General features: G+C 42.7%; 113 protein-coding genes, 1 tRNA gene and 1 pseudogene (1 of these 115 running past the window's edge). 55 read left to right on the top strand and 60 right to left on the bottom strand.

From position 1 onward, the window contains the following. The 6 genes in view from CQ839_RS11945 to CQ839_RS11920 are tightly spaced (at most 48 nt apart) and all read left to right on the top strand, a layout consistent with a single transcriptional unit that may run on beyond the window. A protein-coding gene (locus tag CQ839_RS11945; RefSeq protein WP_103668500.1) for a filamentous hemagglutinin N-terminal domain-containing protein crosses the window boundary here: on the top strand, positions 1–3126 show its 3' portion. The gene continues 846 nt to the left of window position 1, outside the view; the window shows 3126 of its 3972 coding nt (coding positions 847–3972); the start codon falls outside the window, past its left edge; the stop codon is at positions 3124–3126. Between the two features lie 14 nt (positions 3127–3140). Continuing rightward, complete coding sequence (locus CQ839_RS11940) at positions 3141–5657, top strand: filamentous hemagglutinin N-terminal domain-containing protein (protein ID WP_103668546.1); 2517 nt, start codon at positions 3141–3143, stop codon at positions 5655–5657. A gap of 14 nt (positions 5658–5671) precedes the next feature. Further along, positions 5672–8218, top strand: coding sequence for a filamentous hemagglutinin N-terminal domain-containing protein (locus CQ839_RS11935; protein WP_103668499.1), 2547 nt, complete (start codon positions 5672–5674; stop codon positions 8216–8218). Then, entirely contained in the window at positions 8208–10745 is a 2538-nt protein-coding gene (locus CQ839_RS11930) for a filamentous hemagglutinin N-terminal domain-containing protein (RefSeq protein WP_103668498.1), read from the top strand. Before CQ839_RS11935 ends, CQ839_RS11930 begins: the two co-directional genes overlap by 11 nt. Then, positions 10735–13230 carry a filamentous hemagglutinin N-terminal domain-containing protein gene (locus CQ839_RS11925; protein WP_103668497.1) on the top strand — a complete coding sequence of 832 codons (2496 nt, stop codon included), beginning with the start codon at positions 10735–10737 and terminating at the stop codon, positions 13228–13230. The genes CQ839_RS11930 and CQ839_RS11925 overlap by 11 nt, the downstream gene beginning before the upstream one ends. A 48-nt stretch (positions 13231–13278) precedes the next feature. Then, positions 13279–15810, top strand: coding sequence for a CHAT domain-containing protein (locus CQ839_RS11920; RefSeq protein ID WP_258040708.1), 2532 nt, complete (start codon positions 13279–13281; stop codon positions 15808–15810). A 171-nt stretch (positions 15811–15981) separates the two neighbouring features. Here the strand turns inward: CQ839_RS11920 and CQ839_RS11915 are convergent, their stop codons facing one another. From CQ839_RS11915 to CQ839_RS11900, 4 genes are all read right to left on the bottom strand, one after another. After that, positions 15982–17406 (bottom strand): carotenoid oxygenase family protein, encoded by a 1425-nt coding sequence (locus tag CQ839_RS11915; RefSeq protein ID WP_103668495.1) that lies wholly within the window; start codon positions 17404–17406, stop codon positions 15982–15984. A gap of 71 nt (positions 17407–17477) precedes the next feature. Then, entirely contained in the window at positions 17478–17846 is a 369-nt protein-coding gene (locus tag CQ839_RS11910; protein ID WP_103668494.1) for an Mpo1-like protein, read from the bottom strand. Between the two features lie 11 nt (positions 17847–17857). After that, positions 17858–18319, bottom strand: a complete 462-nt coding sequence (locus CQ839_RS11905; RefSeq protein WP_103668545.1) for a cupin domain-containing protein — start codon at positions 18317–18319, stop codon at positions 17858–17860. 24 nt (positions 18320–18343) lie between these two features. Further along, the gene (locus tag CQ839_RS11900; protein ID WP_103668493.1) at positions 18344–19360 is read right to left on the bottom strand and encodes an SDR family oxidoreductase; all 1017 of its coding nucleotides are present in this window, start codon (positions 19358–19360) and stop codon (positions 18344–18346) included. 136 nt (positions 19361–19496) lie between these two features. Here CQ839_RS11900 and CQ839_RS11895 point away from each other — a divergent pair, with 136 nt between their 5' ends. The 4 genes from CQ839_RS11895 to CQ839_RS11880 all read left to right on the top strand — a co-directional run bounded on the left by CQ839_RS11895 (position 19497) and on the right by CQ839_RS11880 (position 22566). After that, the gene (locus CQ839_RS11895; RefSeq protein WP_103668492.1) at positions 19497–20036 is read left to right on the top strand and encodes a PadR family transcriptional regulator; all 540 of its coding nucleotides are present in this window, start codon (positions 19497–19499) and stop codon (positions 20034–20036) included. Positions 20037–20155: 119 nt separating this feature from the next. Further along, positions 20156–20500, top strand: coding sequence for an SH3 domain-containing protein (locus tag CQ839_RS11890; protein WP_142653223.1), 345 nt, complete (start codon positions 20156–20158; stop codon positions 20498–20500). A gap of 100 nt (positions 20501–20600) precedes the next feature. Further along, entirely contained in the window at positions 20601–20789 is a 189-nt protein-coding gene (locus CQ839_RS11885) for a PCP reductase family protein (protein ID WP_103668490.1), read from the top strand. A gap of 82 nt (positions 20790–20871) precedes the next feature. After that, positions 20872–22566 (top strand): GspE/PulE family protein, encoded by a 1695-nt coding sequence (locus CQ839_RS11880; RefSeq protein WP_103668489.1) that lies wholly within the window; start codon positions 20872–20874, stop codon positions 22564–22566. A 31-nt stretch (positions 22567–22597) separates the two neighbouring features. Here CQ839_RS11880 and CQ839_RS11875 read toward each other — a convergent pair whose 3' ends face one another. Continuing rightward, a complete protein-coding gene (locus tag CQ839_RS11875) occupies positions 22598–22882 on the bottom strand; it encodes a DUF427 domain-containing protein (protein ID WP_103668488.1) in 285 nt (94 codons plus the stop codon). A gap of 147 nt (positions 22883–23029) precedes the next feature. Here CQ839_RS11875 and CQ839_RS11870 point away from each other — a divergent pair, with 147 nt between their 5' ends. The 4 genes from CQ839_RS11870 to CQ839_RS11855 all read left to right on the top strand — a co-directional run bounded on the left by CQ839_RS11870 (position 23030) and on the right by CQ839_RS11855 (position 27627). Continuing rightward, complete coding sequence (locus tag CQ839_RS11870; protein WP_103668487.1) at positions 23030–25168, top strand: sugar transferase; 2139 nt, start codon at positions 23030–23032, stop codon at positions 25166–25168. Positions 25169–25294: 126 nt separating this feature from the next. Continuing rightward, entirely contained in the window at positions 25295–26341 is a 1047-nt protein-coding gene (gene trpD / locus CQ839_RS11865) for an anthranilate phosphoribosyltransferase (protein ID WP_103668486.1), read from the top strand. A gap of 191 nt (positions 26342–26532) precedes the next feature. Beyond that, positions 26533–26925 carry a VOC family protein gene (locus CQ839_RS11860; protein WP_103668485.1) on the top strand — a complete coding sequence of 131 codons (393 nt, stop codon included), beginning with the start codon at positions 26533–26535 and terminating at the stop codon, positions 26923–26925. 132 nt (positions 26926–27057) lie between these two features. Beyond that, a complete protein-coding gene (locus tag CQ839_RS11855; protein ID WP_103668544.1) occupies positions 27058–27627 on the top strand; it encodes a biotin transporter BioY in 570 nt (189 codons plus the stop codon). Between the two features lie 175 nt (positions 27628–27802). On the opposite strand, the gene CQ839_RS11850 is transcribed toward CQ839_RS11855, so the two are convergent. The 5 genes from CQ839_RS11850 to CQ839_RS11830 form a co-directional block, all read right to left on the bottom strand. Beyond that, positions 27803–29326, bottom strand: coding sequence for a phosphomannomutase/phosphoglucomutase (locus CQ839_RS11850; protein ID WP_103668543.1), 1524 nt, complete (start codon positions 29324–29326; stop codon positions 27803–27805). A gap of 478 nt (positions 29327–29804) precedes the next feature. Further along, complete coding sequence (locus CQ839_RS11845; protein ID WP_103668484.1) at positions 29805–30386, bottom strand: suppressor of fused domain protein; 582 nt, start codon at positions 30384–30386, stop codon at positions 29805–29807. Positions 30387–30390: 4 nt separating this feature from the next. Further along, positions 30391–30594 (bottom strand): HNH/ENDO VII family nuclease, encoded by a 204-nt coding sequence (locus tag CQ839_RS25695; protein ID WP_103668483.1) that lies wholly within the window; start codon positions 30592–30594, stop codon positions 30391–30393. A 51-nt stretch (positions 30595–30645) separates the two neighbouring features. Then, entirely contained in the window at positions 30646–30906 is a 261-nt protein-coding gene (locus CQ839_RS25895; RefSeq protein ID WP_103668482.1) for a hypothetical protein, read from the bottom strand. 202 nt (positions 30907–31108) lie between these two features. Continuing rightward, positions 31109–31276, bottom strand: coding sequence for an RHS repeat domain-containing protein (locus tag CQ839_RS11830; RefSeq protein WP_103668481.1), 168 nt, complete (start codon positions 31274–31276; stop codon positions 31109–31111). A gap of 58 nt (positions 31277–31334) precedes the next feature. Here CQ839_RS11830 and CQ839_RS11825 point away from each other — a divergent pair, with 58 nt between their 5' ends. From CQ839_RS11825 to CQ839_RS11815, 3 genes are all read left to right on the top strand, one after another. Next, positions 31335–32744 carry a DUF3370 domain-containing protein gene (locus tag CQ839_RS11825; RefSeq protein WP_103668480.1) on the top strand — a complete coding sequence of 470 codons (1410 nt, stop codon included), beginning with the start codon at positions 31335–31337 and terminating at the stop codon, positions 32742–32744. A gap of 125 nt (positions 32745–32869) precedes the next feature. Beyond that, positions 32870–33631, top strand: a complete 762-nt coding sequence (locus CQ839_RS11820; protein ID WP_103668479.1) for a WecB/TagA/CpsF family glycosyltransferase — start codon at positions 32870–32872, stop codon at positions 33629–33631. 152 nt (positions 33632–33783) lie between these two features. Beyond that, entirely contained in the window at positions 33784–34176 is a 393-nt protein-coding gene (locus tag CQ839_RS11815; protein WP_103668478.1) for a VOC family protein, read from the top strand. Here CQ839_RS11815 and CQ839_RS11810 read toward each other — a convergent pair. From CQ839_RS11810 to CQ839_RS11780, 7 genes are all read right to left on the bottom strand, one after another. Further along, complete coding sequence (locus CQ839_RS11810) at positions 34173–34760, bottom strand: TetR/AcrR family transcriptional regulator (RefSeq protein ID WP_103668477.1); 588 nt, start codon at positions 34758–34760, stop codon at positions 34173–34175. The two genes, CQ839_RS11815 and CQ839_RS11810, sit on opposite strands and share 4 nt — an antisense overlap. A 96-nt stretch (positions 34761–34856) precedes the next feature. Further along, entirely contained in the window at positions 34857–35303 is a 447-nt protein-coding gene (gene cynS, locus CQ839_RS11805; protein WP_103668476.1) for a cyanase, read from the bottom strand. Positions 35304–35378: 75 nt separating this feature from the next. Further along, the gene (locus CQ839_RS11800) at positions 35379–36254 is read right to left on the bottom strand and encodes an ABC transporter ATP-binding protein (protein WP_103668475.1); all 876 of its coding nucleotides are present in this window, start codon (positions 36252–36254) and stop codon (positions 35379–35381) included. Continuing rightward, positions 36251–37057: an ABC transporter permease gene (locus tag CQ839_RS11795; RefSeq protein WP_374937745.1), complete on the bottom strand. Its 807-nt coding sequence runs from the start codon at positions 37055–37057 to the stop codon at positions 36251–36253. The genes CQ839_RS11800 and CQ839_RS11795 overlap by 4 nt, the downstream gene beginning before the upstream one ends. 572 nt (positions 37058–37629) lie before the next feature. Further along, entirely contained in the window at positions 37630–39135 is a 1506-nt protein-coding gene (locus tag CQ839_RS11790) for a CmpA/NrtA family ABC transporter substrate-binding protein (RefSeq protein ID WP_374937744.1), read from the bottom strand. 818 nt (positions 39136–39953) lie between these two features. Then, the gene (locus CQ839_RS11785) at positions 39954–41096 is read right to left on the bottom strand and encodes an acyl-CoA dehydrogenase family protein (protein WP_103668473.1); all 1143 of its coding nucleotides are present in this window, start codon (positions 41094–41096) and stop codon (positions 39954–39956) included. A gap of 81 nt (positions 41097–41177) precedes the next feature. Further along, positions 41178–41717 (bottom strand): OsmC family protein, encoded by a 540-nt coding sequence (locus CQ839_RS11780; protein ID WP_094535158.1) that lies wholly within the window; start codon positions 41715–41717, stop codon positions 41178–41180. 293 nt (positions 41718–42010) lie between these two features. Between CQ839_RS11780 and dapF the strand changes: the two genes are divergently transcribed. Both dapF and CQ839_RS11770 read left to right on the top strand, forming a co-directional pair. Next, the gene (gene dapF, locus CQ839_RS11775; protein ID WP_103668472.1) at positions 42011–42856 is read left to right on the top strand and encodes a diaminopimelate epimerase; all 846 of its coding nucleotides are present in this window, start codon (positions 42011–42013) and stop codon (positions 42854–42856) included. Between the two features lie 161 nt (positions 42857–43017). Continuing rightward, a complete protein-coding gene (locus tag CQ839_RS11770; protein WP_103668471.1) occupies positions 43018–43356 on the top strand; it encodes a histidine triad nucleotide-binding protein in 339 nt (112 codons plus the stop codon). A gap of 47 nt (positions 43357–43403) precedes the next feature. On the opposite strand, the gene CQ839_RS11765 is transcribed toward CQ839_RS11770, so the two are convergent. The 3 genes from CQ839_RS11765 to CQ839_RS11755 form a co-directional block, all read right to left on the bottom strand. Continuing rightward, positions 43404–44891, bottom strand: a complete 1488-nt coding sequence (locus CQ839_RS11765; RefSeq protein WP_103668470.1) for a glycosyltransferase family 39 protein — start codon at positions 44889–44891, stop codon at positions 43404–43406. An 85-nt stretch (positions 44892–44976) separates the two neighbouring features. Next, positions 44977–45513, bottom strand: coding sequence for a lipopolysaccharide assembly protein LapA domain-containing protein (locus CQ839_RS11760; protein WP_103668469.1), 537 nt, complete (start codon positions 45511–45513; stop codon positions 44977–44979). Beyond that, a complete protein-coding gene (locus CQ839_RS11755) occupies positions 45510–46157 on the bottom strand; it encodes a flavin prenyltransferase UbiX (RefSeq protein WP_103668468.1) in 648 nt (215 codons plus the stop codon). Before CQ839_RS11755 ends, CQ839_RS11760 begins: the two co-directional genes overlap by 4 nt. A 253-nt stretch (positions 46158–46410) precedes the next feature. On the opposite strand from CQ839_RS11755, the gene CQ839_RS11750 reads away from it, so the two are divergent. Further along, positions 46411–48018 (top strand): DUF4189 domain-containing protein, encoded by a 1608-nt coding sequence (locus CQ839_RS11750; protein WP_103668467.1) that lies wholly within the window; start codon positions 46411–46413, stop codon positions 48016–48018. Positions 48019–48089: 71 nt separating this feature from the next. On the opposite strand, the gene CQ839_RS11745 is transcribed toward CQ839_RS11750, so the two are convergent. After that, positions 48090–50744, bottom strand: a complete 2655-nt coding sequence (locus tag CQ839_RS11745) for a response regulator (protein WP_103668466.1) — start codon at positions 50742–50744, stop codon at positions 48090–48092. Positions 50745–50795: 51 nt separating this feature from the next. Further along, positions 50796–52235: a methyl-accepting chemotaxis protein gene (locus CQ839_RS11740; protein ID WP_181016183.1), complete on the bottom strand. Its 1440-nt coding sequence runs from the start codon at positions 52233–52235 to the stop codon at positions 50796–50798. Between the two features lie 591 nt (positions 52236–52826). Here CQ839_RS11740 and murD point away from each other — a divergent pair. The 3 genes from murD (at position 52827) to grxC (ending at position 56533) form a co-directional block, all read left to right on the top strand. Then, positions 52827–54230: a UDP-N-acetylmuramoyl-L-alanine--D-glutamate ligase gene (gene murD, locus CQ839_RS11735; RefSeq protein ID WP_103668464.1), complete on the top strand. Its 1404-nt coding sequence runs from the start codon at positions 52827–52829 to the stop codon at positions 54228–54230. A gap of 21 nt (positions 54231–54251) precedes the next feature. Continuing rightward, positions 54252–56120 carry a penicillin-binding protein 2 gene (locus CQ839_RS11730; RefSeq protein WP_103668463.1) on the top strand — a complete coding sequence of 623 codons (1869 nt, stop codon included), beginning with the start codon at positions 54252–54254 and terminating at the stop codon, positions 56118–56120. A gap of 155 nt (positions 56121–56275) precedes the next feature. After that, complete coding sequence (grxC, locus tag CQ839_RS11725) at positions 56276–56533, top strand: glutaredoxin 3 (RefSeq protein WP_103668462.1); 258 nt, start codon at positions 56276–56278, stop codon at positions 56531–56533. A 69-nt stretch (positions 56534–56602) separates the two neighbouring features. Here grxC and CQ839_RS11720 read toward each other — a convergent pair whose 3' ends face one another. The 3 genes from CQ839_RS11720 to CQ839_RS11710 form a co-directional block, all read right to left on the bottom strand. Continuing rightward, on the bottom strand, positions 56603–59365 hold the full coding sequence (locus tag CQ839_RS11720) for a DNA topoisomerase (ATP-hydrolyzing) subunit A (RefSeq protein ID WP_103668461.1): 2763 nt from the start codon (positions 59363–59365) through the stop codon (positions 56603–56605). A 273-nt stretch (positions 59366–59638) separates the two neighbouring features. Next, the gene (locus tag CQ839_RS11715) at positions 59639–62296 is read right to left on the bottom strand and encodes an adenylate/guanylate cyclase domain-containing protein (RefSeq protein ID WP_103668460.1); all 2658 of its coding nucleotides are present in this window, start codon (positions 62294–62296) and stop codon (positions 59639–59641) included. A 252-nt stretch (positions 62297–62548) separates the two neighbouring features. Continuing rightward, complete coding sequence (locus CQ839_RS11710) at positions 62549–63088, bottom strand: shikimate kinase (protein ID WP_103668459.1); 540 nt, start codon at positions 63086–63088, stop codon at positions 62549–62551. A 303-nt stretch (positions 63089–63391) separates the two neighbouring features. Here CQ839_RS11710 and CQ839_RS11705 point away from each other — a divergent pair, with 303 nt between their 5' ends. After that, complete coding sequence (locus tag CQ839_RS11705; protein WP_103668458.1) at positions 63392–64975, top strand: YcjF family protein; 1584 nt, start codon at positions 63392–63394, stop codon at positions 64973–64975. Between the two features lie 88 nt (positions 64976–65063). Here the strand turns inward: CQ839_RS11705 and psb30 are convergent, their stop codons facing one another. Then, a complete protein-coding gene (psb30, locus tag CQ839_RS11700; protein ID WP_071590161.1) occupies positions 65064–65195 on the bottom strand; it encodes a photosystem II reaction center protein Ycf12/Psb30 in 132 nt (43 codons plus the stop codon). A 223-nt stretch (positions 65196–65418) separates the two neighbouring features. Between psb30 and CQ839_RS11695 the strand changes: the two genes are divergently transcribed. Further along, positions 65419–66312: a tetratricopeptide repeat protein gene (locus CQ839_RS11695; protein WP_103668541.1), complete on the top strand. Its 894-nt coding sequence runs from the start codon at positions 65419–65421 to the stop codon at positions 66310–66312. A gap of 79 nt (positions 66313–66391) precedes the next feature. Here CQ839_RS11695 and CQ839_RS11690 read toward each other — a convergent pair whose 3' ends face one another. The 4 genes from CQ839_RS11690 to CQ839_RS11675 form a co-directional block, all read right to left on the bottom strand. Then, a complete protein-coding gene (locus tag CQ839_RS11690) occupies positions 66392–68095 on the bottom strand; it encodes an NAD(P)H-quinone oxidoreductase subunit 4 (protein WP_103668457.1) in 1704 nt (567 codons plus the stop codon). Between the two features lie 261 nt (positions 68096–68356). Continuing rightward, positions 68357–70570 (bottom strand): hybrid sensor histidine kinase/response regulator, encoded by a 2214-nt coding sequence (locus CQ839_RS11685; RefSeq protein WP_103668456.1) that lies wholly within the window; start codon positions 70568–70570, stop codon positions 68357–68359. Then, the gene (locus tag CQ839_RS11680; protein ID WP_103668455.1) at positions 70551–71057 is read right to left on the bottom strand and encodes a response regulator; all 507 of its coding nucleotides are present in this window, start codon (positions 71055–71057) and stop codon (positions 70551–70553) included. Before CQ839_RS11680 ends, CQ839_RS11685 begins: the two co-directional genes overlap by 20 nt. Then, positions 71054–73372 carry an ATP-binding protein gene (locus CQ839_RS11675; protein ID WP_103668454.1) on the bottom strand — a complete coding sequence of 773 codons (2319 nt, stop codon included), beginning with the start codon at positions 73370–73372 and terminating at the stop codon, positions 71054–71056. Before CQ839_RS11675 ends, CQ839_RS11680 begins: the two co-directional genes overlap by 4 nt. A gap of 218 nt (positions 73373–73590) precedes the next feature. On the opposite strand from CQ839_RS11675, the pseudogene tnpA reads away from it, so the two are divergent. Further along, a pseudogene (gene tnpA / locus CQ839_RS11670) lies at positions 73591–74025 on the top strand (IS200/IS605 family transposase). Between the two features lie 143 nt (positions 74026–74168). Here tnpA and CQ839_RS11665 read toward each other — a convergent pair. Beyond that, complete coding sequence (locus tag CQ839_RS11665; RefSeq protein WP_103668453.1) at positions 74169–75041, bottom strand: RDD family protein; 873 nt, start codon at positions 75039–75041, stop codon at positions 74169–74171. 13 nt (positions 75042–75054) lie between these two features. On the opposite strand from CQ839_RS11665, the gene CQ839_RS11660 reads away from it, so the two are divergent. The 3 genes from CQ839_RS11660 to CQ839_RS11650 are packed head-to-tail and all read left to right on the top strand — an operon-like array spanning position 75055 to position 78259. Next, positions 75055–75921 (top strand): type III pantothenate kinase, encoded by an 867-nt coding sequence (locus CQ839_RS11660; protein WP_103668452.1) that lies wholly within the window; start codon positions 75055–75057, stop codon positions 75919–75921. Beyond that, positions 75918–77336, top strand: a complete 1419-nt coding sequence (locus tag CQ839_RS11655) for an AAA family ATPase (protein WP_103668540.1) — start codon at positions 75918–75920, stop codon at positions 77334–77336. Before CQ839_RS11660 ends, CQ839_RS11655 begins: the two co-directional genes overlap by 4 nt. Next, positions 77333–78259: a hypothetical protein gene (locus CQ839_RS11650; RefSeq protein ID WP_103668451.1), complete on the top strand. Its 927-nt coding sequence runs from the start codon at positions 77333–77335 to the stop codon at positions 78257–78259. Before CQ839_RS11655 ends, CQ839_RS11650 begins: the two co-directional genes overlap by 4 nt. Before the next feature lie 54 nt (positions 78260–78313). Here CQ839_RS11650 and CQ839_RS11645 read toward each other — a convergent pair. From CQ839_RS11645 to CQ839_RS11625, 5 genes are all read right to left on the bottom strand, one after another. Further along, positions 78314–78396, bottom strand: a tRNA-Leu gene (locus CQ839_RS11645). 254 nt (positions 78397–78650) lie between these two features. Beyond that, positions 78651–78989 (bottom strand): hypothetical protein, encoded by a 339-nt coding sequence (locus tag CQ839_RS11640; protein ID WP_103668539.1) that lies wholly within the window; start codon positions 78987–78989, stop codon positions 78651–78653. A 136-nt stretch (positions 78990–79125) separates the two neighbouring features. Further along, positions 79126–80073: an FTR1 family protein gene (locus CQ839_RS11635; RefSeq protein ID WP_258040704.1), complete on the bottom strand. Its 948-nt coding sequence runs from the start codon at positions 80071–80073 to the stop codon at positions 79126–79128. Positions 80074–80129: 56 nt separating this feature from the next. Next, positions 80130–81146 (bottom strand): helix-hairpin-helix domain-containing protein, encoded by a 1017-nt coding sequence (locus CQ839_RS11630; RefSeq protein ID WP_258040703.1) that lies wholly within the window; start codon positions 81144–81146, stop codon positions 80130–80132. Positions 81147–81363: 217 nt separating this feature from the next. Next, on the bottom strand, positions 81364–82380 hold the full coding sequence (locus CQ839_RS11625) for a multicopper oxidase domain-containing protein (protein ID WP_103668449.1): 1017 nt from the start codon (positions 82378–82380) through the stop codon (positions 81364–81366). A 232-nt stretch (positions 82381–82612) separates the two neighbouring features. Between CQ839_RS11625 and CQ839_RS11620 the strand changes: the two genes are divergently transcribed. Next, entirely contained in the window at positions 82613–83164 is a 552-nt protein-coding gene (locus CQ839_RS11620; protein WP_258040702.1) for a protein tyrosine phosphatase family protein, read from the top strand. 61 nt (positions 83165–83225) lie between these two features. Here CQ839_RS11620 and CQ839_RS11615 read toward each other — a convergent pair whose 3' ends face one another. Together CQ839_RS11615 and CQ839_RS11610 are read right to left on the bottom strand one after the other, a co-directional pair. Next, positions 83226–83666 carry a VOC family protein gene (locus tag CQ839_RS11615; protein ID WP_103668536.1) on the bottom strand — a complete coding sequence of 147 codons (441 nt, stop codon included), beginning with the start codon at positions 83664–83666 and terminating at the stop codon, positions 83226–83228. 209 nt (positions 83667–83875) lie between these two features. Continuing rightward, positions 83876–84328 (bottom strand): DUF29 domain-containing protein, encoded by a 453-nt coding sequence (locus tag CQ839_RS11610; protein ID WP_103668448.1) that lies wholly within the window; start codon positions 84326–84328, stop codon positions 83876–83878. A 218-nt stretch (positions 84329–84546) separates the two neighbouring features. On the opposite strand from CQ839_RS11610, the gene CQ839_RS11605 reads away from it, so the two are divergent. The 8 genes from CQ839_RS11605 to CQ839_RS11570 all read left to right on the top strand — a co-directional run bounded on the left by CQ839_RS11605 (position 84547) and on the right by CQ839_RS11570 (position 91315). Next, on the top strand, positions 84547–86058 hold the full coding sequence (locus tag CQ839_RS11605; RefSeq protein ID WP_103668447.1) for a hypothetical protein: 1512 nt from the start codon (positions 84547–84549) through the stop codon (positions 86056–86058). A 36-nt stretch (positions 86059–86094) separates the two neighbouring features. Then, a complete protein-coding gene (locus CQ839_RS11600) occupies positions 86095–86451 on the top strand; it encodes a hypothetical protein (RefSeq protein WP_103668446.1) in 357 nt (118 codons plus the stop codon). A gap of 25 nt (positions 86452–86476) precedes the next feature. Then, positions 86477–88807 (top strand): hypothetical protein, encoded by a 2331-nt coding sequence (locus tag CQ839_RS11595; protein WP_103668445.1) that lies wholly within the window; start codon positions 86477–86479, stop codon positions 88805–88807. A 2-nt stretch (positions 88808–88809) separates the two neighbouring features. Further along, complete coding sequence (locus CQ839_RS11590) at positions 88810–89610, top strand: hypothetical protein (protein WP_103668444.1); 801 nt, start codon at positions 88810–88812, stop codon at positions 89608–89610. 292 nt (positions 89611–89902) lie between these two features. Beyond that, positions 89903–90094: a hypothetical protein gene (locus tag CQ839_RS24820; RefSeq protein WP_146048734.1), complete on the top strand. Its 192-nt coding sequence runs from the start codon at positions 89903–89905 to the stop codon at positions 90092–90094. 57 nt (positions 90095–90151) lie between these two features. Next, a complete protein-coding gene (locus CQ839_RS11580) occupies positions 90152–90538 on the top strand; it encodes a hypothetical protein (RefSeq protein ID WP_103668442.1) in 387 nt (128 codons plus the stop codon). 72 nt (positions 90539–90610) lie between these two features. Next, positions 90611–90985 (top strand): hypothetical protein, encoded by a 375-nt coding sequence (locus CQ839_RS11575; RefSeq protein ID WP_103668441.1) that lies wholly within the window; start codon positions 90611–90613, stop codon positions 90983–90985. Positions 90986–91009: 24 nt separating this feature from the next. Further along, complete coding sequence (locus tag CQ839_RS11570) at positions 91010–91315, top strand: hypothetical protein (RefSeq protein ID WP_103668440.1); 306 nt, start codon at positions 91010–91012, stop codon at positions 91313–91315. Between the two features lie 315 nt (positions 91316–91630). Here the strand turns inward: CQ839_RS11570 and CQ839_RS11565 are convergent, their stop codons facing one another. Then, complete coding sequence (locus CQ839_RS11565) at positions 91631–92023, bottom strand: hypothetical protein (protein ID WP_103668439.1); 393 nt, start codon at positions 92021–92023, stop codon at positions 91631–91633. Between the two features lie 25 nt (positions 92024–92048). After that, positions 92049–92402 carry a helix-turn-helix transcriptional regulator gene (locus CQ839_RS11560; RefSeq protein WP_146048732.1) on the bottom strand — a complete coding sequence of 118 codons (354 nt, stop codon included), beginning with the start codon at positions 92400–92402 and terminating at the stop codon, positions 92049–92051. Between the two features lie 120 nt (positions 92403–92522). Between CQ839_RS11560 and CQ839_RS11555 the strand changes: the two genes are divergently transcribed. From CQ839_RS11555 to CQ839_RS11505, 9 genes are all read left to right on the top strand, one after another. Then, on the top strand, positions 92523–92708 hold the full coding sequence (locus CQ839_RS11555; protein WP_146048731.1) for a hypothetical protein: 186 nt from the start codon (positions 92523–92525) through the stop codon (positions 92706–92708). 60 nt (positions 92709–92768) lie between these two features. After that, positions 92769–92999: a hypothetical protein gene (locus CQ839_RS24815; protein ID WP_146048730.1), complete on the top strand. Its 231-nt coding sequence runs from the start codon at positions 92769–92771 to the stop codon at positions 92997–92999. A 3-nt stretch (positions 93000–93002) separates the two neighbouring features. Further along, positions 93003–93269, top strand: a complete 267-nt coding sequence (locus tag CQ839_RS11545) for a hypothetical protein (RefSeq protein WP_103668435.1) — start codon at positions 93003–93005, stop codon at positions 93267–93269. Between the two features lie 229 nt (positions 93270–93498). Beyond that, the gene (locus CQ839_RS11535) at positions 93499–93741 is read left to right on the top strand and encodes a hypothetical protein (protein WP_103668433.1); all 243 of its coding nucleotides are present in this window, start codon (positions 93499–93501) and stop codon (positions 93739–93741) included. Then, entirely contained in the window at positions 93738–93929 is a 192-nt protein-coding gene (locus tag CQ839_RS11530) for a hypothetical protein (RefSeq protein ID WP_103668432.1), read from the top strand. Before CQ839_RS11535 ends, CQ839_RS11530 begins: the two co-directional genes overlap by 4 nt. Positions 93930–94001: 72 nt before the next feature. Next, positions 94002–94256, top strand: coding sequence for a hypothetical protein (locus CQ839_RS11525; RefSeq protein WP_103668431.1), 255 nt, complete (start codon positions 94002–94004; stop codon positions 94254–94256). 65 nt (positions 94257–94321) lie between these two features. Further along, complete coding sequence (locus tag CQ839_RS11520; RefSeq protein WP_103668430.1) at positions 94322–94615, top strand: hypothetical protein; 294 nt, start codon at positions 94322–94324, stop codon at positions 94613–94615. Between the two features lie 249 nt (positions 94616–94864). Next, complete coding sequence (locus tag CQ839_RS11510; protein WP_103668428.1) at positions 94865–97369, top strand: AAA family ATPase; 2505 nt, start codon at positions 94865–94867, stop codon at positions 97367–97369. After that, entirely contained in the window at positions 97366–97713 is a 348-nt protein-coding gene (locus tag CQ839_RS11505; RefSeq protein WP_103668427.1) for a hypothetical protein, read from the top strand. The genes CQ839_RS11510 and CQ839_RS11505 overlap by 4 nt, the downstream gene beginning before the upstream one ends. Positions 97714–97780: 67 nt before the next feature. Here CQ839_RS11505 and CQ839_RS11500 read toward each other — a convergent pair whose 3' ends face one another. From CQ839_RS11500 to CQ839_RS11480, 5 genes are all read right to left on the bottom strand, one after another. Then, entirely contained in the window at positions 97781–98089 is a 309-nt protein-coding gene (locus tag CQ839_RS11500; RefSeq protein ID WP_103668426.1) for a hypothetical protein, read from the bottom strand. Next, positions 98090–101065 (bottom strand): DUF5906 domain-containing protein, encoded by a 2976-nt coding sequence (locus CQ839_RS11495; protein WP_103668425.1) that lies wholly within the window; start codon positions 101063–101065, stop codon positions 98090–98092. Then, positions 101062–101373 carry an HNH endonuclease gene (locus tag CQ839_RS11490; protein WP_103668424.1) on the bottom strand — a complete coding sequence of 104 codons (312 nt, stop codon included), beginning with the start codon at positions 101371–101373 and terminating at the stop codon, positions 101062–101064. Before CQ839_RS11490 ends, CQ839_RS11495 begins: the two co-directional genes overlap by 4 nt. Positions 101374–101395: 22 nt before the next feature. After that, a complete protein-coding gene (locus CQ839_RS26020) occupies positions 101396–101599 on the bottom strand; it encodes a hypothetical protein (protein WP_374937742.1) in 204 nt (67 codons plus the stop codon). A gap of 231 nt (positions 101600–101830) precedes the next feature. After that, the gene (locus CQ839_RS11480) at positions 101831–102112 is read right to left on the bottom strand and encodes a hypothetical protein (protein ID WP_181016182.1); all 282 of its coding nucleotides are present in this window, start codon (positions 102110–102112) and stop codon (positions 101831–101833) included. Here CQ839_RS11480 and CQ839_RS25120 point away from each other — a divergent pair. Beyond that, a complete protein-coding gene (locus CQ839_RS25120; RefSeq protein ID WP_181016181.1) occupies positions 102089–102382 on the top strand; it encodes a hypothetical protein in 294 nt (97 codons plus the stop codon). The genes CQ839_RS11480 and CQ839_RS25120 overlap by 24 nt on opposite strands. Positions 102383–102405: 23 nt before the next feature. On the opposite strand, the gene CQ839_RS11470 is transcribed toward CQ839_RS25120, so the two are convergent. From CQ839_RS11470 to CQ839_RS11450, 5 genes are all read right to left on the bottom strand, one after another. Further along, positions 102406–102801, bottom strand: a complete 396-nt coding sequence (locus tag CQ839_RS11470) for a hypothetical protein (RefSeq protein WP_103668420.1) — start codon at positions 102799–102801, stop codon at positions 102406–102408. Next, positions 102798–102980, bottom strand: a complete 183-nt coding sequence (locus tag CQ839_RS11465) for a hypothetical protein (RefSeq protein ID WP_103668419.1) — start codon at positions 102978–102980, stop codon at positions 102798–102800. Before CQ839_RS11465 ends, CQ839_RS11470 begins: the two co-directional genes overlap by 4 nt. Then, the gene (locus CQ839_RS11460; protein ID WP_103668418.1) at positions 102977–103264 is read right to left on the bottom strand and encodes a hypothetical protein; all 288 of its coding nucleotides are present in this window, start codon (positions 103262–103264) and stop codon (positions 102977–102979) included. The genes CQ839_RS11465 and CQ839_RS11460 overlap by 4 nt, the downstream gene beginning before the upstream one ends. Before the next feature lie 6 nt (positions 103265–103270). Beyond that, positions 103271–103462, bottom strand: coding sequence for a hypothetical protein (locus CQ839_RS11455; RefSeq protein WP_103668417.1), 192 nt, complete (start codon positions 103460–103462; stop codon positions 103271–103273). A gap of 66 nt (positions 103463–103528) precedes the next feature. Then, complete coding sequence (locus CQ839_RS11450; RefSeq protein WP_103668416.1) at positions 103529–103714, bottom strand: hypothetical protein; 186 nt, start codon at positions 103712–103714, stop codon at positions 103529–103531. 140 nt (positions 103715–103854) lie between these two features. On the opposite strand from CQ839_RS11450, the gene CQ839_RS11445 reads away from it, so the two are divergent. Further along, positions 103855–104199: a helix-turn-helix transcriptional regulator gene (locus CQ839_RS11445; RefSeq protein ID WP_103668415.1), complete on the top strand. Its 345-nt coding sequence runs from the start codon at positions 103855–103857 to the stop codon at positions 104197–104199. Beyond that, complete coding sequence (locus tag CQ839_RS11440) at positions 104200–104655, top strand: hypothetical protein (RefSeq protein ID WP_103668414.1); 456 nt, start codon at positions 104200–104202, stop codon at positions 104653–104655. It begins immediately after the preceding gene. A gap of 329 nt (positions 104656–104984) precedes the next feature. Here CQ839_RS11440 and CQ839_RS11430 read toward each other — a convergent pair whose 3' ends face one another. The 4 genes from CQ839_RS11430 to CQ839_RS11415 are packed head-to-tail and all read right to left on the bottom strand — an operon-like array spanning position 104985 to position 109216. After that, positions 104985–105473: a hypothetical protein gene (locus tag CQ839_RS11430; protein WP_103668412.1), complete on the bottom strand. Its 489-nt coding sequence runs from the start codon at positions 105471–105473 to the stop codon at positions 104985–104987. After that, entirely contained in the window at positions 105470–107524 is a 2055-nt protein-coding gene (locus tag CQ839_RS11425) for a hypothetical protein (RefSeq protein ID WP_103668411.1), read from the bottom strand. Before CQ839_RS11425 ends, CQ839_RS11430 begins: the two co-directional genes overlap by 4 nt. A gap of 25 nt (positions 107525–107549) precedes the next feature. Beyond that, a complete protein-coding gene (locus CQ839_RS11420) occupies positions 107550–108857 on the bottom strand; it encodes a hypothetical protein (RefSeq protein ID WP_103668410.1) in 1308 nt (435 codons plus the stop codon). A 32-nt stretch (positions 108858–108889) separates the two neighbouring features. Continuing rightward, positions 108890–109216 (bottom strand): hypothetical protein, encoded by a 327-nt coding sequence (locus CQ839_RS11415; RefSeq protein ID WP_103668409.1) that lies wholly within the window; start codon positions 109214–109216, stop codon positions 108890–108892. Between the two features lie 205 nt (positions 109217–109421). Between CQ839_RS11415 and CQ839_RS11410 the strand changes: the two genes are divergently transcribed. The 4 genes from CQ839_RS11410 (at position 109422) to CQ839_RS11395 (ending at position 111104) form a co-directional block, all read left to right on the top strand. Then, a complete protein-coding gene (locus CQ839_RS11410) occupies positions 109422–109928 on the top strand; it encodes a hypothetical protein (protein ID WP_103668408.1) in 507 nt (168 codons plus the stop codon). A gap of 80 nt (positions 109929–110008) precedes the next feature. Continuing rightward, entirely contained in the window at positions 110009–110458 is a 450-nt protein-coding gene (locus tag CQ839_RS11405; protein ID WP_103668407.1) for a hypothetical protein, read from the top strand. A 133-nt stretch (positions 110459–110591) separates the two neighbouring features. Continuing rightward, positions 110592–110867, top strand: a complete 276-nt coding sequence (locus CQ839_RS11400) for a hypothetical protein (RefSeq protein ID WP_181016180.1) — start codon at positions 110592–110594, stop codon at positions 110865–110867. 3 nt (positions 110868–110870) lie between these two features. Then, a complete protein-coding gene (locus tag CQ839_RS11395) occupies positions 110871–111104 on the top strand; it encodes a hypothetical protein (RefSeq protein ID WP_103668405.1) in 234 nt (77 codons plus the stop codon). Here the strand turns inward: CQ839_RS11395 and CQ839_RS11390 are convergent. Continuing rightward, positions 111087–111365 carry a hypothetical protein gene (locus CQ839_RS11390; protein ID WP_103668404.1) on the bottom strand — a complete coding sequence of 93 codons (279 nt, stop codon included), beginning with the start codon at positions 111363–111365 and terminating at the stop codon, positions 111087–111089. The two genes, CQ839_RS11395 and CQ839_RS11390, sit on opposite strands and share 18 nt — an antisense overlap. 360 nt (positions 111366–111725) lie before the next feature. On the opposite strand from CQ839_RS11390, the gene CQ839_RS11385 reads away from it, so the two are divergent. Further along, positions 111726–112352 carry a hypothetical protein gene (locus tag CQ839_RS11385; RefSeq protein WP_103668403.1) on the top strand — a complete coding sequence of 209 codons (627 nt, stop codon included), beginning with the start codon at positions 111726–111728 and terminating at the stop codon, positions 112350–112352. 40 nt (positions 112353–112392) lie between these two features. Here CQ839_RS11385 and CQ839_RS11380 read toward each other — a convergent pair whose 3' ends face one another. From CQ839_RS11380 to CQ839_RS11360, 5 genes are all read right to left on the bottom strand, one after another. Continuing rightward, a complete protein-coding gene (locus tag CQ839_RS11380) occupies positions 112393–113376 on the bottom strand; it encodes a FecR family protein (protein ID WP_103668402.1) in 984 nt (327 codons plus the stop codon). A 129-nt stretch (positions 113377–113505) separates the two neighbouring features. Further along, positions 113506–113652, bottom strand: a complete 147-nt coding sequence (locus CQ839_RS11375) for a molecular chaperone DnaJ (protein WP_374937743.1) — start codon at positions 113650–113652, stop codon at positions 113506–113508. A gap of 66 nt (positions 113653–113718) precedes the next feature. Beyond that, positions 113719–114102, bottom strand: coding sequence for a hypothetical protein (locus CQ839_RS11370; RefSeq protein ID WP_103668401.1), 384 nt, complete (start codon positions 114100–114102; stop codon positions 113719–113721). Between the two features lie 6 nt (positions 114103–114108). Next, entirely contained in the window at positions 114109–114522 is a 414-nt protein-coding gene (locus CQ839_RS11365) for a DUF6713 family protein (protein ID WP_258040701.1), read from the bottom strand. Beyond that, positions 114512–115063, bottom strand: coding sequence for a hypothetical protein (locus CQ839_RS11360; RefSeq protein WP_103668400.1), 552 nt, complete (start codon positions 115061–115063; stop codon positions 114512–114514). The genes CQ839_RS11365 and CQ839_RS11360 overlap by 11 nt, the downstream gene beginning before the upstream one ends. Between the last annotated feature and the right edge of the window lie 280 nt (positions 115064–115343).

Here is a 115343-nt window from a genome sequence, read left to right as displayed (position 1 = left end):
GGTGGTAATGTTTCATTTCAGACGGTGACAGGTACTCCAGGTAAGTTTATCAGCCTATTCGATCCGATCATTTATGCTAATGGGGATGTGGTATTTGGAGACTATACAGGCGTAGCCCTGAAGGTAGAAGCGACGGGGAGCATTGAGGGAGGAAATATTACCATTACGGGCCCCGATATCACCGTTCCCAGTAGTGATCCAGATTTTATTACTCTAACGACGCAGTCTGCGGCAATTTTACGAGCTGGGGTGACTTCTTTACCTACATCCAATTTGCCCCAACTGGGAGTGGGATCCACCAATTTTACAACGGGGACAGTGGCGGGACTGCCTGCTGGTAGCATTAGGGTTGCCAGTGTTAACACCTCCAATTTCACGGGTGGGGATGGCGGTTCAATCATTCTGAATGCTGCTGGGGATATTGTAACGGGAGATTTGAACTCGGTTGCTTTTGGCGATGGTGTGAATGGTGGCAGCATCAATCTTTTTGCCAATGGCAATATCTCAAGCAATAACTTTGACTCAAGCACATTTTTAACAGCCAATAGTGGGTATGGGGGCGATATCACGATTGCCACGACTAATGGCAATCTCTCTGTTAATGGAAACTTATTTTCAGTAGCAAATAGCCTAGGTGCAGGTATAGGTACAGCGAATGGAGGTGCAATTAGCCTTTCTGCAACTAACGGTAATCTCTCTGTTAATGCTTTATTATCTTCATCAGTAAATAGCCAAGGTACAGGGAAAGGAGGTGCAATTAGCTTTTCTGTAACTAACGGTAATCTCTCTGTTAATAGTTTATTATCCGCTTCGTTCACAGGGACAAATGGTAATGGAGGCGATATCACCCTTTCTGCGATTAATGGGAACCTTATTAGCCAAGGCCTTATGTCTTCTGATTCCTTCTCAACTGATAATAGTGGCAATGGAGGCAATATTACACTTTCTGTGAGCAATGGGAACCTTTTAAATGAGAGTAGTTTGAGCGCCTATTCCCTAGGGGTTATGAATAGTGGCAATGGGGGCAATATTACATTTTCTACGACTAACGGCAATCTTTCTAACCAAGGGGATTTATATTCTATATCCTTCGCACTAGTGAATAGTGGCAATGGTGGCAATATTACATTTTCTGCGACTAACGGCAATCTTTCTAATCTAGGAGATTTGTCCTCCTTATCCATTGGACAAGTGAATAGTGGCAATGGTGGCAATATTACATTTTCTGCGACTAACGGCAATCTTTCTAACCAGAGGGATCTATACTCCTCATCCGTTGCACAGACAGGTAATAGCGGGTATGGTGGTGACATCAATCTAATTGCCAAAGAAGGAGATATCCTTGGCAATATGAGCAGTTTATATACTTTTTCTGTTGCTCCTAACGGAACATCTAGCAATGGTGGTTCGATCAAATTAGAAGCCCAAAATCAGATATCTGGACTGACATTACTAACGACATCATCTTCCGATCGGGCGGGGGCAGTGTCGATTTTGGGGCATGGGGATTTAGCGATCGCCGATACCGTGGTTCTAACAAGTAAACAGGTTTCTATTTCCACTCCATTTACGGGAGCGATTAATATTTCAACAGATGGTACAGGACGTTCGGGCGATGTCAATATCAACAGTGTGGGTAATCTCACCCTCAACAACAGCCGCATCGAAAGCGATACCAAGGGACTGGACTCCGCTGGCAATGTCACTCTCACTAGTAGCGGATTGATTCGCTTTGACAATAGCCAAATTGCCAGTAGTACCAGCAATTCAGGACTTGCAGGCAACATCAACCTCAACGCTAGCAAAGGCATTGACATCGGCAACAATAGTCGCCTTTCGGCGCTCACCAGTAGCAGTGGCAATGCAGGCAACATTGATATCAGCACTGCGCAATTAAACTTACGAGATGGGGCGGAACTGTCAGCATCCTCCTCTGGGAGTGGGCGAGCGGGAAACATTAACATCAACGCTGATGACGTGACAATTGATCGGGCAAGGGTCTCTTCTAATACCTCTAGCACTGGAGCAGCGGGGGAGGTGAAGCTCACAATACCAAAGGGTTCGCTTTCCCTATTCAATGGTTCTGAAATCTCTACATCTACTCAAGGTAGTGGCAATGCAGGCAATGTGGAGATCTCCGCCAATAATATAAATGTTCAAGGAAGTATCATTAGCAGTCAATCCTCAGGTAATGGTAACAGTGGTTCCTTAGATCTACGTACTTCCCGACTTTTGTTGGCAGACTATGCCCAACTTTCTACAGCTTCATCAGGCATGGGTAAAGCTGGAAACATTAACATCAGCTCTCAACAAGTTACCCTAGCGAATAGTTCCCAAATCACTAGTCGCAGTCAAGGTACGGGTGATGGTGGCACTATTCAAGTAAATGCGCGATCGCTATTTTTAAATGATGCTTCCCAAATCAATGCCCAAACGAACTTTGGTAATGGCGGCAACCTGAATCTTTCCCTTGGGGAACTGCTTCTGTTGCGGAATGAAAGTTTGCTATCGGCGGAAGCGGGCGGTAAGGGCAATGGCGGTAATATTACGATTAGCAGTCCTTTCATTATTGGTCTAGGCAATAGTGATATAGTCGCTAATGCCTTTCAAGGCAATGGGGGCAATATCCAAATTAGTACTAATGGCATCTTTGGGTTGAAATACCGTCCTTACCGCACCGTTGATAACGACATCACGGCAAGTTCGCAATTTGGGCTAAGCGGCACGGTAAATATTAGCAACCTTGCTTTTACTCCCACCGCAGGGTTAATCGAGCTGCCTAGCAATATTGATGATCCGAGCCAGAGAATTGTCCAAGGTTGTAGAACCTATGGCAATAGTCGATTTGTCTCCACAGGTCGAGGAGGGTTGCCTGATGACCCAAGCGATCGCCGCAATAGCGTCCATCCTTGGACAGATCTCCGTGATCCTTCTGCTTTCCGCAATCCCAATGCTTTAGCAACTACACCGCAATTTGAGAATGCGAAAACACCCATTGTGGAAGCTACGGGTTGGCAACTAAATGCAAAGGGCGAAGTGGAGATCTATGCTGCCAATAACGAAACAAGAGGAATACCTGTAACTGATTGTGCAGGATTCTTGGCGATCGCAAACAAATCTTTTTAAAAATGGAGTATTCAATGAATTTTAGTCAAAAACTATTGTGGTGTGGTTCTAGTTTTCTGTTCTTGGGAATGCTTTTACCCATAACTGTCTCAGCGCAATCTGTGACAGCCGATGGCACACTTTCTACAACAGTCACTAGTCCTGACAATCTCAATTTTACGATTACCAATGGTAATCAACCCAATAGTGGAGCAAATCTATTCCATAGTTTTAGTCAGTTCTCAGTACCGACGGGTGGTTCGGCAACTTTTAATCTAGTAAGCACACCGAATATTACAACCATTTTTAGTCGGGTGACGGGAGGTAGTGTTTCTAACATTGATGGCATGATTCAGACCACAAATAATAGCAATCCTGTGAGTTTGTTTCTAATCAATCCAAGTGGGATTATTTTTGGTCCCAATGCAAGACTAAATATTGGCGGATCATTTGTCGGTACGACGGCAAATAGTATCAAATTTGCGGATGGGGTGGAATTTAGTGCTAGCGACAGCACTACTAATCCGCTGCTGACGGTCGCATCGCCAATTGGCTTAAATATGGGGAGCAATTCGGGAAATATCACCGTACAGGGAAATGGTAGTAACGCTAGGTTAAATGGCGCATCATCTGTTTCAAATCTGACTAATTTAAATTTAAGCGGTTTACAGGTTCAATCTGGTCAAACACTGGCTTTGGTGGGTGGAAATGTCTCTCTAGAGGGGGGTGTGATTTCAGCTTTAGGTGGGCGAATTGAATTGGGAAGTGTCACTGGAGGCAGCGTTGAGATTGGTGCAACATCGCAAGGATTGACACTCGCATATCCCAATGCCGCTAGCTTTGGCAATATTCAGATGAGCCAACGCGCCTTAGTAGCAGTTCGTGGCACTAGTCCTGGTTCAATTCAAATGCAAGGTAAACAGGTTAGTCTTAGTGGTGGTTCGATCGCAGTTGTCCAAAACCTCGGCATTCAAAAGGCAGGCGATGTTACGATCAACGCCACAGAATCCTTGCAAGTAATTGGTATGTCTCCAGATTTTCTCAGTTCTAGTGGTGTGGTGAATGAAACTACTGCCGCTGGAGGGGCAGGCAATATTTTCATTACTACCCCCAAGCTGATGATTGATAAAGGGGCAATCGTGATGGATCGTGCCTTCGGTAATGCCCAAGGAGGCAATATAACCGTTAAAGCGAATGAAGTAGGAGTAGGTGGGATTCAACCTGGCAATCCTTCTACTGCACCGATATTTGGGGTGCTGATCGCCGCTACCCTTGGTACTGGTCAGGGTGGAGATTTATCTATCTCCACTAATCAACTGACTATTTTTGGAGGCGGGAATGTTGGCACTAGAACTTTTAGTAGGGGGAATGGGGGAAATGTCAATGTCATCGCTGATAAGGTGATGGTTTCGAGCTTGGATGCCCTTCCTAATAATTCCACAGTAATTAGTCTCCTATCAGCGAATACTTTTGGTTCTGGTAATGCAGGAAATCTTCAGCTCGATACGCGCACGCTATCAATTCAAGATGGGGGACTGGTTTCAGTTTCTACTGTGAGTACTGGGAGTGCTGGCAATCTCACAATCAATGCGTCTGAGTCGATCGATGTCAGTGGGGTGAAAGATAGCCAGAACCCAAGTTACATAGGTGCGGTGGCGCGTACATTTGTATTAACTAACAATCCTACTTCCCAAGCGGATGCAGGCAATATTACAATTAATACGCCAACTTTGATGGTTCGTAACGGGGGAACTGTGATCGCTGAGAATCAAGTTCTTGGTGATGCTGGCACACTCACAATTAATGCGAATACCATTAAACTCGATAATGGTCGCCTCTCCACTTCCACCAAAGTTGGTGAAGGTGGCAATATTAACCTGCAAGTTCGCGATCTCCTATTGATGCGTCATGGTAGTCTCATCAGCGCTGAAGCAGGTGGTGCTGGTAATGGTGGTAACTTGACAATTAACTCACCTGTGATTGTGGGGATAGAAAACAGTGACATTATTGCGAATGCGGTGCGAGGATCAGGTGGTAATATCAACATCACTACGCAAGGTTTATTTGGACTGAAATTCCGTCCGCAATTGACATCAGAAAATGACATCACGGCAAGTTCGCAATTTGGGCTAAGCGGCACGGTAAATATCAGCAACCTTGCTTTTACTCCCACCGCAGGTTTAATCGAGCTACCTAGCAATATCGATGATCCGAGTCAGCGAATTGTCCAAGGTTGTAGAACCTATGGCAATAGTCGGTTTGTCGCCACAGGTCGAGGAGGGTTGCCTGAAGATCCTAGCGATCGCCGCAATAGTAACCATCCTTGGACAGATCTGCGTGATCCTTCTGCTTTCCGCAATCCCAGTGCTTTAGCAACTGTAAAGCAATCCGAAAAGCAATCTGAGAATGCGAAAACACCCATTGTGGAAGCTACGGGTTGGCAATTAAATGCGAAGGGTGAGGTAGATATCTATGCTGTTAATAACGCAGCTATAGGAACAACCGTAACTGATTGCGCAGGATTCTTGGCGATTACAAGCAAAACTTTTTAAAGAGGTAGTAGCCAATGAATTTTAGTCAAAGACTATGGTGGTGTGGTTCTAGCTTTCTATTCTTGGGAATGCTTTTACCCACAAATGTTTCTGCTCAGAGCGTGACAGCCGATGGCACACTTTCTACTACAGTCACCAGTCCCGACAATCTCAATTTTACGATTACCAATGGTAATCAGCCCAATAGTGGAGGAAATCTATTCCATAGTTTTAATCAGTTCTCAGTACCCACGGGTGGTTCTGCTACTTTTAATCTAGTTAACACACCAAATATTTCGACCATTTTTAGTCGGGTGACGGGAGGCAATGTTTCTAACATTGATGGCATGATTCAAACCACAAATAATAGCAATCCTGTGAGTTTGTTTTTAATCAATCCCAGTGGGATTATTTTTGGTCCCAATGCCAGTCTAAATATCGGTGGATCGTTTGTAGGAACTACAGCAAATAGTATTAAATTTGCTGATGGCGCGGAATTTAGTGCCATTACCCCCCAAGCATCACCACTGCTCACAATTGCATCGCCGATTGGCTTAAATATGGGTAGCAATGCAGGAACAATTACTGTGCAGGGTCAGGGAAATAAGTTGTTCGATGTTACTGGCTTTGGTACGCCCAGTAACATCAATACCCCAATCGGATTACAAATCAGTGCAAATAATACGCTGGCATTGATTGGCGGTGCTGTAAACTTTTCTGGTGGCGTTGTCACCACTAATGGCGGTGGGCATCTAGAGGTGGGTAGTGTTAGTAATGGGCAAGTGGTACTCAAGCCTACTTCTACGGGTTGGGTTGGCGATTATTCATCTGTGCCGCAATTTAACGATATTCATCTTGCGAAAGAATCACTACTGGACGCTAGCGGTAGTAACGGCTCCATCCGATTGCAAGGAGGAAACATTAGCTTGACTGAGGGTTCTTCTTTGTTGCTCCAAAACTTAGGAACGCAACCGTCTGGAGGAATTACGGTTAATGCCACTGGCTCCCTCAATTTGGCAGGGAATACAGCCAATGGTGACTTGGGAAGTTTCATGCAAATCCAAAATTTCGGCACAGGACGGACTGGAGATATTGCCATCTCTGCTGCCCAGTTATCCCTCCAAGATGGAGCCAGAATTTTGACTAGAACTCGGACGCAAACAGCAGGTGGGAATATTACCGCAAATGTGAGCGGCTCGACCGAGGTCATTGGCTTTAACAGCAACAACCCAGCCATTTATACTGCGCTCACAACATTTTCAGCAGATAGCGGCAATGCAGGGAATATCATGTTATCCACCAGAATTCTCAGGGTTCTAGATTCTGGTCAGATTATTTCTGTAGCCTTACGCTCTGGAGACACTGGCACAATCCAAGTGAAGGCAACAGATCAAATCGAAATTGCAGGTTTCAATCCTCTGGCATTTTCAGAAAGTTCGCTAACTACTTTTACTCAGGGTTCTGGTAATGCTAATAGCTTAGTCATCAACACCTCTAGATTAGTGCTTCAAGGGGGAGCAGCTCTGGGATCTTCTACCGTTGCCACTGGTTCAGCAGGTAGCGTGGAAATTAACGCTTCAAAGTCCATCGAAATCCAAGGGTGTGGTACTGAGGGTAATGCGGCTGGGGTAATCTCTCGCATTACTTCAAACGCTGAACTTCTTAGTCCAGAGACTCAAGCAGCTTTTATACTACCTGCTATTCCCACTGGTAATGCGGGTTCTCTCACCATTAATACGCCATCATTACGCATTGCTGATGGGGCGGCTGTGAGCGTCAAAAATGATGGTCCAGGGCTTGCTGGGAATATACAGATTAATGCCAACTCTCTGTTTCTAGATGGCAAAAGTAGTATTGTCGCCTCTACCGCCTCTGGAAACGGAGGAGATATTCGCTTAAACCTCCAAAGCAATCTGTTGATGCGTCACAATAGCTTGATTTCTGCCACTGCTGCGGGTAATGGTAATGGTGGTAACTTGACAATTAACTCACCTGTGATTGTGGGAATAGAAAACAGTGACATTATTGCTAATGCTGTGCGAGGATCAGGTGGGAATATCAACATCACTACGCAGGGATTATTTGGACTGAAATTTCGTCCGCAATTGACATCAGAAAATGACATCACAGCAAGTTCGCAATTTGGGCTAAGCGGCACGGTAAATATCAGCAATCTTGCTTTCACTCCCACCGCAGGGTTAATCGAGCTACCTAGCAATATCGATGATCCGAGCCAGAGAATTGTCCAAGGTTGTAGAACCTATGGCAATAGTCGGTTTGTCGCCACAGGGCGAGGAGGGTTACCTGAAGATCCTAGTAATCGCCGTAATAGCTCCCATCCTTGGAACGATCTCCGCGATCCTTCTGCTTTCCGCAATCCCGCCGCTTTAACAACTACACCGCAATCTGAGAATGCGAAAACACCTATTGTGGAAGCTACGGGTTGGCAACTAAATGCGAAGGGTGAGGTAGATATCTATGCTGCTAATAACGTAGCTAGAGAAACAACCGTAACTGATTGTGCGGGATTCTTAGCGATCGCACCAAAGCTTTTTAAAGAGGTAGTAGCCAATGAATTTTAGTCAAAGACTATGGTGGTGTGGTTCTATCTTTCTATTCTTGGGAATGCTTTTACCCACAAATGTTTCTGCTCAGAGCGTGACAGCCGATGGCACGCTCTCAACAACAGTCAACAGTCCCGACAATCTTAACTTTACGATTACCAATGGTAATCAGCCCAATAGTGGAGCAAATCTATTCCATAGTTTTAGTCAATTCTCAGTGCCCACGGGTGGTTCTGCTACTTTTAATCTAGTTAGCACACCGAATATTACGACCATTTTTAGTAGGGTGACGGGAGGTAGTGTTTCTAACATTGATGGCTTGATTCAGACCACAAATAGCAGCAATCCTGTGAGTTTGTTTCTGCTCAATCCCAATGGAATTATCTTTGGAGCCAATGCCAGTCTCAATATCGGTGGATCGTTTATCGCTACGACGGCAAATAGCGTCAAGTTTATTGATGGAATAGAATTTAGCGCCGTGAATCCATCAGCTTCACCTTTACTGACAGTGAATGCCCCACTCGGTCTAGATTTTGCCCAAAATCCCAAGGGAATTACTGTGCAGAATACGGGACATCGCTTAATCGATAGGATTTTTACCCCCACCGATCGCAGCCAAAGTCCTGTTGGGTTACAAGTTAACGGAGGTAATACTCTGGCGCTGATTGGTGGCGAGGTGAATCTATCAGGTGGTATTATTACCACGAATGGAGGTGGACATCTGGAAGTTAGTGGTGTCAGCGATGGACAGGTCGGACTCAAAGCTACGTCTACAGGGTGGGTAGGAGACTACTCATCGGTGCGGCAATTCCAAGATGTTCATCTTGCCCAGCAATCGCTGCTCGATGCCAGTGGTGCGAAGGGTTCTATCCAAGTACATGGGAAGAATATCAGCTTGAGCGAAGGTTCCGCTATTTTGCTGCAAAACTTGGGTTCCCAAGCCTCTGGAGGAATTACTATTAAGGCAGCAGGTTCGCTAAATCTGACTGGTACAGTCCGCGACGGCAGCTATGCAAGTTATATCAAAATTGACAATTTAGGTACTGGGCAAGTGGGAGATATTGCCATCTCCGCCAAGCAAGTATCCATCCAAGATGGCGGAAATATCATTACTGGTATGTATACTCCAGCATCGGGGGGAAATATTATAGCCAAGGTTGCCGACTCAATCTTGCTAGATGGCTTTAATCCCACTAGCCCAGCGAACCCATCCTCGATCTACACAATCACCTTTAACTCCGCTAATGCAGGCAATATTACACTCTCCACGAGCAATCTGAGGCTTCTGCGTCGTGGCATTTTGAGCAGTATATCATTTGGCACTGGAAAGACAGGAAACATTCGAGTCCAAGCTCAAGATTTGATCGAAGTTGGTGAATACATCCCCAGCCAGCTAGTGTCACCGAGTGGAATCCTTTTAGCAAGCACCGCTCTTGGAGATACTGGAGATCTTTTGATCAACACCGCCCGCTTAGTGATTCGAGATGGTGGAGTAGTAGGGTCTATTGTTGCTGGTAAGGGAACATCGGGTAATGTAAGCATCAATGCGTCGAATTCCGTGGACGTTCAGGGTCGGCAGGTTGATTCAATTGTACCTAGCCGCATCATTTCATCGGCTGAGATTTTGGATGCAGCCACTCAACAAATCTATGGATTGCCTCCAATTCCCAGTGGTGATTCGGGTTCACTCATAATTAACACCCCATCGTTACGCATTACTGATGGAGCGTATGTTGCAGTTAAAAACGATGGATCTGGTAGAGCAGGAGATGTGCAGATTAATGCTAATTCAATTTTTCTAGACAATCAAGGTAGTATTTTAGCCTCAACTGCTTCTGGTAATGGAGGAGATGTTAACTTAAACTTGCAATCATTTTTACTGCTACGTCACAACAGCCTGATTTCTGCCACCGCAGCAGGTAATGGGAATGGTGGTAACTTGACAATTAACTCACCTGTGATTGTGGGAATAGAGAACAGTGACATTATTGCGAATGCGGTGCGAGGATCAGGTGGGAATATCAGTATCACTACACAAGGTTTATTTGGACTGAAATTCCGTCCGCAATTGACCCCTGAGAATGACATCACGGCAAGTTCGCAATTTGGATTGAGTGGCACGGTAAATATTAATAACCTCGCTTTTACTCCGAGCGCTGGATTGATTCAACTGCCTAGCGATATCGATGATCCGAGCCAGAGAATTGTCCAAGGTTGTAGAACCTATGGCAATAGTCGATTTGTCTCCACAGGGCGAGGAGGGTTGCCTGAAGATCCAAGCGATCGCCGTAATAGCTCCCATCCTTGGAACGATCTCCGCGATCCTTCCACTTTCCGCAATCCCGCCGCTTTAGCAACTACACCGCAATCTGAGAATGCGAAAACACCTATTGTGGAAGCTACGGGTTGGCAATTAAATGCGAAGGGTGAGGTAGATATCTATGCTACCAATAACGCAGCAAGAGGAACACCTGTAACTGATTGTGCAGGATTCTTAGCGATCGCAACAAATTTTTTTAAAGAGGTAGTATTTAATGAATTTTAGTCAAAAACTATTGTGGTGTGGTTCTAGCGTTCTGTTCTTGGGAATGCTTTTACCCATAACCGCTTCTGCTCAGAGTGTGACAGCCGATGGCACGCTGTCTACTACAGTCACTAGTCCTGATAATCTTAACTTTACGATTACCAATGGTAATCAGCCCAATAGTGGGGCAAATCTATTCCATAGTTTTAGTCAATTCTCAGTACCGACGGGTGGTTCTGCTACTTTTAATCTAGTTAGCACACCGAATATTACGACCATTTTTAGTCGAGTGACGGGAGGCAATGTCTCCAACATTGATGGCATGATTCAAACCACAAATAATAGCAATCCTGTGAGTTTGTTTCTGCTCAATCCCAATGGGATTATTTTTGGTCCCAATGCAAGACTAAATATCGGTGGATCGTTTGTAGGAACTACAGCTAATAGCGTCATTTTTAGTGATGGAGTAAAGTTTAGTGCTAACGATCTCACAGCTAATCCTCTCTTAACCGTAAACGCTCCTATTGGGTTAGACCTCCCAGCTAATGCAGCGCCGATCACTGTACAAGGGACAGGTTATGGCTTAACAGTTGTCAATAGTCTAGCTCCCTTTATTCGGACTCCCAGTGCCAGCGAACTGCGAGTCAATCCAAAAAACACGCTAGCGTTGGTGGGAGGGGATTTACATCTGAATGGAGCAACTCTAACTGCTGAACAAGGGCGCATAGAACTAGGTAGCATCAGCGATGCTGGACGGATCAATCTGATCCCAACTACAAGTGGCTATATGCTGGGATATGGCAATCAACGCTTTGGTGATATTCAGCTTACTCAAAAATCCCTACTGGATGTGAGTGGAGTCAATTCGGGTTCGGTGCAGATACAAGGACGAAGGATGCAATTTACTGATGGCTCATTGGTATTGTCCAAAAACCTTGGCAATCTTCCCAGTGGTGACATTCACTTACAGGCTTCAGAGGCGATCGATATCATCGGCACAACAACTAATGCCCAGATTCGTAGCGGCATTCGTTCTGAAGTTTTGGGTACGGGGAAGGGTGCAAACGTTAGTATTACTACCCCTCGGCTAACTCTCCAGCAGGGCGCAGGAATAAATAACAATGCATTTGGAGCAGGTTCCAGTGGCAATATTACCATTGACGCAACAGCAATTGAATTGTCTGGTTCTTCTAATGTCAATCCAACAGGTGTAACCAGCTTGACTACTAGCACTCGTGGGAATCAAGCCGCAGGTGACATCTTAGTAAATGGTAATAGTTTAGTGATATCTGGTGGTGCAGCACTGTCTTCGATCGCATTTAGTGCTGGCTCCAGTGGTCAAGTCACCATCAACAACGCAGAGACCACAGTGATTGGTGATAACTTTGGTGGACTCTACAGCAATATTAGCGCCATTACCTATGGAACTGGCAATTCTAAAGCTTTGACGTTAAATACCAATCGCTTACAAATTTTAAATGGAGGTGCGATCGCCACAACTTCATTCTTAGTTGGTCGGGCTGGAGATCTAGATATTAATGCGGCAGAATCTATCCAAATTAGCGATCGCAGTCGATTGAACAATAGCAGCATTAACTCTTCTGTATTGCGTCCAGAACCGCTGATCAAACAGCTATTTAATCTACCCAATATTCTGAGTGCTGATGCGGGTAATGTGACAGTTACTACACCAAAACTAATTCTGACGGATGGTGGGACAGTAAGTGTTACCAATCAAGGTACTGGCAATGGTGGAAATATCAAGGTTATTGCCAGCACAATTCAATTAGACCGCCAAGGCACGATCCAAGCACAAACTGAGTCTGGCAATGGCGGCAACATTGACTTACACGCAGATAAACTATTGCTGCTGCGTCACAATAGTGTGATTTCAGCTACAGCAAGTGGTAATGGCAATGGCGGGAACATTAAAATCAGTGCCCCAGTTATTGCTGGATTTGAAAACAGTGACATTATTGCTAATGCTGTGCGAGGATCAGGTGGGAATATCAATATCACTACGCAGGGATTATTTGGACTGAAATTTCGTCCGCAATTGACATCAGAAAATGACATCACAGCAAGCTCACAATTTGGGCTAAGCGGCACGGTAAGTATTAGCAACCTTGCTTTTACTCCCACCGCAGGGTTAATCGAGCTACCTAGCAATATCGATGATCCGAGCCAGCGAATTGTCCAAGGTTGTAGAACCTATGGCAATAGTCGGTTTGTCGCCACAGGCAGAGGTGGGTTGCCTGAAGATCCTAGCGATCGCCGCAGTAGTAACCATCCTTGGACAGATATCCGCGATCCCTCTGCTTTCCATAAAGCCACAAACTCAACGGCTGTAAGTCAATCTGAGACTGCCACTCCGCCGATTGTCGAAGCTACTGGCTGGCGGACTAATGCCAAAGGAACTGTAGATATCTACGCCACAAACTCGGTGCCTTCTACTTCAGCTTTCTCTCTCACTAACTGTGCGGGCATATCTACATCTAACCTATAATTTGGAGTTAATCTTGTGTTGATAAATCTAGTGTTAATAAAAAAGATCGTGCGATATAGTCTGCTCGGATTTCTAGGACTCTGCTTAGCAGTTTCCTTGGGAGTAGACCATTCCAATGCTATTTCTCTAACTGCACCAGCTGAGCCATCTGTCACGATCGCAGTCTCCTCAACCAGCAGTCTAGATCAGGGGCGTAATTTGTATGATGCGGGGCGATTTGCTGAAGCAGCTCAAGTTTGGCAACAGGCTGCACAGGAATACGGGGCTAAAGGTGATCGCTCTAACCAAGCTCTTACCCTCAGTTATCTCTCTTTGGCTTACCAGCAACTAAATCAATGGAGTGCGGCTCAAAAGACCGTTGACGAAAGTTTAGCACTTCTAACTTTGGCAAAACCTGTCGATGCAATTCTCTGGGCGCAGGCTTTGAATACCAAGGCAAGCCTCCAGCAACAAATTGGACAATCGCAAATTGCGGTAGAAACATGGAAGCAGGCTGAAGATTACTATCAACAAGCAGGTGATCTGCAAGGCGTACTGGGTACTGAGATCAATCAGGCTCAGGCTCTACAAAGTTTAGGTTTTTATCGGCGATCGCGCCAAACCCTAGATGACATCAACCAGAAACTCGAAAAAAGTGATGATTCACTCTTGAAAGTGAGTGGCTTACGGAGCGTGGGGAATGCCTTGCGCGTGCTAGGAGATAATGAGGCAAGCCACAAAGCCCTGACATGGGGTTTAGCGATCGCCAAAAACCTCAACGCCACCAATGAGCTAAGTCCAATTCTAATTGGCTTAGGCAATAACGCCGCCGATACTCGCAACTTTGACGAAGCGCTGCAATACTTTATCGAAGCTGAAAAAGTTGCTACTAACTCCAGCGTTAGTATTGAGGCAAAACTCAACCAATTGCAGATCTATGTGAATACTGGGCAGACCCAAGCGATCGCCACACTCGCCCCCCAAATCCAGCAAGAACTCAGCGAGATTCCCGCTAGTCGAGCTTCGCTGTATGCGATCGTCAACCTCGTCAGCAACCTCTCGAAGCTCCCTCCCCAGAGTCAGCCCATTCCAGCCACACCACTGATTCAGCTTCTAGACAAGTCGTTACAGTCTGCTCGTAAGCTCAACGATCCGCAAGCTGAAGCCTATATCCTTTCCCAATGGGGGCAAATAGTTGCAAATAACGGACAATCAACCGAAGGAATTCGTCTCCTTCAACAATCCATGCAACTGTCGCAGTCTATTCAAGCCAAAAACATCCTGTCTCAGTCAGCATGGAAGTTAGGTCGCTTGCTCCATCAACAGGGACAGAGGCAAGCTGCGATCGCCGCCTACGGGGAAGCCGTTGATGCACTACAAAATCTTCGTAGTGATCTAGTGGGCATCAATCAAGAAGTGCAATTCTCCTTCCGTGAAAGCATTGAACCCGTATATAGAGAGTTCGTCAGTCTCCTCCTTGATGAGAATCCAGACCAACCATCTCTCGTCAAAGCACGGGAGATGATTGAAGCTCTCCAACTTGCGGAACTAGATAATTTCTTCCGAGAATCTTGCCTTAATTCCCAGCCTCTGCAAATTGACCAGATTGATACGAAAGCGGCGGTTGTTTATGCGATCATGCTTCCTGATCGGATCGCAGTGATTCTCTCTACCGCAGGGCAACCACTGACTTATTACAGTAGCGCTGTCCCTAAAGCTGAAGCCGAGCAAACCATTCGTTCGTACTTAGGTTCAATCCACCCTGCCTCAGATAATGCAGGTCAGAAACTACTTTCCCAGAAAATATACAACTGGTTGATTCGTCCCGCTATAGCTAGTCAAGCACTAAAGGACAAACAAACCCTAGTCTTTGTACTAGATGGAATATTACGAAAAATTCCCATGGCAGCTCTATATGACGGGAAACAATACCTAATTGAAAACTATGCTGTAGCTCTGTCTCCTGGGCTAAAACTGCTATCGACACAATCACTGGAACAGAAACAAATTCGATCTGTTGTCGCAGGTATTAGCGCTTCCCGCAATGGCTTCCAATCCCTTCCTGCGGTTGAGACAGAGGTCTTAGAAATTTCTAAATCTACCTCTGGCAGTAAACTCCTAAATCAAGAATTTACTCCTACCACTTTGTCTAAATCGATAGAATCAAAGAGTGCCAATGTCGTTCATTTAGCTACTCATGGTCAGTTCAGTTCTAAACAAGAAAATACTTTCTTATTGACTTGGGATGGACGGTTGAACATTCGCGAGTTGTCAGAGATGCTACAAAGTCGAGAGACAGGTGACTCGGGATCTATAGATTTACTGGTGTTGAGTGCTTGCGACACCGCTGCTGGCGATGATCGGGCTGTCTTAGGGCTAGCAGGATTAGCCGTTAAGTCAGGAGCGCGATCGACGATCGCTACACTCTGGCCCGTGAAGGATAAAGTCGCTTCCCGTTTAATGGTGAAGCTATATCAAGGTTTAGGTAAAATTTCTAAGGCTGAAGCATTGCGTCAAGCCCAAATTTATATTCTCTCTGACAAAAACTTCAGTGATCCGTTCTTCTGGTCATCTTTTGTCCTAGTGGGTAATTGGTTGTAATCAAGACGGCGTGGCATATGTAGATATACATAATTAATTACACATCCAAAAACGTAAAGTTGCGCCCCTGCGGGGCGCAACTTTACGTTTTTGGGTAATTTTGCACATGAATAGTTACAGTCACTTGTCTTAGGGCAAAACAAAAAAGGCGCAAAGCGCCTTTTTTGTTTTCTATGCTCGCCAAGTACCATGAAAACCCATCGGGACAACGCTGGGCAATGCTAAACGACAAACTGGTTCAGCATCTAAGCGATCGCTATCAAATACCCATACTTCTGAACATTCGCGATCGCCATCAAATACAACGGTGATCACCCAACCAGTATCAGGATTGGATGAATCAGGTGCAAAAATTGGTTCCATCGGATAGCGATTTGTCCCAAGATTGGCTTCGGTAAGGGTATGAGTTTGATAGTCATAACGAGCGATCGCTCCAAATAGTTCTTGATTAATGACAGCATCAGGTCGATGAATGGAAAGATAGGTATAGCGAGAGTTTTGTCCAACTTGCGAAGGGGCGACAATAGGAAATTCAGAACCGCGATCGCATAATTGCGAAGATTCCAGAAATTTGCCTGTGTTTGGATTGAGGCGCATTTGCCAGAGAGTTCCTTTTGCTTTAGTTGTCGTTTTGCCAGACGCGATTTCCTTGAGATATTGATTGGTCGCAAAGTCAGGATAGCGCACTAAATCAAAGACAAGATTGCCATCGCGATCGCTATAGCCATTCCCAAAATGCCACTGAAACCAAGGCTCGACAACATTGCGACTAACCAATTCAAGATTGTGGCGATTAAATACTAAAATCTCCGTTCCTTCTTGGGGCTTCCATTGCAAAGATTCACTATAGCTTTGGAGATTGAGCAATACAGGAAATACATTCATCCGCAATGGTGGTACACAGAAAATTAGATAATCACCTGCTAGTACAAAATCATGCACCATCGATAGCCCTTGAAGATTCGTCTGGCTCTTTTTGATCAGCTTACCAGTGCGATCGCTGCGGTAAATATTTAAGGTTGCATTCTTGCCATAGGAAACTCCAAAGTTAAAAATCTCACCTGTCTTTGGATCGCGCTTGGGATGGGCAGAATAGGGCAAATGATTTTCTAAACCTTCAAGATTTTCTAAACCATAGGTTTCTAGGTTTTCTAAATCCAATGCATGGGGCAATCCTCCTTCCCACAAAGTTAGTAGCTTGTCAGGGAGAGCAATCACAGAAGTATTTGCCACATTCTTAGAAGCTTTACCGAAACGCTGCCACCATGCACCTGTGGCTGTCATGCCATAATTGCCATAGATCAATTTATCAGCACGTTCTTCTTCTAAATATCCTTTGGTTTGGACATAGCGATAGGTAGCCCGAGCCTGTCCTTCCATAAAATGCACAGCAAGAATTGCACCATCGCCATCAAACCAATGTCCAACTTGCACGCCTCCACGCTCCAATCGCCCAGGCCCATTGCGATAAAGAGAGCCTTTAAGGTTTTCGGGAATGGTTCCAGAAATTGTGGAGAGTTGAGTAAGAGGGAATTCGCTAGCTGGTTTTGCGATCGCCTTTGCCCAAGATGCTGGTTTTGAAATAGTTGTAGTCATGATTTAATTCTGTTAATTTGATTGTGGGTGAGAAACTTTAGGGAGATTTTGTGGATTTAGGAAGGCTTTGTCTAGGAAGTTTTGGAAGTTTTACTAGAATCCTGCAATGCACTAAACCAATATCCAGTCAAGACAAACCTAGGAAAAGTAATCCACTGCTCTAAGAAGATACGGACGATCGCGTTGAGTGGGCTTGAGAATGGTTCTGCGGAATTTTCCTCAATGCTATGACCTTTTCCTTGAAGCACTATGGATAACGTCATAAACACTATACAGAGTACACAAGCACTCAAAGAGACATTAAAAAGTGCGAGCAATAGTCCGAGGTTTGCGGCAAGGAATAAAGGTACAAAGATAATATGCAGAAGCAGATTCCTTTTTGATTTGTGATAGCGGAGATAGCCATTCCATTGCCATTGAAGTAGTTTAGGTATAGACATAATATGTGTGATTAAGAAGTATAAGCGGTTCCATCTTTATGAGTAAATTGCCAGCCTTGTTCGGTTGCTTTTGCTACGAGATCGTCATCTGGATAATGTCCTTGATCGTTGGGAGTGCGATCGCCGATTTCTAGATAAGTGGCTACTTGATCGGAGTGATTATAAAGACAATGCCCATTTGCTTCACCAGCAGGGAATCCCGCCGATTGTCCTGCCGACAAAATCGCTTCTCCTTCATCAGTAATCAAGGTTAATTCTCCTGAAAGAATATAGATGAACTCGTCTTGTTTTGTATGCCAATGACGGAGTGCTGATCGCGATTTTGGTGGGAGCGTGGTTAAATTTACGCCAAAGTTTTTTAGCCCTGCGGCATCACCGAGACGTTTTTTCTCTCGGCCTGCAACTACGGGTTTGAAGAGATCAGGATAGTTACTGCCTGTGCGACTTGGGATTTGGCTAGGATCGATGATAATCATAGATGTAGGATTGAACTCTCTCTAGGTTGTAACAACTTTCTCCATAGATTTACGAACTTCATTTTTTACTGATTCATATTCAGCTTGAGTTTGTAAATATTGCTGATACCATGCAATTGTATTGCGAATTGCTTCACGATGAGTGGTGGCAATATCGCCAAAAGCCTTGACAAACTTAGAACTGTCAACAATAAATGGATTCTCAAATTGATACATCATCTCTACCGATTCAGCGGCTTCAGGAATGAAGAATCCACCAATTCGCATCATCAATTTACCCATGCCATTCATTTTTGCGGGTAGTCCCAATTCTTCAAAAAGAATATTCAACATTTCTCTTGTAGAAATCGTGGGCGCGTTGGGAACATGCCAGACTTGCCCGATCGCTTCCTCTCGCTCTCCCAAAATGATCATCGCTCTAGCAAAATCTCGAATGTAGGTATAGGTATGAGGTAGATCCAAGTTACCGATCGCTTCGGCTGTCTTACCTTGCAGGGCAGGAATAAACACGCGATCGCTAAATACAGAATTGCGAACGCCTTCACCATAGACATCAGAAGATCTGGCGATCGCTACCTGTGCCTTTCCTGCACGATGAGCTGTCATCAAGGTTTCCGCAAGTTGAGCGCGAATCTTACCTTTATTTGTAGTTGCGGCATAGGGCATATCTTCGCGCATCGGTTCTTTGACTTTGCCATAGCCATAGAGACTATCACCGTAAATCAACTTTGCGCCACTAGCGATCGCACCAGCGAGAATACCCTGCTGCAAGGGAGGAAATTCTTTTACCCAAGCTTTGAAATTGTACTTTGGTCCCGCGCAGTGATAAATCACTTCTGCGCCTTGGCAAACTTTTTGCGTGAATTGTGGATCGGCAGCATCACCGAGAAACAATTCCACACCTTGAGGCAAATTCGTCCGATCACTACGACTTACCATCCTGACTTGCTTGCCCTGTGCGACAAGTTGCTGTGCGATCGCCTTACCTAAAGTACCTGTGCCAAAAATAACTTGAAAATCTTGTTGAGAAGCATTCATTATTCTGTCTCCTATAGATAGCTGGTTTATTCTTCCATATTCAACTACGCTAATATGCACTTAATTGAATATGAGAGATAATATATACTCAACTAAGTGCATATGTCAACCTCAAGTCTAGTTAATTTTCAAAAATATGTCCCTTGCTTACGCCATCTTGGTTTCATTGATTTGCGAACCAAAAAGCGGCTATGACCTCGCCAAACAATTTGATGGCACGGTAGGCTTTTTCTGGCAAGCCACACACCAGCAGATTTATCGTGAGTTAACCAAACTAGAGCAACAAAACTCGATCATTGCTGAAGCGATCGCTCAAGATGGTAGACCAGACAAAAAGATATTCTCTGTTTCTGATACGGGGCTATCGCATCTAAAAACATGGCTGCTGCAATCTAGCGAAGTTGAAACCGTAAAAGATGAATTTTTGCTTAAAATCTATGCTGGTTATCTCATTCCCGAAGATGCGATCGCCAAAAAAATCAAACACCATCGCCAACTGCACCAGCAGCAACTAGAAATTTATCAAGCGATCGAACGGAACTTTTTTAGTTCGCCTCAAGATTGTCCCAAAGAGTCTCGTTTTGCCTATTTAACACTCCGTCGAGGGATCAACTTTGAGCAAGGCTGGCTTGATTGGTGTGATGAAGCATTGGAGCTTTTAGATGCTTGGAAATAGTCCAAAAGCCAAATATCGTCGCAATACACCGATATTTGGCTTTTACATAGATAGTATCTAGTTTGTAAATGGGTAAGATTTTTACATCTTCTTTAGAGTCAACAGATCTCTTTAATTCGATGAAAATCAAAAAAATTCTTGTAACTGCGATCGCGCCATTTTTGGCATTGTCTATGCAGCCTACTCCCAGCGCATCAGCGCAGTCATTGAGTGATTGTTATGTACAAATCGTCGGAAGAACAACGGGTTCGCGGGTGAATCTGAGAGACGACGCTGGTACTCAGTTTAGAAGTCGTTCGTACTTGTTGGTTGGGCAGTATGTAAACATGCTCAATAACGATTCTGGTAAGAGAGTTGAAGATCAAGATACTGAAGGAAATACTTGGTACTATGTGGAGTACAGACCAAGTGGCACTAGGGGATGGATTCGGGAAGACTTTCTTGCTCAGCAATGTAGCAGGTAAAAAGTAGCGGTGCAAAGCACCTCTACTTTTTTGGTGTCTCTAGGTTAAACTTTGTAAAGCAACAAGTAAAACAAAAAATACAAATAAATTCTAAAAATCAATGAGTGAAAAGATCGTATGGACGGCTGAAGCCGAAGCCAAACTGAAAGATATTCCCTTCTTTGTGCGTCCATTTGCACGTAAAAAGATTGAAAAATATGCTCAGGATAATAGCTTCTCGCCAATCACTGTCGATGTTTATGATCAAGCTAAAAAAATGTTCAATAAAAAATACGATCAAATGAATTGAGAGAATGCAAATCGATGAGACGCATTCTCTCAATTCATTTGATGTAAGATATGCGCAAGTTCTGGTTTAGGGCTTACAAAATATGAATGAAACATCGGGGCAGTCAGTAGGGGAATCAGTCTGGAAAAGACTGCGTCATGGCAACATTGCGACCTGCGAAGAAGCATTACAGTTTTTAGTGGATCTTGAAGGAAATGTTCATTTGTCTTGGCTTGACCAAGATCTTACACACCGTTTTTTTCGGGAATTTGAAGACCGCAGCATCTTGCCACCAGTAATTCCGCTATTACTATGGCGCAACTGTTTTTATATTGGTAGTCCCAAGCCTTTAACTGATGAACACATTAAGTTGATCAGCGATCGCACTTTAACTGACATCAAAACGATCAAGATTACAACGACGAGTTATCGCACATGGTTTCGTCGCCAAAATATTCCTAATCCTAATGAGATCCATTCGGCGCAGTCGATCAATCCGCTTACGGGGGAAACTGAGCAAGTTGATATTGTCGAAGCTACGGATCTTTATTTATCTCAAGCTGTCGATCAAACCCGTCGGATTAATGCCTTAATGTCGATCGCTCTACAACATCGGGCAAGTGACATTCACCTAGAGCCAACTCCTACAGGTTTAAGAGTCCGCTTTCGTATTGATGGCATTTTGCGCGATATCAAAACCTTGCCCCTCGAAATTAGCCGCAAAATAATTGTCGCCCTGAAAGTGATGTCCGACATGGATATCGCCGATAGTCGTCGTCCTCAAGATGGTCGCATTGGCAAAGAATATACCAGCGATGAGAGTCTGCATCGTAATCTCGATATGCGAGTGAGCACATTGCCCTGTGTCTGCGGTGAAAAAGCAGTAATTAGGCTTTTGCCTCGCGACAATCCTTTCTCGAATCATTTAGAAAATTTAGGATTTAGCGATCGCACTCTAAAAATTTACGACAGTTGGTTACGACAGCCCCAAGGCCTGATCATCATGACTGGCCCCACGGGTTCGGGCAAAACTAGTACCCTTTATACAAGTTTGCAAGCGATCGCTCAAGAACATGTCAACGTGATCACCGTTGAAGATCCTGTCGAATATATCTTGCCAAATATCACCCAAACTCAAGTTTGCGAACCCGCAGGCATGACCTTCGCCGCAGGGTTACGGGCTATTTTACGACAAGATCCCGACATTGTGATGGTGGGAGAAGTTAGAGATCCTGAAACCGCTGAAACCGTTGTAAGAGCTGCTCTAACAGGACATTTAGTTCTATCGACAATGCATACGAATGATGCTGCTAGTGCGATTCCTCGACTCAAAGATCTAGGGCCAGATCCAGGACTGATTAGTGATGCTTTATTGGGTGTGGTTGCTCAGCGGCTAATTCGTAAAAACTGCCCTCATTGCTCAGCGCTTCATCATCCATCTTTGTCAGAGCTGCAATCTCTTAAACTCGATCGCGAAGATATTGATCCCAGTCGTTGGCGTAAAGGTAAAGGTTGTGAAAAATGCTTTTTCACTGGATATATTGGACGCGAAGCTGTGGTCGAATTGATCGATATTGATGATGCTTTTCGCCAAATGATCTATGAAGGCACAATCACCCAAATGAATCGTTATCTTAATGAAATTGACTTTAATTCATTTCGACTAGCAGCGATCGATAAGCTCAACTCTGGAATAACTACAACCGAAGAAATTTTGCGAGTCTTACCGCGTAGTGCCCTATACCGAGTCAATTCTCCCATTTCTCGCCAAGCCCATATCAAGGCTGTTAACTCATAAATAAAAAGCCGCGCTTTGCGCGGCTTTTTATTTATGGTTGAACTTTTACACCACGCCAAAATGCAATATGACCTTTGATCTGCTTTGCCGCATCCTTTGGTTCAGGATAGTACCAAGCTGCATCTTTATTAGTCTCGCCATTAACTTCGACATTGTAATAACTCGCTACCCCTTTCCATCCGCAAGTTGTATGCGTATTACTGGGCTTAAAATATTCCATATTCAGCGCATCAGCAGGAAAATACTGATTTCCCTCCACGACTTCACAGCGATCACTTTCAGCAAGGACAGCACCATTCCAAATAGCTTTTGTCATAAATTTGAGGGTTTGAAAATTATTTTATTTGTTATTGTAATGTTTGATAGACTCAGCTAGTCAACTTTAGCGTTACTATAATTCTCTAGGCATAGAATACTAGATATCCTAGAAATTGTTTAGTTTTGATGTAATAAGGCTTGAGACATGCTTTTAATCACAGTTGGGACAGAACAATACCAATTTAACGCTCTAATGCATTGGATAGAGTTGTTAATTAAGTACCAACTAATTAATGAAGATGTATTAGTACAATACGGCTTTTCAACGCATTTACCTGATGGCTCTACGGCTTATCGAAATTTATCTGAGCAAGAATTTTTGAACTTTGTTGATCGAGCCAGTTTGATTATTAGTCATTGTGATGAAAATACAGCTCTACTGTTAGAAGACAAAGATACGCCATATGTTCTTGTGCCAAGATTACATAGATTTCGAGAATATATTGATAATCGTCAAATGGAAGTTGCCGATGAATTTGAGCACAAAGGTGTAGCGATCGCTAGATCCCCAGGAGATTTAGTCAAATTTATCAAGTTACAACAGACAGCCACAGTAATCCCTAAAGTTGATGAGACTCAATTATGTGAATACCTAAAAGATCGATATCCATCGCAGAAATTAATGCTTGTCTGTGCTGCGGGTGGTTATTTTCGTTATATGCAAAGCCTCAAAAGTTTTTGGGAAAATTATAGCGATCGCTCATGGATATCTGTACGGACGCATACCACTGAAAGTGAGATTGAGAATGTTCTTCGGTATTGGGGTTATGCTCCTGTAAAAGACAACTTCGCAAATTTCATCCGTAATGTAGTTCTAGCCTTTAGGGTTATGCCTCGTCAGAAGCCAGAGTTAGTTGTTTGTACGGGTTCAGGATTTTCTCTTCCTTATCTACTTATTGCTAGATGGGTTTGTGGTAGTAAAGTTGTTTTTATAGAATCAAAGACACGCTTTCAAGATATAGGTTTGCCAGCATGGATCTTAATGAAATTAAATGTGCTTGACCTAATTGTCGTTAGAAGTAGGGCGATCGCAAATCGATATCCTAAGTCTGTGTACATTCCTGTTAGTGATGGAAGTAATAAAGAAATAACTCAAAATCGAGATTATAAACAAGCCTCAATCGTCACTTTTGATGAAGTTGCATTTATCTTTAGTCCCGAAAGGTTGGTGTTTTCTACTGCTAGAGAATTTTTGATCGATTTCCAAACTATTTGCAATAACGATGAATTCTATAAGAAGATTGTGATTGATATGAGTCACACTACGGTTATGGATAGCGCTGGCTTGGGCGTTTTAACTAACTGTCTTAGGATGGCGACAGCGAATAAAACTAAATTGGCTTTATGGAGTGTGAGTGAAGCTGTTGGTGATTTGATTGGACTATCTTCTCTTAGTAATTTATTCGTAACTGAGCCAACCAGCAATACTTTCCGATTTTCAAATTCAATCCAAATGACTAAAGTTAAAAATATTACGATGTCAGGATTGTTTCTATTTCGCACACAGCAATTACTCAAGAAAATCCCTGTGCTCAGGATTTTTTATCCCATCCTTAAATTTTTCTTCCCTTTCATCGACATCGACCCCAGCGTACCTGTCCATCCTTCAGTCCGTAGCCCTATTAAAAGGCTAATAGATATAGTTGGTTCATTAATTGGCTTAAGTTTCACTGCTGTTTTATTTGTTCCGATCGCGATCGCGATTATGGTAGAAAGCAAAGGTAATGTTCTGTTTGGACAAATTCGTTGCGGTCTATTAAGCAAACCATTCCGAATTTGGAAATTTAGGTCAATGGTAAAAAATGCTGAGCAACTTAAAATAAAAGTTGAGAATCAGGTAGAAGCAGGTTCAAAAGTGCCTATTGTGGATGGAGATGATACGACTGTAAGTGGCAAATTTTTTAAGAATGCTGATGATCCACGGGTAACCAAAATGGGTAAGTTCTTAAGAAAAACTAGTCTTGATGAATTCCCACAATTTTGGAATGTTTTGATCGGAGATATGAGTTTAGTCGGAACTCGTCCTCCTACGTTTGATGAGATTAACTCCTATGAATTAGAAGTTGAATATCATGATGAGCGCTATACAGAATGGAATCGTCTAGATGTGAGACCAGGAATTACTGGCGTGTGGCAAGTGAATGGGCGCTCCAGTGTAAGAACTTTTGGTGAGGTAGTAAACTACGACATTGAATATCGTAAAAATTGGAGTATTTGGTACGATCTCAAGTTGATTGTCCAGACTTTTCTAGTTCTATTTGATAGAAAGAATAAGGCAGTTTAGCTTACTCCCAAAAGAACCCAAAAAATTAAAAGTGTTGCTTCGCAACACTTTTAATTTTTTGGGTTTGGGTTTGTTCGCAAAGCATTGTATCCTTTTAGCAATACACAGAGTCATATAGAAGAGATTATGGAACAGAATTGGTCCCAACTGCTAAAGCAGCTTATGGATAAACAAGCCCTAATGAGCGAGCAGGCTACAGCACTGATGCAGGGTTGGTTAGAAGGAGCGATCGCACCAGAGTTGTCGGGAGCAATCTTGACGGCTTTACAATTTAAAGGGATCGAGGCTTCTGAATTAGCTGCTATGGCAAATGTGCTGCAATCTCAAAGCGAAGGGCAAAAACTTAAAGAACAATTTGGTCATATTGTCGATCGCTCCAAACCTTTGATTGATACCTGTGGCACTGGTGGCGATGGCGCTTCGACTTTCAATATTTCTACTTCCGTTGCTTTTGTGGCGGCAGCGGCAGGAATTCCTGTGGCGAAACATGGCAATCGGGCAGTTTCTAGTCGCTCTGGCTCGGCGGATGTTTTAGAAGCGATCGGGATTCACCTTAGTACATCCACAGAAAAGATTTACGAAGCTCTGCCTGCGGTAGGGATCACCTTTCTATTTGCACCTAGTTGGCATCCTGCGATGAAAGCGGTCGGGGCAATTCGTCGCAGCTTAGGAGTTCGCACGGTATTTAATTTGATTGGGCCTTTGGTAAATCCTCTTCATCCTACGGCACAAGTTTTAGGAGTTTATAGTAAGTCCTTAACGCATACTGTCGCTGAAGCTTTACGGTTACTTGATCGCCAGCAAGCTGTGGTTTTACATAGTCGGGAAGGCATGGATGAGGCAGGTTTAGGCGATCTTACTGACATTTCATTTTTGCGCGACGGTATCGTAACTGAAGAAGCGATCGCACCTCAAGAATTAGGATTAACTTCTGCACCGCTTGAGAGTCTAAAGGGTGGCAATGTTCAGGAAAATGCGGATATTTTACGCGCAGTTCTGCAAGGCAAAGGTAGCCAAGCTCAAGCTGATTGTGTCGCTTTAAATAGTGGCTTAGCCCTACGAATTGGCGGTGCGGCGAGTACTTGGGCAGAGGGTGTGAGCCTTGCCTCAGACATCCTCAAAAGTGGTGCAGCATGGTCAAAAGCAGAAGCATTGGTGAAATTTTTGCAATAACAAATACATCAGCCCTGCACTCAAGTGCGGGCTAAAAGCTTAAGTCCACTGAAGTGGACTACATAAAACTGTTAATTAACCCGTTGAAACGGGTTTGAGCTTTTAGCCAGCACTTGAGTGCAGAACTACTGTGTAATTCCCAACTTAAAAAAGTGACGGGGTGAAGCACCGCCACCTGCGTTTTTAAATTTATGGAAATCGACTATATTGCTCTATTTGTTTCTGATGTAGCACGATCGCTAATTTTTTATCGTGATGTTTTAGGCTTTAGCTTTGAGAAACCTGCCAAACTTGATGGAGTGGAAGGTTATAGCGGAAAGCTAAAAATAGGGATTTACGATCGCAGTTGGTTACCAAAATTATTTGGCGATCGCGGTGAGCAGATTATTAGTGGCAATCCATTTTTGCTATCAATGACCGTTGATGATCTCGATCAGGTTTATCAGCAAATATGCGATCGGCAAACGAATATTTTAGTAGATATCATTTCACTACCAACTTTGATGCCTTGGGGACAAAGAATTTTGTTTTTAAGCGATCCTGATGGCAATATGCTCGAAATTGTCCAATCAGCTCTTAATTAGTGTTGCGCGGCTTTGCCGCGCAACACTAATTAAGAGCTGATTGAGATGCGGCGCTTCGCGCTGCATCTCATCTTTTGGGTCAGAATTCATGTACGATTCTATATTGCATCTATTTTTCTGACTGAGACACTTGTGCCAAAACCATTACAGCTAATGTGGGCATTGTCTGGACTATTGCTGACGATTGCTAGCACGTTCATTCAACCCTCCATGCTCCTACCCTCCCTCGCAGGTCAGGGCAATAATGTTGCGATCGAATCGATCAGTGTCACTATGCAAATTGGTGCAGTTCTCCTCACAGGTTGTCTCGGGGGACGCTACGCCGCTCTCTTATCGCAAATCACTTATATTACTTTGGGCTTAAGTGGATTTGGCGTATTTTATCAAGGTGGTGGTTTAAGCTATCTTAAATCTCCCGCTTTCGGATATTTGCTTGGGTTTGTGTTTGGCGGATGGCTTTGTGGATTTCTAGCTTTTTTGAGACCACCAAGTTTATCGCAGATGGCAATCAGTTGTTTTGGTGGATTAATAGCAATTCATCTAATCGGGATAGTCTATTTAATAGCAATTCAAATACCAAATTTTAGTGCCATTCAAACTACATTTTGGCAATATTCTGTCCAAGTTTTATCAGGTCAGTTTTTAGTTGTGTGCGCAACCATTGTTATAGCAACAATTTCTCGAAAACTATTATTTTATTAACATCTAGCAATCCTAAATAGTAGTAGTGCGAGTTCCACTTAACACCAGTTCTAAAATCTATCTGCTAAAGCCGATTACTATTACTGTGAGTCTTTAGCTTTATGCGATCGCTCTTTTAAACCCCAAAAGAGAGATGGTGGACTAACTGACACATATCTCTTTTGGAAGTTAAAGCTTATAAAAATGTTGAGATGTCAAGGGACTCAATAGGACGAAAAAACGCAATTAATCTTTGAGCGATTTTCGCAACTCCACCTTGGACATTTGACTCAATATTTAGAGGCATGACAGGATCGTGGAGGGAAAGCCGCAATAAAAACCAACCATTTTCATCTGGGGAAGCACAGGAAACACGGATGCCTTCATAGTTATTAGGAACGATTTTCCAGTCTGCTTGAGTGGCGGCAAAAGCATGTAAATCTGTAATTACGCGATCGCCTAATGCTTTAAAATCTTCCACACCCATCTTGATCCGAAACTCTTCGCTCTCAACAGGCTCTTGTAAATTAGCAATCAAATCAGTGAGAGATTTACCAGCCAGTTTCGACTTGGCTAGCTCAATTAACAGCTTACTGACTAAATATGCACCATCATCAAGAAAATAATTTTCTTTCATTGCGCCATGCCCTGAAGTCTCGATCGCTAACCATGACTCCTGCCCTGATTGGTTTAAGCGTATGGACTCATTAATTACATTTTTGTAACCACGCTTAAACCGATGATGCACACCCTGTAAATCTTGCTCTATAAACTTAGTTAAGCCATCGGAAGTGATGGAATCTGTAACAATTGTTGATTGAGGGTGCTCCTGTAAAATGATCGCGGAAATTATGGCAATCAAGCGATTACGATTAAGCTCCTTACCAAATTGATCGACAGCCGCACTGCGATCGACATCGGTATCAAAAATAATCCCAAAATCAGCTTGATGTTTGACTACTGCTTCACAAATAGAAGCCATAGCAACCTTATCTTCGGGATTGGGAACATGATTGGGGAAATTGCCATCGGGATCGAGAAACTGACTACCCGCAATATCTGCACCCAAGGGCTGCAAAACCTTGTCGGCATAAAATCCACCTGCACCATTCCCAGCATCAACAATTATTTTCAATCCTTTTAAAGGTTGCTCATAGTGTTCAGGATGATTGACAGCTTCGCGGATTTTGGTAACAAATTGATAAGCATAAACGGAAATAAAATCATGCTTGGTGATGTTACCTTGAGAAGATGAAATTTCAAATTCATTCTTTTCCGCAAGTGTGAGAATATCCGTAATATCTTTTTTCTCTAAACCACCTTGTGCTGTGAAAAACTTTAAACCATTGCGATTGAAGGGTAAATGACTAGCTGTAAGCATAATTGCGCCATCGCAATTAAAGCCATCGGTAATTGTGCTCATAAACATTGCAGGCGTAGAGGCGATCTCAAAGTCATAAACCTGACTGCCTAACATATTAATTCCTGCGATTACAGCTTGGGTTAATTCTGCGCCAGAGAGCCGACTATCACGCCCAATAGAGATTAGCAGATCTGATTTGGGTTTATCTAATTTCTGAGATAGCCAGCTAGTAAAGGCTTTACCTAAAATTTTGACAACTTCAGGTGTCAAGTTTAAATCTTCGTTGGGTACACCTGCGATCGCTACACCCCGAATATCGGAACCATTCTGGAGCTTCTTCCAATTAAAATCTTGCATTGTCATCTTACTTTTAAGCCGTCGCGTGCTATGCGGATGCTTACAGTTTATCAACTTACACCAATACCCGAAAGCGTGATGACACTTTTGTGTATTAAAAAACAAAACCATTAAGGGTTTTAAAAACACAAGCGGAAATACACATTAAAGCTTAAATGCGATCGCCTAATCATTCTAAGAAAGCGATCGCTATCAATCGGACATTCCCGATCTCTTAAAACATCATCTCGAAATCCCTGATAGCCCTCAAATGAAAAAGCGATCGCTACTAAATCTAAAAAAACATCGATCGCCTACATATTTCTAAAATGCTGATCACTATCAAACGAGACATTCCCGATCACTTAAAATGTCATCTCAAAATCACTGATAGCGTACATACATATTTCTAAAATACTGATCGCTATCAAACGAGAAGTTTTTAATCGCACCGCCTACTTAATATTTGACGATGAGAGAACGATATTTCATCATAAGTTTAGATTGCTGAATGTCTATTCATGTCAAAAACATCAATTTCACTTTTTTCTAACAAATCCTCAAATTTTTCATCCCCATAATCCTTTATATATTTATATTCAGCATCGGTAATTGGAATTGCTAGTAGCCAAGAGACCATTTTGGTCTCAATCTGTAAAGTTTTCAACTCTTCTTGCCATAGAAATGGAGATGTAAAATAAAGATGAATTAGATCTAAGTTCAATGCATAATCATTTAAAACATTTAAGAGCGTTCCCCCAGGATGACATAGCCATCTATTTTGCATAATATAAAACGCGGCAGTAGAAACAACATTTGGGAACCATTCAAGACCTGTATTACCAACACTGATAATCTCCAAACGGCTTGGAAACTCACGGTTGTTTTGATACATTGGATAGTCTGAAAGCCCAATAGTTGCGCATGTCGTGAAGTTTTCCAAAGGACTATCTGGACAAATAAGTATAGGAATCCGAAGAGACTCATCATCATCTAGATACTCTACTACTCTAGCATTTGGTTTATCGCCAAATGCACTATGCATTAGTTTTGCAATCATTTTATTTTGATTACTAGGCATAAGACTATGGTCCTAAATATGTGTCAGTTAAATCTTCACCCTGATGACTTTGGTTATAGCTAGGTCTCTCAGGTCGATAGTGAGCTGGATTATTGTGTTCATCCAAAAATTCTTCTCTGCTAATACCTCTGTCTTTAGCACTAGCTCTATGTTTTCTGAACTCATATCCATTCATATGTCCCATGTCCCAAGGTTCACTGGGATCCATGATTTGTCCATTTTGATCAAGTACATCTCCATCTGAATTCTTAGAATTTTCTCATACTTTGTCTTGCACACCCTTCCGAAATTTAGAAGGGCGGCTATATTGGACAATAGCAAGAAAAATATGAGGTAGAAGAAGATCGCCTAAGGCTTTACCCAAATTAATATCATTCGGGCTAAAACCACCATTGGCAGCAGGAAAAGTTTCGATAAAGTCGCGCCAGTTTTGGCTGGAGTCACCGCCTTTATTCGTATTTATATCATTAGGATTGAAATCATCATTGGGAGAAGGATAACCGTCAATCCAGTCACACAAAACAGAATCGATATATTTACCAAAATTAATATCATTTTGGTCAAACTTTTGATCACTTGTATAACTTAAAGGGAAAGTACTATCAGAAACTGAGTTAGGTACGCTAATTTCAAAGTTAAATCCTCTAGCAATAATTGTGACAGAATGAGTAGCATTAAATTGAGTCTCTTAGAAAGCAGTTTGCAAAATAAATTTATTTACATTAAAAGAGACGACCTAAATTGTCATAGTCGTAAATAGTAGTCGCTTGATTCGCCAACTTCACCGAAGTCAATTCACCCAGATTATCGTAGGCATATTCAGTAGTATGCAGATTTGCATCTTTAACCGCGTAAGTTTCTGTACAGATGCGCACCTCCGTTACAAGCAAAGCGCTGAAATCGCGTTTATCATATAAACTTGCCTCAAACCTTGAATGCTAAAAGCCTATGTTGACAGCTTTTTTGATGTCGTTATTGACTCCTATTTCACCAGTCTTACCCGCAGCCAACTTGGCACATGTTCCTAATTCAACTAGCAAAGTTGCTCAAGCTACCAACCAACGCCAAATCATTTTAGAACGGCAAGAAATGCGTCCTCTGATGGGCAAACTTGACGACGTACCAATGTTTAATAGTAATAGTCCTGAAATTGTCCAAACAGAAGGAATTTTGCTGTCAGCTTTCCCACCTGAAGGCATGACTCATCCAAAGGCTCATTTAAACTTTCCCTTTCAAGGGCGATTCGATTTATTCACGCACCATATTTCTAAAGCACCACCACCAGTCGATTTGAGGACTTTGTATATTGGTGCGATCGTCTATAATCCAACCGATCAGCCAGTAACCATTGATACCTTGCTGGGAGCCAGCTATCTCAGCCAGCCCGACGCACCATTTTACGATGCGCCCAACTACAGCCTCAATAATAATGGCGAAACCTATCGCGGGCCTGGCGATCGCGCCATGCTCGATATTTTGCGTGGTCGCCGCCAGAATATTTTTCCTGCTCAAATTGTGATTCCGCCAAAGCAAAGTCGGATGTTGATGAATATCCCGATTCCTGTTAAAGAATTAGATCCGCCATTAAATGGGCGATCGGGGTTATCACGTTTACGTAGCAATGGCAAGGTTTATGTCGCAACTCTAGCGCTCTATGCTCGACTTAACTCTGATGGAACTGAACGCGCTCCCAATCTTGAAGAATGGGAAAATATCCTCAAGAATGGAGAACTCTCTAAACCGCGTGACGTTGTGCCGACACCGCCAGATTTAACGGAAGGAGCCTTTGAATATAGCCGTGTAGCTGGTGTTCAGCTTGGTTCACAATGGTTTGGAAATTTAACAGATAAAGATAGCAATGATCTAGCTATCCCTAAATCTGGTGAATCATATTCCTACGGCTTGAGTCTGTTGCAGTACGGCACTATGGGCACTGGTCAAGTCCAAACTGCGCCGTTGAAAGTGCGCTATCCTGACACAGCATATTCTGCTCACGGTAATTACGGCGTGCAGTATAACTTGACGTTACCTCTGCATAATCCAACTAACGAAACGAAAACGGTCACGCTCTCATTCCAAAACCCGATCAAATATGATAAACCTGTTGGGGGTTTACAGTTTTTTGAGCCATTACCTGATGATGTGTTTTTTCGAGGTTCGGTTCGGGTCAGATTTCGAGATGATAGAGGCTTGGCCCAATCGCGCTATGTACATTTGATGATGCGGCGTGGGGAACGTGGGAAGTCTTTGGTGACTTTGACGATGCCCCCAAGCGATCGCCGTGTCGTCCAGTTTGATTTCCTCTATCCTGCGGATGCTACGCCACCACAGGTTTTGACGGTAACGACTATACCATAAAGCGCTTTGCTCAAAACCAAGTAAACCCTTTAAGATTGTTGCTAGGCCAAAATCTTAAAGGGTTTATTGTAATAAAGCCGTACTTCTCTGATAACTACCTTCGGTCGTAATAAAATGATAAATTGATGACTACGCAGTATTTGGAGAAAGTTATTTTGCGTCAGTTTGCTGTCCTTGGGATGCCCGTTCATATCCATGAAAACTATAGAGACTGGCTTGTACAGAGATTGCAAGCCAATCAAGGCGCTCATGTTGTGACGCTGAATGCAGAAATGACAATGCAGGCTCGTAAAAACTCTGATTTGGCTAAAGTCATTCAACGAGCTGAGTTAGTTGTGCCAGATGGAGCTGGTATTGTGCTGTACCTGCGATCGCAAGGTGAAAAAATTAATCGCTGTCCAGGAATTGAGCTATCTGAGCAAGTTGTAGAGATTGCAGCCAAGAAGCAATGGCGGATCTTTTTACTTGGTGGTGCTCCTAATGTTGTCGATAATGTTGTCGATATTTGGCAGCAAAAATGGGCTGATATTGCGATCGCGGGAACCCATCATGGTTATTTTGATGATGTGCTTGAGCAGCAAGTCTGTGAGCAGCTACAAAACTCTCAATCAGAGCTGATTCTTGTTGGGTTAGGTGTGCCGCGCCAAGAGCTGTGGATTCAGAAATATCGCCATCTTAGTCCCAATGCGGTGTGGATTGGGGTAGGCGGTAGTTTTGATATCTGGGCTGGCACAAAAACTCGCGCTCCTGAGTGGTTTAGCAAAAATCATCTAGAGTGGCTATATCGTCTCTACCAAGAGCCTTGGCGATGGAAGCGAATGCTCTCGCTTCCTCATTTTGTCTGGTGCGTCACCAAAGATTCTTTATTCAAAGCCAAGAAAATTTAGTTTAGCAGCCCTGCACTCAAGTGCGGGCTAAGAGCTAAAGTCCACTGAAGTGGACTACGGAATGCTTTTAATTAACCCGTTTCAACGGGTTTGAGCTTTTAGCCCGCACTTGAGTGCAGGGCTTGAGTGCAGGGCTACTACTTAAAGAGACAATGCAACATCACCATACTTCGATTAAAACTGCGGATATTTTTGAGGCGATCGCCTTTTACGAAGCGTTAGGATTTGAGGTGACTGAGCGCTTTACCGCAGGAATTACACTGGCTTGTTGGATGCATGGAGCTGGGACTAATCTGGAACTAATACAAGTTCCTGAGCCAAAGAAGGCTCCTGATGCTTTTGGTGATGAGCATTATGTGGGTTACTATCACCTATCGTTTCATGTGGAGAATTTGGAAGCTTTTTTACTAGAACTTGTGAATAAATTAGGGAAGATCAAATTATTATTGCCGCCAAGAGAGCAAACTATAGGCGATCGTACCTATCAAGTTGCTTTTATCGCCGATCCTGATGGATTACCGATTGAGATAATGGCAATGCTTTAGACAAGAGCATCTTTAATTAACTGTCGAATACTAGTAAAACCCCGTCTAAGACGTTCGGGCTGATCGTAGAGTCTAGCAATTAAAAGAACTCCCTCTAGCATAGTCAAAATCTGCTCAGCTAATAAATTGGGATCAATGCGATCGCTTAATTGCTCTTTTCCATCCCGCAACATTTGAGCAAATAAGGCTTGCCATTCATCAAAAACCTGTTGGAGATGCTTCCGAAAGGTTTCGTTATATTCGGCTAAATCGACAATTAAGTTCCCCAATAAACATCCTGCACAGTTAATTTCAGAGAGATGTTTTGCTTCGATTTTATCAATTGTCAGTATGAGTCGCTGAATCGGATCATCGGTAACTTGAGAAGCTGACAGAAAGGCATTTTCTCTGATTTTGTGCCACTGGAAATCAATCAGCGCATGGGCAAATTCATCCTTTGATTGGAAGTAGTTATAGAAACTGCCCGATGAAGCCTGAGTAGCAGCAAACAACTCCTTTAAGCCAGTCGATTGCAAACCCTGACGATGGACAAGATCGATCGCTGAGGTGAGAATATCTTCGCGTGTACGTTTGAGATTTGCCATAAACTAACTGATTTTCATATTAGGCATAGCGATTAATATGTAAGGGCAATTCATGAATTGCCCTTACTACATTGCATTTACATTTTCAGGAAAATGTTACCACTTTTTATAAGGTAGGAACTTGCCGTTCATCGTGACTTTGACGCGATCGCCTTTGGGATCTTCCACTTTGTCGATATCGAGGGTGAAATCAATCGCACTCATGATGCCATCACCAAATTTCTCATGGATGATTTCCTTGATGGGATAGCCATAGACCTGCATGATTTCATAGAATCGGTAAATCAATGGATCGGTGGGTACTACTGGTCCCAATCCTTTGCTAGGATAGGAACTCAAAGCGGTGATTATATCTTCACCTAGTCCTAATGCTTCAGCGAGTTTCGTGGCTTGTTCCACACTGGCGCTATTTTGACCATAAAAAAGAGAAGCAATCCACACTTCATCTTGACCTAATAGCTTTTCGAGGTCAACAAAAGTTAAGCCTTTGGCTTTTTTGGCGGCTAATAGAGTTTGAGTAAAAGATGGAAATTCAACTGTCATAATGTTTTTGGTGTTTCTAGATATTTTGTATTGGGAATGTAAAAAATTTTGCACGGCAAAATTTTTTACATTTTCCTATATTCTTGCGGCTTCAACCGCACGAGTTTCACGCATGAGATGTTCTTCCATTTCCGCTTTGAGATCATGATATCCCGATTGTTGATCGAGATTTTCACGCGATCGCGGACGGGGAAAAGGCACATTTAGGATTTCATCAATCCCTGCGGCAGGCCCTCGCTTCATCATCACGATTTTATCGGAAAGCAGCAAAGCTTCCTCGATACTATGGGTAATCATTACTACAGTTTTGCGTTTCTGTTCCCAAATACGGGCAACTTCATCTTGGAGGAAGCCACGGGTGAGCGCATCAAGTGCGCCAAAGGGTTCATCCATCAATAGAATTTGAGGATCGATCGCAAGGGCGCGAGCAATGCCCACCCTTTGTTTCATCCCACCAGATAGCTCATGGGGATGTTTTTTCTCGGCTCCCTTTAAGCCAACTAGTTCGATATATTCATAAACACGGCTTTTGCGATCGGCGAGCGACATTGTAGGATAAACCGTTTCGATCGCAAAGTGTAAGTTCTCGGCAACCGTCAACCAAGGCATCAATGCATAGTTTTGAAAAACTACTCCGCGATCGGGACCTGGAGCATAAACTTCTTCACCATTGATCAAAATCGCACCACTAGAGGGACTAGTTAAACCTGCAATGAGATTGAGAAGTGTGGATTTACCACAACCAGAGGGACCAATAATCGAGACAAAGGTATTGGGCGCAATGTCAAAATTAATATTTGCTAAAGCGACATAATCCTTAGAAGTACGGCGAGTGAGCTTATTGATCAAGCCACTTCTGCCACGATAAACCATTGAAACATCGCAGATGGAAATCTGTGCTTGCTGAGTTGCCATATTTGCAGATGCTTTTTCCATAGAAGACACGATCATACTTCTCTCCCAAATGAAACCCAATGTTGCAGCAATCCAAATAGGCGATCGATGACTAAACCGATCGCGCCGATTAAAAGAATAGCTGTAATAATGCTAGTAATACTCAAGTTATTCCATTCATTCCAAACGAAGTAACCCACGCCCGTACCACCGATCAGAATTTCCGCAGCCACGATTACCAGCCATGCAATCCCTGCACTAATTCGCATACCTGACACAATACTCGGAGCCGCCGCAGGTAAAATCACCTTCGTAATTGTGCGCCAAGGTGAAGCGCCAAGGGTACGGGTCACATCGATGTAGGTTGGGTCAACATTACTTACACCGAATTTGGTATTAATCAGAGTCGGCCAGAGACTGGTAATTGCGATTACAAAAATAGCAGTGCTTTCTGAATCCTTGATTAGTCCCAAACCAATGGGCAACCAAGCTAGAGGTGAAACTGGTTTAAGGATTTGGATAAATGGATCGACAGCCTTGGAAACCACAGGAAATAGTCCAATCAGAACACCTGAAGGAATGGCGATCGCTGCGCCCACGGTAAAGCCAATCGCAACCCGACGTAAGCTGGTAATCAAGTGCCAACCAATGCCGCGATCGTTCGTTCCCTTTACATAAAAAGGGTTAGAAACCCATGCCCAAAAATCGGTTAAAGTTTGTGAAGCGGAGGGCATCAGGGGAGAAAACCAGCCTTTAACTGCACCTACTTCCCAAAAAATCAATATCGAGCTAAGGATCAATAGGAATAAAACAAATGCTTGCAAGTCTTGATTAGGCAATACGCTCTGAATCATTGCCATGATTGGATTTGAGCGTGGTCGAGACTTGGGCATCGAAGGAGAATAGTCCATAGTTTTTCGTGCTAGATTGATAACTTTTTGAGAATAAGTGCATAGCTATTCTCAAAATAAAAAACAATTACGGTATTTACTTTGCCTTTTATAAAGCGAAAACCGCTAAGAAACCATTTAAGAATCACTTTCTACGGTCAAAAGCCCTAAGAGATCCCCCTCAATCCCCCTTAAAAAGGGGGAAGAAGAAAATTCAGTTTATTCTCCCCCCTTTTTAAGCTACCGTGTACACACAAGTCAACTGTCTACGTTTCGATTTATCTCAGCCCCCTAAATCCCCCAATTCTGGGGGACTTTGAAAGAATTTTATTTTCTTGTTCCCCCAGAATTGGGGGTTAGGGGGCGATTAATTGTTGACTTGAATAGGTTTTATGACTTGTGTGTACACCGTAGCCTTTTTAAGGGGGGCTGGGGGGATCTAAGCCCTGAAACGTAGACAGAGAGACTTGTGTGTACACCACAGCTTAAGAAAAGGCGGAAGAAGAAAATTCTCCCTCCTTTTCAAGCAGGGCTGAGGGGATCTAGACCTTAAACTGCTTAATCTGTTCTTCGATATAGGCTTCAGGCTTAGCAGGATCGAAGGAGTCATACTTCAATTTCTCAGTACGTTCAGTTTCCGTTGGCGGAGTTTGACCTAATTCCTTCGCTAACTCACGGGCAAGATCGGTTTGATAGATATCTTGTGCGATAGTTTTGTAATCAGCCTTATCTTTTGGCATTAAGTCCCAACGCACAAACTGAGAAGAAATCCATTTTGCGAAACTCTTCCAAGGATAGGGATCAAAACCAATGCGATCAGGAACATCTAAGGTATTGCCCTGACCATCCTCAAATTTGCCAGTTAATACTGCTTTTAAGACTGGTTCAGGTTGGTTGAGATAGTTTTTACCTGCGATCGCCTTGGCGATTTCTTCACGATGTTTAGGATCATTGGCATAGCCAGCACCATCAATAATCGCTTTATTAATTGCGCGGAAAGTATTCGGATTGGTATCAATCCATTTTTGGCTAGCAGCAAAAGCACAGCAGGGATGTCCAGCCCAAATATCTTTGGTGAGCAAATGGATAAAGCCAATCTTATTAAAGACAGAACGTTGGACTACGTTATCGGGTAGTAGGAACGCATCAAGCTGTCCTGCTGTCATCTTCGCGATCGCATCAGGTGGTGGAATCACTTGAATCTGTACATCCTTATCAGGATTTAGTCCACCAGCCGCTAAGTAATAGCGCAACAACAAATTGTGCATGGAGAAGGCAAAAGGAACGCCAATAGTAAATCCTTTAAAGTCTTTGGCTTCTTTGACTTTGCCCAAATGCTGATTGGCAACTGAGATTGCCTGACCATTAATATTTTCAATACTAGCAAGCTTTATAGGAAATGCGGTGGAACCTAGCCCTAAAGACATGGAAATCGGCATAGGTGAAAGCATGTGATAGGCATCCAATTCACCTGCGATCGCGGAGTCACGAATTGCCGCCCAGCTAGGCATCTTCACTAGTTCAACCTTCAGACCATACTTAGTATAAAAGCCCAATGGTTCCGACATGATAATCGGGGTGGCGCAAGTAATCGGTAAGAAACCAACTTTTAAATTAGTTTTCTCCACTCCCGCAGGTGGGGTGTTTGGGGTATTGGTAGTTGCCTTAGAGGGAGTCTCAGGAGGAGGCGCAGAAGGACATCCTGTAAGCGTTACCACGGCGGCGGCGGCGGCTACTTTAATTAGAAATTCGCGCCGACGGAAGGTGCTAGATTGCAATGTATCGGTAAAGAATTCCTGTGCTTGGGGACCAAAGGCTGCATTAAAAGCTTCTTCGACACCGCCAGCCATCTTGATCAGGTCATAGCAAATCCGCTTTTGACTCTCAGAAGCATGGGATAATGAACCCTGTTCTAAAAGTTGCCATAGGTCTGCTTTCATGGCGTTGGTTTCCCATGACTGCGCCATCAATTGAGCGCGATCGGAGTAGTGACCCATCCGCATCAGGTCATTCACCAATTCCACAGGATCTGTCGGCATTCCTTCCATAACGCTCTGATGCTGATCAACGTTATGATCTGCACCACAAGGACAAGCATTCCATAAATTATTATTTATTTGAGCAACAGAGTAATCAGAAGTTTGAGCAGAGATCGAGTTATTTCCTATTGCTGAAGCAACCATCTGTTCTATCAGGTGAGATGTCATGATTGGTTATTGTTTATATTTTAGAGAATAATTCTTAATCCAATGAATGCAGTTCAGTTAGCCATAAATAGCTAAAGATAAATTTAATTATTAATACTTTAGCAACTTGTTTGCAATTAAATCGGTATAGACATATACGAAAAGTATTACATTATTAATATGGAGATAATTTGTAGATCATTTTTATGCTGAATATAAATCGATTTTTTAGCATCAAAAAACTAATTAAATACATGAATTACATATAAATCCCAAATAAATCACAATAACTTAAGACTAAAAAACAAGGGGCTTAAGCCCCTTACCTCTCACATCAAAAATATTTTCTGATTTGTATAATCGGCAATTACTATAGTGTTGATATAAGTAGATTATTAGAATTAAAAGTAGGATGTGTTAGCGATAGCGTAACGCATCAATTGTTTGGAATGATGCGTTACGCTATCGCTAACACATCCTACAAACTACAGACAATTAAGCCTTTATACTTATAGATTATTTCTTGACTTTTTAATTTATATCAACTGATTTATAATTTTTTTCTCAGCAGAAACTAACAAAATTTGATTTTTAAAATCAAATTTTGTTAGGATTTTAGATCGTGATTTAGCCTTTTAAATTTTAGCTATATTAATCTCATAAAAACTAGCTATTTTTAACTAAGACATACTTGCTAATACTTTGCGTAAATGTTTGAGCGCAGGTGTTACCATGGCAACGAAATATGATTCGCGTAAACGGCGATCGTACACACTGCCATGCACATAGCCGATCGCACCTGCATGGAGCATTAAAGATTGCGAAGCTCGAAGTGATAGCTCTGAAGCAGTTGCTCTCGATTCAATCACTTCCCGCAAAATTTCCTTGCTAACGATTTCTCGACCATGCCCGATCGCTTCGGCTAAACGATAGGATTTCAAGCGCAGAGTTTCGAGTTCATCTTCCATTTCATCGGGACGATCATCGAGGTATTGATTGACATGTTGCTTAGTTCTATCAATCCTTCGCATTAAATCAATACAGTTTTGGGTCAAACCTAAGCCCATCCCCACCTGCATTAAAATAAACCCTGCTTTGATATATTCCACATAGCGATCGCATGGAGCCGCTAACACCCAATCATGACTGATAAAAGCATTACGAAACAGACATCTAAAGGTATTCGTTCCTTCAAGAGCGATAAAATGCACATCTTGCTTTAGTTCTAGCCCTTGCATTCCACCCTGTGCGATCGCCATCAGATAGTTATCAGTTCCTTCTATTTGAGCCGATATCCCAAATAAATGCTGATCGCCTATATTAGAAACCCAAGGCAATGTGCCATTGAGAATATAACCACCTTCGCAAGGCGTAGCAATGATTTTAATCTTCTCAATGCCTGCAAAGTGTTTCATCGGATTCGATAAACCCGTGCCTGACAAAAGCTTGCCCGTTGCAACTTGCGGTAAGATTTGTTCTCTTAGAAAAAGATTGTCAGTATTTTGCAGATACCAAGAGCAAGCATTGTGACACCAAGTCATAAACCCAGTACTGAGGCAAGTTTCCGAAACTATTTCGATCGCCTTTAATGCAGGTAATACGCCACGCCCCGTGCCACCATATTCCGTACTAACACCTTGACCATATGCACCCAGACTACCAATATCGCGCAAAAATTCTTCTGGATAAATCCCTTTTAGATCAATGTTAGTAACATCAGGTGCTAATTTTTGAGCGATCGCCTCTTTTAAACTCTGCATTAATGCTGCGTCAGTGAGCAGTTTTGCTTGAGGTTGCTTGATTATGGTGTCACTAACCTGCATTGCTTCTTCCCTTATCTTAAACTTTTAATATTTTTTGATTAAGCCCAAATATGCCGCGCTTAGCGCGGCATACCTTTCATTTTATGCTAGCGAAACTTCCATATCGACGGGATTACGGAAAGTATTGGCAACTGGTGACCAGTAATTTGCATGTTCTAGAAGTTCAGCAAGTTCTTCCTTCGTTGCATCGGACTCGATATCCACTTTCACACGCACAGCACTAATGCCTAAACGCTTCTTAGATAGATCTCCAATACCCCAAACACCTGTGATGTTAATATCGCCTTCGAGATATAACTCTAATTTGGAAAGCGTAATTCCACGCATGATCGCGTTAGCATGAATGCCCACGGACAGACAAGAGCCTAGACAAGCCAGTAAAGCTTCGGAAGGGTTAGGAGCGGTATCTTGTCCAAGCAAGGTTGGTGGTTCGTCAATGACATGCTCAGGTAGATCACGCACATAGGTTAGGTTGCGAAATTGCCCTTCACAGACAGTCTTTACTTTCAATGTGCCGATGACATTGGGGTTAGCTTGTGCTTTCGCAGCCAAGGCTACCAATCCATCTTTGCTAACAGGACGCAAGGGAGTAGTTACGGAGGCAGTCACAGTTGTAGTCATGGTTTCAAATACTTGATGTTTATTGCTTACTTAAATAAATAGAACGATCTATACAATTAAATACTATACAACCTCTCGCAATTTCCGTATCACATATTACATATGTTGCAAAGAAAGTTTTGCTCCCAATAAGATCAGTGGTGGCGCTTCGCGCCGCCACTGATCTTATTGGGTTTTGATTTGCTTTATAATACCAAATCAAAAAAAGGAGATGAGGTGCTTTGCACCTCATCTCCTTTTTTGATTTGTCGATGGAGATCGATATAATATTCAAAAATATATTGAATTAATCCATGTCGATCGCATTTAGTAAATATCACGGCTTAGGTAACGATTTTATCCTGATCGATAACCGTCACAGTGCCGAACCAATTCTCACCTCTGAGCAGGCTGTCAAATGGTGCGATCGCAATTTTGGTATTGGTGCAGATGGTGTCATTTTCTTGCTGACTGAGGCAAATGGTGAGCATCGGATGCGGATTTTTAACTCCGATGGTTCTGAGCCAGAGATGTGCGGTAATGGAATTCGTTGCTTAGCTAAGTTCATGCAGGACTTGGATATCCCGACTACTGATGGTAAGTATCAGATCCAAACTGGGGCAGGTTTGATCGTGCCACAAATGGATGTGGATGGACAGGTAACTGTGGATATGGGCAAACCATTTTTGACCGCCGCCGAGATTCCTACGACTTTGGGTGAAAGCGATCGCAAGGTTGTCAATCTTCCATTTGAGGTTGGTGGTAAAACTTGGAATGTCACAACAGTGAGCATGGGAAATCCCCACTGCATGACCTTTGTTGATGATGTCGATACGATTCCTTTAGCAGAACTTGGCGTTCTCTTTGAACATCATCCTGTATTTCCAAAACGGACAAATACGGAATTTGTGGAAGTCGTTAATCGCGGCTATGTGAAAATGCGTGTATGGGAACGCGGCGCAGGAGCAACTCTGGCTTGTGGTACGGGCGCTTGTGCGACGGTGGTTGCTGGTGTTTTAAATGATCTTTGCGATCGCATTTGTACTGTTAATCTGCCTGGAGGCGATCTCAAAATCAACTGGTCAGCCGAAAGCGATCGCGTCTTGATGACTGGCCCCGCAACTCTTGTATTTAAAGGCTTAGCAAAGAACGAATTGTAAATAAGTTATGGCTATTGCGACGCATTGCGTCACAATAGCGCTAAAAATAAACGAACCATAAGAAATTTTTTAAAAGTGTTGCAAAGCAACACTTTTAAAAAATTTCTTGGTTTTGGTTTGAGAGCAACGCGCTGTATATAAAAAAACTAGAGGTTTTCAAAATGAGCGAAACTATATTTAGCAAAATTATTAAGCGGGAAATTCCTGCGAGCATTATCTATGAGGATGATCTTGCTCTTGCGTTCCGCGATGTCAATCCTCAAGCTCCTGTGCATTTTCTCGTCATTCCTAAAAAGCCCATAGTTAAGCTTTCAGAAGCAACAATTGAGGATCAAGCATTGCTAGGACATCTATTGCTTGTAGCCAGTAAAGTCGCTGCACAAGAAGGCTTAACCGCTTTTCGTCTAGTTACTAATAATGGTGCTGAGGCAGGCCAAAGTGTTTTCCATTTACATATCCATGTTTTAGGCGATCGCGCCTTTACATGGCCCCCAGGTTAAGCAAAGAAAAAGAGGCGGCGCAAAGCGCCACCTCTTTTTTTATTTTTTTATGGTTTGTAATTTTGCCCGATCGCAATTTCATAGGTCTTCAAGTACAAGCCAAATCGATGAATCTTGACATTACTAATCGGGGTGACCCGATCAAAATGCGCGATCGCTTCATCAGTAAGGGGATACCATTGATCGGAAATCACAATTGCATTTTTACCTTTATGTTTCACTGCATTCTCTAGGTTCCAAATAGTAAATTGACTGATGCGTTTAGAAATTGCGGTCACATTGGGATTTTGCATCTCATAGGCAAGTTCTGCCGCCGAGCGATAATCAGAAGTAATTAACAGAGGACTTTCGGGCAAAGTATTGCTAATTTTCTGCACTTCCGCTGCAACTTCTTTCCAGCCATAAATCATCCGCCCATCCTGATCTCCATCTTTCCCAAATACGGCACTGATAGGGAACATGCAGGAGTTCCAGACAAATAGAGATGTAAATAATAGTCCAAATACTCCCATCCCATAAAAAATTTTCAGATTCTCTCCCCCTCTGCCTCTTGGAGATGGGGCTGGCGGCTGAGGGGAATCTGCTACAGCTAAAGGAAGTAAGGGAAATAGAAGTAAATACGCATGAATATTCCAATAATAGAGGGCTGTAGAAAACAGAGAAATTACCATCAATAAACCTGTGGGAATTATAAATGTCCACAGCGCAACTCTTTTGTAAATTCCTTTTGCATTGCAAAAACCTTGCCACAGTAACCATGCTACGAATGGAGAAAGCATTAATAATGAAATCCCGATAAAGCCCAATGGTTCCAACAATCGCATGATTAATGTGCCACTATCGACACTGCGATTTGCATAGAAACGGAATGACAAAAAATTATTACTGTAGTTCCAATAAAATACTGGCAGAAACGCGATCGCACCAATGACAAAACATAGCCACAAACGCAAATCTTGAAATAATTTTCTTAATTGAGAATAGGTAGCGATCGCAGCCAATAAACCCAATGTCATAAACAGCGAATTATATTTAGTAATATGTGCAAGAGAAAGGGCGATCGCACTGCCATATAGTCGCCAGTTTGTGCCTTTTCCATTTACTAAATATTCATCAAGAAAGCGAATGCATAGGTATGCACCAAGCAGGCTAAGGGTGATCGCTAAATGGTCATGCCATGCCAAAGAAAGCATGATGCTATATAAAGGCGAAGCAAGGATGGCGAGAATCACCCACCAGATATAACGCCGTGCAAGATCTCCATAGAGATATTTGAGAATGTAGTAATAGGTATAGAAAAAGATGCCATTAGTGAGTAGATTTAGCGATCGCAATGTAAATAGAGATTTGCCAAACCATGCGGTTATCAATCCCTGTAACCATGACTGTAAAGGCGGATGATCGTAATAAGAGAAGTCTAAATGTTGTCCCCACAACCAATAGTAAGCTTCATCGGGATTTGGCGGCGCAAATAGCCAAAAGATGCATCGCAAAAGGATCAACAACAGCAAGAATAGGGATAGATATGAACTCATTAGTATTCAACTACAATGCTCTGTGCTTAAACCAAACCCAAGATAGAGAATGCTGCTTTGCAGCATTCTCTATCTTGGGTTTGGTTTATTTGATGAATTTTGCGTCAAGGGGAGGTCGATCGCGCTTAACTTGACGCGAATCTTTAGATTTCATGTTTGAGCGATTGCCGTAGGGAACGGTGTCAGGATCATTATCTTCATACTCTTCTTCATCTTCTTCTTCATACTCCTCTTCATCTTCGTATTCTTCTTCCTCCTCCTCAAATTCTTCTTTACTTTGGAATTTTTCAGCTTTGACCTGCTCTTTCGGATCTTTACCAGATCCAGATGCAATAACGGCTCGACGAATTAATAAATTTTGTCGCCAAGAGGCGATCGCATTAAACACAAACGCCAGAATCCCACCACCCACAAAAGCAACTAACATTGCCACACTTAAGGGAATCTCGATCGTTTTTTGTCCTAAAAAAGAAATCTGCACCGCAGGTTGTAAATTTTGGACAAAGACAGCCGCTAGTAAGGTGATCGCAAGCCCTATGCTCGTAAGCTGCAAGATCAAGATCGTGCTTGATGATTTCCTGTTAGCCGCATTTGTAGTTTGTGAAAAACGCGATCGGGTCATAATTCTGGATCTCCTGCGGCAATATTTGAGGGCATTCTACCTTGCCAACGCTGAATTAAATCTGCATCAATATCCATTTGATCTAATGCTCTGGCGATTACAAAATCTACCAAATCCTCAATCGTTTGCGGGTTGTGATACCAAGCAGGAATCGCAGGAACGATTCTTGCTCCTGCCTCGGCTAAGGTGGTGAGATTTCGCAAATGGATCAAGCTCAAGGGAGTTTCACGAGGAACGATTACCAATCTTCGCCCTTCCTTAAGATGTACATCGGCGGCACGTTCTAATAGATCTGAGCTTAGTCCATGAGCAATTTTAGCTACAGTAGCCATACTGCAAGGAATTACCAGCATTCCCAATGTCCGAAATGAACCACTAGCGATCGTTGCTCCCACATCGGCAAATTGATGACAAATCAACTTACCATCACTAGTTTCACTACGATCGCGCCAAAATTGTTCTTGAGATCGCAAGTTACTCGGCATCGCCATATCATTTTCTGATTGCCAAACCATCATCGCCGCCTTAGAAGCAACCAGATCGACGTTGTAATGATTATTTAATAAAAATTTGAGCGATCGCACAGCATAAATCATGCCTGATGCCCCAGAGACTCCTAATACAATCGCTTTTTGATTTTGCATTCAGTATCTAAATTCAGCATTTAACTCAGCACAGTATAGCTTCTAAGCCCAAAATATGAGAGGCGGCGCGATGCGCCGCCTCTCATATTTTGGTTTTAAGAATGGCTAAAACTATAGTTCAATCATAGCTCTGTTTGTTAAGCTTAAATCTAAAGCAATCCTATTTGATTGTGGAGATATGAGCAATATATGAATTGCTCATATTGATCTACGAAGGCTTCTGTCCAATAGCTATGTAACTTGGAAGGTAACTATGTTAGTAGGCAAAACATTAAGGAATCGCTACAAGATCCTCAAAGTTCTCGGAAGTGGAGGATTTGGCGATACTTACTTGGCTCAAGACACAGATCTACCAGGTCATCCCACCTGTGTTGTCAAGCAACTTAAGCCCAAGGATACTAGCCCAAATGTTTTGCCGATCGCTAAAAGCTTATTTGAAAGGGAAGCGGAGTATCTTTACAAATTGGGAAATGCCCATCCACAGATTCCTAAGCTATTTGCGCACTTTGAAGAAAGCAATGAATTCTTTTTAGTACAAGAATTTGTGGAAGGGCATAGCCTCGCTGCTGAGATTCTCATTGGAATGCGATTATCTGAAAGTGCCACGATTACTTTATTGCTAGAGATTTTAGAGGTTCTATCCTTTGTCCATCAGAATAATGTTATTCACCGTGACATTAAACTTGCAAACCTCATGCGTCGTCAGCAAGATAGCAAAATCGTCCTCATTGACTTTGGTGCAGTTAAAGACATCACCGCTCTAGGAACTGACTCACAAGGCAATACAGATGTCACAGTAAGCATTGGTTCACCAGGATATATGCCCAGCGAGCAAGCAAGGGGAAAACCTCGACTCAGCAGTGATGTTTATGCTGTCGGCATGATTGGAATTCAAGCTCTCACAGGAATTGCTCCTGATAGCTTGCAAGAAGATGCTAATACGGGCGAGATTTTGTGGCGCGATCGCGTAGATGTCAGTAATGCTTTTGCGGAAGTATTGCAAAACATGGTGTTTTATCATTTTAGTCAGCGCTATAAATCTGCGATCGAAGCTCTACAGGCAATTCAATCTCTTGGTGCCACCAACATCAATAGTATTGCACCAACAGAAGTGATCGCTTATCCATCAACCGCAGCAGATGCGTCGCCAACTATAATTACTAATACAAACAGAGACACTGTTCCTGTATCTGCTTCTACTACACCCCAAACCCCTATCCCAACACCTCCTCAGTCTCCAGTCACAACTCCCCATGTCACAGTCACGGCTCCTAATCCAGCTTTTACGAGATTCCAACCATTTGTATGGATTATCTTAACTGGAGTGATATCAGTTTCGGCTGCGATCGCCACAGCAATTCTGATCCCAAAACTAACTAATCGCCCTGCTGATAATACGCCCCAAGCTGAAGTCACAAAAGCGGCAACAAGTTCTCCTGTTGCTTCGCCAACTACTTCGCCCACCCCCGAAACACTAGGGCCTATAAAAGCAACAGATGCGCCTCCAGAGCCTCCTCCTGTAGTTGCAACTACCAATCCCACTTTGTCAAGTTTTGGTGCGATCGCGCGTTCCCCATCGACACAAGCCAAAGGATACTCTTGGAACTTCCCTTCCCAAAAAGCAGCCGAAACAAGGGCTTTAAATGAATGTGAAAGCTCTTCCGCTTCAGGAGACTGCCAAGTATTAATCTGGGCGCAAAATGCCTGCATATCTCTAGCGGAGAGTTCTAATGGAGCGGCTGGCTCAGGCTGGGCAGAAGATATGACTGCCGCCGAAAATACCGCAAAACGAGTCTGCCAGAAATATAAAGGCGTTGATTGTACAATCACCAATACAATCTGCTTACCTGTCCGTCAATAGCTGTATGTCCTAACTTGTATAGCGACAGCCATAACATGAACTGCGGCTCTTCGCACCGCAGTTCTCTAGTATTATGCAAGCGTTCTTAATTCGAGGAGAGCGCTAACTTTATTCACTAACTCCGATGTCGAGAAACCTTTGGTGAGATAATCAGTTGCACCGAGACGATTTGTCTCGCGAGACCATTCTTCCGCAAGACGAGATGAAATCACAAGAATCGGCATATCAAATCCTGCTTGACGACAACGATCAATCAACGTGAATCCATCCATCCGAGGCATCTCAATATCAGTAATTAGTAATGCTGGTTGACTATGCTGTTGCAGCCATTGCCAAGCATCCATACCATCATCACAAGTTGTAACTTCATATCCCTGTGGTGACAAGCTACTCTCAATTCTTCGCCGCATCAGAGCCGCATCATCGACTACTAAAATTTGGCGATCGCTAGATAGTTCAAGGAAGGACGTATTTGATTGGGAACTAGAAATTGTGAGACGTTCAGACTCTGATGAGAAGAAGACTTCGACAAAGGAAAGTGCGTCAATTACAGGAATAAGTTTTCCGTCAGGCATCAAGCTCATCCCAATTAAGCCGATCGGTGCAACCAGAGGTTCTGGAATTGGATTCACTAGCAAATCACTCTGTCCAATCAGGGTGTCAGCTATTAACCAAACACCTTGATTGCTGTCGGATTGTTTTGTCCTCACTGCGATCGCTGATGGTAAGAGCGTTCTAGTTTCGGTTTGTCCTTGCCAATATTGATAAAGATCGATCGCTGGTACTTTCCCATACTCTTCTTGCACTTCAATTGTGTAGTCGGAGCGCTCTATCTTTTGCCAGAGTAGCGCCTCCACTAAGGTGGTGGTGTGAATTTCTGAAGTGGGAACTGCAAAAGTGCGATCGCCTGCCTGCAAGAGCATACAGCGTACAAACAAGTGTGGCACAGGAATTTGAATTGTGAAAGCTGTGCCTTTACCAATTTGGGAGACTAGGCTGAGCTTGCCATTCATTAGGGCAACTTGACTCGCCACCACATCCATCCCCACGCCGCGACCTGAAATATCGCTAACAACTGTGGTAGAAGTAAAGCCCGATTGACATAGTACGTTTAGGAGGCGATCAGAAGTACTGGTATCGGTAAGCGGCAGTCCTTTAGATTTGGCTATCTGGCTAATGAGATCGGGATCAATTCCCTTACCATCATCACGAATGTTAAGGTCAAACATACTGCCTCGACGTTTTAGAGATAGCTCAATTTTTCCCTGTAGAGATTTGCCCAACTTCTCTCGGTTAGGTGTATCTTCAATTCCATGATCATAGGAATTACGCAACAAATGGAGTACCACAGGTTCTAAACTGCGAAGTGTACCTGCATCAAGTTCCAGTTGCTCTCCAATAATTGTAAACTGGACAATTTTACCGACGCGAGTCATTAGATCTCGTAAAATTCCTCTCGATCTAAAAGCTAGGGTTGAGAATGGAACAAGTCGGCTTTCTTCGATGGTTTGCTGGAGGTTGCGTAGGCTGCGATCGAGAACTTGGATGCTATCAGCAGTTCGCCTTGCCGATTCGCCAGTTTCTGAGCCTAACTCAATCAAACGGAGACTGATTTCCAATAAACGGTTAATTGCTGTATAGCCTTGACGATAGCGCTCAATTTTCAGCCCATCCTGTTCTCCTGAAGCGTCTAATAATGCATAATCATCTTGGACTTCGCGCAGTTGGGTAATGTACTGCACACTATTCTGAGCAAGCGAGACTAACGGCATTAAGTTTGCATAAACAGACTGGTAAAACCCTTGGGTGGCACGAGTTGCCATTAAGGTCTCAACTAGATATTGGGATGATCGCTCTAGGCGATCGAGGGGCACAGGAATTTGAATGTCTGCCGTGGGAGAAACTGGAGAGTTGGTGAAGGATGCAACCTCATTGCCAGTGATTAATCCTGATTCTATATTTGCCGATGAAATAATTGATTCTGGCTCAATTTCAAAAATTCCACCCAGACGAGCGCTTTCTTTGACTTTTTGCAGAAATGGCATCCATTCTCTGTGCCATAACTCACAATCTAGGCGATCGCATAAATCACTCCCTTTTTGCAAAAAATCTTGCCAAGTTATCGCCAAATTAATTTCTGAACCGATTTCCTGTAACTGGGAAACTGTTTGCTTAGCGATCTCAGCAGCTTCTGTCGGGACTTCACCCGTGAGAGGCAAATCTTCGATCGCCATTTCTAGTTCAAGGATGACCAAATCAAAACCTTGATCAGCAAATTCTTGCTGAACTTGGCGCATTTCGTTCCATTCGGGTAAATATTTGGATTGAAGGCGATCGCGCAGAGTTTGGATATACTTCACCGCTGCATCAGGATCACTCTGTTCACCCATCTGGACTGAGCCAATCAAAAGCTCGCCAGCTTCGATCAGAGCTTTAGCTAATTCCCCGTCAGCTAAAGGTGGAGCAACGTCGAGATAGCGAAGATCGGAAAGTACATCCTCTAATATGGTCGAGACTTGAAGTACAGCTTGAAATCCTACAGTTACGGAACCACCTTTAATCGTATGGACACAACGATATAGTTGCTGAATATCTTCGCGCCAATTGGTAGCATTCAGATTGCGAACAGTATCCACATATAATTGCAAATATTTCTGAGTATCTAATTCAAATAGATTACGCAGTTCTTCTTGCAATTGTAAATCATCAAATTCAGAATTTGGCATTATTTCGCTATTCGCTATCAATTTGTGATTATGACGATTGTCGCTCGAACATCAGCGCACAGCCTGAAATTCATCAATTTCAAGAGACTCCATGTCGTCGATTTCCTTGTCCACTGTTTCCAGCATTGGCGGCAAACGGAAAAACTGTACCCTTTCTAGCAATTGACGTGCCAACATTCCCATCTTCCCCGATTGATCACGAGTAAACTGTGCCTGAGAAGCAGAACGTTCAGCGATCGCTTCAATATCTTGAATCGAAGCTAAGCTAAATTTTACAGCTTCAGCGATTGATTGCGAAGAATCAGTAACTGCGACACCAATTTCAGATAACTCCTCGGTTACAGTTGCGATATTGGTAAATGACTGCTCTGAACTATTCACACTATTGGTAAAGTCAAATACAAGGCTATTCACATCACGAACGTCTTGATCAATACCCGAAACTACTACATCAACGAATCCCGTTCGTTGTTGCAAAGCTACTAGCCCTTGATTAGTTTGGGTAGCTAAGTTATTTACCTGCGACGCGATCGCTTCAAATTCCCTTGCCACAGAGACAAATTGTTCAGGGTCGCGCTGTTCTAACGCCCGTGACGCTACCATTGAGGCATTAGTCGCCAAAACCTGAGTTAAAGAGGCAAGACGTTTTTGATCCAACACAAATTGTTTGGCAAGAGCAACGAATTCGCCTAGATTTTTAATCCTTTGCACCATCTGCACGGTGGCAGCTTGCAGAGACTCAATCGAAGCAGTCAAGTAAATAATTTGCTCCTCACCTTGTCGCACAGCCGATCGCACTCTCTGCACAGCTTTGTTTGCCGCGATCGCAAGTTGTGCCGCATCTTGCGCCAATTGGTTTACATCTTCAATTCCTAAACGGGCTTGCACCACTAATGCTTCCTGCTGTTCAGCGTTTTGAGACACAGCGATCGCTAATTTCTCAAGGCGATCGGTGCGAATCGTTACTTGTTGAGCGGTCTGCAAAACTGCGGCAAGCACTTCAGATAGCTGCTCTGACAAACGATTGAGCGTATCTGCAATTAATCCCGTTGCATGGGGGCTGACTTCTGCCTTAACTGTTAGATCTCCAAGCTCTAACTCCGAGACCACATCCAGCAAATGCGAAATCTCATCTTGGAAAATATCATTTTGAGCTTCGGCTTCAATCTGGGCAGTAGATTGATCTTGCTTGTTTTGCGCAAGGTTAAAAGTCATCAGGTTAAAAACATCTGCTAACTTACCAACTTCATCCTGTGCACCAAGCTCTACAGTTGAGCCGAAATCCCCTGCGGCATATTGTCTAGCGATCGCTTCTAGACCACGAATCCTCTTGCTAAGGGTATTACCAATAAATAGACCAAGCAATGAACTAATCACAATCAAAATAGTCCCTAAGCCAAACACAAATAATGTGGCATCGGATAGTTGCCTTTGAGCATCTTGGTTAACGATCGCCGAAAGATGGCTGTTGAGATACAAAGAGGCAATCACAAAACTAACTAATGAAAAAAAGCTAGTTGAAACGATTGCGAAGAGGATCTTGAAGCTGATTGGTAAATTATTTAACCAACTACTCTTGTTTGAAGCTTGTCTGGATATAGGGGCAGCAGCAACGGCAGCCTTCCTCTTTCTTTTTGCATTCGCTTTTTTGCTTGAAAAGGGAGGTTTATTCGCCATATATAAACATATACAAAAGTTGGGAAATGTCAAAAGTAGGATAATTTGCGGTTAGCTTATCAGTACCCCGTAAATTAGCTTGACTTTATGATATTACCAACATACAGCTTCCTGTTGTGACTCTTGAGTATGCTTCGCAACAATGTCAAAAATAATACTCAGAAAGCTTACTACTTGCCCAATGACTTTAAGGCTCAAACTTTAAGGCTCAAATTATTGCGTAACATAAAGCCCGACTCAATAATTCTGACATTTCGATATAAATAAACCTCAGATTCAAAACCCATGTTGCCCGCGCAGCGGGCAACATGGGTTTTAAGGTTTTGCCTAAATTACTTACGCAAGTTCCTGTATCCTTGGATATTAACTTTTTAATTTAATAAATTTATCAATCAAGCGATCGCCATGCATCAAGCGTATGTACTGGGACTGGGACAGTCTGGAATTTCTGCGGCAAAATTGCTTAAAGCTGATGGCTGGCAAGTGACAGTTAGTGATAGCAGTGTTAGTCCTAGCTTAGAGCAGCGTAAGCAAGTTTTAGAGTCGGAAGGAATTGCGGTTGAGCTTGGAGGATTTCCTGACTTTGCCAGATTAATTGAATCGGGGCAAAATGTAGACCTCGTGGCTGTTAGCCCAGGTGTGCCTTGGGATCGGCAAGAAGTTGAACAGGCGCGATCTCTTGGTATTGATACAATCGGTGAGATCGAACTTGCATGGCGATATCTTAAGCATATTCCTTGGGTAGGTATCACAGGAACTAACGGAAAGACTACTGTCACATCGCTGACAACGGCGATTTTTCAGGAGGCGGGGTTAAAGGCGATCGCCTGCGGCAATATTGGCTTTCCCGCTTGCGAAATAGCTTTACAGGTATTACAGCAAAAACTTAATCCTGATTGGATTATTGCCGAACTAAGCAGCTATCAGATCGAATCAGCAAAAACTGTCAAGCCCCAAATTGGTATCTGGACTACTTTTACTCCAGATCACCTCAACCGCCACTATACCCTTGATGCCTATCGCAATATCAAGGCTAGTTTAATCGATCAATCTGCCAACATAATCCTCAATGGTAATGATCCATATTTGGTGAATTTTGGTGCAGCAATGTGGCCGAAAGCGATTTGGACAGGGCTTGATGAACAGGTCGTCGAAGCGATCGCCGATGGCGCTTGTATTCATGAAGGATGGGTGAGATTTAGAGGTGAGTCTGTTTTTCCGATCTCCCATTGGCAGCTTTTGGGTAAGCACAATCGCCAAAATTTATTGATGGCGGTAGCGGCGGCAAAGCTAGCAGGGATTGACTCTAAACATATTGATCTTGCCATCTCTAGTTTCCAAGGTGTCCCACATCGCCTTGAACATATTTGCTTTTATGAAGGCATTGCCTTTATTAATGACAGCAAAGCTACCAATTATGATGCAGCAGAAGTGGGGTTAAGAGCTGTAAAACCTCCTGTCGTATTAATTGCTGGAGGTCAGCCGAAGCAAGGTGATGCGAGTGCATGGCTAGAGCAAATTCATCAAAGAGCGATCAGCGTACTATTGATAGGTGAGGCTGCGAACTTATTTGCCGAAATGCTCAAAGACACAGGGTTTAAAAACTATCAAATCGTAGAAACTCTCGAAAATGCGGTCAAACAGGCAGCCCATATTGCCCACAGTCGCGCCCATAATCACCCTAGCCAGCCTTTGCCAACTGTGCTATTCTCGCCTGCATGTGCTAGCTTTGACCAGTTTGCTAACTTCGAGCAGCGCGGCGATCGCTTCCGTCAACTTTGCCAAGAGCTTTGTCAAGAATTTCGCTAAGAATTTCGCCAAAATACACTCATGACCCCATCGCTTCAGCCCAGAGATCTTGCCACTATTAATCTATTCAAACGTCGAACAGTGCTGATCTGGATGATTCTGGCTCTGTCGATGATTGGTTTAATTGTGCGCTTAGTGTACTTACAGGTGATCACATCACCTGATTTACTCGACAAGGCTCGACGGCAGCAAATGTTTACTTTGCGACCATTTATTCCTCGTCGCACCATAACCGATCGCAAAGGTGCAGTTTTAGCTCTAGATCGCCCTGTCTACACATTATTTGCGCATCCTCATCTTTACAAAGAAAAACCTGAAGTGATCGCCGAAAAACTCGCGCCGATCCTCAGACGACCCGCAGATAAATTGCTCAGTATCCTCACTCGTGATACTACTTCTACTCAAGTGGAATATTGGCTATCTGAGGAAAATGCCGATCGCATTTTTAACTTGCGTTTAGATGGTTTAGATCTTATTCAACAGCGGCATCGACTCTATCCACAGCAGGATTTAGCGGCTGAACTACTTGGCTATGTGAATGTCGATCATCGAGGTCAAGCTGGAATCGAACTTAGTCAAGAAAAATTATTAGAGCGCACCGACCAAGCGCCATCAGTTGCCCAAGATGGCAATGGCAAGTTAATTCCTAACCGTATTCCTGCGGGAATGCTGCAAAGCGATCGCACTAGCTTGCAAATGACGATTGATTCGCGCATTCAACGCACAGCTCGGCAGATCCTCAAGCAACAGATGGTCAAGTTTGGCGCAAAGCGGGGTTCGGTGATTGTCATGGATGCTAGGGATGGTGGGCTGCTATCACTGGTGACTGAGCCAACGTATGATCCAAATCGTTATTACGAATCCGATGTCAAACTGTTCAAAAATTGGGCAGTTTCAGACCTGTATGAACCAGGCTCCACATTTAAACCACTGAATGTCGCGATCGCTCTCGAAGCAGGAGCGATTCAGCCAGACACTGTATTTAATGATGAAGGCGCTCTGACTATTGGCGGCTGGCCTGTGGCTAACTTTGACTACGAACAAGTCGGTGCGGTTGGTCCGCTCAGCATTAGCCAAATCCTTGAGCGATCGAGCAATGTGGGTATGGTGCATATCATCCAACGCATGAAGCCTTCGGTTTATTACGGTTGGCTAGAGCGGATTGGTCTGGGCGATATGTCTGGTATTGATCTCCCTGCGGAAACCTCCAGTACTCTCAAGCCGCAAGAGCAGTTCATTGAATATGTGATCGAGCCAGCAACGGCTTCTTTTGGTCAAGGTTTCTCACTCACCCCAATTCAGATGGTGCAATTGCAGGGCATACTCGCTAGTGGTGGGAAGTTACTCACACCTCATGTGGTCAAAGGTTTAATTAATGATGAAGGCGAAGAATATTTTCAACCGAAATTACCAACGCCTCGACAAGTCATTTCATCAGCCACTGCTCAGAGAGTTGTGGAAATGATGACTAATGTTGTCGAGAAAGGTACGGGTTTACCTGCACGTATTCCTGGTTATCGGATTGCTGGCAAAACGGGTACTGCTCAAAAGGCTTCAACTACTGGTGGGGGGTATATCAATGCTAAAATCACCAGCTTTGTTGGTATTTTCCCCTCGAAGGAGCCACGTTATGTGGTGTTGGCGGTAATTGATGAACCTGTTGGGGCAGATGCCTTTGGCTCTACTGTTGCGGCTCCCATTGTCAAGGCCGTAATCGAGGACATTATTGTCAGCGAAGGCATTCCGCCAAGTCATCCTGAAGAGGTTATCTCTAAAATACCAATTCTGCCTGAGCCAACAGCCACACCATCGCCATCGACTCAAGATGTAAAGCCTTCGCCAACCGCTTCTCCTAGCGCTGTACCTACACCACCTCGCGATCGCACATAAGAAAGCCCTGCACTCAAGTGCGGGCTGAGAGCTAAAACCCATTGAAACGGGTAGGTTTTGTCAAGCCACCTAAAGCGGCGCTTTGCGCCGCAAATCCCTTTTGGGTTTTAAGATTTGTTAAAATGTCGTAGGTTAAACAAATTTAGGAAATTGTAATGGCAAAGGTTGAGATTTATACATGGCGCATGTGTCCATTCTGTATAAGGGCAAAGCATTTGCTCGATAAGAAAAACGTCGAATATACAGAATACGTGATCGATGGAGACGATGCTGCGCGATCTGCAATGGTATCTAGAGGTTCTGATGGCAAGCGTTCTGTCCCACAGATTTTTATAAATGATCAGCATATCGGCGGCTGTGATGCCATTCATGCTCTGGACTCTAAGGGCAAGCTTGATGCGCTGCTAGCATAGTTAGTTTAAAGAGAGATCTCTCTTTAAGCAAAATAATAAAAAAAGCCTCGTGCAACGAGGCTTTTTTTATTATTTTGCAACTACCCGAATTACTTTTTCCGATCGCACTAAATCACTTTCACCCGCAAAAATCGAACGTCCTTGACTATTGGGCGATTCTAAAGGAATCGCACCCAAAGGCATTTGAACCGTTCTTAGACCAATGTCACCATCTTGACCGATCAAAAACGTGACTGGTAAATCTAGACGAGGCTTGGCGATCGCAGTCATGCTCACTAATCTATCGGCTCGCGATTGAAACTTGAAGCATTGCGAACCGATCGCACCTCTAATTGCAGATCGAATATTTGCTGCCGATATTCGTTTAGCGAAACCTTCAGCAGTAATTAAAATCAGTTCTGAATTAGGATTAGCTTGCAAATCCAAAACCGATACACCAATTTGCGTTTCCGAGCTGCCCAAACGCAAAGCTATATTTCCTGCGGCAGATCGCCCTACGGTAGGGATTTGAGTCTCATCGGCTTTGAGGCGTAAAATCCGACCTGCTGAGGTCGCGATCGCGAGGTCTTGCTCTAAACCGACGATATCTGCCCAGAAAAGTGAGTCGTCATCTTTGAATTTGGCGGCAATTAATCCCCTTGCAGTCATGTCGGCAAATTCTGAAAGCGGCGATCGCTTGATTTTGCCTTGATTAGACAGCAGGACTAAACCTTCCGTCGATTCGGCATTCTTTTCCCATACAAACTGCGACACGATGCGATCAGTGCTATCAGGCAATAGCGTGATTAGAGGAGTAGCCCGTCCTTTACCTTTGACAATTGGCACATTCGCAAGGGCAAGGGGAAATGCTCTACCTGAGCTAGTCATGACGACCATTTCACGATCGCTACGGGTGTCATAGGATGCGATCGTGACATCATCTCCCAAATCCGCAGATTGTGAGGCTCTGGAATTACTCTCAAAGCCTTTGATATAGCCCTTGTGAGTGAGTTGAACCGTCATATCCTGCGGTTCTGCAATGGGAATGTTTAACTCAGTTGTCAGTGAGATGAGAGGGACTTCTACGAGTTTAGGCTGCTTATTTGTTGCTTTAGGGGATTTGCGATCGCTTGTTTTCTCAGTAGTTTTCTCAGCTACGTGCCCAGTCTCAAGGGTTTGTTGAATCTGAAGAGCATCCTCAGATTTTTTGGACTTGGCACTTTTAGAGTTAGCACTTTTAGAGGTTGCTTTTGGTGTCTCTGAAGCCTCTATATCAGGACTTGGAGAGTTATTGCTTGGCGAATTGAGGCTTTGTTGATTGCCTAATAAATCCCATACGAGACGAGTTCGTCGTTGATCGCTATGCCTTTTTTTGTGATCACGCAATTCTTTTTTGAGATATTTCATCAATTCGCGGCGATCGCCTAGCAATCTCTCTAACCGAGCAACTTGTTGCTGCAAAGTTTCTAACTCTTCGCGGATCTTTTGTTGCTCAATGGCAGTGATCCGACGCAAAGGCATAGAGAGTATGGCTTCGGCTTGGGTTTCTGACAGTGAAAATTCTGTTTGTAGATCAGTTTTAGCTAGAGCACTATTATTTGCAAATCGTAAAATCCTGATTAGGCGATCGATATCTTGGAGAACGATTACTAGTCCTTCTAATAGATGCGATTTCTCCTGTGCTTTCTTCAGTTCATATCGGAAGCGCTTAGAAAGAGTTTCTTCCCGAAAAGATAGAAATTCTTGCAACAGCTCACGCAAGCACATCTGCTTTGGTAGCGAACCTTTGAGCGCTAAGAGAATTACGCCAAAATTTGATTGCAGTGCGGTTTGGCGATATAGCTGCTCGATAATTACTTCAGGCGAAACATCTTTTTTTAGTTCAATGACAACTCGCATTCCTGCGCGATCGCTCTCATCACGAATATCCGAGATTCCCTCGATTTTGCCATTGTTCACCAATTCAGCAATTTTCTCGATCCATGCTGATTTATTTACTTGGTAAGGCAACTCAGTAACAATAATTGCTTGTTTTTGCCGTTTACCTGTACCTTTGCCGCCAAACTGCTCAACTGCCGCCACCCCACGTATCGTGACGCTACCGCGCCCAGTTAAGTATGCCTCACGCACACCATCCTGATTCATAATGATCCCACCTGTAGGAAAATCAGGTGCGGGGATTAAGCTCAGTAACTGTTCATCAGACAGATTAGGGTTATCGATTAAGGCGATCGCGCCATCGACCACTTCACTCAAATTATGCGGCGGAATATTTGTCGCCATGCCAACGGCGATCCCCGTGGAGCCATTGAGCAATAGCATCGGTAACTGGGCAGGCAAAACCGCAGGTTCCTGCTCAGAGCCATCAAAGTTATCGACAAAATCAACAACATCTTCTTCGATCTCGCCCAGCAATGCCTCATTGCCGATCGCAGCCAATCGACATTCGGTATAGCGCATGGCAGCCGCAGGGTCATTATCGACCGAGCCAAAGTTACCATGTCCTGCTAGTAACGGATATCGACTCGAAAAGTCTTGTACCAAACGCACTAGAGCATCGTAAACCGATTGATCCCCGTGAGGGTGATATTTGCCCAATACATCCCCGACAACACGAGCACATTTACGAAATGGACGCTCTGGTACGAGTCCAAGCTCATGCATAGCATAGATAATCCTGCGATGCACAGGTTTAAGTCCATCACGGGCATCGGGCAAAGCACGACCGACAATGACGCTCATCGCATACTCTAGGTACGATCGCTGCATTTCTGTATGCAATGAGGTCGTTATGATATTTCCCCCGTTAGACTCCAACCCGAAATCTAGCTGTTGCTGCCCTTGCTTTGCCATAAAATCTACGAACGCTGTACAAGATAATCACGATACTTGAAAACAATGTAACAGCAAAACCAAGTCCTGTAGTGAATTTATCCCAAAGCTAAAAATGGCTACGCCATTTTTAGCTTTGAAAAACCTGACTGTTTTTTGGTTTTATAGCCTTAGCCACTTGTATCAGGACAAATAGTGTGAGGTGGCGCGAAGCGCCGCCTCACACTATAAGAATGGCAACAGCTATAAATTACAAAAAAAAGATAGGAGGTGCTTTGCACCTCCTATCTTTTTTTATTTTTCAGTCATTCTCCATACTCCGTCCCAACTATCTTCAGGAGGATTGAGCAAGAAGTGCTGACAACGAGTGATATGGATATTTGCAGCTTTATTGTGATTGTCTAACTCTAAGACTTCTGCAAACTCAGCTACAGCTTTACTAAACTTACGAGCGAGGTAATGCTCGCGAGCTGTATGGTAATGCTCAATTATTTGAGTTTGGATTGGACTGAGGGGATCAGATTTTAAACCGATTAATTCATAGACACTAACGGGCTGATTTTTTCCCTTGACTTGAATGCAATCCAGTTCACGTACCCAGATGCGATCGCTACAAAATTTGTAAGTAGTCTCGCTAATGATCGCATCTGTTCCATATTGCTTACTTGCACCCTCCAGACGTGAACCCAAATTAACGCCATCACCGATCGCCGTAAATTCCATCCGTCGCGTAGAGCCAATATTGCCGCTAATCACCGTATCGGAGTTAATCCCAATACCGATGCGGATCGTTGCCATATCGAGTTCTTTTTGATTTTGAGGCTTCAATTGCTCGATGCGCTTGATATTAAACTCTTTTAAACGATGGCGCATATCGATCGCAGTTTGGACAGCCATCCATGCATGATCGGGAATAGGCAAAGGCGAACCAAACACCGCCATAATTGCATCACCGATATATTTATCCAGCGTGCCTTTGTAGTTAAATACTGCCTCTACCATTGTTTCAAAATATTCATTCAGCATCATTACTACATCTTCGGCGGCGAGAGATTCTGTAATCGTGGTATAGCTGCGAATATCCGAGAATAAAACTGAAACTTCTTTGCGATCGCCACCCATCTTGGCATCACCACCAGCTAAAAGCTGTTCGGCTAGTTCTTGGGTCATGTAGCGATACATCGTGCTCTTGAGGCGCTTTTCTTGACTGATGTCTTCCATCACTACTAGTGCGCCATGCACGCCTTCGCCTTCGTTACCTTCGGACATGGTATTGATCGAAATATTGATGCTGTGCTGTTCACCATCGGTAGAGCGCAGAGTCTGATCGGGATAATATTGCTTGCGACTTTTTTCGTCACTACCTTCTAGACTATTGTCAAACCATCTAGTGAAGTTAGCTTTCTCGATGTTGATTAGTTCATATACAGATTTGCCTTCTAGCAAGGACTCTCCGACACCAAGCAAAGCATAGGCGCGTTCATTAGCAGCAATAATCTTGCCATGTTTGTCGGTAGAGATCACACCATCTGAAAGACTACGCAAGATATCTTTTTGCATTTGCTGTTCTTGCTTGACCTTAGCAAATAACTTGGCATTTTCCAGCGCAACACCTGCTTGGACATTGAAGACTTTCATGAATTCTTCATCATTGCTATTAAAGCTTGCCTTAAACCGTTGAGGAGACGCTGGCCATGTGGTGGGATCGTATTCAGGAAAATCGCCACGCTGGACTTTGTTAACTAATTGCGTAACCCCGATTAGGTCTTTATTAGAGTTAAAAATTGGCATACAAAGAAGGCTACAGGTACGATAGCCATTTGCTTGATCAAATTTTTTGGAGTTAGCAGCATCGGGATGTTCGTAAAGGTCAAAGGGAATATTTAAGACTTCACCAGTAGTTGCAACTCGTCCTGCAAATCCTACGCCCATGGGGACGCGCAATTCCTTAGTTAGTCCATATTGATCAACAATTTGTGTCCAGAGATCATTGCGATCGCGATCAATTAGCCACAGTGTACTGCGATCGGCATTCATCAATAATTTGGCTTCGTCCATAACCTTTTTAAGGGTTGCTTCAAGATCCAAACTTTGCCCTAAAGACATCGCAGCTTTCATTAGAGCATCGGCGGCGCGTTGTTTTTGGGCAGCCGAATAAAAAGCTTGAGAGCTTTCTAAAATTAGGCGCATTGATGGGGCGAACTGAGCAAATAATGCTTGATCTTCTTCAGTAAAACCAATTCTATCTACGCCATCTTCAAGAGAACCCTTGGGATCATTAATCCGTAATTTATTGATTAACTGCACCACAGCAACTAGTTGATCGTCATCGTTCAAAAGTGGCATGGAAAGCATAGAGTAGGTGCGATAACCTGTCCGCTCAAATTGCTTTTTAGCTTGAGTTGATCGCGGATCATCAAAAAAATCAAAGGGAATATTTACGATGTGACCATAGGTAGCAACTTCACCTGCAATGCTGGTCGGTTCGGTTGAAATCCGAATTTCAATATTTTTGCCATCTTCACCAGCCACATTTGTCCATAATTGGTTTTTATCGGCATCTAATAAAAAAATTGTGGTGCGATCGGCTGAAAGTAGCTCACCAATTTTGCCGCGAATCGCTTGCAGCATTTCATCAAGAATGACATCGAAGTCGGTGTTAAGCATTCCGAGGGTTTGATTAACGATCCGCAATCTTTGCTCAACATCACTAACAACTTGACTGAATTTTTCGGGTGTAAGCGGAGCAAGAACCGAGGCGAAATTACCTCCACTGGTTACCGCTAAAGCACTAGAACTCCTGTCAGAACTATCTGGGAAACTAGATAAAGCTGGGACTGTACTGTTGTGCTTAGCAGACGGAAATTCGCTTGAGGATTCGCTCTCTGCAATTACATCAATCGTAGCGATAGTATCCATGGATGGTATGCGAGAAGGGGATGATGGTGTCATATCAGCACTAAAATTTCGGTTAGTCCTAACTTTTTAAGAGTGTTGATGCTTATCGAATCACTCTTGTTCCACTTGCAAAGTTATTCTTGAGTTTATGCAAAGCCAATTTTTGTCAAATTGAAAAAATTATCTTAGCACCCCTAAGATTGCGATCGCAAACCTAGAAACTATAGATAGTGGGAATTACCGCCTATAAACCAAAATCAGCAAGGTTGCGCCCCTGCGGGGCGTAACCTTGCTGATTTTGGTGATTTACCTGAGACGATCAGGGTTGATTCGAGTTTGGATCATTTCAAATAAGCGATCGCAGACAGTTTCGCTTGATTCATCAGCAGTAACCATGATTGAAATGTCAGCTTGAGCATAGCGATCGCGTCGTTGACGATAGATATCATTGAGGGTTTGTAATGGATCGGCAGTCTGCAAAAGAGGGCGTTGTTCAGATGCAGTTTTGAGACGCTTGTGCAAAGTTTCAATCGGTACATCAATCCAAATAACAATACCATCGTGGAGATGTGACCAATTAAGCGATCTCATGACAATGCCACCACCTGTGGCTACGACTAGGCGGGTATGGGCGGAAACTTGAGAAAGTACCTGCTGTTCAAGATCGCGAAAAGTATTTTCACCATCATTGGCAAAAATTTCAGGGATTGGTTTCCCTGCACATTGTTCAATCAGTGGATCTGTATCTAAGAAGTTGTAACCAAATTTTTTGGCTAAGTGTTTGCCGACAGTGCTTTTACCTGCACCCATCATTCCAATCAAAAAAATATTCGTTCCGTTGAGCATTTGCCTATATCTAGAATTTGTGATGGGTATTGACACAAAGTGAAGAAAATCCCTGTAGGGGCAGGTTTTGGAAGAAATCTATGGGTAAACCATAGATTTCTTCCAAAACCTGCCCCTACAAATGGGTATATTTTCTTTTGAAAATCTCCTAAAGCAATATTCTCACAGCAGCAGGGTTTGTAATTAGCACTTATGCTTTTTCAACCAGAGATTGCTATAAAATTTTTATTGCTGTCTTGACGCTTATGGTAAAACTGTACGCTTAAGATACTTTAAGATTAGATTTTTGAGAGTACGTTGTGAATGCTGAACTATCGCACAGTCTTGTCTAGCAAAAGTTTGCCAAAAAACTTGTTGTTAGGTTTAGGAATTGTTAGTGTTGCCGCGATCGCAAATAGTTTATTTGCGCTAGAACATGACTGGCATTTACTGAGCATAACCACGCTAATGATCGGTAGCACACTTTTGTTTGTGAATGTGCGAAGAAGCTTTGCTTCAGGAATAGAGCAGCCAGTAGTCATTGATCGCAGTTATTTATTTAAAGAATTGCAGCAAGCGCAAAAGGCGATCGCTAAAATTGCTAATCCTAGTAAACGCACAAATTTAGAAGAACAAGCACAACAAATTACCAGTAATTTACAAAAAAATCATTTTCGGATCGTTGTTTTTGGTACAGGCTCCGCAGGTAAAACTTCAGTAATCAATGCTTTGTTGGGACGCAAGGCAGGTAAAACTGGTGCAGTAATTGGCACGACGATCGCCCGTCAAGAATATGCTTATCAAGGGATCGACTTTTCGCCCGTTGGCATTACGCCGATTCATACTGAAAACAAAGTAAAGCGTCAAATTTCTTTGCTGGATACATCTGGAACGCAAGAAATGGGCGCTATGGGGCAACAGAGAGAACTAGAAGCATTGCAAATAGCCCAGAATGCCGATCTAATGATTTTTGTGACGGTCGGAGATTTAACAAATAGTGAATATCACGAACTAGATCGTCTTGCAGGATTGGGTAAGCGTGTAATTCTGGCGCTTAATAAGACAGACTTATATTTGCCAAGCGATCGCAAACATGTTTTAGCTAAACTGCAAGAACGCACCCAGCATTTTTTAGCATCTATGGATATTGTGGCGATCTCCGCTCAACCTAGCCCGATTAAGGTGCGTCAATATGCCAATGCTGAAGCTTCTGATCGTCATGAAGCAAGCCAAGAATGGTGGGAAGATGTACCACCCGATGTGAAGCCATTGAAAGAACGTATCGAAGAAATTCTTTCTAACGAGTGGGAAGATTTACTAATTCACAATACCCACCTGCAAATCAAAACTTTGCTGCAAGAAATCAATGGCACAATTCATCACGAACGCCGCCAAGATGCCGCCACAATCATCAGTCGCTATCAATTAATTACTGCTACTACAGTCTTTGCTAACCCCATCCCCGCGATCGATTTACTGGCTGGAGCCGCAATTAATACGCAGATGTTGATCGATCTCGCCAAAATCTACGATCGCCCCCTAAATTTTAAACAAGCACAGCAATTTGGTCTAACCATAGCGCAGCAATTAATACAACTTGGTTGTATTGAAATAACGACTTCCGCGATCGCCTCTTTCTTTAAAGTTAATGCGATCACCTATGCGATCGGTGGCTCTATGCAAGCAGTTACCGCCGCATATCTAACCCATATAGGTGGTATGAGCTTTGTGGAATATCTAGAGCAGCAACCTGAAACTCAATCTGCAATTAGCTCTAATCCTGCGATGATCAAAAAACTGCAACAAATAAGTCAAAAGACTTTTACAGCGTTACAAGGCGATCGCTTTTTTGTTGATTTTATAACTAGTATTTCTAGCCGTATGTCTGTTATGGCTATCGCTAAGTAAAAAACAGTTACAGAGTTGCGGCGCAACTCTGTGAATTAAGCACAAAAAAGAGGACGGTGCGTTACACCGTCCTCTTTTTTGTGCTTAATTACAAATCGCCACTGTTCGCTGATAACAAAAAGATGATGACGGGACCAGAAATGACAATCAGAGCCAAGCAGGTCAATTGAAAAATCAGCTGAAAATTAATGCTGGAAAATAGGGAGGTTACGAAGTCCATGGCAGTTTTCTTAAATATGATTTATTAATCAAACAAAATTCTAGGGATATTCTAGCAAGCATCGCTACTCAAAAAATCTTTAAAACCCAGAAAATTAGAGAGAGGTACTTTGCGCCTCTCTCTAATTTTCTGGGTTTTGGGCAAACCAAAAATCGGTTTTGATAAAGAAGCGCTATCATTTGAAGTATATTCACAATATTCACAATTGGTAAGAGTTATACCTGTGCGTTATCGAATTTGGTTGCTGGCAATACTTGCATCAGTTAGCGTTGGAGCCTCTCCAGTACGCGCTCAAGCTCTTCTGCCCCATACAACAAGGATTAATTTTGGTAATTTAGAAGAGCAAGCGCTCAATTTGGCAAGGGAAGCTGCACAACTTGCTCAATTTGAGCAGTACGAATTAGCTTTACCTCGTGCTCGTCTAGCTGCACAACTAGCACCTAAAGCTTTTCAAACTCAAGGTATTCTCGGCAGTATTTATCTCCGTAAAGAGCGATATGCCGAAGCGATCGCCTCTTTAACTTTGGCTCATCAACTCAAAAAAGACGAGCCAACGATCTTATTTAGTTTGGGGGCAGCCTATCTCCGTAATAAAAATTATCCTGAAGCAATTAGTAATCTCAAACAGGGCTTAACCCTTGAGCCAAAAGCTGCTACGGCAATGTTTGATCTTGGTAACGCTTACTTTTTGACTAAACGTTACGACGAAGCAGTTACGATCTATAACGATGTTCTAGTTATTGACACCAAATTTTGGGCAGCGACCAATAACATCGGTCTAGTTGAGTATGAGCGCGGCAATGTCGATCAGGCGATCGCAAAATGGCAAAGCTCTCTCAAGCAAGCTGAAAAAGTCGAATTTCTCGCCGCTGAGCCAACCCTCGCTCTTGCTAGTGCCTTTTATCGCAAAGGCGATCGCGATAAAGCAATTCAGCTAGGCGTTGAAGCGATGAAAATCGATCCTCGCTATGGCAAAATCCCCTATCTAGTGGAAAATCTCTGGGGCGATCGCTTAATTGCTGATGTGAAAATAGTCTTGTCGCAACCTCAAGTCAAGCAAATTTTAGATGAGAGTGACCTCTCTACACGTCAAGTTCCTAAAGTTCGTCGCAATTAAAGCCTCCAGCGCAAAGCGCTATAAAAAATAAAACAGCGCACTTTGTGCGCTGTTTTATTTTTTGGATTGGACAGAATTTCTAATTATTCGCTACAACCGCATTAACTTTAACTTCGGAAAGCGAGGGGAAATTAGATTTCACCGCGAAAGTTTCTACATTTTTTGCGATCGCAACTTGCTCATGAGCGAGACGCATTTGCGAATTGATGGCTGTTGTCGTTGCATCGTATAGATTGGTTGCCATTTTGGGATAAGCACCGATCGCAATGACTGGTACTAAGAAGCAAACCGCAATAAATACTTCGCGAGGTCTAGCATCACTAAAATCGGCTTCGCTAGGCAAAACGCAACTCGTACCAAAACAAACTACTTCCTGATTACCTTGTGCCTTGAGACTGATATCAGAGATATCACAGGTAGGATTGATATCACAGGTCGGATTGGCATCGGAGGCGTAGAAAATCTGACGCAACATTGAGAGCAGATAGATCGGTGTCAGGATCACGCCAACTGCGGCTAAAAATACAGTTGCAGTTCGGAAAGTGGAGCTATAGACATCACTGGAAGTCATACCCACAAAGATAGCAATTTCACTAGCAAAACCACTCATTCCAGGTAGAGCAAGAGATGCTAAAGCCCCAACGGTAAATAAAGCGAACACCTTAGGCATTACTTTGCCGATATAGCCCATCTCATTCATTAACATCGTGTGGGTGCGATCGTAGGTAACACCAGCGAGGAAGAACAAGACGGAAGCAATCAGACCGTGAGAAAGCATTTGTAACATCGCACCACTGATTCCTAAATCAGTGAAAGATGCGATGCCGATCAACACAAATCCCATATGCGAAACCGACGAAAAAGCGAGGCGACGCTTCATATTAGTTTGAGCAAACGAATTCACCGCACCATAAACAATATTAATCACACCTAGCATTGCTAAAACTGGAGCGAAATAAACATGGGCATGATCGAGTAATCCCATATTTAGGCGGATTAATCCATAACCACCCATCTTTAGCAATACACCTGCCAAAATCATCGATACAGGTGAAGAAGCTTCACCATGAGCATCTGGAAGCCAAGTATGGAGAGGGAAAATAGCCAGCTTGACACCAAAAGCAATTAGCAAACCTGCATAAAGTGGAAGCTCTAGAGCCAGTGGGAAATCCTTTAGGGCTAGCTCAGCCATGTCAAAAGTCAAGTTGTTGCCATATAGCGCCATTGCTAAGCCAGCAACTAAGATAAAGATGGATGCGGCGGCAGTATAAAGCAAAAATTTTGTGGCTGCATACTGACGTTTCTGACCTCCCCAGATCGAAACGAGCAGATAGACAGGAATTAGCTCAACTTCCCACATGATGAAGAACAGCAGTAAATCTTGGGATACAAATACACCGATTTGCGCGGAGTACAGCACCAACATGAGAAAGTAAAACAGACGCGGTTTGATATTAACTTGCCATGCGGCAAAGATGGAGAGCGTGGTGACAAATCCTGCAAGCAGCACTAGAGGTGCGGAGATGCCATCGACTGAAACTGCCCAACTAAGACCTAATTGGGGTATCCAAGTGTACTTTTCCGCGAGTTGAAATGTCGCGTTGCTCGGATCGTAGTTCTTCCAGAAGGCATAGCACATCAATATAAAGTCAGCGATGCCTACGCCTAATGCATACCAACGTACTGTTTTGCCTTCTTTATCGGGCAGTATGGGTATGAGTAAGGAAGCTACGAGGGGCAGCAGGACGATCGCGGTAAGCCAAGGAAATTGGGCTAATGTCATGTCTAATGAGTCTAAATACTTACCAAGGAGAATGTTAAGTATTGTACTAAACTTTATAAATTTTTAAGCATTATTCTTTTCGATGATGATCATTTGTCGTGATGCTATACCAATTCACAAAAGTGTGACAACACTTCTGTGAATTGGTATAGCAGACCCCGTAAGGGTTTTAAAAACACAAAGTGGCGTAGCCACTTTGTGTTTTGGTATTATAGCTATCGCCAGCCAAAGAGTGTCAGAGCTGGAATGAATCGCCGCCTCTCACTCTTTGGCTTCTAAAAAAAACTGTCCAATTACGCCGACAAGTTGTTCTAGTTCTATGGGTTTACTGAGATATTGATTCGCACCCGCTTCGAGGCAAAGCTCTTGATCGCCTTGCATAGCTCTTGCTGTTAGAGCAATGATCGGTACTGTGGCAAGTTTCGGTTCAGCGCGAATCAGTCGAGTTGCTTGTAGCCCATCCATTACAGGCATTTGAATATCCATCAGGATAATGTCTGGCTGGTGAGTTTTTGCCATAGAAACGCCTTCTTTACCATTTTTGGCTAAAACTACTCGATATTCATAAGCGCTTAAATAAGATGTGAAAGTCTGAATATTAGCTTCATTGTCTTCGACAAGTAGGATGAGCGGCGCGATCGCATTTTTTGACTTGGCGGTGGGTAGTGAGAATGGCGTGATTAGCTCAGGCGATCGCGTAGTAGATATGGACATTTGATAGGGTAGAGCCACGGTAAATGTACTCCCTTGATCGATCGCACTTGTGACCATAACCTGACCATCATGGAGTTCAGCAATCTGCTTAACCATTGCTAGCCCCAATCCAGTCCCTTCATATTGACGATTTAGTCCACTGTCAAGCTGGACAAAGGGTTGAAATAGTCGGTGTAAATCTCTACTAGCAATGCCAATCCCTGTATCAGTAACTTGAAAAAGAATCATGGGCAAATCTTGATCCTTTAATTGACTGGGAACAGTGGCTTCACCTTCCCATGTTTCACCACAGCCAACGGAAACCAGAAGACTGACTTTCCCATTTTTGGGTGTGAATTTTACAGCATTGACCAAGAGGTTAATTAAAATCTGTCTGAGGCGGCGCTCATCGACCAAAATATTGCTGATACTCGGGGCGATATTGCTATAAACTTCTACACGATTTTGAAATGCTTGCTGCTTGACGTATACCAAACTAGAATCACAGACATTTTGGACTGAGACAGATTCAAGGTCAAGTTCCACTTTGCCTGACGAAATTTTTGATAGGTCAAGAATGTCATTAATCAGTTCTAGTAGATGTCGTCCTCCTTTTCTAATGGCGGTCAGCGCTTTCTGTTGACGTTCATTTATTGAGCCTAACATTTCCTTTTGCAATATTTCTGACATGCCTAAAACCGCAGTGAGTGGGGTGCGGAGTTCATGGCTCATGTTGGCGAGAAATTCATCCTTGAGTCTTGTCGCTTTAATTAGTTGTTCATTGGTTTGGAGTAGTTGTTCTTCGACTTCTTTGCGATCGCTAATATTAAAATTAACCCCGATGATCCTTTGAGCTTCGCCTTCCGCATCTCGCAATACAGTTCCATAGGAGTGAATAAAATGGATACTTTGATCGGGACGGATGATCCGAAACTCAGACTCATATTTTCCCTGTTTGAGGATGGCTTGCTGGAGAGATGATTCGGCAGCAACACGATCTTCAGGATGTAGAGCGCTTGCCCAAACATTGTAGAGATCAAGGTCAGAACTTTCTGTGACCGCATATAGTTCGTGCATTCGTTCATCCCAATGGATGATGTTCTCGGCAATGTCCCATTCCCAACAACCGATCTCTCCAGATTTTAGCGACAAGGTGAGGCGCTCTGATAGTCTTGCAAGTTCTGCTTCGCGGTTTTGAAGTTGACTTGTATGTTTCTGGAGGTTTTGCAGGAGTTCTTGTTGTTGTTGTTGCGATCGCGCTAGTTGCTGGTTGATAGCGATGCGATCGCGGACTTGACTGACGCTGATACAGAGAGAAACTGCGGTGATGTCTCTTTTTTCGAGATAGTCAGTCGCCCCTAGTTTCATTGCTCTTACGGCGGTCTGTTCGTCACCTTGACCTGTCAAAACAATCACAGGTAATCGTTGTTCATTGCTCCCTTCACTAAAAGCTTCCAGAAACTCTAGTCCATCTCCATCAGGCAATTTCACGTCTAGCAGTACCATCTCAGGGCTTTGCGATCGCCACATTTCTAGCCCATCTTCTAGGTTTTCCGCCTCAATGATTTCATAGGTATAGTCTGTATCCGATTGTAGATAGCGGATATAGGTATCGCGATCGATATCGGAATCGTCCACAATCAAAATTCTGGTTAAAGTTTTGATCGAAGTTGAGGGCGAAATTTGGACAGGTAGCTCCTCGACATCGCTTTTCTTTAACAATGGAGGTGTGCATGTAGGATTACGCAAAGCAGTCATAGGCTCAGGTGATGAATTGTCCATAACTAGGTAAAATCGTGAGTTGGAACCAAGTTTGAAATATAGTTTGCACAGTCTGCTGCATTGCTAAAACGCCCATCGGCTTGAGCATGTAAGAATTTGCGCCATATCGGTAACAAGTTTGAATATCGTGAGCGCTACTAGAAGTAGTCAACACAATAATTGGAATCATTTGTAGATGGGAAGTTTGCTTAGCCTTTCTGATGATGTCGCGTCCGTCAGTACCAGGAAGGTTTAGATCGAGTAGGATGCCAACGGGCAGAGGTGCATTTAGGTTTTGATAATCTCCTTGACGAAATAGATAATCTAACGCTTCATCCCCATCTTCAAATCGTAAAAACTTATATTGCGATCGCAGAAGTGAATCGAGATTTTGAGTGACCCGTAAAAAAGTATAGAAATCTTCATCACTATCTTCAACAATCATGATTACAGGATGAGTGAGGTCATCCCAAGCTGAAGTCAATAGCCTTGACGGTTCAGTCTTCATTGGGTGACCTCTCTGTTTTGAATTGGTAACGCAAAGGAAAATGTAGTTCCTTTGCCAAAGGTGGATTCTACTTGGATTTGACCGCCATGACGCTCGACGATCTTTTTAACAATGGTTAACCCTGCGCCAGTGCCACCTCCATATTTAGTAGATGCATGTAATCTCTTGAAGATGCGAAACACAGATTCTAGATGCTTTTCACGAATGCCGATGCCATTGTCGCGCACATAAAAAGTAAAAATGTTATAGGGCTGTCCATCGGATTCAATCCAGCTAATTTCCGCCCATTTTTCAGGCTGATTATTGTACTTAAAGGCATTAGAAATTAAATTAGTAAATACTTCTTCGATCAAAACGCGATCGCCAAATACAGTTGGTAGCGATCGGGGAATGCGAATCTTGCAGTTGACCCATTGGGGATTCATGCTAAATAATTCGGTCACATTCCGCAATAATAGATTGAGATCGATCGAGTTCATTTGCAACTCTTGTCTGCCTAAGCGGGAGAATTTCAACAATGATTCGATCAGTAATTCCATGCGAGTTGTCAGCCGTACCAGCGTGTGCAGCTTTTCAGCGCCTTCACCCTGCAAGATTTCGCCATAGTCATCTAACAAAAAAGTAGCGTAGTTGTGAATACCGCGCAGGGGTTCTTTCAAATCATGGGAAGCGATGTAAGCAAAAGCATCTAGTTCGTTATTGATCCGTTCTAGTTCCAAGTTGATGTTGGTAAGTTCACCTGATTGACGTAACACGATATCGATGATGGCTCGTCGCAATTCGATTACTGCTTCTATTTCACAGTGGAGCCAATGGTTAGACTTTCCACTGACTATCTGTTGCCAAGCCTCAAAAGACTTACGCGGAAATATTGTCAAGCTGCCATCCGATTCTATTTGATTGGGTTTATCAGGATTGCCAGCCCAAGTCACTGTCTGCAATATCTCAGGGCGGAACCAAAGGATATATTGACTCTGGGTTTCTGAAATTGCCACCGCAAGGAGACCACTAGCGACATTTTTGTATTCTTCTGCGATCGGATAGACACTAGACAAACTATCAGTAACAAAAATATCTTGCTTAAATAGATGACGTAGCCAAGGAAGCAAAGTCCTCATCGCTTCTTGATTAGGGGTTTGACCAATCAAGATGATGTCGTCGCCATCACATACCGCCACGCCAGAAGCACCTGTCAAATTTAACAAAGCTTCGTGGTCTGAGACGATCTCTTCCACAAAATTGGTGCTGGTTACTTTGGTCAGACGTTCTACAAATTGACCTTGGATTTCCTTTAGATGCAATTTGTAGTCGAGGTCTTCGTTACTTTCTTTAGTAACTAACTCTGTTGACATTAATTGTCCCAAAAATTCACAGACGGTGCGAATTTCATAGGGCACAAGTTTAGGAGTGAGGTGGTGACAGGCAATCAATCCCCAAAGCTTCTGCTGCTGAATGAGGGAAACTGACATTGAGGCAACAACGCCCATATTTTTGAGATATTCAATATGTAGTGGTGATACTGCTCGCAAGCCGCAATAGCTCATGTCAAGGGGATCTGAAGAGGTTTTATCGGTTGCGACTAGCCCTATCTGCCGATAATTTACATCTGGAATCAAACGTAGCCAATTAAGGGTATAAAGATACTTAGCCTGCTTAGGAATGTCAGAGTCAGGATAATGCATTCCTAAAAAGGATTCTAAATCATCCTGTTTAGATTCGGCAATCACTGTACCATCGCCGCCTTCATTAAAGCGATAGATCATTACCCGATCAAATCCTGTCAGTTCGCGCATTTCCTTAACTACTAAGTCACATAATGCAGACAGATTTTGCGTCGTCTGCATTTTTGCCAAAGTAACTTTGATATGGCGGTAAAATTGAAAGAAATCACTCTTAGATATTGATTCTACTGGTTCTAATTCGAGTACAATCTCACCACTAGGAGCACGATGGACAACTCCATTAAAGGGACATACGATACCATCAGCATTAGCAATCGAAAGATTCAATGGATTAATATGCTCAAAGCTATGATCCAGACAGCCTCTAATCGATTCGATCAGTCCACCGTGATCGCTTCCAATAAAATTAGCTAAGGGGCGATCGAGCAATTCTGTCACTGGCATTCCCAAAATCTCGGGAGCATTTTCACTCACTCGAGTAATTCTCAAATCTGTTTCAGCCAGAGTTAGTAGTAAGCCTTGTGGTTGAATATAGTTGGGAATATGAATAGGTTCGCGATCGCAGTTGGTCAGATTAACTGTGTCGAGCTCATTAATCTTATCCTTGGCAATTTTTATCGGAATCTGGTTCATCAACTAATATCCTTATGCCAAGTCTTTTCCTTGGATACATCCATAAATACTTATGAATGTTGATAATAGTGAAAGTTTATAACTTTAGCCAGAAAGCAACCTGTTTTCTTAAGATCGCAAAGCTTACGAATAGACGGCGCGTCGCGCCGCCTATTCGTAAGAATTTATTTAAACAACGAGGGTAAATACCCCGCCGCTCTGCGGCGTAAGATAAAAGAATGAGTGAGTACATACACAAAAGTCATAACGTAACGATATTGCTATACCACCTAGTATTTCCAGCAAAGTATAGAAAAGCCGTATTCGATGAGCAAGTCGATGAAATTTAGCGGGAAGTGTGTTTAGACATAGAGAAACGATATGAGATTAAATTTGTAGAAATAGGTGTGGATAAAGATCATGTACATTTTTTAGTGCAGTCAGTACCAACGTATAGTGTGACCAAACTAGTAACGATGATAAAGAGTCTGACAGCAAGGGAAGTTTTTAAGAGATGTCCTCAAGTAAAACAAAAGTTATGGGGAGGAGAGTTTTGGAGTGATGGATATTTTGCAAGTACGGTAGGAAGGCAGGGAGATGAAGATATGATAGCTAGTTACGTAAAGAATCAAGGAAAGGAATATCTCAAGTTGCACAGAGGGATGAGCAACTGAGTCTTTTTTGAGTCTGATACCCCGTCCGCTCGCGGCGGGGTAGTTCATTCACTTAGCCAACTAAAAATGGTTTCTACCGTTAGTTTTAAATCACCAGCAAGTATTACCAGTGTTTTGTGGCGCGGCAAAGCCGCGCCACAAAATCATTTCCTTCGAGGACGACGAGCCGATCGCTTAATTGGTGGTTCATCTTGATAAGGCTCTTGATATGTATCTGGACGATCGCCATAATCATCATCATTATTCCAATCATCAAAATTGTTAACATCGCCTTTATAAGCACTTCTGGGCGGATCTAACGGTTCAGCATAGGGATCTGTGTAGGGGCGATCATATTCACTTTCATAATTAGAGCCAAAATCAAAATCTTGTGGTGGACGAGATTTTGTCCGAGGACGACGCTTTTGTTTTGGGGTTGGTTTAGAACGAGGAGCGCTATAGTCATCTTCATAAAGATCGCGATCTTGACGACTTTGATAAATCTTGGTGGCTTGTTGTCCTGCTTGATTAAAAAGTTTGCCTAATTTTTGATCGATCGCAAATCCTTTACGACTTTGAATGGAGATGGTACTACTAATGCGATCGTGAAAGGCTTGGCGTTTCTCGTTATCAACGATCGCAAAGGCTGCATCAGCAACAAAAGGAATCCATGCAAATACGATCAGCGTAGAAGTGATTGTCTCGATGAGAAATAGCGAGCAAACAAATACAAAAATCTCACGCTTAAAAAACGCTCCAAATCCAGCCGTTTTCCCATATTCAGCATCAATGACCCGAATACTCATCAGCCATCTACCAAAGCTTTGACCTTGAGCGCGTGCCGCGATAAATACGCGAAAGACAAACCAAGTCACCAAAAATGTGATGAAGCGTAAAGGACTAGATGAGGTGACTGATAGCAGAGACAAAGTTAGCTCCGATATAAACCAACAACTTAAAAAGTCTATGATTAGCGCTCCGAGTCTTTGGTTGACTGAGGCAAGAGGATAGCGGCTGTAAGCTGGCTCGAAGTCCATTTTGGGGAATTTTATGAAGAGACGTGATGAATTGGCAAATATGGCGACAATGCGAGAGTATTTCGCGATCGCTCGTCTTATTTTAATCTTATATATTAGTACTTACGCAAATAAACCAATAACTCAAGCTACGGCGCGATGCGCCGCCTTAATCTTTCTAGAAAAAAAGCATATTGTGAGCAAGTCCCAAATCCAACTAGCGATCGCGATCGGTAACACCAGAATTAAGGCATTTGTTTTTGATCGCGATCGCCAAATTCTTGAAGAATATGCCTATACCCACGAGCAATTACCAAAGCTGGAAGCAAAACTTGCACCTAGAAATTTTGAACGCATTGCGATCGCCTCAGTCGTTCCCGATATGATCACCAGTTGGCATCGTTTGCCACAGACTCAGATGATCAGAACTGCCGATGTGCCATTGCAAGGCTTGTACCCGACAATGGGATGCGATCGCGCTTTGGCTGCCTATGGCGCGGGAGAAACCTATGGCTACCCTGTATTGGTGATTGATGCGGGGACGGCAATCACTATCACTGGAATTGATGCGCAAAAGAATTTATTTGGTGGAGCGATCGTGGCTGGATTGCGATCGCAGTTTGCCTGTTTGCATCAAAATACAGCGGCTTTGCCAGATCTACCAATTCCTGAGACTTTGCCACAGCGCTGGGCGACAGATACAAATAGCGCGATTCAGGCAGGGATAGCGCATATATTCATCGCGGGCTTACAAGCTTATATAGATGATTGGCGATCGGAGTTTCCTCAGAGCCAAGTGATTATTACTGGAGGCGATAGCGATTATTTAATGAAATGGGGCTTAAAAGTGGATATGATGGAAAAGAATCTAGTTTTTTTGGGGATTATGGCATTGACATGAGTTTTAATCCAAAACTTTGTCGTAATGAAAGTGAAGTCGAAAGCAAATTAATCGTCCAGTATCTTTTACCTGCCCTTGGCTACGATCCAAGCAAATGGCATCAAGAGGTAGCATTGGGTGGTATTCGTTTAGATTTTTTAGCATTGCTTTCCCCAGTTTTTCCAAGTATTAACGACCCATCACCGAAGCCTTGTGTGGTGATGGAAGCAAAACATCCCAAACAAAATCTCAATTTCCATGTGCGACGGCTGAGGCGATATTTAGCTAAGTTGCAAGTTATATATGGGGTATTAACTAACGGAAAAGATTTTCGGATTTATGAACTTGTTGACGATCAAATAGAGCTAATCTTCCAATGCGAAGGCTTAGAAATTGCTGACAAAATTGAGAAAATTAGCGATATTATTGGCTGGGATAAGTTAGCGGGACTTGCTACAAATAAATCTATAAATAAACCTATCCCTTTGACTGCTCTACCTGTTCCAATTGATATTAAACTTCCATTTCCTGAGAGTAATACGCTCCCATTTCTAGAATCTCTACAAGCAAGAATCATGAAAACGATCGCCATCTATCACAACAAAGGCGGTGTGGGCAAAACCACAACCACAATTAATCTTGCCGCCGCTATTAGTCGTAAGGGTTTTAAAGTATTAATTATTGATCTTGATAGTCAGGCAAACACAACCTATGCCGCAGGTTTAATGAAGTTTGACACTGAAGAAGAAGACAATCTTAAAGACTGTAATGTCTACAATATTATCTTCTATCCTAAATCCAACTATATTCATGATGTCGCGTTAAAGGGAAGTTTTACCTATCCTGAAGTAGATGTTATTCCTGCACATATTAATTTGATCTGGCAAGAAAATGCTTTAATTGACCAAGAAAGTTCTAAATTTCAGCTAGTTAAAAAGTTAGAGCTTGTGAAAAATGACTACGATGTAGTCTTAATCGATACTCCACCCTCACTCAATCTCTATGCAAGAATCGCCCTGATTGCCTGTGATTACCTCATCATTCCCTCCGACCTGAAACCATTTGCCAATGAAGGTTTACGCAATGTCAAAAACTTTGTTGAACAGATTGATGATTTTCGCAGTTTTACCAATCGATCCTCAATCAATATTCTGGGAGTTTTACCTTCTAAAATATTGACAAATGCGAATTATATCAAAGCCACTTTACCTAAGCAAGAGAAGATTGTCGAAGAGCGATATGGATTTTCCGTATTAGAAACCCGAATTTTTCAACGCGAAGATTTATCCCGCGCCATCGATAACTTTGTGATGGAAGGCGATCGCCAAATCCCCGATCCTAAATCGATCTTTGACTTTAAGCCAGATTCGATGTCAGCCGCTGAGTTTGAAGAGTTAGCCAATGAAGTGCTTGAGAAAATAGGACTACGCTCATGAGTTTACTCACTTCTTCGATTGATCTTGACATGATCGTATCGCCAGTATCACAAGAGATATCTCAGTTTCAATCGAGTCAAATTGAGCAGCTTGCTAATTTGTTTTTGCAGGCAGGCGGCACAGTAAAGCCAATTCTGTTACGCAGAGTCTCGCCAATTTCATTTGAAATACTGGAAGGATATTTTGAATATTATGCCGCGCTCAAAGCTCAGGAAATCGATGATCAATTTACGGCAATCCGCGCCTATGTTGTACCTACTGAGATAGAGTCAACAATTCTTGAGCAATATAATTTTTTGCGATCGCTGGATTCATCCTCATCAACTGAAATCACTTCTTCCCCGACTAGTAAAGCTGAACAACAAGACTTAGCTCAAATGGAAGATGCGATCGCAAATCGATTAGAGCAAAAACTATCAGCCATCATAGATCGCATAGTTGAGGAAAGGCTCCACTCTAGTTTGCAAGTATTTGCTAATCAAATTACTCAGCAATTAAACTCACATTTACTAGATTTTAAACAGTCATTATCTTTTGTTCCTATTAGTCAAGTTCTTTCGCCAACACAACCGATCGCTTCAGCACCAGAACCATCTCCTGAGAAAACCCCTAAATCTAAAACCACGAAAGCTGCTACCACTAAGACTAAAACAACGAGTTCTAAATCAAAAGCTAAAGATATATCTATTCATAATGATGATCCTAAAGCCTTACAGGTTCTCAATGGTTTGAATACGATGAATTTTGCTGATTTAGAACGTAAGCTATCACAATTGAAACCAAGTAAGCGCAGCCTTGCTAAACCTATTCATGAGCAAAGATTGCAGCACCATGATCAAAAATTTCAATCTATTGAAGATGTAATAAGTACAGTGTCTGGTATTAAGGAAACAACTATGCAGAAGATAATTGATGCATGGTAAGTGTAAGTAAAAAAAAGAGACTTCGATGCAAAGCATCGAAGTCTCTTTTTTTGATGGGGGTAAAGGGACTTGAACCCTTACGACCTTACGATCAACGGATTTTAAGTCCGTAGCGTCTACCATTCCGCCATACCCCCGAAAGGCTTTGTTATTCTAACGCGAAATGGGTAAATTTATGATCATAAATTTAAAAATTATAGAGATCGCTCAAAAAGCATAGCCAATAATACCAAAACACAAAGTGGCGCAGGCATTTTGTGTTTTTAAAACCCTTACAGGGTTTGGCTTTTAATTCACTGAAATGTTGTCACATTTATGAATTAAAAGCCCAAAAATTTACCGCCAGCGCAGCTGGCGGTAAATTTTTGGGAATTATGCCGAGATATTATTTTTAGACTTCCTCGTCGTCGTCCCATTTCTCTTGGGTATAACCAAGCTGAGTTGCTGCTGATTGCTCTTCACTGGTGAGGTCTTCCCAGAGTTTTTCTGCGGATTCAGGGATGTCATCTTCTCCCTCCCAGCTAGATTGAGTCCAGCCAAGGATGCCCCAAAGCTTTTTATCTTCATCGGATAAATCATCCCATTCAGGAAAATCTTCTTCCTCGTCCCAGCTTTCTTCACTCCAGCCTAATTTTGTCCAAAGAGCTTGTTCCGCACTAGTCATATCAGACCAGCTCAGCTCAGCCCAAAATTCGTTAGGATCGCCAGTTACTTCACGGATAGTAGTCATAGAAATTTCCTCAAAAAATAGAGTTAATCTAGATTTCATCATAGGTTTTGCTTACTGTAGGAAGCAACAGTTAAAACTTAACCTTTCAAGACAAAAAAAGGGTTTCGCTTTGCGAAACCCTTTTTTGTTTTGTTTTTTATTTTGTTTTTAGACGATCGCCTAAACTTCGATAATAAATTGTGCCAACGATCGCAAAAAATACGACATAGGCGATCGCTTGAACTAGATAAAGTTTGTCAGTATAGCCAAATAGTGAACTGAGGATCGCTCCAGGAAATTTCTCAGCAGGTAATACTTTGCTGCTATTCCAAACCATATTGCCAAGGACACAAGAATGCTCTCGGACAAAATGCTCGTAGTAGAAACAAATTGATTCGGATTTGCGATCGCTTTGAGACAAAATCCGTAAAGCATTGTCGAAATGTCCAAGAGCAGAGATTACTAACCCCGAAACAATCGATAGCAGCATAAATCCCATGATTTTAAAAAAGGCGCGGATATTAATCTGAACACCAAATTTAAATAAAGCGAACGCGATCGCTGTGGCGGCAGCAATTCCACTTATGGCTCCGATTGCAGGCATAAATCCTTCTTGGAATTTTGCTGAAATAAATAAAACGACTTCAAAACCTTCTCGCAAAATTGCAAATAAGATTAGTCCAAAAATTCCTAAGCCAGCTTTTCTACCTTTGCCTAACACATTCGACAAAGAGTCTTCGATTTCTCCTTTAATCGCCCGACTCTGTTTTGTCATCCAGATCAACATCCAAGTCAACATGACGATCGCGGCAACACTAAACACACCTTCGAGTAATGGCTCCAAAATCGGTGATATAGATGGATTGCTACTACCGACGCTCTGCATAAACCAATTAAATATTACGCCGACTATGCCGCTAATTATCAGTCCAGCACCAATACCAGCAAATACCCATCGATTAAGATGCGATCGGTTGGCACGTTTGAGATATGCCATGACAATGCCAATTACTAAGGCGGCTTCAACGCCTTCTCGTAAGGTAATGACAAAGGTTGGAAGAGTTAAGCTGAAGTCCATGTCTAGATTGTGTTTAGTAGGGTTCATTTATAAATATTGGATAAGAAGTGCAAAGCACTTCTTATCCAATATTTAGGTATTATTTATGATTTCGCATAAACTTTAGTAGCGGCTTGCTCATTTGCTTTTATCAGTGTTGACATCTCAGCAACAGATAAAACAGGCTTTTCTGGAGCAAGTGGACTTGGATAAGCTGATTTGAGCTTTTCTAAACTTGCAATGAATTGTTTGTGGGTATCAGGATGATCTTTTTCCATTGTTGTAGCAATGCTCTTATACAATTGCTCAACATAGATTGTGAAGCCGCGAGAATCTTGATATTCAATAATCTCTTTGATCTTGTCATTGGCGATCGCTGCCATATATTCAGTGCCAGCAGTATCAAGAATTGCATTGATTACTTGTAGCGCTAACTTTGGTGATTGACGTTGAGCTTCTGGAATTGCCGCGATCGCAGTATCAATGCTACTCATTGCCTCTTGATACTTAGCTGTGATACTTGGATCAGTAGGTTTAGACTTGACCAACTGTTGTAGATCCATTAGCGATTGCTTAAATTCTTTGACGTTGCGCTCTTTAAGCTGAGCTTCTACATCAGCATAAATTTCTTCTACAGGATGCTCGATGTGAGGAAAAGCTTGATCTGGCTTCTGAAGATCCAATAATTCTTTTGCCACAATCATATGACCTTTCATCAAACCTAGTTTGGTCAAATAATCCACATCCTTCGCTTCACCTGTCAAGACAATAGTTTCGATACTAACCATGTCTTTAATTTTTTCAAATTGTTCGGCAGTTACCACCTTTTTTGAAACTAAGTCTTCAACCTTCGCGTAGGGTCGTGCTGCTTGAATTTTGTTGGACAAGCCAGCAATTCCTAACTCCGCTTCAATTTTATCTAGGGAAGATAAAATTGCTTCGTTAATATTGATTTTGACTTTGCTATTATGACCAGCCATTTTTGAGTCTTTAGGAGTCTCAGTTTTGGACTCGGTTTTGGACTCAGTTGTCGCACTAGTAACGCTTGTTGTTGGAGCAGTTGAAACCTTAGGCTCGTTAGTACATGCCGAGATTGCGATCGCACCTACTAGTGAGAGCAAAAACAGTATCAAAAACGCTTTTGTTTTAATTGCAGCTTGAAATAATTTTTTAACGAAAGAAAAGATGTAAGACATTGAGATAACTAAATGGGGAAAAAGGGAACTTGAAAACTGCGTAATGCTATTAATATGCAATAAGTGATCTATAAATATTAGAACATATAAATTGAAAGTAATTATCAATAAGTATTTTTACAAATAAAAATGGTGATTATCTTTAACTAGCAACCACATCAAATAACCCCATACAGCCAGCATCAGCGATAGTATCTTGGTGCGGATGAAACATATATTTACCTGTAAATCGATATGTCAACTCCAGAATATGCCGCTCAGCAGTACCCATTGTGATCACATCACTTTCCTCATTTGAAGACATGCTGCGCCCAGTACGATAAACCTGAAACATGTTGGCATGGATATGAAAGGTAGCTACTGGGTCGTACTCAATCATATTAAGGACATATAAACGCAGTAACTGGTTTTGCTGGACTGCGATCGGTTGCTGCATATAAAAGTGGGGAAGCCCATTAAAGGCATACATCTCATTACGCCCATCTCCATTCGTGTCATAGCCAGCCATAATTAAAACAATCTCATCCGCAGGTGGGCGAGGCGTAGGCGGATCGATAATGAACATGCCATATAGACCTTTACTGATATGGCGAGCCACTGGTTCGATATGACAGTGATAGAGATGAACGCCATAGGGCATCGCATCAAATTCATAGATAGTTGCAGCACCATTACGGATTGGCTTAACTCCATCCATTTCCGAAGGATGTTCGCCATGAAAGTGTAGTGAATGAGAATGCCCTCCTCTATTCGCAAAAGCAATCCGCACCCGATCGCCTTCTGTTGCTCTGAGCGTTGGACCAGGCACGCGATCGTTCACATTCCAAGTAATAAAGTCAGTCGCCGCATCCAACTTTACGGTCTTACTTTGCGCTGTTAGCTGAAACTCTCTTACTGTGCGACCATTTTCTTGGGTAACTTTTCCATAATCAAATTCTCGTAAAGTAGCGATCGGGTCGAGTCCACTGGTCTTAATCCGTTCTTGTGAGACAGCACTCAGGTTCATCGGCGGAATTGCAATTTTTTTCGGCGGATTACTCGAAGATTTATCCTGTTCGCTATTGCGATTTGAGATGATTGGACTACAAGCGATCGCGCCGCCTATTAATCCCATCCCCCCAAGACCCAACTCTAATATTTTTCTACGTTGCCGATCCATTAACTCTAACTATTTACAATTATTCCTATTTATATTAGCGAATTTTACTAGGATTTTAACTCCTGCAGTTCCGACACCTTGACATTGTTAGTTTTAAGCTAATTACGGTCACGACTTTTTTGTTTAATTTCAAGATAGTGAGACATGTGAATAGACTTACAAATAGACTATATTTCTTATTTTAAGACTTGATAAACACCTATCAATTGTCAAATCAAATACCATAAAAACTATGGATAATCGTTGGCTTCAACTTTTGGGAGGAATCGCATTTTTGATTCTGTATCTATTTTTCTCAGCCAAGACAGAAATGGGAACTAAGTTATTTATGAACCAAAATAGCGATCGCCTAGCAGAAATTATTAACTTTCTGCAAATTTCAGACAAACTAGCCACAGCAGGACAGCCAACTATCAAGCAGTTTCGATCAATTGCTGATGCTGGTTATGAAACAGTAATTAATTTGGCTTTACCTACTTCTGACGGAGCGATCGCTAATGAAGCACAGCTAGTTCAATCTTTCGGAATGGAATATATTGCCATTCCTGTAAATTGGGAAAGTCCGACAATGGCGGATTTAGACGGATTTCTACAAGCAATGGAACAACGCCAACGGCAAAAAATCTTTGTCCATTGTGCTAAGAATATGCGCGTTTCTGCCTTTGTCTATCTCTATCGTCGCTTGCATCTCAATTGCGATCGCGAACAAGCGATCGCGGATTTACATAAAATTTGGCAGCCCAACGAGACTTGGCAAAAATTTATTGATGCAAAACTAACTTAAATCTAAAGCTGATGCTGTCCACTTCGCGAGCATTAGTTTTTTAAATGTCGTAACTTTTGTGTCAACTAGGATCGCAGCGTATTTCAATTAGAAATCCATCGGGGTCATAAAAATAAATACCTCTGCCAGTAGGACGAGTAACAGGCTCACCCTCAATTTGGACTTGCTGCGATCGCAATACCGCCACCGCTTGCTCAAAAAGTTCTGGAGCAATATCAAAGGCTAGATGATTAGCACGAGTAAATTGCTGCTGCGGATCGGGATCGGGCGGCGTAAGTTCAGGTTCCCAAAACAAATCGAGAACAGTACCATCGGGAATTCTAAAATTCGCAACTTTGCCTGCTGCTACTAAATTAACTAAAGTACTAGGAACCTCATCATCAACAAGTTGATGCAGTCCCAAAATATTGCCATAAAAATTACAAGAAACCTGCATGTCACGCACATTCAGAGCAATGTGATGCACTCGTCGTAAAGCTCCATTTGCGATCGCCGTTTGCATAGATAGCGTAGTTGAACTATTTGACGACATAAAATTAGTTCTAGCTAGGTTTACTAATAGATTAAGACGATTTATCTACTCTATAGCAATAAAGATAAAAGTTGCCGTGCAAAGCACGGCAACTTTTATCTTTATTGCTATCAGGAAAATTTAAGCTTATAGAGCGATCGTAATCAAAAGCTAACCACATCGGCCGAATAACATTTACTTTAGTCCAACTCTTTAGCAATATCCTCGGGAAAATTTAAATCCAAAATTTGTTCAATCGTATAAGGACATTCTTGAGGCAAACTTTTAGCATCCAGAGGAGTTTCAAGCACCACTATATACAAAGCCGCCTCATAACTATCTTTAATTATTTCTCTAAGCTTATTTTTGAGGCTAGGGCTATCCCTCAAGATCCAGTGAACTTCTCGACGTTCGCTGTCAATTGTCACTTGCCAAATTTTACTATGCTCTTTTGGCAGTAAATGCCACTTTAGCAAATGACCTAGCAAAACATTAAAGTGAGCCCTTAACTCTCTACTTTCTTGTCTCCCCAAAGATTCAATCTCTTTAGCTAGATTTTTTGAGTCAAGCCCATCAACTTCACATGCTCGTAATTTTTCAGATTGCTCTAGTGTCCAACGATAAAAATCTGACTCATACAGACCCATTGCCATATACTTTTGCCTTAAGTTTTTTCTATTTTCCGCTAGAACTATTCAAACATGAATCTAAAATCTGCAATCCATTACAACTCAATCACTATCGCTATTTTGTAACGATTACCAGCTCGTAAGTCAACTATAAATATAGTTAGCTTACGAATTTATATAAAAGCTCTAAGCTTACGATAATGGATACATCTCGAAGATGGCAGCCCTTTCAGGCTGCGTAAATGGGTACATTTCGCAGTCTAAATAAGTCCTATAATGAGACTATCAATCTCGTAATAGGACAGTTCATGCTTGATTGGACTCAGTTATATTCACAAACTCACGGGTTTAACGAAGGCGCGATCGCGATCGCTTCGCCGTTTACTGGGAATGTGCTCGCAATCACTGCCACCACAAAACCCGAATACGCCCAAAGCAAACAAATAATCGGATATCTTTTTCAGGACTCAGGCGGCGCTCGTAAGGGCTATGCTCTGTACTCTGGGAAAGATATTTTGCTATTAGCCGTCCCTCAAACCGATGGCTTGGTTTTCTTCCCTACCAGCTATCTCAGTGATTCTTATACGCTGAATATTGCCTATACCTCTGTAGGTAATATTCTTGAATCAAATACCGCGCCTATCCCAGATCAGATTTTGGGGTTACCTAGCAAGGTCTCAACGCTTGAATCTAGCGTTGAGGGCATTGGGTTAGCACTGGAAGCTCAAATAGGAATAGATCTGGAGCAAAGTAATCGCCTTACAGCTTTAGAGGGGACTATTTCCGCGCCATCTTGGGAAGCGATCGCAGATAAACCCGACACTTTTTCGCCATCTGCTCACAGTCACTCGATTGGCGACATTACGGGTTTATCTAGTGCTCTCTCTGAGATAACATCTCTATCTTCAAGAGTGGATGATTTAGAATCAAGCGCACCGACAGGATCGGCTAGCCCTAATTTTCTTCCTGTCGCTGTAAATACGGATTTAGAATCAGGCAAGTCTTATTTAGCTACTGTTGCAGACCTGGCTTTTACTCTTCCTGCTTCACCTGCTATTGGTGATGTAGTCGATCTGGCAACTGGCAACTTCAGCCTACAGGTCAATCATGGCGATGCATCTCATCAAGTTCTAAACAACAATACCTACACCGTTGCAGGCTTAGACAAGGGGATTATGCTTAAACCCTACTCTGCAATCAGGTTGAGGTATTGCCAGTCTAATCTATGGGTTTCTAGCTTCAGATCTAGAGTCATCAATAACTTTACGCCACAAACAATCGAAAGCACATCAAGCAAAAAAAGCTATACAGCTTCAAGTGCAAATTTGTCGATCGATTATGGGGCGGCGCTTTCATGCATGTACAACGGTGTGAAATTACCTACAGGCGCTTTTTCTACTGATGGTTTTCTGTCTAGTAATACCTCGGGCGGTATTTTAATCACTTTTGCTGAACCAGTAATTCTAGACTCGTTAAGCCTATGGAACGGACAAGGAAATAATAGCCTTGGATCTGCCTCTGGCTACTGGACTAGAGATATGACGGTATATGCAGGTACTAACACTAGCGGTGAAAATCTAGGCGACCTAACCTTCACTAATAGCACTGGAACTGAACAAGCGAAAACGCTTACCCCAAATACATCACCTTCAAATGTATTCTTCTTAGCTGTCTCTAGCCCTAACTCTCTTGGGATTCTGGAACTAGAACTTTACGGTAAAGCCGCATCAGGCGGTGAAGTAATCGCTATATAAACCTCTCTTTCATTCATTCTTAAAAGGAGAACATCAATGTCTAATTTAGTTTGGGTTCCTAGCTCTACACCTGTTTCTGTTCCAGAGAATAGCAGTAGTGTCCCCCTATTTGGGACGCAAGCTCTCACTAATCACAGTGAAGCATTAGCTTATTTTGCTCAGACTTACCACGATATCAATGCATCAGAGAAGGTTCTGTTCAGCGATGATACTACTGCAATTAACATGAGTTCAGTTTTCATCACCTATGCTAAAGGATTGGCTTATATGGAAACAAGACAGTTTATTCGTTTAAACAACAATTGGGCAGCATATCCAAATGGCGGCAAGCTTCACAAACAAACCATTGAGAGGTTACCTAATCAGCCTCATGATGTCGCTTGGAACGCTTAATTAATAAATATTTGGAGTAAGGGTTATGAGTTCCCCTACAGGCAGTCAGCCTTTATGGCTTGAGCAATGGAATGCTCAGGAAGCTTTCAATGAGAGCCAAAGGCAAATTAGAGCAGAAGGTAATGCTCGTGGTAACGCCTTAGCTGTTGAAACTGCTCAAAGGCAGTTAGATTTTAATGCGACCAATGGCTTAAAAAACCCTGTATACCTAGAAACTAAAGCTAGAGATCTAGGTATATCACTTGGTAATGCTCCTAAAAACACCCCTAATCCTTACCCTACAAACCCTGTAGCGCCTACTTCTGCCCTTACTACAACTAGTCCTATTACAGCAAAACCTACCTCCAGTATGACTACTAGTGCTATAGGTATAGTTGCAGGCGCAGCAGGTTCAGTAATTAGTGAGAAAGCTGGTAGAGCTGTAGGTGGTGATTTAGGTGCGGGTTATGGCGAAGCTTTAGGAGCTGGTTTGGCTGCTGCAACCACTACAGCGATCGCTACTGGTAACCCTGCTGCTGCTGCTGTGGTAGGCGGATTAACCACATCTGCCGCTCTAGCCAACAGTGCTTTAGATGCTTTAGATAAAGCTATTAGTGCAGGTAAAGGGTTGGAGAAAGCTAAGGCTAATCTGGCTAAGTCTGAAGAGAGATATCAGAAAGCTTTAGAAGAAAGGCGGCGTAATCCTTTCACGCCACTAACCAGAGGTGAAAACGCAGGCAAAAAAAATGTAACTGTCGCCACTGCTGCTGTTTTTGTTACCTTTGTCACGATTGCAACAGGAGAACGTAGCGCACCTCTACAGGTAGGCGTATTCCCCTTGCCTATTTCTACTGAACCCTTAGATCCAATACCTAGTGAGCCAAATTCATCAGGTATTGCAGTTACTCATAGGGATGGAGTAGCCTATGCAAACTTAAATAGAAATTTTTATAACAATTGGCAATTAGATCGAATAGAACCAGTTGATGTAATTGATAATGGTGCGCCACCCTATGTAAATGGTGCTGCTAGTCCTATTCCTTTACCTCAACCTACTAACTCTTTGCCTTGGTTGCCTAATGTTGATTTAAGGGGGAGTAATGCTGACAGGCTAGCTTTCCCTGAACCACCACCGAAATTAAATGTCACACCTATACCTAGTTCTACACCTAAAACTAGCCCTAATATTCCACCATCACGAGATCCTACTGGTAAAAAGAAACCTGAAGATGATGACGAAAAGAGAAGGAAGCCCTATCCAACACCTAATGCTGTACCCATAAACAGTGCTAGTCCATCGAGCACAGTAGGTACAGGTAGCACTACAGGTGTATTTAACATTCCATCGGTAGATCCTGCTACAGCCTTGATTTTAGGTTCTATTTTAGTTGCGGGTAATACTACTCAAAATCTATTGAATCAGGTAAATCAACAGACATCAGCAGACAGTCTAAAAGATGCTGCTAAGGCTGGCAGTTGCGAAATGATGCAAAGCCCTAGCTGTACTAAAGGGATGGAAGATAGGATTAAAGATCCCATCATGGGTAATGTTGATGCTGTAAAGGATCAGACCGTTGCAAATGCAGGTGCAATATCTGCGATCGCAAATTTGTTAGCTACTATCTGGGAATTCCTACAAAATCGGATTGGGAAAGTACTGCAAATCTTGAATAATACTGTCATCGATCGCACTTTAGGGGTAATGAATTTGGTTACGAATATCCATAATGCCGCCTTGCTGACTCGTGATATTGGCGAGACATTGGGTAGCGTGGTGGATAACGTCATCGGTCTTACGGGACTGAGATTTACTAACTCCGAAGGTTCTCAAGTTGGTTTTACTGATGTTATTGGAAGCAATTTTAGGGGCTTCTTGATTCAAGTTTTAGGTGCTGAAAGATATGTTGAACTTACCCTCAATTGGCAGAAAGCATCAATGATTCTTAACAGCGCTGCACAGGTTCTAAATACCACTCAATCTATGTTAGATCCTATCTCTAGTGCTGTCGAATATGGCATGGAGAATGTGTCAAAAGGATTTAATGCACTAAGGGAAGATGGGGTGGTTTCGGAGAATGCTTATCCTGCAATGGACGAGACAATTAGAGCGAGGAGAGTGAATAGATTTGAGAGGTTGAATGATACTTTGGAAGGCGCTGAAAATATCGCAAGCAATCTATCTTCCGTCACTAGTAGCGCGGTATCGATCAAGGAAGACTACAAACAATTAAGAGAAGATACTAAGGACTTGAAGGATAAGGCGACTGCCTTTAATACTGCGGATTCGGAAGCAAGAGCGGCGCTTAAAGCTGAACTTCCTACGGAGATAACACCTATCACTTTAGCCCCTGCCCCTGCGGAAGATGAGGCTCCATAATTATGAGTAAAGAGAGAACGGAAGGACTACAAAGAGCGATTATTTTGATGCATAATCGACAGGTTCGAGAATACTTCAAAGATATTCCTGATGGTGATTTATCGGATACTCCAAGGGCAAGCACTAAGCGGCTTTTGATATTGGAAGATAACGACTCTTTGGTTTACTGTATCCAAGCGATGAACTTCTTTAAGCAGTATTGCGAAGATGCAAATGGAGTGAATGATTTATACTTCTCTGTGCCTGTCTCTACTTACAATATTGCCGTCGGATATCTCCCTCAAATTACGCTCTATTTTCGTCAAGAGTACACAGCTAGCGCGAGTACGGAAACTAGGGAAAGAGCGAGAACTATGCAAATTAGTTTGAGAGTTCGTGAATCAAAAATACCAACATCGACGGCGGCGCTTAGGGCGATCGCTACAGATATCAGGCAGCAATTCGGCACGCCACTTTATAAATTTAGGACTGGTTATCGAAAAGTTTCTTACAAAAATAAAGCTTTGGGCTATGAATTTATTGTTAGCTGTCGTGATGTAATCGACGGGGAAAATTTAATCAAAAATGTGATGGGACTTTTGAATGATCGCGATGAGTATGATGATCGCGATTTAAAAATAAGTGAGAGTAAATTAGGCTCGGCAAGTGCTACGGCTGTGCCAAGAAAAACGCGGGTTGTATCAAGGCTTGTTAATTTGCCGAACCGTAACCAGTCTGTACCCATGTACTTTACTCACGCCGATTATAAGTGCTACCCCTCAAAACCGATCCTCTTGGTTCGAGGTTCGACGCTGGTTTACTAATTTGCACACTGAATGAACACTAAACGCAGAAACCTTAAGGTTTGGCGCATACACTCTAGCCCTGTTTTCCGCTTGCTATATAGGTTTCAGCCGTGCTAGCGTCTATGGCTATCGAGTTCATTTTGATTGAATGGCTATTAAAGAATTTTTCATCCCAAGTGGACCGGATCAGGTTATCGGGTTAAACCTTGATGACGTTAAGTACACATCTACGCTTCGAACCATCCTTGGGATTCAATCTACAACTGCCGTAGGTTCCCAGAAATATCCCTATCGCTCTATCAAGGCGGCTATGGAGACTGGAGCTATTTTAAGACTAAAGGCAAAGTGTAAAGATCCTACAGGCAAGAAGAAGAGAACCGTCTATTTTGTCTGCGATCGCGACAAAGCTGATACTGCCTCTGGTGAACTGATCGGCAAAACCGTGAAGGTTGGCATCGGGACTGGGGTCTCCTACGAGATTACTCGCGTCGTTTCTGGATAGACCTTTAAATCGATCCTATCTTTCTATCATCTGTCTAATTTTGGGAATTAAAAAATAATGGCTACTAGCAAAAAGAAACTTTTCTATATTGGGATGGGCACAAGCGGCGCAGCTACCGAGGCTGCTATGGAACTTGGTCTCGATCCTGATATTTACGATACGGATATCTTGTCTCAGGTTGGTCTTACCGATGTGGCTCCAGCTAGTACGGTAGGAATCGTCGGAGTAACTGTAAAGCAAGCTGCGAATAGCAATCGAGCCTCATTACTAAAGCTGACCTGCTATCAGGGCGCAACTTACGACACTGCAACCGAAACTCGTAATATCGAGATCCTGTGCGAGATGTCAAAAATGGACACAGCAGCCGCGGGTTTGATCGACAAGACTGTAACGCTTGGCATTGGTGCGACCGCAAAGTCTTGGAAAATTGGCAAGGTTCGCTAGTATTTAGCCCTGTATTTAGTCGGACGTTAGAGTCCCAAATACAGGGCTAACTATTTATAGAAGGAAACCTACATGGCAGTATTACCAGATTTCTTACAAGGGAGTTGGTTGCAGAGGTATCATCAGGGTTTTGTGGCTGAGACTGTTGGATATTTCGGGAAAGCTCCTATCCCACCGCTAATCATTCCCTACCTGTTCACCAAACAATATGTGCGAATAAGTTTGGATTCCCCTAGCAAGCAGTCTAACTGGAGATATGGCGCTAAGATTTATCAGACTATTGCTACTCAGCTAGGTTTTGAGGATGTAATCAAAGAGACCTCTGTAGATCTCGGTAAGCCTGAGATATTCGACATGCTCCAGTTTCCAGACGGCTATAAATTGAAGTTGAGCTTCCCTACTTGGTTGACCGACATAGACATACTCATTCATGAATATGTGGAATAGTTTTTTTTAGTTTTGCGGGTCATTATGATTGACAAAATATTTGGTGCAATTCGCAGGATGATCGCTAGATCTGAGCGAGACATGATTGAGGAAAAGTTGGGGGAGTTCAACGGGCGACTGTATTCGCTTGAGGCTGAAGACAGGGAGATTAACACTAAGCTAACCTCCATGCATGAGGTCAATATGGCAAATAATGAGTCGCTTGAACAGAAACTCAACCTATCCAAGGTCACTCAAGAAACCATTAAGTCAACAATTGAGTTGAGATTTGCCTATGTGGACAAGGCTTTTGATGATTTAAAGGCTTTGATTCGTGATCACAGAACTTAGGCGGCGCGATGCGCCGCTATAATTAGAGCTAAGTAATTACTTTTTTGTGTCGTCTAGATAGCTAGGATTGCCCTCACAAGGGAGACATGGGTAAAAACCCATCACAAATATCAAACAATAAGGGCGATCGCAAAATCTGCGATCGCCTTTATTGTTGGTGTGGATCTACAGGAAAACCAAAGATCATCAGTAGATTTATTTCACATCGCAAAATCTGCGATCGCCTTTGCTTTTACCCAAAATATGAAGGTGGAAACATACCTAGAGCTAATTTCAAGCACCTTGGAGACGATCCTAGAGGGGCTTTTTTTGTGGCTAAATTCGTCTGTCTCGCTCAATATCTAAAATAGCTTTCTCGCAAGCCCAGTCAGGTGATTTGTCTGGAAATAACTTCAAATTCCCCTCGATCAACCTGCGAGCAACATCCTCTTGCCCATTAACCATTTTGATCAACATCCTGAAATTGGAGATCGATATATCGCGCTTAGGGACTGATTGAGTTGGGCTGTGATGTGTGGCGCGAGTCATGCCCTTAGCCTTCATCCTGTTAGCCAATTCGCGATCATATGCAGCTTTTCGTTCTTTCAGTCCTTCAGCCTTGATTTGTTCTTGCGATTTACGTGGTGGATATTTGCGCCTGATATCTTCGAGTGTTGGGACTTTTTTCTGTGGCTTCGGTTTCAACCAAAAATACAGAGCTACTATCATCAGACACGCAAAAAATATTTCCACTCTACCTTCCTGCACTCTCCGCGATCGCAACCAATCTATCACCAACAGCCCTGTAGAGTTCAGCCGCTTCTTTGATGCTTAGCTGCGATGTCTCTGTGAGCATCCGAGCAAATGGTATCTTGCTAGTCTTTTTCTGTTCGGAGTCTCCCAGAAACACTCTTAATTCGTCGAGAGTATAGCCAGCAAGCTTTGCGATTGTTGTCAAATGCTGCATATCTGGTTCGCTGTCAGTATTTTCCCATGCAATAACAGCCGTGGCTGTAACTCCAATCTCACGGGCAAAAGCCCTGCGACTCTTCGTACCACGCAGGTCTAGAAGCAATTTCGATAGTTTTTGTCTGCTTGTTAAGTTCATAACTAGTTGATAAGTCAACTTGTCAATAAGTATACAAGTATACTTGGCCAGTCTGTTTACTAGTTGACAAGTACACTTATCACTTAGTACACTAGCAAGCGTAGTTATCACATGGTAAATATGCTTGCAACTGACAAGTCACGGCTGACCGTGCATTTAGATCCAAACGTTGACGAAAAGGTTCGTATTTTCGGTGTTAAGCATCGCAAGAACCTTAGCGAAATTGTTGAGGCAGCGCTCTTGCATTGCTTGGACAATCGCCATTTCATTGAAAAACTCACCAAAAAAGAAGAGATCGATTACTAGTTCACAGCTAGGCAATCAATCTCTTCTTTTTTTTTTGCAAAACCACTAGGAGTAATGACCATGCAAGCAACCGAACGACAGTTAGACGATGCGATCGGCAGATACCATCCTACCGCGACAATCTGGGTTTCGCGAGGGAGATATACCTTCGCCACCAGCGATCTAAAAGCATCAGGACATTTCACCGAACCACACGAGCGTAAATTTCGCAGACAACTTTCCCTAGAAGTCCGCACCCTGTGCCAACGGGGCTATTTCGTAAAAATCGAGCAAACCACCATTGAGGGATAAACCATGCAACCACTTGGCTACTACGGATTGAGTTTAGATCCGTCTACCGACATTGCGATCGACAACCTGCGATTGCATGAACTTGTTGACACTCTCAACAACATGAGCACCGCACTAAACACCAAGCACTATATCGACAACGATGATGTGCCAGCAATTATGGAAGCTAGCCCCATAGACCCAGACGGTCTTTCAGACACAGAGAAAATTGCATTGATTCGTGGACTTTGCGATCGCATCGAAATCAAGTTGATGGAGGCTGCAAATTGAATTTCAAACAATTTTACGAGAGCCACTTTCCGTCGGATTTAAAACCGTCCTTCGAGGCATGGCTCGCAGCAAATATGTCTACTAGCTTTTATTCAGAAGACACAAAATTTGCTGTTTCGTGCGCGTATGTCGCTGGAGCAAGTTTTGCTATGAAGCGTAGTAACGCAGAAAGGCTGTCAATCTTAGTCCGATTTGAACAATCCATAAACCGCTTGGAGGAAGCCAGCCAATGACAACGCACTTCGACTTTCACTATCGCCGACTCAAAGAAGCAGGGCGCAAACTCTCCGAAGAGCTTGACCCACAAGACTTTAAGCGATGGGATGACATTCGCGAGGCTGCACGAACTGCGATCGCGCTTGGAGCTGGAATTATCGACACAATTCCACACGACGGCAGACTTAAAGGGGCGGCGCTTCGCGCTACTCACGACCTGATTGCCCGATATGAAATAGCGGAGATTGCAGCATGACAGTGATGAAATGCAAATATTCCGATGAGTATATCGAGCGCACAGTCAGGCATTACGGACGGATGGCTGCCGAGATTGACCAATTGCGGATCGCCAACACTATCTACAAATGCCAAGTCGAAAGACTAGAGAAAAAACTGCTCTCTCTAGGTATCGATCCAACTCACTGGCAATCATTCCCCTGCTAACCAACGCGATCGCAAATTTGCTCTGAGTGAAATTGCGATCGCCTTACTAAAAACTAATCAAAACCTAAACCTATGGAAGAACTAATACTTACCTGCAATGAGCTAAACCAAGCTCTTACCGAAAAATTTGCCGCCGAGAATCTTGTTGCTGAAGCGAAACAGCGTGTTGACAGGGCTAGATCTAAATTCGATGCGGCTCAAAGATTGCCTGAGATTAAAGCCCTTGAACACCAAACCCCTGTCATTTATTCATTTGAGGGTAATTTCTACTGCATTTATATCACTGACAACAGGTTTTACGCAGACAAAGCCAAAGTTATTAGCTAACTAACCAACGCGATCGCAAAATTGCTCTGAGTGAAATTGCGATCGCCTTACCAATTTAAAAAATTATGACTAGCCAAACTGAAGAAGTAGAAGGGGCTTGCCCTTGTTGCAGATCGATTGATATCAGCGAGTTTCACGAGCCTTTTAGGGATATATCTCGCCAGACTTGCAAGAATTGCGGGTCTGAATGGGAAGAAGAAACTACCTCTTGGGCGCAGGAAGAGGCGAAAGAGCTATCTGATGAGCAAATCGCAGAGTTGGGTACAGAAAGAGATCCAAAAATGATCCCTTGTGGATGCAGCGAAAACATCAGTAAGTACGACTGCAACCGCTTTGGATGCTTGCGCGAAACCTTATAACTACCAATCACGCGATCGCAAAATTGCTCTGAGTGAAATTGCGATCGCCTATTTTTTTTGAGAGAAACACCATGAAAACAAAATTCGGCGACTTGAAGAAAGGCGAGAAATTCAAACACGGGAAATCAATCTTTGTGAAATGCTCAGACCCTCTTACTGGTACATCAATTGGAGGGATGAGAGTTTCACACAAAGGCTATAACTGGCTAGCCTTTGCCGATAACAAACTGGTAGAGAGGATCGAAAGCAATGTTTAAAATTACAGACCACATCGAATTTGACCACAAAGGGCGGGCACAATGCCCAACATGCCTAGCCGATGGCAAAACAGGAAAGAATTTGTCGCTAGTTTCTGGCACAGATGGCGCTTACAAATGCCATCGAGGTTGCAGCACAGATGATATTCGCCATGCCATTGGACAACCGAAAGGCGAACATACAGGCGATCGCATCGTGCCAACAGCATTGGCACAGCCCAAAAAACAGCCCAAATACCACACCGAAACAAGCATCGAGGAAAACACCTCAAGACTAATCAACGAGAGCAAACTAGCTAAACAATGGCTAGCAGATCGCGGCATTGGTGAAGCTGAAATCATGCGACATCATCTAGGCATCGTCAAAAAAATAATCACTAGGTACGACGGTCAAAACATTGCCGAGAAAAAACTTCTACCCTGCATCACTGTGCCCTATTCCTACGAGCATGGATATCTACAAAAATATTTCGTAGCACCATGGCTCACCAGTGCAGAGCGCTGCGCAAGTCGGATGATTCAAGACTATGGAATCAGCGCTAGATGGTGGTTTACCCTCAAATCAGAAAGCAAAGAGCTTTGGATTTGTGAAGGTGAATGGGATGCGATCGCACTTGCCAAACTGACAGATTTAAAATTTGATATCTGCACATCCACCACAGGAGCTGGCAACATACCAACCGATTTATCCGAGCTTGACCAGTACGAGAAAATCTATATTTGGTACGACCTAGATCACCCCGATTCCAAGGGCAAACGACCAGGACTAGATGGTGCGATCAAACTACAGGCAAAGTTAGGCGATCGAGCCAAGATTTGCACCGTACCACACCCAGAAAATTATAAATCTGGCTATGACGTAAGCGACGCAATCAACGACGGTTACTCCTTAGAGCAATTTATCCAAGCATCAACCGAGGCGATCGCCCCGAATAAAACCAAAAACGATGTACGCGATCGCCTAATTAGTACCCAAGAACTACTAGACCGAGCACCCGATTTTGTGGAGTTCTTGGTACATGACCTAATCACCAGCAACGAATTACAAATTATTGCCGCACCTCCACGAGCTGGTAAGTCACTGCTCTCGCTTGGCTTAGTCGAGTCGGTAGCAAGTGGGAAAGAATTTCTAGGCAGACCAACACAGCAAGGCGATGTAATTTACGTCAACTGCGAAGATGGCGACAGCAAGCTCAAAGAGCGTGTATTAGCTCAAGGATGGGATGCAAATATACCAGTCCACTGGCTTACCGAATTCAACCTCGGTGAATGGGACAAATTGCTAGAGGTCTGCGAAGAAATCAAGCCCAAATTGTTGGTAATAGACACATTGACCAGCGTCCGATCCGACGACACCGACGAAAACTCTAGCAAAGTAGCCAATCTACTCAAGCCATTAAAACAAGCAGCCAAGCGACTAAATATGGCGGTGATCTTGGTGCATCACACCAAAAAACTCAATGTGCAATCACTGTCTGAGGTTGATGTATTCGATACGATGCGCGGCTCTGGAGTGATTCGATCCGAGTCACGAGGTGCGATCGTTCTTGCCGAAGTCGCCAACACAGAAACCCGCCGTAATGAGTGGCGACTGATTGCCGAAAATGGCAGCTACGGAAAACAGGACTTATTAGTAGTCCTAGATGCAAATACTTTAAGTTGGAAATGCCTAAGCAATTGGACACCAAACTGCTCTGAAAGCCAAGAGGCGCAAGTATTAGCGTTCATGGACAAAGTTGGAGCTGCATCAATTCAACAAGTCACTGAAAACACGAGCATACCTGCTAAATCTGCCTATACCGTTGTGACCCGTCTCGTACAGCGTGGAATGCTTGTCAAACAAGGCGCTCGGCAAAATGCTGTGTATATACGTGCAATTCAACAGATTCAACAGTTGAATTGTTTGTTGAATTCACCAAATCCGAATCCTGTAAGCGATACAGCCACCAATTCAACAAAAAACAATATTTTTATTTCTACAGATACACAGGTACAAAATATTGCACATGCTACCCAAGAAATAAGCTCCATGCCTCAATCTGTTGAATCGGAGGCTCAAACGCTTACACAGCAACCGATTCCGAATTCAACAAGCAATTCAACAGAATTCAACAAACCCGATTTTGTTGAATTAAAAGCCAAATATGAGGTAGGTGATCGTGTAACTTTACGAGACGATACGAGCGCGACAATTCTTGCTGTTGATCCACCATCTAGAATCGGTATTTTGTATCAAGTTGCAACCACAACCGATACGACTTGGATTAATCAGGATGAGATCGTTTTCCTTGAATCCAAGGCGATCGGGGTGGGTGATGTAGTTGCGATCGCAAGCTTGCCAGAATTCCAGAAAAAATTCCCAAGAATCAAAAAAGTCCCAAATCACTTCAAAGTTCAGGCGATCGGCGGTGCGAACGAGGCAAGAATCGAGGCAAATAACAAGGTTTACCAAGTACCAATTGGTTTAATTTTCAAAGTTGAGGTTGCAGCCAAATGAGCGAGCTTACTAAAATCGCCTCGATTCTATTCAAAAATCTCTCTGATGCCCTGCTGCTATCAGCTTCAGAGGTTTCGCGCCTAGATTCCGCGCCGCCATTATCGCAAGCTGAAGAAAAAACCGAATTAGTAAGCCTAGAGCCTCGTACGTTTACCAAAAGGGACAACTACAAAATAGGCGACATCGTTATGGTGGAGCTAATCGGCGCTACGCGACCCGTAAAAATGAGAGTATCGGAAGTACTACAAGGCTCACTATATCTAGCTTATTTCCCTAGAGAGCTAAAATCTTCAGCGAGGGAGATTACTCACGAGCAAATCTTAGGGCTTGATCCAGAGAGGTAGCTTACGAAATTACCCAGCTATCGATAATGGATATTTACGCAAGCTAGCTAATTTCGTAAGCTAATTATCAATAATAAAAGTCTCCTTTGCTAATTTGAACTATCTCAGATGTAGATATAGTCCAGATTTTACCTAGTTCCTTGTTCTCGACCTCAAGGCGATCGCCATCGAGCTTGTTGACAATAGCGCCATACCGTTTACCGTTTTTTAGCTCAAAAATGACATGAGAGCCGACATTTAAGATAGCTGTTTCAGGTTTTGAGCTTTCGATAATGGGATTGCTATTTTTGCCTTTGGACAGCTCAGAAGCTGCACTGAGCATAGCATCTGAGAGATGCTTAAGAATTATGGCGGCGATTTCCGTAAGCTCAGACATTTAGCAAGCCTCCAACTGATCGATACTGAAATACTGGGTTACAGCCCATCCATCTCCACCAACAATGGCTTCAGGTGTTTTGTCGCGATCGCAAGATAGTAAATCTCCAACCTTACCTGCTAGAAAATGCGGTGATTTTACGCGAACGCGATCGCCAGCTCTAAGATTTTTTGATTTTTTCTGCGAGTAATTATTAGTGACACCCAAATTTGGTTCACCTTGGTTCATTGGTTCACCAATGGCGTGGTTGTCAGCTTTTTTTGCTTCACCACCAAAATAATTTGGTTCACCAGTCGATTTTGGTTCACCAGCTAAATTATTTGCAGTGTTATTAATTTGGTTCACCAAAAATGAATCAAATAAATTTGGTTCACCGTTTGGTTCATCGGGTAAAAGCCTTTCTATGTCTTGATTTCTTTCTTCAGGTGAACCAAATGAATCAAATTCATAAGAAATTGCAAAATTTATAGATTGAATACCATAGACTAGAAAACCGTGCTTTGTCCTTTGGCTGAAACGCGCTCTTGGAAAGATTTTGGTTAACCCTTGCTTCATCAGTCTTGGTGCTTTTATCCAAGGGTCGAAACGATTGCCATCGTCAAGCCAATCAAATCGCTCTTTACCTTTGTCAGTTGTTTCAACATCCAAAATGCCTTGATCGACATACCAAGATTTAAGGCTTTCATAAAGATCACCAATTTTGATACATCCATCACCCTGTTCTAATTTGATATCAGCCGCCCATCTAATTAGATGACAGCTTGCTTCTTTCGCTTCTTGAATTGCGCCCGCCAAAGGTTTGTAATCGATACCATCTTGCATAAGTCTGACCAGTGCATCTAGTAAGCGATTGAGCAATGATGGACAGACTTGATTTTGAAGAAATTCGGGGTCGTTTTTGAATCGCGGATCGGCGGGTAGTTCGTCTGGTGATTGCGGGTCACTGGTAAATGTTTTGGCAAATTTGACGATCGCATATCTTGATTCAATGGCTTTTTGTGCGCCAACGATTGACGGTGCTTCGTTGCAGTTCAAAAGCACGATACAGGCGGGTTTGATGTCATAGTCATCTACGTTTTTACGTTCGATGTCAATCGGATCACCAGTAAGCACATTTTTAAGAGATTGCAGACTGTCAAGGCTTAAGCGTGAGTGGTTTTCTGATGCCCAATTGATGCGACTGTATTCCAGCTTGGCAAGTGGAAACTTTTTTCCCTCGTCATATTGTTGGAAATCTCGCAGGGAACAACCAGTGATACCACGAGAAAATATTTCAGCGATCGCTTCTCTGAGTGTGTCTTTACCGTTTGAGCCGTCACCTTGCAAAAGTAAACCACGCAGACGATCTGGCATGACTTTACGCACATTTGCCAAGTCGAAACAGGCGGCTATGGTTTTAAGAAATACGTCTCGCTGTGCATCATCAAGCGCAACTAATAAGCGATCGCAAGTTTCATGATCGGCTTTGGGGTCATGTTTGACTTTGGAGCAATAGGTATAAACCAAATTTGGGTGATGGTTTCTGAGTTTCCAAGATGGTTTTTTACCTTCCCATTCAATAGTCAAAACACCATTGGCAAGATTTAACCCTGTGGGATTAACGGTTGTAGGGTCAACACCAAAGCCAACTTTGACCCATTTCATTACAGCGTTGACGCTTTGCTCGTTGGCATATTTGTATGTCCTCTTGTTGGTGCGGTCATCGTAGACCAGAAATTTATTACAAAATTCACTGATGCGACGCTTCTCTACTGGATCGGGACTGGCTTCGTAATGTGTGCCTGTCCAATAATGCAAGGTGTCATTGATGCAAACCCAGTGCTTATCACTAAATAGTTTTTTCTGTGCAATTTGGTTGAAATGCTCAGAAATTGGCGGTTCATCGGGGTCGTATCGGTCTAGATGGATAACTTCTTGCTCTGGTTCCTCTGTGGCGCTTTGCGCCGCCTGTGGATTATCCGCAGCAGTTTGTGGATTATCCGCAGCAGTTTGTGGAATTTCCTCTGAAACAACATCAATAGTATTTTCTGAAACTGATGCTTGGATAAGCATTGCAAGGTATTCATCGCCAAATTCCTTAAAGCCATCGGTGATATCAAACCCGTTTTTGTGGCTTGCGAGCGCTGGTACTGTGCCGATGAATGCGCGATCGCCAATTGCCTCAGCAAGTTTCTTGGCTCCATCCTGTCCAGCCCGTCGCCCTTTGTGATCGGGGTAATCCAAATCATAAAAAATCACGATGCGATCGTATTGGTCCAGGGGAGATAAATCTTTGGGAATGCCACCAGCTCCACAGGTTGCTGAAGCTACATTGATTTGGTTGTCAAAATATTGTTTGTCATACAGTTTTTGCCCTAACAAAAGGGCATCCCATTCACCTTCACAAATCCATAATTCTTTTGCCTCAGTCTTGAGGGTAAAGTACCAGCGTGCGGTAACTGATGGTTGAACCATCGGCACATCGGGGCGATCTGCCTCTGGTAACCATTTGGTAGGGAAATATTTGCCGAGCCATTTGCCCTCTTCGATTTCGTAGGGGATAAAAATGCACGGGTAACATAGCCACTTTTCCCCTTTTTTAAATTTTTTATAAGTAAATCCAATCTTGAAAAACTTAATAGTTGCCTCTTCTAAGCCCCTCTCTGTCAAGTATTGAAGTGCTGACTGTGATTCTGATAGAGAGAATAATAAGCGACTATTACTTTCTACATGCTCGATCGTTTTGTACTCGATAGGCTTTGGCGGCTTGGCTGTAGGGATATAGGTTTTCTCAAGAGGCTTTGCGTCTCCGATTGCCTCTCTGATTTGCTCAGTTGTACAGCCACGATGACAAATATAAGCCCCATGATCCTTTGGTTGAAGTGATACCGATAAATTGTATTTGCGGTATCCTTCCCCCTTTGTCAGTAGGCACGATGGACATATTGCCCTACCTGTTTTGTTGAATTGAACGTGATCAAAGATGGAAAATTTCATAGCTGAAAAAGACTTGGTTGATGGGTGGTGATTCCAAATTTCTTGTCATGGGCGTGTTGGCGACGGTGGCACACGCTGCAAAGTGCGATTAGATTTTCGCGATCGCAATTCATCGGCACATGATCGATGTGGTGAACTGTGAGTGTATGAATAGCCCACTCGCGAATATCTGTTTTATGGGCTTCAGCTACTTCATTAGGTCTAAGGCATTGCTTGCCACATTTCTGGCAAATCCACTCAGCCTCTTGCTTTACTTCAAAAGCAATGATGTCCCAGTCAGGTGGATAAAGTTTGCGGTTCATCGGCATAAGTAAGTTCTCCAAATGCTTTTTAGATGTCGGGATAAAAGAAGCCCAATTTTCCAGAGCAGGGAATGAATGGCACGGTTTTTTGTTCTTCTAATACAAAGGCGAATTCCCCAGTAAACCAACCACTATCGGAATCGGTTACACACGTTGTAAGCTTTGCCTCGCCAATAATGCCGCCGAACTGTAGATCTTTCTTTTCTGGCAAAACAATTTGGGGCAGGAACATATGACACTCTCTGTCCAGCCAGTCCAAAAACTCTTGACATTGCTGATACTCTTTCCTCGTCATGCCTTTGGATGCATGGATGAAAAACTCACCCCTGAAAGTGGTTGACCATGATCGGTTCTCAATGCCTTTGTAGCCATTTGCAATCAACCACGCCCAAGGCTGTCTGATTGATAGAGCTTTTTTTGTTAGTTCCATAGTTTTGATTTGGTAATTAGGCGATCTCGTTGGTTATCTGAGTCCTTTGCCAAGATTTTTAGAGGGGTCGGTGGTGATATCTGCTCTTTGGAAGTACCGAATAAGCTCAGAATGAAGATCGCTTTCATAGCCTTGGTCTACAGTGCCATCACTGCGGATGGTGATATAAACATTGCCTTTAGCAAATGACGGCTTATTTCTATGACAGTAAAACTCAGCTCTAACCTCGCCAACAAATAAATGGCTCCCTTCTTTTTGTCGTGAGCTGATGACCTTCTTAAGCTCCCAGCCGTGAGTACTGCAAAGCTTCAGCATGGTTTTGAGTTGATTCGCGTTTCCTTTGATGTTTTTCATGGATTTCAAAAAATAGTTAGGCGATCGCAATTTCACTCGGTAAATTTGCGATCGCGTTGGTTAGTTGGTTTTGATGCGTCTATTCGCCAAAAGTATTGCTATTGGGAGTTTTGTATATCGCTCTGTGTAAAAGATGCCGCCAAACTCTTTAGGATCGGGGATGATTTCCTCTACCCACACTTCTTTGGGGATAAGCCCATTTCTGACATTGCCAAAAATTGGCGAGTCTAGCCTGTAGTAAGTGTTATAGGGGTTCATGCTGCGATCTCCTGATTCTCGTAATCACTAATCCAAGAAATAGTTTTTTCCCACTCTTCACGGGATAGATCGGCATCACCGATCGCAGTTATTACCCCTATCTCTAGGGCGATCGCTACGAAGCTTGCCTTACGATTTGCGTCAACTCTTGCAAACTCTTTGGGGTCGTCAATGCCTCTAACTAAGGCATTTGCTGAGGCGTTGTAGTTGCTCAAGTGATAGTCAATCTTGAGTGTGTCTAGCTTCTTGGTGCTGTACACACACCTAATAGCAATATCTCCACATCCACAGGGGCAAGGCTCAGGGCAATCGCAGCAAGACTTACCCTCATCGGTATAGGTGATGTAAGCGTGACAATCTGGACATAATTCGTCAGAGGCATAGTCAGTCATGACTTCACCTCAGTGATTTTGCTTTCGATGCGATCGCAACATTCGCGCACAGCTTTTATAAGCTCGGTTTCTGGTATACGTCCATGGTCAAGTTCGTTTTGGAGTATCCAGCCTAAATGCCATACGCTCTGGCAGCCTTTCAGTAAAGCTTTATCTTGTTCTGTTAGTTGAGTTTTCATGACTTCACCTCTTGCACTGGTACGGTGTGCAGGAATGCAAGGCGATCGCCTAACCAACGAACCAAAGCAATCTTGTTTGCTGTCGTCAATGCTTCGATCTCATCTTCAAACCACTTAACAAGCATGAAACCCTGTGCATAAAAGCGTTCGTCAGTTTGAGAGACATTGTAAATAACGTCATAAAGCAAGTTGAAGGTTTGTTTATAGTCCAAGCTGGTAATGAGACTCTCTGCGGATTCTGATAGCTGCAAGCCGTAATAGCAAGCGGGTTGTGGGAATGTCATAGTTGATTAATGCTCCATGTGCAAAATTAGGGGTGAATAGCCTTCATTGATTAGATAGGCGTAGAGACGCTCTAGGGTTTTCTGTAGGAGGTCTGGATCGTGGCGGTTGATTGCGCCTGTGAGTTCGTGGTCACTTGTCCGATAGGTCAATCGGTAAGGCGATAGCCAGATGGTTGCTGTAAGATTGTTTGGTTGCATAGTCTCTAATTGGTTTGGGATAGCTGTGCAAAAACAAAAAAGAAGAGATTGATTGACTAGCGGGAACTAGCGATCGATCTCTTCTTTTTTGGTGAGTTCGTTGATGAAATGGGGATTGTCGATGCAATGGAGAATCATTGCCTCAACCGTCTCGCTTAGGTTTGAGCCTTGGTGGACTACAAAAAGCCGAAGCTTCTTGTCAGTGTCTGGGGATAGCATTGCGGTAACCCGCGCCTTGTCTGTAGTTTGCATAGCTTGTAATTTTTAACAACTTCACTTGCAACTATAAGACTATAAAACTTTAATTGTCAATAGTTACAATATTAGACAACTAGGGTTTTATAAATGTAGACTATTGCAAAGTTATACAAGTTTGCTTGCAAGGTGTGCTTATGAGCGCGCAAGGCGAAAGAGTCTCGATTCTGGTTAAGTTGGCTCGTGGTGATATGAGCCAAAGAGCTTTTGGCGCTGAACTGGGTGTATCTTCCACAGCCGTTCAGCATTGGGAGAATGGCGTTAGTATTCCAGAAACAAAGCATCTATCAGGTATCGCCGCTAGGGCTGGTTACACCTTAGAACAAGCTCAAAACTATCTAGAGTGTGGCGATCTGCCAGAGTCTGATGTTGTCACGCAAATGACAAAGCAAATTAAAAAGCTTTCATTTAAACAAATCGTGCTTATCGACAGGGCTGTAAGTGATAGGTTAGTTGCGATCGCGGAGAGTGCAGGAAGGTAGATGAGTTTATTTCTAGGATTGGTATGTTTTGCGATCGCCGCAGGCACGATATTTTGGGCTTTTCAGGGTAGTTACCGACTAGAAAAACTTATTCAATATTTAGTTTGGGCGGCGATCATACTTTTGTTAGGGTGGATCGCTTTCCTTTTTGCAAACTTCTTGGTATTTTTCGGATTGACGATACCCCAAGGGCTTTTTGTGGTTGTGTCTTCGTCAATATTTTTGATTTTATTAGTGCTAGGAATCAAGTATGAGTTAGATAAAGTCAAGCCTAGTAGCAACAAGGTTTCAAGACGTGAAAACAAGAGAGAGAAAGAACAATACCTGCTATCCCTAATAAGAGATCAAGCCACTTGCGATCGCATTCTTGAAGGACTAAGGAGAAATTACCCGAACAGGTCTAGGCTATGGTTAATCGAAAAGGCTATAGAGGATGTTTTGAGAGATCGGCAATAACAAGAAAGGCGATCGCAGATATTGCGATCGCCTTTCTTAGTCTTCATACCCAAGTAATTGACCCATCGATCTACACTCTCTAGATCGAGTGTCCTCCGTGGCTCTTACAAAACAAAACCTCTTTTTCTTAGGAACTTCGATGACCTCAAAACCCACTGGGTTAACCGAAGATAATTTTGCAGCATCTGCAACCGCATCGTCATAATCCTCATAGATTTTTCCCTCTGGGACACCAGCTACATTACAGCTAACACCTGCATAAGCTTGCATCGTGGATCGGGATGTTTTTCTAATTATGTATTTCATCTCAAAATTATAAAATGCGATCGCTAAAAACTCAAAACTAACCTACCCAAACTATCAGGCACACAATTAAACGGGAAAAGATACCTCATAGTTTGCACCTCAACCGCCTCCACCTCCACAAACTCACGCACAACAATATTCTCATAACGTTCATAGGCAAGTATCGACCCATAGGCAGTCTGAAGCGTTATCTCATCTATTTGACCCTGATCGCCTTGCACAATCTCCACAGACTGCTCAAAAACTTGAGATACATACCTAGACTCAACCAAAACACTCTCTACAGTCTCAATTATCTCAGGTGGGTAATACTGCAAATAGCTCTCTTCCGTCACAAACAAACCGTTTACGCTATAAGCATCAACATTAAAATCCGCAATTATCTGAACACTATTCTTTCTATCTCTATACGGATACTTCCCATAATTCTGATAGTTAAATTGCTTCTCCAACTCATAGAGTTTATAAGTCTCAATGAATAGATTTCGCATCGCGTCATCAATCAGCGTCATAGCGGTATGCTCCAGTCTGGCGACTTCTTAGCCTGTCCGATGGAACTAAAATCCAATCGAATAGGCTTAACAGAAACCTTTTCCATTCCTCCTCTTTTGCCCGTTTTGATATTCTTCTTATCCTTCATTCTCATTCTAGGATTAATGTATTTCTCACAGGCATTAATCACCCGCAATGCCTCAGCATCACTAATCGCATAGACCTGCATTTGAGACCCATCAATACACTCATAAATAGCCATGTGTTCGCCTTTCTGATAAGTAGGCAGAGAGGGTTTACCGTTCTTTCCGCCATTGTAATGAGGTATCTGGAGCTGATAATAGCTAGGCTGCCCATTCTCCCCCTTGGTAGTAGTCTTATACAGAATGATCGCCTGTGGGATTTGTCCGCGTCTGGTTGCCCAATATTCGGGCGTAGTTTGCACCCGATCGGACAGGTCGCATTCGCGGCTACGCATGTCCAATAATTCCTTAAAGCTAGCCTCAGTTTTCGCCTTGTCCTTCGGTAAAACTTGGATCGTAATTTCCTTAGTTTTGGCAACACCTGTGTCAGGGTTGCACCCATCAAAAATACTTACTTTCAAATCCACAAAGCACTTAGCCAAATTCTCACAACTGAATTGACAATCTTTTGGATCTTTAAACCTATCTTGTTGAGTTTGCGGAGTAGCCTTAGTTTGAGCTTGCTCGGCTGCTTTCGCTTGGTTGATTTGCTCCTTCAATTTATCCAAAATATTGGGTGTGCTGACATCATTTTCTTTGCCAGTGTTAACCCCTGTCACCATGATTTTAGAATTATCAGGCAACTTAACGGTTTCATTGGAGCTGCCTTGAGGTGCTCCTAATTTTGGCTCGGCTGGCTTTATTGGTGGAATTGGTACTAAATTCGGAGCGACTGGAGCACTCTGCAAAGGATTCGCTACCGATGGATTTGCAAGATTCTTAAGCCTATCGAGAATCTCTTTATTATCGTCGCTTAACCCATTAACACTATCTTTCAAGGCGTTGAGTTTATCGATTGCATCACCGATCGCAGCAGGGTCGAAATCAAAAGGCAATGCTGATGGTCTGCCGTCATTATTTACTATGTTGATATAAGTATTACCGCTAGGATTGTCGCCTGTGTCTGGCTGTCCATCGGTTCGCTCTATGGATGGGGAAAATCCAATTATAGTTAGTCCACCAGTCCCAGCCGCTAACTGAATCTGCCTTGTTCCCGATCCATCCTGTACTGAGATACTCCAGTTCGTGCCACTGCCGTAAGGTGCGGAAATCCCCCTGAACGGCGCTGTAATAGCAAATCCATTTCTGCTTACAGAGAAAATCGGATTTCCATTTTGGTAGACATCATAAGAAAGATAGAGAGTGTATGGTATCCCTATGCTTTGTCCACCCGACAAAGGCAGATTCGGGCTTGGTATTAGATTATTTGCGCTAGGAAATATAAGGTTTACTAATGGCTGTCCTAGAACGGATAGAGCTAGACCAGCGGCTTTAGCATAAGGATTTGGTGCTAACAGCAAAGCTCCACTAGCAGACGCAACTGCTGCTTGCGCTAAAGAATTGGTATCTGGATTGCGAACTGCATTAGCTAAAGAACCACCTACACTGATGGCGACAGAAGCAGCCGCCACGGCTCCACCAGCTTTATTGAGAGCATTATTTACTTTGTCGGCACTTGGGAAGGAGATGGGAGAGGTTAATGCATTATTTACCCTTTGTGTTAGGGGGACTGGTGGGGTATTTACTTGAGGGATGGGTGTGTTAGGGATTGGTGCTGTTTGAGTGGTGGGGATACGCTGATTATTGAGAGTATCAATCAGATTTTGAGCTTGCGCTGGACTAGGTTTAGTATTCGGAATGTTTGGTGCTTGGCGCAATAATCCATTGTCACTCGGCACTGGCGGCGGTGAATATGGCACAGACCCGCCATTAAGCGCCCTCTCCAACGCTCTGAGCTGTGGTGAATTTGGTACAGATCCACCATTAAGCGACCTCTCTAATGCTCTGAGCTGTGCTGCTGATAGGGTTGCTGGTACAGTCTCTGCCATCTTTTTTCTCCAATAAAATCAATATCTAAACCGCCACAATCTCGCCACCTGTGGCACTCTTGCCTAGCAACTGTATTTCATTAACAGATACATAGATACTTCCATTGTTAAAAACAAATAAATACTGGCTAGAACTTGCACTGTTAGATAGATTGATACTGCCTTGCAAATTTGGGAATGTAAACGACTGAATGAGATTTGCGCTATCGATCGCATTACCCAAATAAATATCTACGGTACTAGGGGTATTATATCCACCATTAAATTGCCCAAGCCAGTAATTAATACTGGATAGGATTACTAGATCAGCAAATGTAGCAATCAGCCCAAATTTGCCATTAGTAGATCCTCCACTCCATGTAACACCCCTAGATGTATCTCCATCGTTAATTTTAGAAACTATATCAGAGCCTTGATAGCCATACGATTCTAGATTTGTTGGTGTATACGATTTAATGCTTGCCGTGCTTTCTACGGATTCTGGCAGCCAATTATTAACCGTTCTGGATCTAAACCCAGTAATCCATAGTCCATCACCAATATAGATTAATTGGATAGAAGAATAAGGCTTAAGGATTAGCCCTGTATCGCTTCCTGAAGGCGTTTGAGTTGCAAGATTGAGAATGGTTTGAGAAGTGTTTTGAAATACCTTTGTACTAAAATTACCCGTTGCAATCTTGATATCATCGCCAACAATTGGCGATACAGGTAAGACATGAACTAAGTCGGGCAAAATCGCCAGATACTTCTTATTGCTCTCAAGCATCGCATTCGCGGATAGAGCAATGAAGTTTTGAGAGCCACTGCTACTCGGCAAATCGGCTGTCAGAACATAGTCGGCAAGGGCAGTTGCTAGACTAGATTCAGTGACATAATTCGATAAATCTGGAAGTTGCGATACTAAAGCATAATCACTTAATGCCGTCGCTAGTTGGGATGCACTGACATAATTCGATAAATCTGGCAGCTCGGTTTTAAGAGCATAAGCAGATAAGTCAATTTCACCACTGCCTGACTCAGTGGAGACATACAACTTCAAGGTGTAATCATCAATCAGTCGATTTGATGGAATAAAAATGAATGTCTCGCACTCTGACAAATCTAGATTGATCGTTTGACGTTGCGACACAATTGGATAAGGTTTTGAGCGCTTTGCGCTAGCATCAATCTGGTATAAGAAACCTAGCAAGATTGGATAAGCCAAGCTGTCAGAAAGCCCTGTAACGAGTGTTTCGATATAAGCTTTACGGAGACTGCTTAGAGTGTTTGCAATCTCAATATTGCCATCAGCAAACTCGTGATCAGCATTCCAAATGTTTGTAAATAAAGTCATAGATTTTAGTGTTTATAGTTCGATTTTTACTGTTAGCTATTAAATCCATTGCTTGCTACAGCGTCACCGATTTCTTCAGTAGCTAGCCATTCTTTCGTATTACCATCCCGCCCAAAATCGTCGTCAACAGTAAGGTAAACCGAGTAAAGATTAGTCCGCTTGCCATTGCCAGCTTTAAAAGTATTCTTTTGCACTCTCATTACGGGGGCTGCATTCTTTACAGGGTAGAACTCTGAAGTTCCGTACAAATCCCACAGAATCTCAAAAGCCCATGCAATATTTCTTTCCACTGTATCGACATTGTCTGGTAAACGATGCTGAGTACTACTAGGCACACCTGTGCGAACGATTGCAGTCATGAAAACTACCTAAATTTACTGCCTAAATATTAGGCTTTTAAAATTTTTTTCGGCAACTCGAAAGAGAAGCCTTGCACCCTAGGGTCAAAGGCTTCTCTTAAAGCTTAAAAGCCTTGCCCAGTTTGTGTTTACGATTTGCCGAACAATTTCAAATCCTTCTAATTTAGATACATCCATTAAGTCAATTATCAACGGATAAAAACCCATGACTGCATATGTCCCTACTGGTTCGGATCTAGACTCTACAACTTTATCAAGTGCCTTTGTAGAAGCTGTCCGCAAATTGAACGAAGCCGAAAAGACTCGCAACGCGGCTAACTCTAGCCAAGCTCCTAAAAACAACGTCACCATGTCGGCTGACTTTGACGGCAATTCCTATTCGATCAACGTAGCTCTTCCAATTGCCGAAACAATCTCAACGGCAGGCGCATCGGTTATCACTGCGTCTGATTACCTTGGCTCTACCTATTCCGCCTTTACAGTTGGCACAGGCGACGCAAAATCTACAACCAAGATGGGTGTAGTTTTGGAACTCGCTCAAAAGCTAAGTGCTGCTGAGAAGACTGTCACACCTGAAAGCGATCAGCCTACAAACATCACTGTTGAAATCTCCCTTGAGACTCGCATTGCAACCATCGCCGCACAGATTCCATTTACCCCTGCGTTTGGTGATGCTGGTGAGGTCACCTTGACCGCTCTTGACTACGTTTAGAACCCAATTCGATAGATAGAGTCCCCAATTGACCCTATCTATCGAATTATCAAAAACTATTTGTATAGGAAATAAAAACTATGGCTGGTAAAAGACCTGCTACTGGTAGACGGTTACCGCTTGTGTTTGGTTCTAAGAAAATCAAGCGAGCTGGCAAAGATGTCACCATTCAATTAATTGCAAAGATTCCTGAATCGACGATCAAGGCACTTGACATCAAACTCAAGCCTGCTACTGAAGCGAAAACAGTACCCAAACTAGTCAAAGACAAGAAGGGGCGCTTGTACTTGCCTAGGTCAGGCGGCACAGGGTCAGGCAAGAGATCCATGCAATGCAGTGCTGATGGGGTTGCGTGGTATTCAGTTGTGATTCCCACGAATTGCAGCTATGGACTAGCTAAAACTGTTTTGGCGAAAAACTCTAAGGCGATCGTTTTCAAAACTCCCGCTGGATCGGCTCAAATTTTGGGTGATTCCAAGAAATTAAAAGCCAAGCCTGCGGCTAAAAAATCCCCTACAGCTAAGAAATAGCCCGAATTAATCTCTATAAACAACAATGAACACAAGACTTTTGCACCGATCAACTATTAATTTCGCGCTTAAACGTGAAGTAATTCTACCGATGCAAATGACTGCTCAAAACTTGGTTATAGAGATTAATTCTTTGTCAAAACTAAGAAGTAATTCTGTATTTTTCGGCAATTTTCAACCACTGTTTTTTATTCGTGAAGTTGGCTTTGTTGATGGTCAAAATCAACAATTAAAACTTACAAAAAACCTAGTCAAAATTGATAGTTCTCAGGCTGTCAACTATCGATTAAAGTTGATTCCTTACAGGCAAATCAATACTCAGTGTCAGGTTGTAATTCACGAAATTCTATTACCTGAAGGAGTTCTAGTTGCTAATCTAAACGACAATTTATTCATAGGAAGTATATAAGCTATGCCCCCACTTATAATCGAAGCCACTCTAGCCTTAGCAATCATAGCCAGTGCGGTAAAGGTAACTGTATCAATCAGCAGTATCCAACAAAGCCAAAAGGTAGCACAGGCTGAAGTATTGGGAGAAATCAAAGTGATCCATAAAGATATCCAGTCCTTGAAAGACGATACTAAGGATTTGAAAGCGGAAGTAAAGGAGAATCGTAAACATAGATACTCAGATAGAATCGATTAAATCCTTGGGGACAACGATATTTTCTAGTTTGTATCTAAGTTTGAAGAAGTTGGCTTTGCCAAGAGAAATTGGTGGAATCCGAGCAGGTTTTAAATAAGAGTTGTGAGCTTTATCGCTGTAGGTTTTAAAACTTGCCATCAACAACAACAGGTACTCGACTTCATCTTCATCTAGTTCTTCGATCGCTATGGCTTTCGCCACTGGTTTAGTTAACGCAATTTGCTGTTTATTTGGTTTTCTAGTTTTTGCGATTGTCCCCATTAAAATAAGTCCTATAACGAGATTGCTAGTCTCATTATAGGACTTATTTTAAGTCTTGTCATCTATTTTTGATTACTGTTCAGAATACTAAAACCCTTTTGCAGCAAGCATTTCGGGCAACCGTTGGATATTTACGTAAGCTAAACTATAAATCTTAAATTCGTAAGCTAGTTTTAGTTAGTGATAGGGACTTCTGATAGATATGATATGAGCAGCCCCCCATGAGTAATCCCGAATCAAGATAAAATTTGGCGACTGAAACTATTGCTAATTAAGTCTTTAAGCATTAGCGTAACTGTAGTTTCTATAGGGATGCTCATCCCATCCCATTGCTAACTAAAAACACAACATTCAATAAACATGAAAAAATATCTTTCCTTTGCAGTTAGTTTGGTTTTATTTGCTGTAAGTGCTTGTACCCCATCTACAACCGAAACCGCAAGTTCATCAAAATCAGCAACTCCAAGCAATTCATCCGATCAAGCTAAAAATACAGATTCTAAACCTGAACCCTCAGCTACAAATGGTTGGCAAGACTACAATTCAGAGTCTGGGAAATTCAGCGTGCAAATGCCAACTAAACCACAAGAACAGTCTCAAGAAAAGAAGACTGAAGTTGGTGCAGTCAAGATAAATATGGCAATATCTGAGTCCAATACTTCAGCCTATATGGTTAGCTATAATGACTACCCAGCAAAATTTACTGACTCTGAGCTCCAAGAAAGGATCAATCTAGGTGCGAAAGGTTTTATTACTGGGAGCATTAAAGGCAAAATCAATTCTTCCAAAGAGTCTAAACTTGGCGAATCGCCATGCCTAGATTTCGATGGTACTGGGAAGATTCAATCGATTGATGCAACTGCAAAAGGACGAATTTGTATTGCAGATAATATTCGTCTCTATCAGGTAGTTGTAGTAGCTCCTTCAGACAAATTCTCGCAAGCCGATGCTGATCGCTTTATTTCATCATTTAAAATCAAAAAATGATGATGATGATTAATTTTAGAGGTGCAAAGCACCTCTAAAATTAATCATCATCATCATCGTCGTCTTGCTTCTTTGGGTTATCCAAATTAGGTTTAACACGAACCTGTTCATCAATTGGCTCGGCAGGAGGAGTTTCACTAGGACTTGGTTGGATTGGAACGGATTTGTCAATATTGGCTGGAGTTTGACTAGAACTTGGTTGCTTTGGAACGGATTTGTCAATACTGGCTGGAGGAGTTTGACTAGGGCTTGGTTGGATTGGAACGGATTTGTCAATACTGGCTGGAGGAGTTTGACTGAGACTTGATTGTCCTGGGACGAGCTTGTCAATAACTGTTTGGGTAGGCAATGGAGCATCGAAGCTTCGCAATAATTCACTGGTTTTAGAAATTTCTTTCCACTCATTGAGTGTCAAACGACGAACAACAGGAGGTGTTGTGGAGTTAGGCTTAACAATTATTTCTTCACCTGTTAACAAAATAATTTCTTTGGACTGATTAGCTAACTTAACTACTACTGTCCCCTCCCAAGAAAAAAACCTAATTCCCTTACTAATATCTTTAGGAATTTCAACAAAGACTGTTGTCCCTCGAATTGCGGCTGTGGCATAGGCTGTAGATATTTCAATTGGCACTGTTAATCCTGGTTTCACCCAAGTAATCATCTTGCCCTCAGTCAGATTAAGTTGATTGTTGGGTTTAATCTGTACTATTGAATCTCCTCCAATCCGAAATCCTATCCCATTATTAAATTCAATTTGAGTTTTCCCTTTTCCTTGTGTGCGGACAGTATCCGCTACATGTAAACCCATTCCAACTTTAGCATCGATTTCTTTAGTATCTTTCTTTGATATTACTGATACTGGCTTTGCTTCAACTAGTGATACTTTCGCGATCGCTTGTTCTTGAACTACTATGGGCTTAGGCGTAGCATTAGTTACTGGAGCAGTAGGTGCAGGAGTTGGTTGAGATTCGCAACTAAATAGTGCGATCGCTATAGCAGGCATTAACAAAGAACGTTTCATGAGAACATCTCATCTAAAATTTAGAATAAATTCTAAATAGATGTTTGCATAGTCACAAAAACTAGGCAAGTGTATTTTATGCTTAATGTCAAAATCTTTACTTTGTAAGCACTTGATTGATTTTTAAATTCAAATCTCTATTTCGATTTTGCCTGAGCCATTGCAAAATGAGCAGTTTTCTTCGCGTTGAATTTCTCCAGAGCAATCACGAATTGATATATAGCCTTTGCCTTCGCAGGGGTGGCAAGATTTAGTTGTTTGAGTAGTAGATAAAATGCGATCGCCTTCTGTATTTATTTGCATTGTTATTTGCGCAATTTTTGGCATATTTAGAAATCCAAGCTAAAAAGGCTCTCTGCAATATTGATATTGCTCTGGTACAGGTCGAATAATTATCTTTGCTCCTAATTTACTTGGGGCGCAAGGATTATGGTTTGGCTCACAGCTAGCAAACCAATACACATTATAAATCTCTAACCCTTCATTTCCATCTTTTACCCAAGCTTGCAATATTACGCCCCCAAGATACTCATAAGAAAAATGCGATCGCAATATTGAGCAAGCTTCAGGATCATTGAGGATTATAGATTGGTCATCCTCCCAATTATAAAGTCTCGCCCCATCATCATCTAGCCATAACAATCCCGAAAGCAAAAATACATCGTTGGTCTTTACCTTAAGCTTTTCACGATTAATAAAGTTGCTAACTGATAATACTATTGTCACGGCTTTTTACATTTGAGGTCGATTGTCATAATTAGAATTGCGGCTATTCGATATATAGGTAACTATTAAGTACAGAAGCCCTAATAACCCAGCTCCAAAAATTAATCCTTGAGACAATGGCGAGTTAAAGGTATATAGCGGATGATTTTCTAGAGCCTTATGCAATCCAGCATGAACAATCAAGAATATCGCAAATACAATTCTTGACCATTCTTTAACCCTCGTGTTTTCGTTAAAGCCTAACCAGAAAATGATTGCGAAGAATGGAACATGGATAGCAACAAAAGAAGTTGCAGCTATTTGCTCTGGCAAACTGTTCAATATATAAAGCAAATGCCACTCAGATTGGGTTACAGCATCTAGCTCATGGGTGGAGAGTGTCGCTAAACCTAAATTAAACAGCAGATTTTTAATGGGCATTGGCTGGCTCACGGACGGACTGAAGAAACTTGATTAGTTCTTTTATGGTTGGAAAATCGCGAAGATTATTAATATTTTCTTCGGCTAATTGATTAATGATTTCAGTGCGATTTCGTACTTTCTCAGATTTAGCCAACAATTGCTCTAACACCTTACGTGGTTGCGAAGCCGCCAAACTAAGCTCATCTTGAGACGGAGTATACCCCAGTAATTTTGACAGCAATTGAATATCTTGGAAAAAGATAGCTTCTATCTCAGGTACAAAAAGTATCACTTTTACAGGAGTGTTGACTGAAACGCTCTCAATTATCTCTGTCGTCTCTCTAATACGTATTTGGACTAATTCTGGCACGGTTGAATCTGAATCAACAACTATGGCAACAGGTGTTTGCCTACGAACAACTAGAGAACGTGCAATCGATTTCACAGAAGACATTCCGCCACCAACAACGATTTCTACTTGATTTAGAGATATTTCTGGTAGAACAGCTTTAAGTAGTTGTTTGTCGTCAATCCCTTCACAGATAATATATGCAATCATGGAATATTCCTCGTTGTAATGTTGTAATCAGGTAGTCCATCTTCTATACATACACGATATTTTAGAATTAATAGTTCACAGATTTTTTCATTGTCTAACGCATACTCTATCTCATTGCCATCCCATAGTAAGATCGCTTGCGGCGACAAAAAACGTGAAAGAGTACGGGCTGGATCTGTAAACCCAGTTCTACTAAGGAATGAAAAATAAATAACTTGTGCAAATTAGGATAAGCTCAGACAAAGAGAAAAAAGGAATAATTTTGGGTTATTACAGCGAA

The sequence above is a fragment of the Pseudanabaena sp. BC1403 genome (genome assembly GCF_002914585.1).
Lineage (GTDB): Bacteria > Cyanobacteriota > Cyanobacteriia > Pseudanabaenales > Pseudanabaenaceae > Pseudanabaena.
This window is presented reverse-complemented; position numbering and strand designations above follow the sequence as displayed.

Bases quoted from the DNA above. Each gene is read 5' to 3' on its own strand.
- murD (WP_103668464.1), top strand. From the start codon at position 52,827: ATGCATCAAGCGTATGTACTGGGACTGGGACAGTCTGGAATTTCTGCG.
- CQ839_RS11430 (WP_103668412.1), bottom strand. From the start codon at position 105,473: ATGACGCTGATTGATGACGCGATGCGAAATCTATTCATTGAGACTTAT.
- CQ839_RS11455 (WP_103668417.1), bottom strand. From the start codon at position 103,462: ATGCAACCAAACAATCTTACAGCAACCATCTGGCTATCGCCTTACCGA.
- CQ839_RS11615 (WP_103668536.1), bottom strand. From the start codon at position 83,666: ATGCAAACGGCGATCGCAAATGGAGCTTTACGACGAGTGCATCACATT.
- CQ839_RS11745 (WP_103668466.1), bottom strand. From the start codon at position 50,744: ATGCCAAATTCTGAATTTGATGATTTACAATTGCAAGAAGAACTGCGT.
- CQ839_RS11390 (WP_103668404.1), bottom strand. From the start codon at position 111,365: ATGGGGACAATCGCAAAAACTAGAAAACCAAATAAACAGCAAATTGCG.
- CQ839_RS11785 (WP_103668473.1), bottom strand. From the start codon at position 41,096: ATGCAGGTTAGTGACACCATAATCAAGCAACCTCAAGCAAAACTGCTC.
- CQ839_RS11910 (WP_103668494.1), bottom strand. From the start codon at position 17,846: ATGTCTATACCTAAACTACTTCAATGGCAATGGAATGGCTATCTCCGC.
- CQ839_RS11680 (WP_103668455.1), bottom strand. From the start codon at position 71,057: ATGAAGACTGAACCGTCAAGGCTATTGACTTCAGCTTGGGATGACCTC.
- CQ839_RS11560 (WP_146048732.1), bottom strand. From the start codon at position 92,402: ATGAACTTAACAAGCAGACAAAAACTATCGAAATTGCTTCTAGACCTG.
- CQ839_RS11780 (WP_094535158.1), bottom strand. From the start codon at position 41,717: ATGACTACAACTGTGACTGCCTCCGTAACTACTCCCTTGCGTCCTGTT.
- CQ839_RS11365 (WP_258040701.1), bottom strand. From the start codon at position 114,522: ATGCCCATTAAAAATCTGCTGTTTAATTTAGGTTTAGCGACACTCTCC.
- CQ839_RS11535 (WP_103668433.1), top strand. From the start codon at position 93,499: ATGACAACGCACTTCGACTTTCACTATCGCCGACTCAAAGAAGCAGGG.
- CQ839_RS11590 (WP_103668444.1), top strand. From the start codon at position 88,810: ATGAGTAAAGAGAGAACGGAAGGACTACAAAGAGCGATTATTTTGATG.
- CQ839_RS11450 (WP_103668416.1), bottom strand. From the start codon at position 103,714: ATGCAAACTACAGACAAGGCGCGGGTTACCGCAATGCTATCCCCAGAC.
- CQ839_RS25695 (WP_103668483.1), bottom strand. From the start codon at position 30,594: ATGGATCCCAGTGAACCTTGGGACATGGGACATATGAATGGATATGAG.
- CQ839_RS11685 (WP_103668456.1), bottom strand. From the start codon at position 70,570: ATGGACAATTCATCACCTGAGCCTATGACTGCTTTGCGTAATCCTACA.
- CQ839_RS11850 (WP_103668543.1), bottom strand. From the start codon at position 29,326: ATGCAAGATTTTAATTGGAAGAAGCTCCAGAATGGTTCCGATATTCGG.
- CQ839_RS11510 (WP_103668428.1), top strand. From the start codon at position 94,865: ATGTTTAAAATTACAGACCACATCGAATTTGACCACAAAGGGCGGGCA.
- CQ839_RS11525 (WP_103668431.1), top strand. From the start codon at position 94,002: ATGGAAGAACTAATACTTACCTGCAATGAGCTAAACCAAGCTCTTACC.
- CQ839_RS11385 (WP_103668403.1), top strand. From the start codon at position 111,726: ATGAAAAAATATCTTTCCTTTGCAGTTAGTTTGGTTTTATTTGCTGTA.
- CQ839_RS11810 (WP_103668477.1), bottom strand. From the start codon at position 34,760: ATGGCAAATCTCAAACGTACACGCGAAGATATTCTCACCTCAGCGATC.
- CQ839_RS11710 (WP_103668459.1), bottom strand. From the start codon at position 63,088: ATGCTCAACGGAACGAATATTTTTTTGATTGGAATGATGGGTGCAGGT.
- CQ839_RS11860 (WP_103668485.1), top strand. From the start codon at position 26,533: ATGGAAATCGACTATATTGCTCTATTTGTTTCTGATGTAGCACGATCG.
- cynS (WP_103668476.1), bottom strand. From the start codon at position 35,303: ATGACAGTTGAATTTCCATCTTTTACTCAAACTCTATTAGCCGCCAAA.
- CQ839_RS11640 (WP_103668539.1), bottom strand. From the start codon at position 78,989: ATGACTACTATCCGTGAAGTAACTGGCGATCCTAACGAATTTTGGGCT.
- CQ839_RS11415 (WP_103668409.1), bottom strand. From the start codon at position 109,216: ATGACTGCAATCGTTCGCACAGGTGTGCCTAGTAGTACTCAGCATCGT.
- CQ839_RS11770 (WP_103668471.1), top strand. From the start codon at position 43,018: ATGAGCGAAACTATATTTAGCAAAATTATTAAGCGGGAAATTCCTGCG.
- CQ839_RS24820 (WP_146048734.1), top strand. From the start codon at position 89,903: ATGGAGACTGGAGCTATTTTAAGACTAAAGGCAAAGTGTAAAGATCCT.
- CQ839_RS11575 (WP_103668441.1), top strand. From the start codon at position 90,611: ATGGCAGTATTACCAGATTTCTTACAAGGGAGTTGGTTGCAGAGGTAT.
- CQ839_RS11655 (WP_103668540.1), top strand. From the start codon at position 75,918: ATGAGTTTTAATCCAAAACTTTGTCGTAATGAAAGTGAAGTCGAAAGC.
- CQ839_RS11610 (WP_103668448.1), bottom strand. From the start codon at position 84,328: ATGGCAATGGGTCTGTATGAGTCAGATTTTTATCGTTGGACACTAGAG.
- CQ839_RS11595 (WP_103668445.1), top strand. From the start codon at position 86,477: ATGAGTTCCCCTACAGGCAGTCAGCCTTTATGGCTTGAGCAATGGAAT.
- CQ839_RS11800 (WP_103668475.1), bottom strand. From the start codon at position 36,254: ATGATCGTGTCTTCTATGGAAAAAGCATCTGCAAATATGGCAACTCAG.
- CQ839_RS11395 (WP_103668405.1), top strand. From the start codon at position 110,871: ATGCCCCCACTTATAATCGAAGCCACTCTAGCCTTAGCAATCATAGCC.
- CQ839_RS11915 (WP_103668495.1), bottom strand. From the start codon at position 17,406: ATGACTACAACTATTTCAAAACCAGCATCTTGGGCAAAGGCGATCGCA.
- CQ839_RS11445 (WP_103668415.1), top strand. From the start codon at position 103,855: ATGAGCGCGCAAGGCGAAAGAGTCTCGATTCTGGTTAAGTTGGCTCGT.
- CQ839_RS11605 (WP_103668447.1), top strand. From the start codon at position 84,547: ATGGGTACATTTCGCAGTCTAAATAAGTCCTATAATGAGACTATCAAT.
- CQ839_RS11480 (WP_181016182.1), bottom strand. From the start codon at position 102,112: ATGCTGAAGCTTTGCAGTACTCACGGCTGGGAGCTTAAGAAGGTCATC.
- CQ839_RS11665 (WP_103668453.1), bottom strand. From the start codon at position 75,041: ATGGACTTCGAGCCAGCTTACAGCCGCTATCCTCTTGCCTCAGTCAAC.
- CQ839_RS11625 (WP_103668449.1), bottom strand. From the start codon at position 82,380: ATGGATCGGCAACGTAGAAAAATATTAGAGTTGGGTCTTGGGGGGATG.
- CQ839_RS11490 (WP_103668424.1), bottom strand. From the start codon at position 101,373: ATGCCGATGAACCGCAAACTTTATCCACCTGACTGGGACATCATTGCT.
- CQ839_RS11460 (WP_103668418.1), bottom strand. From the start codon at position 103,264: ATGACATTCCCACAACCCGCTTGCTATTACGGCTTGCAGCTATCAGAA.
- CQ839_RS11470 (WP_103668420.1), bottom strand. From the start codon at position 102,801: ATGACTGACTATGCCTCTGACGAATTATGTCCAGATTGTCACGCTTAC.
- CQ839_RS11380 (WP_103668402.1), bottom strand. From the start codon at position 113,376: ATGAAACGTTCTTTGTTAATGCCTGCTATAGCGATCGCACTATTTAGT.
- CQ839_RS11715 (WP_103668460.1), bottom strand. From the start codon at position 62,296: ATGACACCATCATCCCCTTCTCGCATACCATCCATGGATACTATCGCT.
- CQ839_RS11620 (WP_258040702.1), top strand. From the start codon at position 82,613: ATGGATAATCGTTGGCTTCAACTTTTGGGAGGAATCGCATTTTTGATT.
- CQ839_RS11895 (WP_103668492.1), top strand. From the start codon at position 19,497: ATGTCCCTTGCTTACGCCATCTTGGTTTCATTGATTTGCGAACCAAAA.
- CQ839_RS11760 (WP_103668469.1), bottom strand. From the start codon at position 45,513: ATGACCCGATCGCGTTTTTCACAAACTACAAATGCGGCTAACAGGAAA.
- CQ839_RS26020 (WP_374937742.1), bottom strand. From the start codon at position 101,599: ATGTTCCTGCCCCAAATTGTTTTGCCAGAAAAGAAAGATCTACAGTTC.
- CQ839_RS11730 (WP_103668463.1), top strand. From the start codon at position 54,252: ATGACCCCATCGCTTCAGCCCAGAGATCTTGCCACTATTAATCTATTC.
- CQ839_RS11935 (WP_103668499.1), top strand. From the start codon at position 5,672: ATGAATTTTAGTCAAAGACTATGGTGGTGTGGTTCTAGCTTTCTATTC.
- psb30 (WP_071590161.1), bottom strand. From the start codon at position 65,195: ATGGACTTCGTAACCTCCCTATTTTCCAGCATTAATTTTCAGCTGATT.
- CQ839_RS11765 (WP_103668470.1), bottom strand. From the start codon at position 44,891: ATGAGTTCATATCTATCCCTATTCTTGCTGTTGTTGATCCTTTTGCGA.
- CQ839_RS11825 (WP_103668480.1), top strand. From the start codon at position 31,335: ATGTTGACAGCTTTTTTGATGTCGTTATTGACTCCTATTTCACCAGTC.
- CQ839_RS11360 (WP_103668400.1), bottom strand. From the start codon at position 115,063: ATGATTGCATATATTATCTGTGAAGGGATTGACGACAAACAACTACTT.
- CQ839_RS11405 (WP_103668407.1), top strand. From the start codon at position 110,009: ATGGCTGGTAAAAGACCTGCTACTGGTAGACGGTTACCGCTTGTGTTT.
- CQ839_RS11425 (WP_103668411.1), bottom strand. From the start codon at position 107,524: ATGGCAGAGACTGTACCAGCAACCCTATCAGCAGCACAGCTCAGAGCA.
- CQ839_RS11650 (WP_103668451.1), top strand. From the start codon at position 77,333: ATGAGTTTACTCACTTCTTCGATTGATCTTGACATGATCGTATCGCCA.
- CQ839_RS11705 (WP_103668458.1), top strand. From the start codon at position 63,392: ATGCTGAACTATCGCACAGTCTTGTCTAGCAAAAGTTTGCCAAAAAAC.
- CQ839_RS11885 (WP_103668490.1), top strand. From the start codon at position 20,601: ATGAGTGAAAAGATCGTATGGACGGCTGAAGCCGAAGCCAAACTGAAA.
- CQ839_RS11505 (WP_103668427.1), top strand. From the start codon at position 97,366: ATGAGCGAGCTTACTAAAATCGCCTCGATTCTATTCAAAAATCTCTCT.
- CQ839_RS11890 (WP_142653223.1), top strand. From the start codon at position 20,156: ATGAAAATCAAAAAAATTCTTGTAACTGCGATCGCGCCATTTTTGGCA.
- CQ839_RS11720 (WP_103668461.1), bottom strand. From the start codon at position 59,365: ATGGCAAAGCAAGGGCAGCAACAGCTAGATTTCGGGTTGGAGTCTAAC.
- CQ839_RS11600 (WP_103668446.1), top strand. From the start codon at position 86,095: ATGTCTAATTTAGTTTGGGTTCCTAGCTCTACACCTGTTTCTGTTCCA.
- CQ839_RS11635 (WP_258040704.1), bottom strand. From the start codon at position 80,073: ATGAACCCTACTAAACACAATCTAGACATGGACTTCAGCTTAACTCTT.
- CQ839_RS11570 (WP_103668440.1), top strand. From the start codon at position 91,010: ATGATTGACAAAATATTTGGTGCAATTCGCAGGATGATCGCTAGATCT.
- CQ839_RS11870 (WP_103668487.1), top strand. From the start codon at position 23,030: ATGCTTTTAATCACAGTTGGGACAGAACAATACCAATTTAACGCTCTA.
- CQ839_RS24815 (WP_146048730.1), top strand. From the start codon at position 92,769: ATGCAAGCAACCGAACGACAGTTAGACGATGCGATCGGCAGATACCAT.
- CQ839_RS11690 (WP_103668457.1), bottom strand. From the start codon at position 68,095: ATGACATTAGCCCAATTTCCTTGGCTTACCGCGATCGTCCTGCTGCCC.
- CQ839_RS11750 (WP_103668467.1), top strand. From the start codon at position 46,411: ATGTTAGTAGGCAAAACATTAAGGAATCGCTACAAGATCCTCAAAGTT.
- CQ839_RS11875 (WP_103668488.1), bottom strand. From the start codon at position 22,882: ATGACAAAAGCTATTTGGAATGGTGCTGTCCTTGCTGAAAGTGATCGC.
- CQ839_RS11530 (WP_103668432.1), top strand. From the start codon at position 93,738: ATGACAGTGATGAAATGCAAATATTCCGATGAGTATATCGAGCGCACA.
- CQ839_RS11880 (WP_103668489.1), top strand. From the start codon at position 20,872: ATGAATGAAACATCGGGGCAGTCAGTAGGGGAATCAGTCTGGAAAAGA.
- CQ839_RS11555 (WP_146048731.1), top strand. From the start codon at position 92,523: ATGCTTGCAACTGACAAGTCACGGCTGACCGTGCATTTAGATCCAAAC.
- CQ839_RS11500 (WP_103668426.1), bottom strand. From the start codon at position 98,089: ATGTCTGAGCTTACGGAAATCGCCGCCATAATTCTTAAGCATCTCTCA.
- CQ839_RS11495 (WP_103668425.1), bottom strand. From the start codon at position 101,065: ATGAAATTTTCCATCTTTGATCACGTTCAATTCAACAAAACAGGTAGG.
- CQ839_RS11580 (WP_103668442.1), top strand. From the start codon at position 90,152: ATGGCTACTAGCAAAAAGAAACTTTTCTATATTGGGATGGGCACAAGC.
- CQ839_RS11815 (WP_103668478.1), top strand. From the start codon at position 33,784: ATGCAACATCACCATACTTCGATTAAAACTGCGGATATTTTTGAGGCG.
- CQ839_RS11925 (WP_103668497.1), top strand. From the start codon at position 10,735: ATGAATTTTAGTCAAAAACTATTGTGGTGTGGTTCTAGCGTTCTGTTC.
- CQ839_RS11930 (WP_103668498.1), top strand. From the start codon at position 8,208: ATGAATTTTAGTCAAAGACTATGGTGGTGTGGTTCTATCTTTCTATTC.
- trpD (WP_103668486.1), top strand. From the start codon at position 25,295: ATGGAACAGAATTGGTCCCAACTGCTAAAGCAGCTTATGGATAAACAA.
- CQ839_RS11420 (WP_103668410.1), bottom strand. From the start codon at position 108,857: ATGACTTTATTTACAAACATTTGGAATGCTGATCACGAGTTTGCTGAT.
- grxC (WP_103668462.1), top strand. From the start codon at position 56,276: ATGGCAAAGGTTGAGATTTATACATGGCGCATGTGTCCATTCTGTATA.
- CQ839_RS11845 (WP_103668484.1), bottom strand. From the start codon at position 30,386: ATGCCTAGTAATCAAAATAAAATGATTGCAAAACTAATGCATAGTGCA.
- CQ839_RS11410 (WP_103668408.1), top strand. From the start codon at position 109,422: ATGACTGCATATGTCCCTACTGGTTCGGATCTAGACTCTACAACTTTA.
- CQ839_RS11545 (WP_103668435.1), top strand. From the start codon at position 93,003: ATGCAACCACTTGGCTACTACGGATTGAGTTTAGATCCGTCTACCGAC.
- CQ839_RS11900 (WP_103668493.1), bottom strand. From the start codon at position 19,360: ATGAATGCTTCTCAACAAGATTTTCAAGTTATTTTTGGCACAGGTACT.
- dapF (WP_103668472.1), top strand. From the start codon at position 42,011: ATGTCGATCGCATTTAGTAAATATCACGGCTTAGGTAACGATTTTATC.
- CQ839_RS11565 (WP_103668439.1), bottom strand. From the start codon at position 92,023: ATGATAGTAGCTCTGTATTTTTGGTTGAAACCGAAGCCACAGAAAAAA.
- CQ839_RS11940 (WP_103668546.1), top strand. From the start codon at position 3,141: ATGAATTTTAGTCAAAAACTATTGTGGTGTGGTTCTAGTTTTCTGTTC.
- CQ839_RS11795 (WP_374937745.1), bottom strand. From the start codon at position 37,057: ATGGCAATGATTCAGAGCGTATTGCCTAATCAAGACTTGCAAGCATTT.
- CQ839_RS11660 (WP_103668452.1), top strand. From the start codon at position 75,055: ATGAAGAGACGTGATGAATTGGCAAATATGGCGACAATGCGAGAGTAT.
- CQ839_RS11520 (WP_103668430.1), top strand. From the start codon at position 94,322: ATGACTAGCCAAACTGAAGAAGTAGAAGGGGCTTGCCCTTGTTGCAGA.
- CQ839_RS11820 (WP_103668479.1), top strand. From the start codon at position 32,870: ATGACTACGCAGTATTTGGAGAAAGTTATTTTGCGTCAGTTTGCTGTC.
- CQ839_RS11755 (WP_103668468.1), bottom strand. From the start codon at position 46,157: ATGCAAAATCAAAAAGCGATTGTATTAGGAGTCTCTGGGGCATCAGGC.
- CQ839_RS11440 (WP_103668414.1), top strand. From the start codon at position 104,200: ATGAGTTTATTTCTAGGATTGGTATGTTTTGCGATCGCCGCAGGCACG.
- CQ839_RS11790 (WP_374937744.1), bottom strand. From the start codon at position 39,135: ATGGAAGGAATGCCGACAGATCCTGTGGAATTGGTGAATGACCTGATG.
- CQ839_RS11465 (WP_103668419.1), bottom strand. From the start codon at position 102,980: ATGAAAACTCAACTAACAGAACAAGATAAAGCTTTACTGAAAGGCTGC.
- CQ839_RS11675 (WP_103668454.1), bottom strand. From the start codon at position 73,372: ATGAACCAGATTCCGATAAAAATTGCCAAGGATAAGATTAATGAGCTC.